Genomic DNA, 113,655 nt, shown 5'->3' on the forward strand with positions numbered 1-113,655 from the left:
ACGGCGGCGAGCGCGGGCAGCTCCCAATTGCCGAGATGCGCCGCGAAGAACAGCGCCGGCTTGCCGTCGTCGCGCAACTGGTCGAACAGCTGCTTGCTGCGGCCGGAGAATTCGACACGGCTGGGCTTGTCCGGATCGGCGGGATCATGGTCCCAAATGCGGTCGAGATGGGCAAACTCGGCGCCGAGCCGCCCGAGATTGTGCCAGACCCCGCTGAGGATCTGCTCGATCTCCTGCGGTGATTTCTCAGGGAAAGCCGCGGTGAGATTTTCGCGGCCGATGCGGTCTTCGCGCAACCGACGGCCGATGAAATGCGCGGCGCGGCCGAAGAACCTTGCGGTCTTGTCCGGATCGAAATAGCGCGTGGCCCGCAACATGCCGATCGTCGCAGCGCCGGTGGCTGCATCGAGCAGGGGTTTCGCGGTATCTCGCAGGCCGGCGCGGGTACGAAGGAGCAGGCGTTTCATCGCATGAAGCGAGCGCTGGCTCAGGCCGGTTCGCGCGTCAGGATCAGCGAGGCATTCTGCCCGCCGAAACCGAACGAGTTCGACATCACGGCGGTGACCTTGGCATCGCGCGCCTTGTTGCCGACCACGTCGAACGGGATCGCCGGATCCGGCAGCTCGTAATTGATGGTCGGCGGAATCCTTTGATGCTCGAGGGTGAGCAGCGAGAAGATCGCCTCGACCGCGCCGGCCGCCGAGATCGTGTGGCCGACCATCGATTTGTTCGACGACACCGGAATGTTCGCCGTGTGCTCGCCGAACACGGCCGAGGTCGCAAGATATTCCATCTTGTCGTTTTCCGGGGTCGAGGTGCCGTGCGCGTTGATGTGGTCGATCTGGTTCGGCTCCATGCCGGCGTCCGCGAGCGTCTTGCGCACGCAGCCGATCGCCGGCTTGCCGTCGGGGCTGGAGCGGGTGCGGTGGAAGGAATCGGTGAGCTCGCCGCAGCCGGCGACGACGCCGAGGATGTTTGCGCCGCGCGCCATCGCGGCGTCGTAGCTCTCCAGCACCAGCGCGCCGGCGCCCTCGGCCATCACGAAGCCGTCGCGGTTCTTCGAGAATGGCTTTGAGGCGCCCTGCGGCGGATCGTTCTGGGTGGAGAGGGCCGAGAGCAGCGAGAAGCGCACCATGGCTTCCGGGTTCACCGAGCCGTCGGTCGCGATGCACAGCGTCGCATCGGTCTCGCCGCGGCGGATCGCCTCGACGCCGAGCTGGATCGCGGTGGCACCGGAGGCGCAGGCGGTCGACAGCGAGATCGGCGAGCCCTTGGTGCCGAAGGCCTCGGCGAGGTTGAGGGCGACCGATCCGAACGTGAAGCGGCGATGATAATGCGTGAACCTGCCGCCTTCGCTGCAGGCCGCCAGATAGTCGATGATGTCGAAGTCCTTCTTCGGGATGGCGCGCGCGACTTCGAGCCGTTGCGGCCACTCGGCCTCGATCGGGGCGACCGCCAGGAACAGCGGGCCGGGGAAGTCGCCCTTGTTGCCGATGCCGGACTGCGCGAGGGCTTCTTCGGTCGCCATTGTCGCCAGGCGCTCGGACAGGCTGACCGAGGAGAAAGGCTCGACCGGGACGAAATCGACCGCGCCGGCCATCGTCGTCTTCAAGCCATCGATCGGGAAACGGGTCACCGTCTTGATGCCGGACTCGCCCGCGGTCAGGCGTTTCCAATTGTCGGCCTTGCCGGCGCCGAGCGAGGTGACGATCCCCATGCCGGTCACGACAACGATCGGACGGCCGAATTTATCGCGTGGTGCTGCCATGGTATCCCCGTCGCTGCCGGATCAAGCTCCCGGCCAGATTTACTTGACGGCCTCGACAAGTGCCATGCCTTCGCCCTGCCAATGACCGACCCCCAGAACCACAATCTGGGTTGGCGCGTCGGCCTTTTCAACCTCGAACCCGGCCGGATCGTTGCCCGGGTAGAGCGCGCCGCGCGAGATCGACAATGCCGCCAGGGCGAGCCCGAGCGGAAACTGCGCCTCCATGGTGTGGCCGAAGGTGGTCCCGCTGGCGCGCACGGCAAGCCCCGGGTGCTCGCCGAGGAAAGCGCGTTCTTCAGCCGTCGCGGGCTCGGCGCCGGTCATGCCCGTGATCACCACCGCGTTGTCGTCGTTCACGCCAAGCTTGGGCCACATCGCCCGCAGCGACCGCGTCACCGCGCCGGGCTGCTTGCGATGGCCGAGATCGGCGACCACCTTGGTCAGCTTGGCAAACGGCTTTGCGCCGCGGGCTTCGGCGTGCTCGCGCGACTCCATCACCAGGAAGGCGCCGGCAGACCCGACGGCAAAACCCGGATTGACGTCGCGGGCCCAGATCGAGCTGTGCTGGCCCTTGAGTGCGAAGTTACCGAACGCATACAGGATCAGGAGATCGCCGCGATCGCCATTATGCGCGGCGCCGACCAGCGCGATGTCGCTCTGGCCGGCCCCGATGCGGGCGGCCGCGATGCGCGCCGCATCGATGCTCGAGGCTTCCTCGCCCATGAAGGTGCGCGAGGTTCCGCACACGCCGTGAACGATCGCGATATTGCCGGCGAGCAGGTTGGAGAGCTGCGCCAGGAACAGCGTCGGCCGCAGCTCGTTCATCAGCTTCTCGTTGAGAAGCGCCGGCGGCAGATTGCCCTGCGCGCTCGCGTTCTTGATCGCCATGTCGACATTGAGGTCACGCTCGCCGCCACCGGCTGCGATGATCATGTCCATCCGCGACAGGATTTCCTGATTGCCTTTGACGCCGGCGGAATCGAGCGCCAGCCCCGCGGCATAGGTGCCGATGCGCTGCCAGGTCTCCATCTGGCGCTGATCGCCCTTCTTGGGGATCTGGGCGTCGAAGCTGACCGGCGCGATCGGATGGATCACGTAAGGCGCAAGACGCTGCTCGTCGGCATTGACGCGCTTGGCGGCGAGCGCCTCCCAATGCGCGTCCAGCCCCTCGCCAAGCGAGGAGAGCAGGCCGACGCCGGTGATCCAGACTTCCTTCTCAGCCATTACTCATTGCCTGCTGCGGAAATCCGATCTTGCAGGCCATCGCATCCATATGCACACGCAAGTCCGGACTCGGGAATGGGATATGCCGGAAGGTCAGCTCGGCATTGCACTTGAGCTCCTTGCCGACACGCACCTTGGCCGAGGTCACGGCGAAGCCCGAGCCTTCATGCTCGATCTTGGCCTCGATCGTCAGCACCGAGCCGGGGCTGACGAAGCCGCGCATCTTGGCTTCCCTGACCATGGCGAGGAAGGGCATGCGCTCGAACTTGGTCAGGCCGAGGATCAGCCAGCCGGAGCTCTGTGCCATCGCTTCGGTGAGCAGCACGCCAGGCATGATCGGGTAGCCCGGAAAGTGTCCCGCGAACACGCTGTGGCTGGGCGGCGGCACGTCGGCCTCGACAACAACCGTCTTCGCCTCGAGGTCGAGCTCGATGATCCGGTCGATCAGCTGGAAAGTTTCGAGCTGCATGGCGGGCGCGATTACGAGCCCGTGCCCGCGCCCGCGTTCTTGGCCGCGACGAGTTCGTCGATCCGGTCGGCGAGATTCTTCAGCACGAAATACTGCTCCGTCGTCGCCTTGCCGTCGTTGACCTCTTGAGTCCATTTTTCGAGCGGCATCTTGATCCCAAACGCTTTGTCGATAGCAAAAGCTATGTCGAGGAAGTCGAGGCTGTCGATCCCCAAATCGTCGATAGCGTGGCTCTCCGGCTTGATCGTGTCGCGCGGGATATCGCACGTCTCGGCGATAATGTTGGCGATCTGCTCGAATGTGGAAGACATCATTAAGCCTTTGATATATTGAAGGTAATTCTGGGTCGGCTCAGGAGGGGGCGGGCGCGTCGACCCGGAATGCCCGATTTCTGGTGCCGGAGTCGTGTGCCCGTATATCGGAGCGGGGCCGTTAGTTCAATGGAGCTTGGCCGGCCGGAGCGGGATGGTTTGCCGGCTTTGCAGGCAGGGTTCCGGCCAGCCTAGCTTCGAGGCAGCACCGTCATCTTCACGCAATCCCGGCGCCCCATCAGCACGCAGTCCTGGGTCTTGCGCAAATCCGCGATGCTCATGGCGAGCCAGATGCCGATCGCGGTGAGCGCCACGGTGAAGGCGAAGGCGGCGATGTTGGCCAGCATGCGCTGGCGGAAATCGTCCGGCTCCTCGCGCGGCTTTTCATAGCGGGAGAGGTCAGCGGCGACCTGAATCCGGTTCTCAGCGGCGCGGACTTGGGAAGGGCGGAGGCGAGCAGCGCCGGCTTGAGCGGAGTTGACTTGAGCGGAGTTGACTTGCGCAGAATGGGCTTGAGCAGAATGGCTTTGGGCGGAATGAATTTGGACGGGCTGAACCGACCGGGTCGCCTCCTCGCGCTTGCCGGGTGGCTGCGCCGAGGTACGCGGCCGGAACTTGAGCACCACGTGCTCGTCATCCGAAGAGATTGGCCGCTGCGTTTTCACTGCTGTCAGTCCGGTCGCGTCGCGCATTATATGTAGCATGTTCGCCGCGCTTCACACCTAAAATGTTGGTGCGCGCAGAGGTGGTATTCAGCCTTCGATCGTCTCGTGGAACCGGCTGTAGTCGATCCACAGACGGCCGTCGTCCGTCGCGCGGAGAATCTCCGCGTAGCGATGCCCGAAACGGACGTCGGCGTGCTCGTACGATTTTCGCGCATGCACAGTTTGCGCTGCAATGTCGTCATAGCCTGATACGACGAGGCCGAGCCCGGCATTGATGGCTTCCAGCGCCGCGGCGTCGAGGTCGTGCAGCGGGCTGCTTTCGTCGATGACATGAAACAGGGTCCAGCTCAGCGCCAGCGCCGGGCTGTCGCTGCTGACCAGCGCCAACTCCTGAAAGCGGCGATAGGTCATGCCTTCCTTGCTGACACTTCGCCTGAACAGCCAAAGCCGTGCCGAGGCATTGGCGATGATGTTGTGCCGCTCGTTGGCGAGACGGATCATCAATGTCCGTTGCCCCTCATGGTCCGAGATCACCGGATTGTCGGCGAACAGAAGGCGCGCGCTCGGTCGCGAGAAGCGGGCAAAGATCAGCCCGGTCATCAGCGACATCGAGAAGATGCCGGTGAACAGCTCGACGGCCGCGATGAAGTGCCCGTAATGCGTCTGCGGGTGCATGTCGCCGTAGCCAGCGGTCGAGAGTGTTTCGATGCTGAAATAAAGGTAGTCGATGTACTGGCCGCCGGGCACGTTGGCGATCGGCTGATCGCCGAGCCAGTAGAGCAGGGCGAAGCAGCCGTTGAAGACGACGAACACCAATGCTGCACCGCCGATAAAGGCCGGCCACGACGCCGTCATGCAGCGATGGCTGATGTCCGCCCAGAAGCCGAGCTCCAATCCCTCGGTCATGACCTCGCGGTTGCCGAGGCGGAAGCTGCGAGTCCTTGTCCGGTTGGTTGCTGGTCCAGCCATTGTCTAGAGCCTATCGGCCTCTTTCACCCGCCGGTGACATCATGTCATAATGGAACTTATTCCGGAGCGCCGGTCAAACGGGAGCACAGATCATGGCCCATACACGCGAGCCCTATGTCAAACCGGTGCCGATCCTGTCGCTGCGGCCGACGCAGATGACGGTCGGCATGCACGAAGTGAAGGAGAAGCGGAAGCGCTGGCGCGAGCACAAGTCGGACAAGAAGCGCGCCGAGCTGCTCGGCAAGCACATGATTCCCGTGGTCCATGGTCCCGACGATCGCTACTACGTGGTCGATCATCATCACATGGCCCGCGCGCTGCACGAGGAAGGCGTCAAGGACATCCTGGTCACCGTGATCGGCGACCTCACGATGGTCGAGCGCGACGTGTTCTGGGGCGTGATGGACAACAAGCGCTGGGTCTATCCCTACGACTCCAAGGGCGAGCGCCGTCATTTCCGGGAGATTCCGAAGTCGATCAAGGATCTCAAGGACGATCCGTTCCGCAGCCTCGCCGGCGAGATGCGCCGCGCCGGCGGCTTCGCCAAGGACACCACGCCGTTCAGCGAATTCCTCTGGGCGGATTTCCTGCGCCGGCATATCCCGCGCAAGACGGTGGAGAACAACTTCGCCAAGGCGCTCGAGAAGGGACTGGCGATCGGCCGCAGCCAGGGCGCGACCTATCTGCCCGGCTGGTGCGGCCCGGCGTCGGACGACTGATCGGCCTCGCCCGGTGGCGATGGATCATTCTTGCCGCCGAGCGTGCGGTGCAGCCAGGTCTCCGCACGCTTGCCGAAGGTGAGCAGCAGGAACGCCAGCACCAGCGCGGTGATCACGATCGGCCAATGTCCGGCGCCGCAAACGACCCCGACGCAGGCGGCCAGGAAAGCGCAGGCGGCGCTGGTCAGGCCGTGGACATGGAAGCGATCGCCGCGGCGGACGATCACGCCGGCGCCGAGAAATCCGATGCCGGTCAGCACGCCCTGGATCACACGGCTGGCCGCATCGGTGAACTTGCCGGGTTCGACGGTCTGCAATGCCAGCAGCACGACCATGGCCGTGGAGAGGCTGACGAGGCCGAGCGTCTTCAGGCCGATCGGCTTGCCGCGCAGGTCGCGGTCGAGGCCGATCGCGCCGCCGGCAAGCGTAGCTGCGCCAAGGCGCAGGATGATCTCGCTCCAGTCGCTCAATTCCGCCTCTACTTCGACTGTCGCCCGAGCATGTAGAACTCGTCGTTCGGCCGCATCCCGGTGACGTTGGCAAGTCGGTTCGAGAGCGCGAAGAAGGCCGCGACCGCGGCGATGTCCCAGACGTCGTCGTCGCTGAAGCCGTGCGCGGCGAGCGCTGCGAAATCCGCCTCGGAGACTTCCTCGGCCGCGCGGCTCACCTTCATCGCGAAGTCGAGCATCGCGCGCTGCCGCGGCGTGATGTCGGCCTTGCGGTAGTTGACCGCGATCTGGTCGGCGATCAGCGGGTTCTTGGCACGGATGCGCAGGATCGCGCCATGGGCGATCACGCAATACTGGCACTGGTTGGCGGCGCTGGTCGCGACCACGATCATCTCGCGCTCGGCCTTGGAGAGGCCGCTGTCCTTTTCCATCACCGCGTCGTGATAGGCGAAGAAGGCGCGAAACTCGTCGGGACGGTAGGCCAAGGTCAGGAACACGTTCGGCACGAAGCCGGACTTCTCCTGCACCGCGAGGATACGGGTGCGGATATCCTCGGGGAGATCTTTGAGAGCGGGCGTCGGGAAGCGTGCTGCGGTCGGCTGCGTCATGGGCTGGTTCCAGCATGCCGCAGGGAATGCGGCGTCATGCCGAACCATAGTTAGCGCAGCGGCTTCTTCAAGAGCGAGAAGCGATCCGGATCGAGGCCCAATGACGGCTGCAGCATCGGAGCTTCTGCCGGCGCCATGGTGCGCGGCGGCGCGGGTGCGCTGATGCCGGGGTCGTTGGCCGAGGTGTCGCGATGCGAAGTAGCGCCGCGCCAGCGCTCCAGCACGGCGCTGACGAAATGCATGTCGTGGCCGGCGGTCACCGACGGGACGGTTGCGATGGTGGCCTCGCCGCGCGGCAATTGGTGCGGCGGCACCTCCTTGAAGCGCAGCCGCGTCGGCAGCGCCACGCCTTCGCCGAACGCCAGCACCTCGCGGGTGCCGAGCGAGGGCACGAAGGACAGCAGATTGGCGGCCGCATCCGACACCGCGGAACGCAGCAGCGCCTGGTCGCGGTCGTTGGCAAGCCGCATCGTAAACAGCGTGTTGCACTGGGAGATGATGGTGGCGTCGAGCTCGGCCGGACGCTGGGTGATGAGGCCGAGATAGACGCCGTATTTGCGGCCTTCCTTGGCGATGCGCGACACCGCCTTGCGGGTCGGGCCGAAGCCGATGTTGCGGTCGGCGGAAGCGTAGCGGTGCGCCTCCTCGCAGACGAACAGCATCGGCGAGACGCCGTCGCTCCACAGCCCGAAATCGAACGCCATGCGGCACAAGACCGACACCACGGAATCGACGACTTCGGCGGGGAAGCCGGCGAGCTGCATGATGGTCATCGGCCTGCCGTTGGCGGGCAGGCGGAACAGATGGCTGATCACTTCCGCCATGGTGTCGCCGCCGACATTGGCGTTGTCGAACATGAAGGCATAGCGCGGATCGTTGCGCACCGCGTCGATGCGCGAGATCAGCTTGTGATAGATGATGCGCGACGAGCGGTTCTCCAGCTTGCCCATGCGCTCGTCGATCAGCGAGATCAGGTCGACCAGGCGATACGGCACCGGCGTGTCGACGGTGTAGCCGATCTGCTTGGGATCGATGCGCTTCAGCCCGAGCCCGACCCGATCGGAGTTCTGGTACTGGGTGTAGATGCCCTTGGCCATCGGAATGACCTCGGCGAGGATGTCGAGCTCCTCGGGCACGCCGGGACGGCCGCCGAACAAGACGTCGACGATCTCTTCGAAATTGAACAGCCAGAACGGCAGCTTCAGGTTTCGCGGGTTGAGCACCTGGGCGCGGTCGCCGAAGCAGCGGCCATATTCATTGTGCACGTCGAGCAGGAAGATGCGCAGGTTCGGCCGCGACTTCAGGATCTCGTTGAGCAGGAGCGACACGCCGGTGGATTTGCCGACGCCGGTCGAGCCGAGCACCGCGAAATGCTTGGAGAGCATTTCCTCGACGTCGACATAGGCAATGATCGAGCGGTCCTGCTGCAGCGTGCCGACGTTGATCTGGTCCGAACCGCTCGGCGCATAGACCGTGCGCAGCTCCTGGCTCGTGATCAGCTCGACGGCATCGCCGATGGTCGGATAATGGGTGACGCCGCGCTGGAATTTCGGGCGCTCGCCGCCGAGGATCTCGCCGAGCAGGTCGACCGAGGCGGTCGCGATATAGGTGTCGGCCGCCGGCAGGTTCTCGCAGGAGACTTCGGTGATCATGGCGACGATGATCGATGAAGCGCAGCGGATACTGACGAACCGGCCGACGGTCGCTCGCATTTCCGAAAGCGGCATCTGGCCGCCGGGCAACAGCCCGACCCGGGCCTGCGAGCCGCGCACAGAGATCACACGTCCGAAGGATGTCACAGTTATGGCCTGGTTCGCTCTGATCGAATGAAAATGTCCGGACCAATATGCCAAGGCGGGGCTGGAAAAACCGTTAAGTCGCCATGGTTCCGGATCGGCTAAATCTACACCATTCCGGTCAGGATTTGTTTCTGTCACATGGCGCGCCGCGCCGCTTCGGCGCAGTTCGGCGTCGAAATCGTCGCTTTCCGACACGTGTCGCGATCGTTTCGCGGTTTTTCTGTTAACGCCGGGTTCACCATATCTGCGAGAGCCCAGGGCGTTCCGTACGTATACGGATGCTGCGGCGCGACGCGCCGCGCCGAGTCTCGTGTTATCGCGTAACCGATTGCTAACTGCGACTTGTAACGCCCTTTCCACTTGTCCTGCGTAACGATTGCTGCGCCCGGGGGAGATCAGCGTGAGCGTCGACGACCGCAATCCATCGTTTGGGAATGCCGACACAGGCTCGACCAAGGGGCTGGCCTTCTGCGCCGGCCTGTTGGTGGGAAGTTTGCTCGGCAGCGCTTCCCTGAACATGGGCCTGCGCGAAAGCCTGCTGATCGCCGCCGTCGTGGTGATGGCCGCCATCATCCTGGTGTTGCTGAAGCGGCACCAGGCCTCGGACGAACGGCTCGCCGCCGAGCGCCGCAATCTCTCGACCGCAGTGAACAACATTCCGCAGGGGCTCGTGCTCTACGATGCGTCGGCGCGCATCATCATCTGCAATCGCCCCTATATCGAGATGTTCGGGCTCTCGCCCGATATCGCCAAGCCGGGCTGCACGATGCAGCGGCTGATCGAGCACCGCAAGGAGACCGGCTCGTTCGACGGCGACGTCGACGAGTTCTGCAATGCCATCATCCGCAACGTTCAGCTCGGCAAGGGAACGCGTCAACTGACGGAAGCACCGGGCGGGCGCGCGATCGAGATCGTCAACACGCCGCTCAGGGAAGGCGGATGGGTGGCGACGATCGAGGACATCACCGAGCGCACCCGGGCCGACGAGAAGATCGCCCACATGGCGCATTACGACGCGCTGACCGATCTGCCCAACCGGGTCTTGTTCCGCGAGCGGCTGGAGCAGGCGCTGAAGGCGATCCGCCCCGGCGAGCAGCTCGCCGTGATGTATATCGACGTCGACGAGTTCAAGAGCGTCAACGACGCGCTCGGTCATCAGATCGGTGACGAGCTGCTCAAGGCGCTCGCCGATCGCCTGCGCTCCTGCCTTGCGGATACCGACGTCGCGGCGCGGCTCGGCGGCGACGAGTTCGCGGTGATCCAGACCGCGGTCAAGAGCCAGACCCAGACCATGCAGTTGCTCGCCGCGATCTATCAGGCGATCCGCCAGCCGGTCGACTGCACCGGACATCTGATCACCACCGATGCCAGCATCGGCATCGCGCTGGCGCCCGGCGACGGGCTCGACCTCGACCAGTTGCTGCGCAACGCCGACCTCGCGCTCTATGGCGCGAAGAGCGACGGGCGCCGCACCTACCGCTTCTTCGAGACCGGCATGGACGCGCGCGCCAAGGCGCGGCACAGCCTCGAACTGGAGCTGCGGCAGGCGATCGCCGACGATGGCTTCGAGCTGCATTATCAGCCGCTGCTGCATCTCGAGCAGGAGCGGGTCACCTGTTGCGAGGCGCTGCTGCGCTGGCGGCATCCGGAACGCGGCATGATCTCGCCGGCGGATTTCATCCCGGTCGCGGAAGAGACCGGGCTGATCAACGAGCTCGGGCACTGGGTGCTCAACACCGCCTGCCGTGAAGCCGTGAACTGGCCCGATCACATTCACGTCGCGGTCAACGTCTCCCCGATCCAGTTCAAGAGCCCCGCGCTGGCGCTCAATGTCGCGGCCGCACTCGTATCGTCGGGACTAGCGGCCTCGCGGCTCGAGCTCGAGATCACCGAGGCCGTGCTGATCCGCGACGACGAGGCCGCGCTCGATACCCTGCATCAGTTGCGCGAGCTCGGCGTGCGCATCGCGCTCGACGATTTCGGCACCGGCTATTCCTCGCTGAGCTATTTGCAGCGTTTCCCGTTCGACAAGATCAAGATCGACCGCGCCTTCATCAAGGATCTCGCCGGCACCGGCGCGTCCTCGACCATCGTCCAGGCCGTCGTCAACATTGCCGCCGCCAGCGACATGACCACTACCGCCGAAGGCGTCGAGACCGAGCAGCAGCGCAACATGCTTCGGATTCTCGGCTGCACCGAAATGCAGGGCTATCTGTTCAGCCGGCCGGTGGCGGCCGCTGACATCCGCAAGCTCCTGTCGGTGCACCGCGAGAAGACCGCCTCGGTCGCCTGACGGCGGGCGCGCGCCGCCGCATCCCGATATGTGATATCCGCCACGGAATATCACCTGGCAGCCGGCCATCTTGGATCTCAGCAACAAGAGGGCTCCGCCATGTATTACCTCGTCAACGCACTGCTCGTTCTGGCGATGGCGTTCTTCTTTTTTCTGCCGATGACCGATCGCCGGACGGCCTGGATGAAGCTCTGCATGGTCTGCACGCTCGCCGTCGTCTTGACGGTGTCGGCCACCGCGTCGTTCCGGCCGCACGTGCCGGCGGCGGTGATGATGTCGAAGGGCTGAGATTTCCGGAATTAACCGGGCACGCTCGGCCGCCGACGCGGCCAATAATTTGTTGACGAGACCTAATCCTTTGTACACTAGTACAAATGGAGTTGCCGCCGTTCGTCCGGCTGGGTGAACCGACGCCGGTTCGGCGCCGCCGCGGAAGGAGACCGCCTTATGCAGCCGGAACCGATCTTCGATCTCGCTCATCTCGGACATATGGAGCTCTTGACGCCGAAGCCGGACGAGAGCCTGGCCTTCTTCGTCGAAATCATGGGCATGACGATCAGCGGCCGCAAGGCTGAGTCGGTCTATCTGCGCGGCTGGGACGATTACGAGCGCTATTCGCTCAAGCTCACGGCATCGAACACCTCCGGCATGGAGCACATGGCGTTGCGCGCGCGCAGCCCGCAGGCGCTGGAGCGCCGCGTCGCCGCGCTGAAGGGTTCTGGCTTCGACATCGGCTGGGTCGAGGGTGACATGGGGCAGGGACCGGCGTTCCGCTGCCGCGATCCTGACGGCCACGTCGTCGAGCTCTATTACGAGACCGAATGGTACGAGGCGCCGCATGAGTTGAAGCCGGCGCTGAAGAACCAGGCCCAGCGCTTTCCGGCGCGCGGCGTCAATGTCCGCCGGCTCGACCATCTCAACTGCCTCGCGGTCGACATCAAGGCCAACCGGCTGTTCTTCGAGAATTACCTCGGATGCCGCACCACCGAGCAGATCGTGCTCAACGACGGCACCGAAGCCGCGATGTGGATGACGATGTCGAACAAGAGTTACGACTTCGCCTATACGCGCGATCATTACGGCAAGACAGGCCGCTTCCATCACGTCACCTACGCGCTCGACAGCCGCGAGGAAATCCTGCGCGCCGCCGACATCTTCCTCGAGCACGGCGTCCACATCGAGACCGGACCGCACAAGCACGCGATCCAGCAGACCTTCTTCCTCTATGTCTACGAGCCCGGCGGCAACCGTGTCGAGGTCGCCAATGCCGGCGCCCGCCTGATCCTGGCGCCGGACTGGAAGCCGATCGTGTGGACCGAGGAGGAGCGCAAGAAGGGACAGGCCTGGGGCTTGAAGACGATCGAGTCGTTCCACACCCACGGCACGCCGCCGGTGAAGGGCTGAACGGTCCCGATATAGCCGCGGCATAAGTGCCGGCGATTTGATGTCGTCGGCCGCTCTTGCGCGTGCGGCTTTCCGCACCATGTTCCGCAGGCGTGAACGGCGGCATGGAGTGGCGCCATGGCATCGCAGCCGGACTTTTCCAGCGAAACATTCAACCGAGATCCTGCCGCCGGCATTGCAGCCTTGCGGGCCCGCGGGCAACTCGTCGCGGTCAAGTTTCCGATCGTTGGCCGGGTCTGGCTGACCACCACCTACGACACGACCTCGGCGATGCTGAAGGACAGCGCGACGTTCACGCTGCGCAGGGAGGACGGCGAGGTTGCCGGCTTGCGCTGGTGGATGCCGAAATCGATCGCGGTCGTCGCCAACAACATGCTGACGATGGATGAGCCTGACCACACGCGGCTGCGCAGCATCGTCGATGAGGCGTTCCGCCGCCGCGCCGTGCTCGAGATGGAGCCGCATATCCGCGCCATCGCCGACGGCCTGGCCGATCAATTGTTCGCAGCCGGAAGCCCGGCCGATCTGATCGAGCGCTATGCGCGTGTGCTCCCGGTCTCGGTGATCTGCGAGCTGCTCGGCCTGCCGCCGGCCGACCGGCCGACATTCATCGCCTGGGCCAATGCGATGACACAGTTGAGGGGACCGATCAGCTTCCTGCGCATGATGGGCTCGCTGTCGAAGATGCGCCGATACCTCGCGCAGCAATTGCAGTCGGCGCGCGACCGGTGCGGTGAGGGACTGATCGCCGAACTGGTGCAAGTCGAAAAGGAAGGCGGCCGCATCGCGCCGGACGAAATGGTCTCGATGGTGTTCCTGCTGCTCGGCGCCGGCTCGGAGACCACGACGCATCTGATCAGCGGATCGGTGTTCGAGCTGCTCAGGGATCCCGCGCGACGCGATTGGCTCGTGGCCGACTGGAGCCGCCTCGGCCTCGCGGTCGAGGAATTCCTGCGCTTCGTCTCGCCGGTGCAGTTCACCAAGCCGCGCTATGTCAGGCACGACGTCGAGCTCGGTGGCGTCAGGCTGAAGAAGGGCGACCGCGTGATGGCGATGATCGCGGCCGCCAACATCGATCCCGCGGCTCACGAGCATGCTGCAAGGATGGACCTCGAACGCAAGCCGAACCGGCACGTTTCGTTCGGCACAGGCATCCATTTCTGCCTCGGCCATCAGCTCGCGCGGATCGAGGCGGCCTGCGCGTTGCAGGCACTGTTGACGCGCTGGCCGCGCCTGCAGCTTGCGGTCAAGCCCGAGCAGATCCGCTGGCGCGGACGGCCCGGCATCCGTTCGATCGACAGACTGCCGGTCGTCGCGGGCAGTTGATCGCGCGCGGTGCGCTGGATCGTTGCTTGGCCTCGGGCGTTTGGTGTTAGGCTGCACCGGTAACGTCAGAGGAAAACGTCGATGAGCGAACAGACGACGGACAAGCGCGTGCGGGAGGCGTCTCGCAGGCATTTCCTTCGGGCGGGTGCAGCATTGGCCGGTGGCTCCGCAATGGCTGGAGTTGCCGGTTCTCGCGTGCTCGCCGAATCGGAAAATAACCTTCCGCCCAATGTGCCGGAATGGATGAAAGCGCCCGGCGATTCGATGGGCAGCCAGCCCTACGGCGCGCCATCGGTCCATGAGAAGGGCGTCATCAAGAACATCTCGAAGACGCTGCCGCAATACATCTCCGCCTCCGGCCGTACGCCGCTGCAGGAGCTCGACGGCATCATCACGCCGAACGGGCTGTTCTACGAGCGGCACCACGGCGGTGTGCCGACCATCGATCCGGCCGAGCACCGGCTGATGCTGCACGGCATGGTGGACCGCCCGATGCTGTTCACGATGGAAGACATCCGCCGCTTTCCGTCGCAGTCGCGCATCCACTTCCTCGAATGCTCCGGCAACCCGGTCTACACAAAACCGTATGGCAAGACGGCCTCCGACCTGGTCGGCCTGCTCAGCTGCGCCGAATGGACCGGCGTGCCGCTGAAGACCGTGCTCGATGAGGCGGGCCTGCAGGCCGGCGCCAAATGGATCGTGGCCGAGGGCGCCGATGCCGCGGCGCTGACGCGCTCGATCCCGATCGAGAAATGCCTCGACGACGCCATGCTGGTCTACAGCCAGAACGGCGAGCGGCTGCGCCCGCAGCAGGGCTATCCGCTGCGGCTGCTGCTGCCGGGCTTCGAGGGCAACATGAACGTGAAATGGTTGCGCCGGCTCAAGGTGGTCGCCGAGCCGGTCTATTCGCGCGAGGAGACCTCGAAATATACCGACCCGATGCCCGACGGCACGTCGCGCGAGTTCACCTTCTATATGGAAGCGAAGTCGATCATCACCCGGCCCTCCGGCGGGCAGAAGCTGACGACAAAAGGCTTTCACGAGATCACCGGGATTGCCTGGAGCGGCCACGGCAAGATCAAGCAGGTCGAGGTCTCGGTCGATGACGGCAAGAGCTGGCAGGCTGCCGCGCTGCAAGAGCCGGTGTTGACACGGGCGCTGACGCGCTTCCGCTTGCCCTGGCATTGGGATGGAACGCCGGCGGTGATCCAGAGCCGCGCCATCGACGAGACCGGCTATGTGCAGCCGACGCTCGCTGAGCTCGTCGCGGTGCGCGGGGTCAACTCGTTCTATCATAACAACGCGATCTGGCCGTGGCGGATCGATGCTGAGGGAGAGGTGAGCAATGCGCAGGCTTGAGACGAAGGCTGCATTGCTGGCCGGGGTCATCGCGTTGCTCGGCGGTACGGTTCATGCCGAGGAGCGCTACGGCATCGGGCGGGCGGCGACGGCCGCCGAGATCGCCGGCTGGAACATCGACATCGGCCGCGACGGCGCCAACCTGCCACCGGGCAGCGGCAACGTCGAGCGCGGCCGCACGGTGTTCAGCGAGCAATGTGTGGCCTGCCACGGTGACAAGGGGCAGGGCGGAGTCGGCGACCGTCTGGTCGGTGGACAGGGCACGCTGGCGACCGCAAAACCGATCCGCACCGTCGGCAGCTACTGGCCATACGCCCCGACGCTGTTCGACTACATCCGCCGCGCTATGCCGCAGAACGCGCCGCAATCGCTCAGCAATGAGGACGTCTACGCGGTGTCCGCCTATGTCCTCAGCCTGAACGGCATCGTGGCCGACAACGCCGTGCTCGACGCGAAGTCGCTCGCCGCGATCAAGATGCCGAACCGCGAGGGCTTCGTCAGCGATCCCAGGCCCGACGTGCATAATCACTGAGGGATGCTGCGTGGGTTGACGGTGTCGGGCGCAGACATCCTTTAGTCGTCTTGTCGAAAGCCGGGATGACACTGAATGTGTTGCGCGGTCGTGCCGCGTTGTCCCGTCCGGGCAGCTCTGCGGCGATCGCGGGTCTCACTTCGGCGTAAGTCTCACGTTCTCGCGACGTCGACCGTCTCACCTTTCGCAGTCGCGTGATTGCGTATGACGATCGATGCGAAAGCAGGCGCCGTCGCGCGCGAACCAGCGTCTCCACGCCTGAAAATGAATGGCCGTCGTCGCGTGCATGGCAGCCCAACACGACGCGGACTAATCCTGCGCGAATGCGCGTGGCATGTCGCGCGCGGGGCAGGAAACAAAAACGACAATAAGGAAAACAACAATGAAGAACCGCAAAGAACTGATCGTGGCGTCGCTGGCATTTGCCGCAGCGTCGCTCGCCTTCGCATCGCCGGCGTCCGCGCAGTGTTCGGAATGCGCGCTCTATCCGAGCCGCGACCCCTTTACGCAGGGCCTGGCGATCACGCCCGCGGCGCCGGCGAACGACGTCGCGTCGCCGGCGGTACCGCGCTCCGCCAGGAACGCGCATGCCCAGCTCCGCCAGCATCATGCGCATCATGTCGCGAGCTCGGCTCGTCGGCAGAATTGATCGCGACGTCGCTGAACCAGTCCAGAGCGCGATGCGATCGGATCGTCATCGCGCTCAGGTCATGTTCTAGTCGATGGCATTGAGCGCGCGGCGGATCGTGGTGAAGATCGCCGCGATCTGCTCCTCGGTGACGATCAGAGGGGGCGAGATCATCAGCGTATCGGCGGCGGCGCGGATCAGGATGCCGTCATCATAGCTGCGGGCGGCGCATTCCGGGCCGCGGGTGCCCGGCGCCCCGTCGCGCGGCTTGAGATCGATCGCCGCCAACAGGCCGATGTTCCTGATATCGGTGACGTAGGGCGCGTCGCGCAGCGCATGCGCCGCCGCCTCCCAGATCGGGGCGATATTCTGCGCGCGCTCGAACAGGCCGAGGTCCTGATAGACGTCGAGTGCGGCGAGGCCTGCTGCGCAGGCCAGCGGATGCGCCGAATAGGTGTAGCCGTGGAACAGCTCGACGCTGTTCTCCGGGCCGTTCATCAGCGCGGAATACACCTTGCCGCTGGTGATGACGCCGCCCATCGGCACCGCCGCGTTGGTCATGCCCTTGGCGCAGGTCATGAGATCGGGCGTGACGCCGAGCGCATTCGCCGCGAACGGCGCGCCGAGCCGGCCGAAGCCGGTGATGACCTCGTCGAAGATCAGGAGGATGCCGTGCTGGTCGCAGATCTTGCGCAGCTTCTCGAGATAGCCGACCGGCGGCGGATAGACGCCGCCCGAGCCGGTGACGGGCTCGACGATGACCGCCGCGATCGTCGATGGATCGTGGATCAGCAAGAGCTTGTCCAGCTCATCGGCGAAATGCGCGCCCCATTGCGGCTGGCCGCGCGAGAACGCCGCATTTTCAGGGTCGTGGGTGTGCGGCAGATGGTCGACCTCGGGCAACAGCGGGCCGAAATCGCGGCGGTGGCGGAACAGGCCGCTCACCGACAAGCCGCCCCAGCCCATGCCATGATAGGCTTTTGCGCGCGAGATGAAGCGGATGCGGTTGGCTTCACCGCGGGCGCGGTGATAGCCGCGCGCGATCTTGAGCGCGGTGTCGACCGATTCCGAGCCGGAATTGGTGAAGAACACGTGGTCGAGACCCTCAGGTGTAATCTCGGTGATGCGTCCGGCGAGCTCGAACGCGGCCGGATGGCTCATCTGGAACGAGGACACGAAATCGAGCTTCGCCGCCTGTGCCTGGATCGCCTCGACGATGCGCTTCTGGCCGTGCCCGGCGTTGACGCACCACAGCCCCGCCATGCCGTCGAGAATCTGCTTCCCGTCGTGCGTGGTGTAGTGCATGCCCTCGGCGCCGACGAACAGCCGCGGATTGGCCTTGAACTGACGGTTCGGCGTCATCGGCATCCAGAACGGCTCCAGCGCCTCGCGGGTGAGGGGCGTGTTGGTCGCTGTGTGCGGTGAGCGCATGGAGGCCTCCTGTCACTTGCTGCTGTTGTTGCGGCTGTCCGCGATTTCGATGGTTTTCAACCTGGCTGCGCGTTCGAGGTGACGACGCAGCAGCTGCGCCGCAGTCGCGCGCGCGCCGGCCTCGAGCCGGTCGAGGATCGCAAGATGCTCGCGGCAGTTCACCACCACGCGCTCATAGCCGAACACCCAGTCGTAATTGGCGAAGCGGCGCAGCCGGTTCTGCTGCTGGACCGCGACCAGCAGGAAGCGATTGCCGGACGCCGCCGCCAGTCCTTCGTGGAAAGCGGCATTCATTTCGTAGAGCGCGACGCTCGCCGTCTCCTTCCACGGCTCGCGCAACGTCGTCTCGTGGCGCCGGCGCATGTCGGCAGCCCAGGCGGGGTCGAGCTTGAAGTCCGGCTCCAGCAGGCCGGCGGGCTCGATCAGGATCCGGTAGCGGTAGCTTTCCGCGCGCGCCTCGACGTCCGCGATGATCGGCTGGAAGCGCCAGCCGTGGCCCGGCTTGCGCTGCACCGCCGCGACCTCTTCGAGCTTGGTCAGCACGCGCTGCACCACGGGCCGGGTCGCGTCGTAACGCTGCATCAGGTCGCGCTCGGAAACGTCGACGGGGAGGCGGCCGCCGCGCCGGTCGCGCGCGATCGCGACGAACAGGCGGTCGGTATCCGCGGGTGCAGGCTTGCCCTGCGTCGTCGGCACGGAGGGAACCGCATCGGTGACGAAATAGCCGCGGCTGTCGCCGGCGCGAACCATGCGGCGGCGTGCCAATAATTTCAGCGCCGCGCGCACCGGCGTGCGCGAGACCTGCAGCCGTTCCGCCAGCGCCACTTCCGCAAGTCGCGTGCCGGGCGCGAGTTTTTCCGCCCGGATCAGCTCCAGGATGCCCGCGGACAGTTCGCGCTGCAGCCGGCTCGGGGCTGCCTTCGGCGTGGCTGAAGATTTTTGTTTCATGTCACTACAAAATACATTAGCCTTCGAGCGAATGCAAAAGGAACTTGGCGCAAACGACGCTGCTGCAGAGGACGTTGGTAATGGTCGAGCCGTTTCCCCTGATCGAAATCTCCGGTCCGCCGCGTGAGCGCGGCAAGCAGTACGGCCAGAAGGCCGCCGATCGCATCCGCAAGGGCACTTCGCATTATTTCGCGCAGCTCAAGGAGCTGTCGCTCGACGCCGCAGGGGTCGCCGAGCTGGTGCGCGATTATCTTCCCGTCATCGAAGCGTTCGAGCCGACCTACATCGAGGAGATGCACGGCATTGCCGACGGCGCCGGCGTTCCGTTCGAGGATATCGTGCTGCTCAATGCCCGCACCGAGATCCTCAAGCTCGCCGAGCCTTCGGTCCGGGCGCGGCTGAAGACGCCGGATGAGCCGGACGGCTGCACCGGTCTCGTCGTCTTGCCGCAGGCCAGTGCATCGGGACGGCTGATCCACGCCCAGAACTGGGACTGGAAGCGCGAATGCGCCGAGACCGCCGTGGTGCTGAAAGTGCGGCGCGACGACGGCCCCGATCTCATGACCTTCACCGAAGCCGGCGCGCTCGGCCGCTGCGGCTTCAATGCGATCGGGACGGCGATCACCGCGAATTATCTGCAATGCGACCGCGACTATCGTCAGGTCGGCGTGCCGCTGGCGCTGATCCGGCGCAAGGTGCTGGAGTGCGAGAACGTCGCGCTGGCGATGCGTACGGTCTATTGCACCAGCAAGTCCGCGGCCAACAACATGATCGTCAGCCATCGCGATGGCGTTGCGATCGATTTCGAATGCGCGCCCGACGAGACCTTCCAGGTGCATCCGAACCAGGGGCTTCTGGTGCACGCCAACCATTTCGTCAGCCCGGTGGCGCTCGGCAAGCTCAAGGATACCGGAATTGCCAGCACGCCTGACAGCCTTTACCGCGACATTCGCGTGCGCGACCTTTTGCAGCCGCATCTCGGCGCCATCGGTTTCGACACGGTGAAGACGGCGCTGTTCGACGACTTCGCCTATCCGTGGTCGGTTTGCCGCCCGCCGCGCAAGAATCTCAGCAACAATCTCAGCGCCACCGTGGCGATGATCCTGATGGAGCCGGCCAGCGGGCTGATGGAGGTGGCGCCGCTGCCGGCGCTGAATCGGCAGTTCACCAGCTATCGGCTCGAGGTGGCGGCGAGCGCGAAGAACGAGCTCGCACAGGCCGCGATGGCGAGGGCGTCCTGATGCAGGCGCGTCGGCCATCACGCGCGCTGATGGTCGGCCTGTTGGCGCTGGCGATGCTCGCGCCGCTGCGCGCCGGCGCCGAGACGCTGCTGCGGACGCGGCTCAACGCCGACATCCGCTCCACCGATCCCGGCACCAACCGCGACGCCAACACCGACGGCGTGGTGGCGCATATCGTCGAGGGGCTGGTCGCGTTCCGCGACGATACCTCGATCGGGCCGATGCTGGCGGACAGCTGGGATATCGCGAACGACGGCAAGACTTACACGTTCCATCTGCGCCAGGGCGTCAAATTCCACAACGGCGCCGAGATGACGTCCGATGATGTGGTGTGGTCGCTGAAGCGCTGGCTCGATCCGGCGACGCAGTGGCGCTGCCTGTCCGAGTTCGGTCCGAACGGCATCGTCCGGATCGAGAAGATCGAGGCGCCGGATCCGCACACAGTGGCCATCACGCTCGACCAGCCGACCGCGCTGTTCCTGTCGACACTGGCGCGACCGGATTGCGGGCAGACCGCCATCATCCATCGCGACTCCGTCGGCGCCGATGGCAAGTGGATCGCGCCTATTGGCACAGGCCCGTTCAAGCTCGGCGAATGGAAGCGCGGCCAGTACATCGATCTGGTGCGCTTCGACGGCTACGCCGCGCGCAGCGAGCCGCGCAGCGGCCTGACCGGCGCCAAGCTCGCCGAGGTCGACCGTGTCAGGTACAACATCATCCCGGACTCTTCGGCAGCCAAGGCAGGGTTGCTGTCGGGCTCGCTCGATGCGATCAGCAATCTCTCGATTCCCGATCTCGAGGACCTCAAGACCCGCACCGACGTGCAGCTCAGCGTCACGCCGGCGCTCGGCCTCACCGCGATCCTGTTCCAGACCCGCGATCCCCTTTTGAAGGACGTCCGCATCCGCCGCGCCATCGCGCTGTCGCTCGACACCCCGCAGATCGTCGATGCCGTCATGGCCGGCACCGCGCGGGCGAACAATTCGGCGTTGCCGATCGGAAGCCCGTTCTACGGCGAGGTAGAGGCGCACGGCTACGCGCAGAACATCGCGGAGGCCAAGAAGCTGCTGGCGCAGGCCGGCTATCACGGCCAGCCGATCAGGATGATCGCCAACAAGCGCTACAGTTATGTGTTCGATGCGGCGGTGCTGGTGCAGGCGATGGCCCAGGCGGTCGGCATCAATATCGAGCTCGAGGTGCTCGACTGGGCCGCCCAGCTCGATCGCTACAACCGCGGCGACTACCAGTCGATGGCGTTCACTTACTCGGCGCGGCTCGATCCCTCGCTGTCTTTCGAGATGCTGGCCGGGCCGAAGGCGACCCAGCCGCGCAAGGTGTGGGACAATCCGCAGGCGCTGCAACTGTTGCAGCAATCGATGATGATCGACGACAAGGCTAAACGCCAGGCGCTGTTCGACGAGCTGCACCGCCGCTTCATCGACGACGTGCCGATGGTCGTGCTGTTCAACGGCTCGGAGATCGCCGCACTCCGTAACAACGTCAAGGGCTACGCCGGCTGGCTGTTCGCGCAGCCGCGCTTCTGGGGCGTGAGCATCCAGTAGGGAGGGACCGCGGCGATGCTGGGCTATCTCGCCCGACGGCTCATGATGACGATCCCGACGCTGCTGCTGGTGGCGGTCGCGGTGTTCGTGCTGGTGCGGCTGATCCCCGGCGACCCCGTCCAGGTGATGCTCGGCGACAACGCCGACGCCGCGCAGGCCGCGGCGCTCCGCGCGCAGCTCGGGCTTGACCAGCCGATGCCGCTGCAATTCCTGTACTGGCTCGGCAGTGTCGCGACCGGCGATTTCGGCCACTCCATCACCAACAATCTGCCGGTGCTGCCCTTGATCCTGGAGCGCTTCCAGGTCTCGGCCGTCATCGTGCTGGTGGCGGTCGGGCTCGCGGCCTGCATCGCCGTCGTGGCCGGGTTGATCGCGGCCTGGAAGCAGAACAGCGCGATCGATCTCGGCATCGTCGGCGGCGCCACGCTCCTGCTGTCGATTCCAAGCTTCTGGCTCGGGCTGCTGCTGCTCCTGCTGTTCGGGCTGAAGCTGAAATGGCTGCCGGTGATCGGCTACGTGCCGTTCTCCGAGAATTTCTGGCAGGCATCGACCTTCATGCTGCTGCCGATCGCAACCCTGACCATCGTCGAGATCGGCGTGCTGACCCGGATGGCGCGTGCCGCGTCGATCGAGGTGCTGCGGCTGGAATATGTCACGCATGCGCGCGCCAAGGGCGTGCCGGAATGGCTGGTGCTCGGCCGCCACGTGCTGCCGAACGCGTTCGCGCCGACCTGGACGCTGATCGGCCTCGTGCTCGGGCATCTCTTGGGTGGGATTGCCGTGATCGAGACCGTGTTCACGCTGCCGGGCCTCGGCCGTCTGCTGGTCGATTCGATCTTCGCGCGCGACTATCCGGTGGTGCAGGGCTGCCTGCTGTTCACCGCGGTGATCTACGTCGTCGTCAATCTGATGGTCGATCTCTGTTATCCTTTGTTCGACCCGAGGGTGGCCGTCGCATGAGGGCCCGCGCCAACACCGTCATCGGCGGCACGCTGATTGCGCTCGTGCTGGGCATGGCTGTCACAGCGGTGTTCTGGACACCATTCGATCCGCTGCGCATCAATCTGAAGGCGCGATTGCAGGCGCCGTCGGCGCTGCATTGGCTCGGTACCGACGAGTTCGGCCGCGACGTGTTGAGCCGGCTTATGGCGGGCGCGGCCGCGAGCGTCGTGGTGGCGCTCGCGACCGTGCTGATCGCGGTCTTGATCGGCGTGCTGGTCGGCGGCGTCGCCGGCTATCTTCGCGGCTGGACCGACCGCGTCATCATGGCGGTCAATGACGCGCTCCTGGCTTTTCCCGGCATCCTGCTGGCGCTGGCGGTGATGATCGTGATCGGCGCCAACAAGTCCAGCCTCGTGCTGGCGCTCGGGCTCGCCTACATCCCCTCGGTCGCGCGCGTGGTGCGTGGCACCGTGCTGTCGATCCGCGAGCGGGAATATATCGAGGCCTCGCGGGTGATCGGCAACTCCGAGTTCTATTCGATGGTCCGCCATGTGTTGCCGAATGCGGTAGCGCCGGTCGCAGTCCTCGCCACCAGCATGTTCGGCTGGGTGCTGCTCGCCGAGAGCGCGCTGAGCTTCCTCGGCCTCGGCGTGCCGCCGCCGGCGCCGACCTGGGGCAACATGCTGGCCGCAAGCCGTCCCTACATGGAGACCGCGGCCTGGCTCAGCATCGCGCCGGGACTTTGTATCGCGCTGGCCTTGCTCGGCATCAATCTGCTCGGCGATTCCCTGCGCGACCGCCTCGATCCCAGGATGGCGCACGGATGACGACACCGCTGCTGTCCGTCGATCGCCTGCGCATCGAGGCTGCGCGAACCGGGACGGTCGTCGTCGACGATGTGTCATTCGCGATCGAGCGCGGTGAATTCCTTGCCGTGGTCGGCGAGTCCGGCAGCGGCAAGACCGCGGCGGCGCGCGCCATTCTCGGCCTGCTGCCGCCGGGCCTGCGCCACGTCGCCGGCCAGATCCGGCTCGACGGTGTGGATCTGGCTGATCTCGCACCGCGCCGCATGCGGGCGTTGCGCGGCCGCTCGGTCGGCATGGTGTTCCAGGAGCCGATGGTCTCGCTCAACCCGGCGATCAGCGTCGGCCGGCAGATGGCCGAAGGCCTCGCGATGCACGAGCGGCTTGCCAAGGTCGAGATCAAGCGCCGCTGCCTCGAGATGCTGGCGCGGGTGCAGATCCGCGATCCCGAGCATACCTACGAGGCCTATCCGCACGAATTCTCCGGCGGCATGCGCCAGCGCATCATGCTGGCCTCGGTCATGCTCTTGAAGCCGAAGCTGCTGCTCGCCGATGAGCCGACCACCGCGCTCGACACGCTGAGCCAGCGCGAGGTGCTCGACCTGATGGTCGAGCTGGCGCGCGACCACGGCACCGCTGTCATGCTGATCACCCACAATCTCGGCCTGGTCTCGCGCTACGCGCAGCGTGCGGTGGTGCTGCGCCAGGGCAGACTGGTCGAGACCGGCAGCGTCCGCCAGATATTGTCGGCGCCGCGCGAGGCCTATACCCGCCAGCTGGTCGACGCGTTGCCGCGGCGTCGGGCGGCGACCCCGCGCCGCGCGCCCGGCGAGCCGCTGATCAGCGTGCGCGGCCTGAAAGTGTCGTTCGGCGGCCGGCAGCGCCTGTTCCGGCGCGATGCCGATGTCGCCGCGGTCAACGGCGTCGACCTCGATGTCGGCGCCGGCGAGACCGTGGCGGTGGTCGGCGGCAGCGGCTCGGGCAAGACCACGCTCGGCCGCGCGATGCTGCGGCTGATCCCGTCGGCCGCTGGCGAAATTCGATTCCAGGGCAGGCACGTGATCGAGACGGCCGATCGCGCGTTCCGTCTCGCCGCGCAGCTCGTGTTCCAGGATCCATACTCGTCGCTCGATCCGCGCATGCGCGTCGGCGAGATCGTCGCCGAGCCGCTGCGCCATCTGCCGGAGCTTTCGGCCGGCGAACGCGAGCGGCGCGTCACTGCGATGCTCGACGAGGTCGGGCTTGCCGGCTTCGCGCAGCGCTGGCCGCATGAGCTCTCCGGCGGCCAGCGCCAGCGCATCGCGATCGCACGCGCCATCGTCCGGCATCCGGCCTTCGTGGTGGCCGACGAGCCGGTCTCGGCGCTCGACATGACGATCCAGGCGCAGGTGCTGAAGCTGTTCGAACGGTTGCAGGCGCAATACGGCTTTGCGTGTCTGTTCATCAGCCACGACCTCGCCGCGGTCGAGCAGGTCGCCGATCGTGTCGTGGTGATGCAGGGCGGTCGCATCGTCGAGCAGGGCTCGCGCGACGACGTGTTCGATCGCCCGCAGCATGACTACACCAAGGCATTGCTCGCGGCGGCGCCGGTGCTGGATTTTGCAGGACCTGCCAGCGCGGCGGCGTCGGGCTGACGCGATGTCAAGGGGCGGAACTTGCGCCTCCGCCATAGTGCGCGAGCACGCGGCCTGCTAGCCTTGCTCCCTCAATAACACAATGCGCCGCAGCAGACGGCGTTTCCGGGGAGGCCTCAATGCAAAAGCCAAATATGGGCGCGCGGTGGATTGCCGCCACGCTTGTCTCGATCGGCGTCACGACCTTTGCACCTGGCCACGCGGCATCGGTTGCGCCGGTCGCTGCCGAAAACGGCATGGTGGTGGCGGCGCAGCACCTTGCCACGCAGGTCGGCGTCGAGGTGCTGAAGCGCGGCGGCAACGCCGTCGATGCGGCGGCTGCGGTCGGCTATGCGCTCGCCGTGGTCTATCCGGCGGCCGGCAATCTCGGCGGCGGCGGCTTCATGACCATCGAGCTCGCCGACGGCCGCAAGACCTTCCTCGATTTCCGCGAGATGGCGCCGAAGGGCGCCACCGCCAACATGTATCTCGACAAGGACGGCAACGTCATCAAGGGTCTGTCGACCAAGGGCCATCTCGCGGTCGGCGTACCCGGTTCGGTCGCAGGCCTGGAATATGCGCGCGAAAAATACGGCACCATGAAGCGCGCGGACGTGATCGCACCGGCGCTGCAACTCGCCGAGGATGGCTTCGTGCTGGACCAGGGCGACATCACGATGCTGCTGACGACGACCGATGATTTCCGCGAGGATCCGGCCTCGGCCGCGATCTTCCTCAACAACGGCAAGCCGTACCAGGTCGGCGAAAAGCTGGTGCAGCACGAGCTCGCCGAAACGCTGCGAGAGATCTCGAAGCGCGGCACCGACGGCTTCTACAAGGGTTGGGTGGGAGCCGCGATCGTGGCCTCGAGCCAGGCCGGCAAAGGCTTGCTGACGCAGGAGGACCTCGACAGTTACAAGGTGCGCGAGCTGGCGCCGGTCGAATGCGACTACCGCGGCTATCACGTGATCTCGGCGCCGCCGCCGAGCTCGGGCGGCGTGGTGATCTGCGAGATCCTCAACATTCTGGAGGGCTACCCGCTCAAGGAGCTCGGCTACCACTCCGCGCAGGCCACGCATTACCAGATCGAGGCGATGCGGCACGCCTATGTCGATCGCAACAGCTATCTCGGCGATCCCGACTTCGTGAAGAACCCGCTCGACCGTCTGCTCGACAAGAAATACGCCGAGAAGATCCGCGCCGTGATCGACCCCAACAAGGCCGGCGTGTCCAAGGATATCAAGCCGGGCGTGGCGCCGCATGAAGGCAGCAACACCACGCATTTCTCGATCGCCGACAAGGACGGCAATGCGGTGTCGGTGACCTACACGCTGAACGACTGGTTCGGTGCCAAGGTGACCGCGGCCAAGACCGGCGTGCTCCTGAACGACGAGATGGACGATTTCACCGCCAAGGTCGGCGTGCCGAACCTCTATGGCCTGGTGCAGGGCGAGGCCAATTCGATTGCACCCGGCAAGCGCCCGCTGTCCTCGATGAGCCCGACCATCGTGACCAAGGACGGCAAGACGGTGATGGTGGTGGGCACGCCCGGCGGCAGCCGCATCATCACGGCCGTGCTGCTGACCATGATCAACGCCATCGACTACGGCATGAACGCGCAGGAGGCCGTCGATATGCCGCGCTTCCACCAGCAATGGCTGCCGGACCTCACCAATGTCGAGGATTACGCGCTGTCGCCGGACACGAGGAAGATACTGGAAGGGATGGGCCAAAAGTTCGGTCCGCCGCAGCCGGCCAATCATTTGGCGGTCATCATCATCGGCGCGCCATCGCTTGACGGCAAGCCGGTCGGTAACAATCGCTTCTACGGGGCGAACGATCCGCGGCGCGGCTCGGGGCTGGCTGCGGGATACTGAGCGACGGCCGCCTCAGGCGACGGCGGCTGACCCGCCGTGATCCGGCTCGACCGCCAGCAGCAGCCGCCGGCGTATCGCGTCCTCGACCAGTGCGAGGCTTTGCCTGGCATCGCGCGCGTCGGCTTCGGCGGCCTGGGCGCGGAATTCGATCGCCTCGATCTGCTCCTGCTGGGTCTCGATGCGCTGCCGGGCTTCTTCAAGGGCGCGCGATGCGTCGCGGAGCTTGCGCTCGGTGGCGGCGATGATGTCCATCTGCGCCCGCTCGGCGGCCTCGGCGCGAGCCTCGCTGGCGCGGGCCCGGTCCTCGATGCCGCGGAACAGTTCCGCCGCCTGATAGACCATATCGAGCGCCTGAGCCCCGGTGTTGGGAGCAGGGACTTGCGGAAATCCGAGGATATTCTCGGTGGTGGCAAAGGGCCGTCTGAAACCGCGCAGTGGCATAGGGTTTGGCCTGTCGCGAGTCGTTTAAATACCAACAACTTGCGGTGGTTATAGTTAATCAGCAGTTAATTGTGCTATCCACTCAAGGCTTTCCACCGAATTCCGATAGTGATTGTGCAGGTTTACGTGCATAGCGGAGGCGCGCCGGTAGCATGGTCCGTCGGCGCGGTCGGCGAGGCGATTCGACCGCGCGCAGGCCCGGACTGTCGGAACCCGGCTGATTTGGCGGCGGCCGCCACCGCCCTCTATGGCATTAGTTTGACGTCGCGACTCCTTTAATTCTCGCCCGCCGAATTGCGGGCGCGGGGAGCGACCGATATACCCACGACCCTATGTGGCAGCGCAGCGGGCTCAGAATGAACCACGTATTCGCCACCGGACTTGGTCGATGAGATTTCTATTACGGTTCTTCGGATTTCTGTTCACGGCAGGGTCGATTCTGTTCCTGGCTGGCCTCGCCGCGGTGGCGGGTTTGTTCTGGCACTTCTCCAAGGATCTGCCCGACTATTCGCAGCTTCAGAACTATGAGCCGCCGGTGATGACGCGGGTGCATGCGGCCGACGGCTCGCTGCTCGCCGAATACGCCAAGGAACGCCGGCTCTATCTGCCGATCCAGGCGGTGCCGAAGCTCGTGATCAACAGCTTCCTGGCCGCCGAGGACAAGAATTTCTACGAGCATGGCGGCGTCGATTACACCGGCATGGCGCGCGCGGGTGTCGCCTATGTCCAGAACCTCGGCTCCAACCGCCGTCCGCAGGGTGCCTCCACCATCACCCAGCAGGTCGCCAAGAACTTCCTTTTGACCAACGAGGTCTCGTTCGCGCGCAAGATCAAGGAAGCCCTGCTGGCGATGAAGATCGAGCGGGCCTATTCCAAGGACAAGATCCTCGAGCTCTATCTCAACGAAATCTATCTCGGCCTCGGCGCCTACGGCATCGCGGCGGCCTCGCTGGTGTATTTCGACAAGTCGGTCAACGAGCTGACCATCGCGGAAGCCGCCTATCTCGCGGCACTGCCGAAGATGCCGGCGAGCCTGCATCCGGTGCGCAACCACGCCCGCGCCGTCGAGCGCCGCAACTACGTGATCGACCGCCTGCAGGAGAACGGCTGGATCACCGCGGCCGATGCCGACAAGGCGCGCAAGGAGCCGTTGACGGTGACCAACCGCTCCAGCGGCGCCCACACCTTCGCCGGCGAGTATTTCTCCGAGGAGGTCCGCCGCGACATCTTCGAGCGCTATGGCGAGAAGAAGCTGTATGAGGGTGGCCTGTCGGTGCGCACCACGCTCGATCCCAAGGTCCAGGTGATGGCGCGCAAGGCCATGGTGACCGGGCTCGTGAACTATGACGAGCAGCAGGGCTATCGCGGCGCGATCCAGAAGATCGACATCTCCGGCGACTGGGGCATCCCGCTTGCCGAGATCAAGTCACTGTCGGACGTCTCGCCGTGGCGGATGGCGGTGGTGCTGGAGAGCAACGACCAGTCGGCGCGGATTGGCTTCCAGCCCGGCCGCGAGCTCGGTGGCGCCGTCAGCAAGCAGCGCGAGACCGGCATCGTCACGGTCGAGGGCGTGCGCTGGGCCAAGCCGACCGCGAGGGGCAAGGCAACCGGTTCGGTGGCGGCGGTGCTGCAGCCCGGCGACGTGATCTATGCCGACCCGCTCTTCGGCAAGGATGGCCAGCGCGTCGAGGGCCAGTATCGGCTGCGCCAGATTCCCGAGATATCAGGCGCGATGGTGGCGATGGACCCGCATACCGGCCGCGTGCTCGCCATGGTCGGCGGCTTCTCGTTCGACCAGAGCCAGTTCAACCGCGCGACCCAAGCCTATCGGCAGCCCGGCTCGACCTTCAAGCCGATCGTCTATTCGTCGGCGCTCGACAATGGCTACACCGGCTCGACCATGATGATCGACGCGCCGATCGAGATCGACATGGGGCAGGGCAATGTCTGGCGGCCCGAAAACTTCTCGACCGGCCGCTATCAGGGCCAGGTCACGCTGCGCAATGCGCTCAGGCTGTCGCTCAACACCGTGACGGTGCGGCTTGCGCAGGAGATCGGCATGCCGCTGATCGGCGACTATGCAAAACGCTTCGGCGTCTATGACGATTTGCCGAACTATCTGTCCTATGCGCTCGGCGCCGGCGAGACCACGGTCATGCGCATGGTCACGGCGTATTCGATGATCGACAATGGCGGCCGCCGCGTGAAGCCGACGCTGATCGACCGCATCCAGGACCGCTACGGCCACACCATCTTCAAGCATGACCAGCGCGAATGCCGCGGCTGCGACGCGCCGGAGGGATGGAAGAACCAGCCGGAGCCGCAGCTCGTCGATCACCGCGAACAGGTGCTCGATTCGCTGACGGCCTACCAGATCACCTCGCTGATGGAAGGCGTGGTGCAGGCCGGTACCGGCACCGCGCTGAAGGAGGTCGGCAAGCCGATCGCCGGCAAGACCGGCACCTCCAACGAGGCCAAGGACCTCTGGTTCGTCGGCTTCTCGCACGACCTCGTGGTCGGCCTCTATGTCGGCTACGACAAGCCGCGCTCGCTCGGCCGCAACGCGCAGGCGGGCCATACGGCGGCTCCCATCGCCCGCGACTTCATGAAGCTCGCGCTCGCCGACAAGCCGGCGACCCCGTTCGACAAGCCGGTCGGCATCCGCCTGGTGCTGGTCGACGCCAAGTCCGGCCAGCGCGCAGCGCCCGGCCAGAACAAGGGCGTGGTGCTGGAAGCCTTCAAGCCGGGCCAGGCCCCGCCGGTCAACGACCTGGTCGCGGGCACCGACGTGATCGACGGCACCCAGCAGGGCATCTCGCCGGACGCGGATCGTGCGGTGATGCGCTCGGGGACGGGCGGGCTGTACTAGTATTTGTTGACGACGCTCCGCAGCGAGATCCAGAGCGCGACCGAGAGCAGGCCGAAACCCGCGAGCACCAGGAATGCGACCTGGTAGCCGACCCATTGCGCGATCCAGCCGCCGAGCGCGGGGCTGAGCGAGGCGCCGATGCCCTGGATGGTGATCACCGCGCCCTGGCCGAGATTGATGCGGCCGGTGCCGTTGAGTGTCCGCGCGACGATGCCGGGGACCGCGACGCTCTGCAGGCCGGCGCCGATGCCGTCGAGAATCTGCACGGGAAACACGCCCCACCAGCCGGACAGGAAATAGGCCAGCACGCCGCGCACCGGCAGCGCGAGAAACGAGGCCAGCAGGACCGGCCAGAAGTTGCGGCGCTCGGCGGCGTGCATGCCGATCACCGACATCAGCACCATGACGCCCTGGGCCACCACGATCGTGGTCGCGACGACACCTGGACCATCGTTGAGACCGCCGGCGACCGCGGCGAGCCCGTACAGCGGAACGATCGCGGCGTTGCCGAGATGAAAGAGCGCCAGCGCCACGGCCAGCACCAGGAGCGGCTTGTGCTTGACGAGGACGGAGAGGCCGCTCGACTGGCTCTCCGGATCGTCTTCCTTGCCGCGCGCGGCGTGATGGTCGATCGCCTTGGCCGGGATCAGCATCACGCTCGCGATCGTGAGCAGGCCGAATCCTGCGGCGAGCAGGAACACGGCGACATAGCCGTAGCGCCATCCGAGATAGCCGGAAGCTGCCGCGCCCAGCATGTTGCCGGCGTGGTTGAAGGCCTGGTTGCGGCCATTCTGGCGATTGAAGCCGCGCTGCCTGACCATGCCGAGCGTGATGCCGGTCACCGCCGGCACGATGGCCGCGCCCGCAACCGAGGTTGCGATCTGCGACAGCGCGACGGCCCAGAACTGCTGCGACACGAGGATGATCGCCGAGCCGACGACAACCGCGATGCCCGGCACGATGACCCAGCCGCGCTTGTAGTCCGTGGTGTCGATCAAGCCGCCGATCGGTGTCGTGATCAGCATCCCCGCGACGTTGCCGATCGTCAGCGCTGTTCCGATCAGCCCACTGGTCCAGCCGTGGCCGAGCAGGAACACGCCGACGAACGGCCCGATGCCGGACTGCATGTCCGCCATGAAGAAATTCAGGGCGAGCAGCGCCCACAGCGGTCCGGTGTCGTGCTTCTCGGCTTTGCGGCTGTTCATGGTCTGACGCGCGTGGCGATCGCGCGCGGAACTCCCCTGTCATACCGGTTTTGCCGATCTTGCGATGGGCAAGGTTGATGCGGTGCAAAGGAACAAACGCCACAAGGCGGCCTTCGGTTCGATGATGCACGCGCGATCGGGACAGCATCGCCGCGTCGATGACAGACCCGTGCTTGCCGGCTTAGGAACATCGACTCGCACGAACCGTTGACGGTCGATGCCGCAAGCGCAAATGCGAGACGCCAGAGTGACCAGCACCGATCTCACCAACCCGGTTTCGACGGCGCGGATCGCGATGCACCCGATCCATCCGATGCTGGTGCCATTCCCGATCGTGTGCTTCGTCGGCGCATTTCTCACCGATATCGCCTATTGGCGGACGGCCGAGATGATGTGGGCGGATTTCTCGGCCTGGCTGCTGTTCGCCGGCGTTTTGCTGGGCGTGCTTGCGGCGATCGCCGGCCTGATCGATTTCCTCGGCAGCCGCCGCATCCGCCGAATCGCGCCGGCCTGGTTTCACATGGCCGGCAATGTCGTGGTCATGCTGCTCGCGCTGTTCAATTGCTTCGTGCACAGCCGCGATGCCTGGACCTCGGTCGTGCCATTCGGGTTGCTGCTGTCGGCGCTGACCGTGCTGGTGATGCTGTTCACGGGCTGGATGGGCTGGGAGATGGTCTATCGCCACCGGGTCGGAGTTGCAGGGTGATGCCGGTCTTCAATAACCAGATCGTGCGACGGCGCCTGCGGCTTGCGGCCGGTCTGTCGGCTGCGCTGTGCCTCGCCGGATGCTACGAGGCCGCGCCGGATCCGAAGACCCAGATCGGCGCGAATCCCGATCTGCCGGCGCAGCAGCAATATCTGATGCCGCCGATGCATGTCGCTTCCGTGGTCGGATGGCAGCAGGGCGAGAAACCGGACGTTCCCAGCGGGCTCGAGATCACCGCGCTGGCCACCGGCTTGCAGCATCCGCGCTCGCTCTATGTGCTCCCCGATGGCGACGTCCTCGTCGTCGAATCCAAGGCGCCCGGCACCGAGCCGATCAAGCGGCCCAAGGACTTCATCATGAAATGGGTGGAGTCATGGGCGACCTCCGGCGGCGATACCGGCGAAAGCAACCGCATCACGCTGCTGCGCGGCGGCGGTGACGGCAAGCCTGCGACGCAGAGCGTGTTCCTCGATCATCTGACATCGCCATTCGGCGTGGCACTGGTCGGCGACGAGCTCTACGTCGCGAACACCGACGCCATCGTGCGCTATCCCTATCACACCGGCGATACCAGGATCACGGCGCCCGGCGAGACGCTGACGCCGCTGCCGGGCGGGCCGATCGATCATCACTGGACCAAGAGCCTGGTCGCGAGCCCCGACGGCAAGCTGCTCTATGTCGGCGTCGGCTCCAACAGCAACATCACCGAAAACGGCATCGAGGCGGAAAAGAACCGCGCCGCGATCTGGGAGGTCGAACGCGCCACCGGCCGCTGGCGGATCTTTGCCAGCGGACTGCGCAATCCGAACGGGCTGAGCTTCGAGCCGCAAAGTCACGCGCTGTGGACCGTCGTCAACGAGCGCGATGAGCTCGGCCCCAATCTGGTCCCGGATTACCTGACGTCGGTCAAGGATGGCGCCTTCTACGGCTGGCCCTACAGCTATTACGGCCAGCATGTCGATCCGCGGGTGCAGCCGCAGCGTCCCGATCTCGTGGCCAAGGCGATCGCGCCGGACTACGCGCTGAGCTCGCACGTCGCGCCGCTCGGACTTGCTTTCAACAATGGCGATGCACTGACCGCGGCCTATCGCGGCGGCGCCTTCATCGGCGAGCACGGCAGCTGGAACCGGCCGCAGCTCAACGGCTACAAGGTCGTGTACGTGCCGTTCGCCGACGGACATCCGAACGGTGTGGCGCAGGATGTCGTAACCGGCTTCCTGAGCAAGGACGAGAAATCGCGCGGCCGTCCGGTCGGCCTGGCGATCGACAAGTCGGGCAGCCTGCTGATCGCGGATGATGTCGGCAACACCGTCTGGCGCGTCACGAGCGCCAACCGGCAGCCGACGCAGGCCTCGAACGGGCACTGACGGAGGAGAGAGCTATGGGACTGGCGCAATATTCGGTGATCCCCGTTCAGGACGAATGGGGTGTGCTGCACGACGGCAATCTGAACGGCGGCTATGCCACCAAGGAGGCGGCGTTCGAATCCGCGGCCGCCGCGGCCTCGCTGGCGATCCGCGAGGGGCACGAGGTTCACGTCAGCGTGCCGGCGCGGGAGGAAGGCGAGGGCGCGCTGACCCGGCGCGCCAAATGAGAGGCCACCTAGCCAAAGTCGGGGCTTTGACATGAAAGCCAAGCTGGTCGCCCACAAAGCCGGTGAACGTATCCATGTCGTGGTTCTGAATTCAGGCGAGGAAGCGTTCGCAACCCTCGCCGATGTCGCGAGAAATCTGCACATCACGGCCGCGTCCCTGACCGCGATCGGCGCGTTCGCGCAGGCCACGGTCGGATGGTTCGACTTCGAGCGCAAGACCTACAGGAAGATCGAGGTCGCCGAGCAATGCGAGGTGCTGAGCGCGATCGGCGACATCGCGGTCGGCGATGATGGCAAGCCGGGCCTGCATGTGCACGTCGTGCTCGGGCTGGCCGACGGGACGACCCGCGGCGGCCATCTGCTCGCGGCGACGGTCCGGCCAACTCTCGAAGTCGTGATGACGGAGACGCCGGCGGTGTTGCGCCGGACCCGGCGGCCGGAGCTGGGGATTGCGCTGATAGACCTCGGAAAAGACAGCTAACCGAATTGGCAGGCGGCCAAAGCCGGCTCCGGCAATTTTTGTGGGAACCGGGAGGTTCCCAAGGCGTTGAGTGCGCTGCAGGCGTTTCGGGGCAGCGTCACCCGCAATGAACATCCTTGATCCCCAAGGCCCAATTGCTGCGGCGGAGCGAACGATCCTGGTGGATTCGGTCGCCATCATGCTTGCGATCGTGCTGCCCACGATCGCCGCCATCCTCGGTTTCGCTTGGTGGTACCGCAGCTCCAACTCACGGGCGCAGTACCTGCCGGACTGGGCCTATTCCGGCCGGCTCGAGCTGGTGGTCTGGGCGATCCCGGCGCTCACCATCATCCTGCTCGGCGGCGTCGCCTGGATCGGCGCGCATCAGCTCGATCCGGCGCGTCCGGTCGAGGGCACCGGGCAGCCGCTGCGGATCCAGGTCGTCTCGCTCGATTGGAAATGGCTGTTCATCTATCCCGATCAGCGGGTTGCCAGCCTGAACACGCTGACGGTGCCGGTCGGCGCTCCGCTGCAATTCGAGCTGACGTCGGCGAGCGTGATGAACGCCTTCTTCATCCCGCAGCTCGGCAGCATGATCTACACCATGAACGGCATGGTGACGCGGCTGCAGCTGCGCGCGGATGCCGAGGGCACCTATCAGGGACTGTCGTCGCATTTCAGCGGCGACGGCTTTCCCGGCATGATGTTCGACGTCAACGTCGTCTCCCAGCTCGCCTTCGCGGATTGGGCGAAGCAGGCGGCCGGCAGCAATCAGGTGCTGAACGCCGAGAGCTACGGCAAGCTGGCGCGCCAGTCGATCGGCGATCCGAAGTCCACCTATCGGCTGGACGATCCGCTGTTGTTCCAGGCGATCGCCACCCAGCACATCCCGGCCGCGCCCGGTCCATCGCTGGACCGGGAAGCCGAAGTCTCACCACGGAGCCACTGATGTTCGGCAAGCTGAGCTGGTCGGCGATCCCGTTCGACCAGCCGATCCCGTTGGCCACCGGCGCAGTGGTGCTGGTGGTGATCCTGGCCGTGCTGCTCTGGGTCGTCCTCGCCGGTCACCTGCCATATCTCTGGCGCGAATGGATCACCAGCGTCGACCACAAGCGGATCGGCGTGATGTACACCTTCCTCGCGATGGTGATGCTGCTGCGCGGCTTCGCCGACGCGCTGATGATGCGGGGGCAGCAGGCGCTGGCGCTGCATGCGCAGGGCTTTCTGCCGCCCGAGCATTACAACCAGATCTTCTCGGCGCACGGCACGATCATGATCTTCTTCGTCGCGATGCCGTTCGTGATCGGCCTGATGAACCTGGTCGTGCCGCTGCAACTCGGCGTCCGCGACGTCGCATTCCCGACGCTCAACTCGGTCGGCTTCTGGCTCACCGCGACCGGCGCGCTGCTGGTCAACGTCTCGCTCGTCGTCGGCGAGTTCGCGCGCACCGGATGGCTGCCTTATCCGCCGCTGTCGGAGCTGACCTATTCGCCGGGCGTCGGCGTCGACTACTATCTGTGGTCGCTGGAGATCTCCGGTGTCGGAACGCTGGTCGCCGGCATCAACCTGGTCACGACGGTGCTGAAGCTGCGCACCAGGGGCATGACCTATCTGCGCATGCCGATGTTCTGCTGGACCACGCTGGCCTCGAACCTGTTGATCGTTGCGGCATTCCCGATCCTGACCGCGACGCTCGCGATGCTGATCCTCGACCGCTATCTCGGCTTCCATTTCTTCACCAACGAGGCCGGCGGCAACGTCATGATGTTCATGAACCTGATCTGGGCCTGGGGCCATCCCGAGGTCTACATCCTGGTGCTGCCGGCGTTCGGCATCTTCTCCGAGGTGGTCTCCACCTTCTCCGGCAAGCCGCTGTTCGGCTACCGCTCGATGGTGCTCGCGACCATGGCGATCTGCGTGATCTCGTTCATGGTCTGGCTGCACCATTTCTTCACGATGGGCGCGGGCCCCAACGTCAACGCGATCTTCGGCATTGCCAGCATGATCATCGCGGTGCCCACGGGAGTGAAGATCTACAACTGGCTGTTCACGATGTATGGCGGGCGGGTCCGCTTCACGACGCCGATGCTGTGGTCGATCGGCTTCATGGTAACGTTCCTGATCGGCGGCTTGACCGGCGTGCTGGTGGCGGTGCCGCCGGCGGACTTCCTGCTGCACAACAGCCTGTTCCTGGTGGCGCACTTCCACAACGTCATCATCGGCGGCGTGCTGTTCGGCGCCTTCGCCGGCTACACCTACTGGTTTCCCAAGGCGTTCGGCTTCCGCCTGCATGAGGGGCTCGGCAAAGCCGCGTTCTGGTGCTGGCTGATCGGCTTCTATGTCGCCTTCATGCCGCTCTATGCCGTCGGCCTGCTCGGCATGACCCGCCGGATGCAGCATTACGACGTGCCGGAATGGCGGCCGTGGCTGCTGCTCGCCTCGCTCGGCGCGATCATCATCCTGGCCGGGATTGTCTGCCAGATCGCGCAGCTCGTGGTCAGCATCCGCGATCGCGCCGCGCTGCGCGATCGCACCGGCGATCCCTGGGACGGCCGCTCGCTGGAATGGGCCACCGCATCGCCGCCGCCGGTGTTCAACTTCGCGATCGAGCCTGACGTCAACGGGGAGGATGCCTATTGGGCGATGAAGCAGCGGGCGAGGCGTCAGGACGCCAATAACGAGAGTCCCGACTACCGGGATATCGAGATGCCGCGCAATTCGCCGACCGGCTTTATCTGCGCGTTCTTCGCAACCGTGATGGGGTTCGCGCTGATCTGGCACATCTGGTGGATGGTCGCGGCCGGCGCGGTCGGCGCCTTCGCGACGTTCGTCGCCTTTGCCTGGCGCGACCACGATGAATACGTCATTGCGGCCGACGATGTCGCGCGGATCGACCAGGCCAATCTCGCTGAGCGGCGCGCCATGATGAGTGGAGCAGCATGATGGCGACAGCTGCAATTGCACAGGCCGACCCGCATCGACTGCGCGGCCTCGACACTGCGGCCGAGCATGCCGGACCAGCGCCCAAGCGCATCGTCACCGCCTACGGCTTCTGGATCTTCCTGCTCAGCGACATCGTGATGTTCTCGTGCTTCTTCGCGGCCTATGCGGTTCTGTCGGGACAGACCGACGGTGGGCCGAAGGGGTCCGAGCTGTTCGATCTCCGCTCGGTCGCGGCCGAGACGGGCTGCCTGCTGCTGTCGAGCTTCACCTGCGGAATGGCCAGCATCGCGGCCGACGAGCGCGAGACGACGCTGTTCCAACTCGCCATGGCGCTGACTTGCGCGCTGGGACTGGCGTTCCTGTCACTCGAGTTTCGGGAATTCGCCAGCCTGGTCGCCCGCGGTGCCGGACCGTCGCGCAGCGCCTTCCTCTCGGCGTTCTTCACCCTCGTCGGATGCCACGGGTTGCATGTGTCGGCGGGCGTGCTCTGGCTGCTGACGATGATGGCGCAGGTCACGGCCAAGGGGTTTCGCGCCGACATCCGGCGCCGCATCGTGTGCTTTGCGCTGTTCTGGCACGCGCTCGACATCATCTGGGTGGCGGTGTTCTCGGTGGTCTATCTGCTCGGAGCCGGTCAATGAGCGATCAGTCCCTGGAATCCCATGCCACCGACGTGGCGCCCGGCGATGAAGGCGAGGGGCACGTTCGCACCCGGATCCTCGGCTACGTGGTCGGCCTTGGCCTTGCGATCCTGCTGACCATCACCTCGTTCTTCATCGCCGGCACCGACCTGGTCTGGCAGCCCAGCATTCCCGTCGCGATCATCGTGCTCGCGATCGCCCAGATGGGCGTGCACCTGGTGTTCTTCCTGCACATCACGACCGGACCTGATAACACCAACAACGTGTTGGCGCTGGCGTTCGGCGTCCTGATCGTGGTGCTGGTGATCGGCGGCTCGCTCTGGATCATGGCCAATCTGAACGCCAACATGATGCCGATGGATCAGATCATGCAGATGCAGCGGTAGGGTTGGGCAGGTTGCCGCGGCACCGGCCGCGATTTTCGCGCCCATGGCTCGCCATCAATGCTTGCCAAGCCCGGGATCAAGCAGGTAGAAGGTCGCACTCGCGCGGGCGCCGATTTGGCAGGCGAACCCGTTGCGCCGAGATATCAGGATATCCAGTTAAGCGATTGATATCCTGAGTGATTCTTGGGGAATGGTGTAACGGTAGCACAACAGACTCTGACTCTGTTTGTCTTGGTTCGAATCCAGGTTCCCCAGCCAGCCAGTTCAATATCCCGCTTGCCGCGCTCTTTCGCCTACGGCGGTCGTACGCGGTGGATGCGGCGCTGCGTGCTTTTCAGGCTCCCTGCTTATGAGTCCGTCTTGAAGTTGCCTAGCAGCAGCACGTCGCCGGGGGCGGCAATGTCCTGCATATCGATGTAGTTTTTCGTGGGAAACAACAGGTTTTTCAGCGCAAAGATCGAGATCGGCGCAAATCCCACGTTCAACTTCGCCTTGACCTGAGGCGGGAGCTGCTCGTTTACGTTTCGATTGAAGATGGCCTGGATGTTGTCGCAATTGCTCGGGCCGCCTCCGGACATATGCCCGCTGACCTCGACCGAGACATTCTTGACGTCGATGTGAATGTCCTGTTCGCGCCCGGACTTCGTAATGGTGAGCGGAACGATGCTGTCGATGTTGATGTTGTATTCGGTTGTGAAAGCCTTTTCTTGATATTGGATAATCTCGGTCCAGGTCGGATGAGGTTTGTATGTGCCGCCGGACGACAGGAAATCCTGTTTCGCTTGATGGAAAAACGTGAGCCGCATGCGGCCATCCTGGCCTGGAACGATGGTCATTCCGACAATGCTCCAATCGAGGTCGTAGATGAATGCGGCCGGACCTCCGGAAGGAGGGAGTCGGGGGATCGGGGGGACCTGGAGCGGCCAGTTATGGATGTTCAACCAAACCCAGTTTTCTCGTCTCATCTGACGGTTCAGTGGATAATTCTCATGCAACGGGTTGAGATCCAAACGACCGCGCACGGCGCCGGACGTGTACTTCCCGTACCATGAGTCTCTGACGTTCTCGGAGTTACCGCCCTTGGCGAAGCCTTCGATCCTCCACCCGGCCAGGTTCAGGCTGCTGGTGAGGACCGCGCCATAGAACAGACGGCTGCCGATCATCATCGAAGACTGATAGCCGTACGGCAGCGGTTCGTCGCAGTTGTTGAGATGTGCCCGGCCGGAGTCCAACGCAGGCCGGTTCGCCGTCGTGATGTAGAGCTGCAGGATGTTCACGTTCGCAGGCGTGGTCAGGGTTCTGAACAGGAATGCGTTCGGGCGCATCGCGTCGAGGGTGGAGATCTCAGACAGATCGAGCGTGTTGATGATGTAGGTCACCGGATTGCTGGTGAAATACAATTTGACCTGTTTGCTGAATTCCAGCTTCTGCTCGGGGCTCAGGTCGATCTGGGCGACATCGAAGCTGCCCTGGGAGAAGTCGAGCACGACGCTGAAGGTCTGGGCTCCCACCTTGTCCGGCTTGACGAGGCCCTCGATCTGGCCGATGGGGACGTACGCGGTGAAAGTGACGTTTTCGACCTGCGCGGGCGGATCGCATTGCGGTTCGCCGGTCTGGCCGATCACGACGCATTTCTGCACCGATCCGGAACTGATCAGCATCTCCAGCTTAACTTGCCTGTCGTTGTTCTGCAAAAACGAGATTTCTGGATAGCCGTAATTCAGGCGGAAGCGCACCAGCGAGTAAACGTTACCGGCGACATGACTGAAGGTGTCTACCTCGATTTTGCCGCCATAGGGATGTGCGCGTTTGTTCTCTTCATATTGAGCCGCCATGGTCGCATTGATCTGCTCCAGCGCCATGTTGTAGACGACGTCCCAGCCGTTCACGACCGAGCCCTGCGCGTACATTGCGCGGATCAATTCTTCCTTGGTAGGCACCGCCTGCGCTCTGAGCTGCAGCGTGTGAATGTCCTTGATGCGTGCCTTGAGCACGAAGCTCAGGGAGAGCCGGACGGTCGTGTCCTTGAACACCATGCCCTTGTTGGTCATGGTGTCCGGGATGCTGATCTGCCAGCTCGAAAACGGCGTTACCGGACTGACGCCTTCCGACCAGGAAAAACCGCGGTCCGTGAATTTCGGCGTGTTGTCGGGGAGCTGGTATTCGTAGGTCCGTTGCCGCTGCGGGGTCCGAAACGCCATCGGCTCCCGCGTCGTGTCGCGATCGAAATACGGGTCGCCGTCGAACGCGAGGTTGACCAGATAGTCGCCGCTGTCGGTGGAAACGATGCCGTCGACCTCGACCACGACCGCCAAGACCCGGGCGTGGACGTATTTCAAGAACTCCTGGTTGTCCAGGCGAATGGCGAAGGTGAACGTATTGCCGCGGATCAGCGAGTCGACTTCAACGCCGTCGATCGCGAACTCGATCGGCGTCGTCGTGGCCGGCTGGAGCCTCGCCAGCTCGGCCTTGGCGGTCACCGTCGCCGACTCCTGCCGAGCCACCGCCCCGCTGAAGGTCAGCAGGCTGAACGATCCAATCGCCGTCGCGGGCTGCAGGAACTCGTATTGCCGCGCCCGATCCTGCAACATGAAGGCGGTACTGAGCATCAGCAGCGCCTCGTTGCGCATGAAGGACAAGCTTCCGGTAAGCCCGATCAGGTCGATCTTGTCGCGATCGATCGGTTGGCCCTTGGGCGGATCAAGGTCTTTTTGCAGCGCCGCCAGGCGTTTCGCCTGGTCGCGATTCATGTCGCGTTGGCGCTGGTTGAAATAGATTTCACGCGATAATCTCTGGGTCTCGCCAAACGTGCTGAGCCAGGCCTTGCCGCGGCGCGACAGGATGGTGAATTCCTTGGAAAGCCGGGCCTTCGCCTCCTTGACGTCAGGCCCCAGAGCCAGCACCTCCTTCAGATTATCGTCCATCTCGTCCCAGGCCAGATCCCCGGGGAGCGCATCGTCGAGCTTGTCGAGCGCGTTCTGGGCGTCTTCCATGGATTGCTTGGTCTTGGTGGCTTCGTTGTACAGCTTGTTGGTCGCCGTCAGCACGTTCAGCATCTTCTGCACCCGCTGCCCGATCAGCCCGAGGGAAGCGACAGCGCCGATTGCATTCGCGGGCACCGCAAAGCTCAGCCCGAGTTGCAGCAGGCCGGCGGCTACCTCCAGCCCGAACCTGATCCACTCCAATTTCTGCCAGTTCTCGACCGCCTGCTTGTAATGCTCGACCGCGTCGGCCACATTCACACGCTGCTCATTGACGGCCTGTTCGAGCGCGTCGGCTTTCGCCTGCTGCAGCTCCTGCTCCTGCTTCTGCCGTCCGATGATTTCATCGTAGAACTCGGCCATCTGCAGCTGCCGAGCCGCGCTGCTTTCAATGATGCCGACGAGCAGCTCTCCTGATTCGACGATGGCCTGGTTCAGATCCTTGTGCACATTGATGATCAGCTCCTGCTGTTTGCGGTAATCGATTTGCCGCCGAAACTCGAGAATGTCGGCGTCGATTGCGGCGATAAACGCGAGCAGCTTTTCAGCTTCCTTTTCGTAGTCGCGAAAAGGCAGAATCGGCACGAAACTTCCGGCGTTCGGATCGTCAACGAGCTTGGCAAGGTCCAGACAGCGGATTCGCTGATCCAGCAACGCGCCGCCCGCTTCCGTCGCGGTGGCCTCGGGAATGACGTCTTTCGTCATCCAACCCAGAAATTCATGGATGAGGACCTGGAGGCCGCTGGCATCGTTGACCCGGCGGTCGCTGGCGACCGCCTGCGCGAAAGTGAACGCGAACTCGAAAGCGGGACTGAGCCTCGGCAGCAGATCCGCCGGCGGCGGGGCAAACAGATCGAGGTCGACGCGGACGTCGTAACGGTCATGCGGCCCGTCGGTCAGCACGTAGCGGAACCCGTCGACCAGCGTGTGTCGGCCGTCGTCGGAATCGTTGACGATCAGCAGCGCACCCAGACATTCGCGACAGCGCAGCACGTATTTCTGAAAGGCCGCGCCGATCAACTGCAGCCGCTTGGGCCTGCCGTCCCGAGAGCGGAAGTCGAGGATCTGCGAAACCAACACGACGTCGATGCCCGGCAACTCCGCCTTGCCCGCGCCGGCATGCGACAGCACGTTGGTGAAAAAGGTCACATCCTTGACCCCGTCTCCCGCGATCATCGGAATCTCGGAAAGGTCGATCCGCTTCTTGTACGTGTTGATGTGAGGGGTGGCGATGGTCGAAACGAATCCAATCGAGTCCTCGGGCAGCAGCGTCTCGAAGTCGCGACCGTCTTCGCTGACGAAGTTCGGCTGGATGCCATCCATGTACTTTTGGTACAGAGCAGCCTTCAAGACGCGTCGCCAGCGGCGGCGGCGTTCGAACTCGGCGCACAGATCGAGCGAGTGCAATTCAAATGCGTAGGGAGCGTTCTCGCGAAAATGTTCGTCGAGATCGCTGAACGTGATCTCGGCGCCCGACTGAAACGGCGCGAAGATGCTGGTCTGCCTGGCCCAAACCTTGTCGAGCCATTTCCCTTCCGTGATGCTGGCTTCGACCTTCTTGTCGCCGCTCGCGACCAGCAATTTGCCGTATCCGGCGACGTAACCGAAATGCCCGCGACTGACGTCGGTGGTGAACTGGGCGAAGGCTTCAGCACCAGGTCCCGAGAGCACGTTGCCGGGGATGGCATATGCCGTCTTGATCTTGGCGAAGCGGTCCCTCGGATGCGCGAACATCTGGAAGATGCGATCACCGACGTGCACGCGCGAAAGGAAGTGCGTGCCCCAGTCGCGGAAAGACTCGAGATACGCGTTCGCGTTGATCTCGCCGAACGAAGGCTCGTCCAGTCCGTCTCCAGTTGTCTTACCGTGCCGCAGGCGGATGAGGGCCTTGCGGAAATCTTCCGTGACGCCGGCACCCGGGTCGGGATTCAACGGGTTGGGATTTACGTAGATGCCATCCTTGAACAGGTAGTGACTTGCCTCGCCGCTTTTTCGTTCGAGGACGACCAGCGAGAAGCCGAAGTCCGGATTGGATAGGTCGACGCCCAGCGATTCGGAGAGCTTCTTGATCGCCGCCGCGCTGTCTTTATCGCGGATCAGCAACGGGCCGGGTGGAATGTCAGGGGACGCGGGATCGTCCGCGCACTTGCCGACCCGATAAGGGAATAGTTCGCTGAGCAGACTGTCGGCGTCGTCGTGGAGGCTGATGCGCGGGAAGGCCCATGGCGTCTCGCTCAACTCGACGCTGACCTTTTCGATCTTCAGCGGCAGCCTTTTGGCGTCGAACAGCGGAATCGAAGCCGGGTCGGACGGATTCCAGTCTGGTCTGAACCCGCTCAACAGGTTCGTCGCTCTTCCAAGGTTGACGTCATACGTAGCCATAACCGCTTCCCCCCGTCCGGCTGCGCCAACTCCGCCAGCGAATGCGATCTTGTGAATCCAGGACACACGCCGGCAACGGCCGGTATACACGCTATGATTGCATATCGATCCGATCTGCGCCAGTCATTCGCGCCAGGCGGGTGCTTTGCAGGCGGGCGTTTTCTCGAAATCCCTCGCGCATGCGTCCAGGGCATCGCGGTAGCGCTTGTCGGCGTAGTGCGCGCGTGCGGCCATCGGCGTCTGACGCGATGGGGTTTCTACGAGGCGATCGGCGTGCCGCAGCCGGACAACGTGTTCCTCTGCGAGCGCGAGCAGGCGATTGGTTGGCTCCGAGTGAAGGCGTGGGCGATAGCGGTGGCTATCGAGGGGCATTCGCACTAATTCGGAATAATGGAATATTATCCCTGAGTTGCCCGACGTGTCAAGTGGCCGTGTCGAACGTCGGCAGCCCGCCGGCTCCTTTGCATGGGGTTGTTTTTCGATATTTTGGCGGAGCGCCCTGTGACAGCCTGAGTGAGGGGAAAGCCGCTTTCGCAGCAGCGATGATCCCATAGGGACGGAATATCCGTCATCCGGCGGCGCTAACATGCCGCATGGGGTTTATTCATTGCATTGATCTCGGCGACATTGCCCGTCGCTTCCGCGCGGTGCGGGCGGGGCTTTGCTCGCTCATTGTTGTCATCCTCGCCGGCACCGCGATGGCGGCAGAGCCGGTGCCGACGGCGCCGCTGCGCGTCGCGGTCTATGACATCGAGCCTTATGGCGGGCAGGGGCATGACGGATTGTTCAACGGCGCCAGCGTCGACCTCTGGCGCCGCGTCGCGGAGGATCGTCACTGGCAGTACCAGCTGATCCTGGTCGCGCATCTGGACGACGTGCTGTCCGGGCTCGAGGGGCACAGCTACGACGTCGGGATCGGCGCCATCACGATCACGCCGGAGCGACTGGCGCGGGTGGATTTTTCCTATCCGACCCATCGCTCCGGCGTCGCCGCCGTATTTGCGAAGAAGACCGGCGCGGCTTCGGCGTTCTACGACTACATCGCGGCGGTCGGCGATCTCGGTCTTTGGGTTGTCGGGATCTTCGCGCTGCTCACCGTGATCGGCGTCCTGATGTGGTGGTTCGAACGCCCCAACGAGAAAAGGGATGGCCCGGCGGGGACCGAGTCGGCCGTGCTCTCGTGGCATGAGGGCGTGTACTGGGCCGTGGTGACGATGACCACGGTCGGCTACGGCGACAAGACGCCGAAGACCCATCTTGGCCGCGGGCTTGCCGTGATCTGGATGGTCGGAAGCCTGGTGCTGGTCTCGCTGCTCACCACCAATCTGATCGCGCGCATGACCGTCAGCCGGGTCGAGGGCATCGTCGCCAACCGCACCAGCGATCTCGCCGGCAAGCGGCTCGGCGCCGTGACCGGTTCGTCGGGCGCCGAATTTCTCGACAGCCAGCAGCTCGCCTATCGGAGGTACGAGGATCTTGCCGGCGCGCTCGATGCCGTTGCATCCGGAAAGATCGATGCCGCCGTCAACAGCATCGGCGCCCTGCAATATCTCGTGAGCACGCGCTTCACCGACAGGATCGACCCGCCGCACGGGGTGCTGGCACCGGCCTATATGGCGTTTGCGCTGCCGATGAACTCGGCGCTGAAGCGGCCGCTCGACCGTGCGTTGACGATCGTCTCGGCGAGCCCGGAATGGCGCTCGGTCGAGGACACCTATTTCGGCCGGTGATGTCGAGCTACTTGATCTTCTCGTAGACCGCCGCGAAGTCGGCGAGCGGCATCGGGATCGTGATGGTTTCCTTGGCGAGGTTCAGGAACGATACTTTCAGCTGCTTGCCGGATTTGAGCTGCGCCAGCACGTCGGCGCCGACGGGGGCGTTGATGTAGCAGCCGCGCGCCTCGCAGGTCTGGATCGGCACGTCGACCGTCTTGCCGTCGTCGACCTGCAGCTTGGCGCCGCTGGGCAGGTTCAGCCCGAGCGGCAGCTGGATCAGCGCGACCGGCGTGCGGGTGTCGCCGGGGACGCGGATGTTCACCAGCACGACGAGCTGGCCGGTCTTGCTGAGCACGGCGGTCTGCTCCATCGCGCATTCGAGCGGCGCGTCGCGGCTCGCCGAGGTGCAGCGCGCGACCCAGCCGGCGTTGTTGCCGGCGGGCGCCGCTGCATCGGCATGGGGCGCGGGAGGAGAGGACGCCGGCGGCGGCGCGGTCTTGCCCTTGGGCGCCTGGGAATGGCCAACGCCTGGGGTCGCGAGCGCGGCGAGCAGAACGACGAGCGACCTTGCGGCAATCTTCACGGCATCGGCTCCGACATGAACGTCCTTCGGATGTGCCGCGAGGCCGGCAAAGTCAAGTCACTCGGCGGCCTGCTTGACCGACCCGTCCTCGCCGTGACCGGCGTCGTCGTCCGCGCGCGGCGAGCGGCCCCAGTTCGCAAAGGCGTTGGAGAGCCGGTCGAGATAGAGATAGACGACGGGCGTCGTGAACAGCGTCAGCGCCTGGCTGACGATCAGGCCGCCGACCATGGCGTAGCCGAGCGGCTGGCGGATTTCGGAGCCGGTGCCGGTGCCGAGCATCAGCGGCACGCCGCCCAGCATCGCGGCCATCGTCGTCATCATGATCGGGCGGAAGCGCAGCAGCGCGGCCTGCCGGATCGCCGCCACCGGCTCCATGTGCTGGTCGCGTTCGGCCGCGATCGCGAAGTCGACCATCATGATGCCGTTCTTCTTCACGATGCCGATCAGGAGGATGATGCCGATCAGCGCGATCAGCGAGAAGTCGAAGCCGGCCGCCATCAGGATCGCCAGCGCGCCGACGCCGGCCGATGGCAATGTCGACAGAATCGTGATCGGGTGGATGTAGCTCTCGTAGAGAATACCGAGGATCAGATAGACCACCACGAGCGCGGCCAGGATCAGCAGCGGCACCGTCGAGAGCGACTGCTGGAACGCCTGCGCGGTGCCCTGGAAGCTCGAGCTCAGGGTCGGCGGCGCGCCGAGCTCGACCATCGACTTCTGCACCGCATCCGTCGCCTGTCCGAGCGCCACGCCCTGCGCCAGGTTGAACGAGATGGTGATCGCCGGGAACTGGCCCTGGTGGCTGATCGAGAGCGGACGCACCGGTACGGTGGTCCATTTCGCGAACGTCGAGATCGGCACCTGTTCGCCGGTCAGCGGCGACTTGATGTAGATATTGTTCAGCGTGTCGACCGAGCCTTGCAGCTCCGGCAGCACCTCGAGGATGACGTGGTAGCTGTTGAGCTGGGTGAAGTACTGCGTCACCTGGCGCTGGCCGAACGCGTCATAGAGCGTGTCGTCGATCAGCTGCGGCTGGATGCCGTAGCGCGAGGCGGTGTCGCGGTTGATCTTCAGTTCCAGCGTGGTGCCGTTGGTCTGCTGGTCGGTCGCGACGTCGCGCAGCTGCGGCAGCGTCTGCATCTTGTTGAGGATCTTGGGCGCCCACTCGTTCAGCTCGGTGAGGTTGGCGTCCTGCAACGTGAATTCGAACTGGGTGCGGGTGGGGCGGCCGCCGAGGCGAACGTCCTGCGCGGCCTGCATATAGAGCCGTGCACCCAGCACCTTCTCCAGCTTCGGCCGCAGCCGGGCAATGATCTGCTGGGCGTTGGCGTCGCGCTCGCTCAGCGGCTTCAGCGTGATGAACATGTTGCCGTTGTTGCCGGCACGGCCGCTGCCGCCGATCGCCATCGCGACCGTCGCCACGGCCGGATCGGCCATCACGATCTTGCTGAGCTCCTCCTGCTTGCCCTTCATGTCGGCGAAGGAGATGTCCTGGTTGGCTTCCGAGGTCGCCGAGATCAGGCCGACGTCCTGCTGCGGGAAGAAGCCCTTCGGGATAATGACGAACATGTAGACCGACAACGCCAGCGTGGCGAAGAACACCATCAGCGTCGTGAACTTCCAGCGCAGCGCGAGGTCGAGGCCGCTCTGATAGCCGCGCAGCATCGCATCGAAGCCGCGCTCGCTGAGCTTGTACAGCCGGCCGTGCCGCTCCTCGTTGTGGGCGCGCAGGAAGCGCGAGGCCATCATCGGGGTCAACGTCAGTGACACGAACATCGAGACGAAGATCGTCATCGCCAGCACCACCGCGAATTCGCGGAACAGGCGGCCGATGATGCCGCCCATCAAGAGCAGCGGGATCAACACGGCGACCAGCGAAATACTGATCGAGACGATGGTGAAGCCGATCTCGCTGGAACCCTTGAAGGCCGCGGCGAGCGGCTTCTCGCCCTCCTCGATGTAGCGGCTGATGTTCTCCAGCATCACGATGGCATCGTCGACCACGAAGCCGACTGCAATGGTCAGCGCCATCAGCGACAGATTGTCGAGGGTGTAGCCGAAGATCCACATCAGCGCGCAAGCGCCGAGCAACGCCAGCGGCACCGTCACGGCGGGGATGACGGTGGCCCAGAAGCTGCGCAGGAAGGCAAAGATCACCATCACGACCAGGAAGATGGTCAACAGCAGGGTGAACTGGACGTCCTCCACCGCGGCGCGGATCGTGGTGGTGCGGTCGGAGATGACCTCGATCTTGACCGCCGGCGGGATGGCGGCGACCAGCCGCGGCAGCGTCGCCTTGATCTTGTCGACGGTGTCGATGACGTTGGCGCCGGGCTGCTTGTAGACGACGAGGAACACGCCGCGTTTGCCGTTGGCCCAGGCGGCCTGCTTGGCATCTTCCGGCCCGGTGACGGCCTTGCCGATATCGCGGATCCGTAACGGACCGCCGTTGCGGTAGGCGATAATGACGTCGTTCCAGGGATCCGCCGTGAGCAACTGGTCGTTGGCATAGATGGTGTAGGCGCGGGTGGCGCCGTCGATATTGCCCTTGGGGCTGTCGACGGTCGCGATATTGATCGCGGCGCGAACGTCCTCCAGCGACAGGCCCTTGGCGACGAGCTTGGCCGGGTCGATCTGGACGCGGACCGACGGCTTCTGCTGGCCGCCGATGATGACCTGCGCGACGCCGGAGATCTGGCTGATCTGCTGGGCGAGCTGGGCGTCGACGGAGTCACTGACCGTGGTCAGCGGCAGCGTGTCGGAAGTGGCCGACAGCAGCATGATCGGCGCGTCCGCCGGGTTGACCTTGCGATAGGTCGGCGGCGAGGGCAGGCTCTTCGGCAACTGGCCGCTGGCGGCGTTGATGGCGGCCTGCACGTCGTTGGCGGCGCCGTCGATGGAGCGGTTGAGGTCAAACTGGATCGTGACCGAGGCGGTGCCGAGATAGCTCGTCGAGGTCATCTGGGCGATGCCGGGGATCTGCGCGAACTGGCGCTCCAGCGGCTGGGCGACCGAGGTTGCCATGGTCTCCGGGCTGCCGCCCGGCAGCGTCGCGGTGATCTGGATGGTCGGGAAGTCGACCTGCGGCAGCGGCGCCACCGGCAGCAGCGGATAGGCGACGAGACCGACAAACAGAATGCCGGCCATCAGCAGCGAGGTGCCGATGGGAAACCGAATGAATGGTGCGGAAATTCCGTCGCTCATTCCTGCTTGACCTTCGACTGTGCCTGGTCCGAGCTCGCCACCGCCGTCGTCACCAGGGTTCCCGGCGAGACCTTGTACTGTCCCGCGGTGATCACCTGCTGTCCCGGCGACAGGCCCTCGTCGATCACCGACTTGCCGTCGATCGACGAACTGACCTTGATCTTGCGCAGCTCGGCCTTGTTCTCCTGGTTGACCGAATAGGCATAGAGGCCGTCAACGCCATGCTGGACCGCATCATCGGGGACGACGGTGGCGTCCTTCAGGGTTCGGACCAGGAGCCGGGTCGAGACCGACTGGCCCGGCCACAGCGCATGGTCCTTGTTATCAAACACCGCCTTGAGCCGAACAGTCCCGCTGGTGGTGTCGACCTGGTTGTTGATCAGCGCCAGCGTGCCGGTGGACAGCACCTTCTTGCCGTCGGTGGTCAGCGCGATGGTCTTCGGCGGCGCTACCGCAAGCGCGGCCTTGATATCGGGCAACTGTTCTTCCGGCGCGGTGAAGATCACCGTGATCGGTTCGATCTGGGTGATCGTCACCATGCCGGTCGCGGCCGAGGCGTTGACGATGTTGCCGACATCGACCAGGCGCAGCCCGACGATGCCGTCGATCGGAGATTTGACGGTGGCGTAGTCGAACTGGGTCTGCGCGTTGGAGATGGCGGCCTCGTCAGCGGCGATCTGGGCGGTCAGCTGGGCCACGGTGGAGCGCTGGGTGTCGAGCTGCTGGCGCGTGGCGAACTCGCCGAGCTTGGTGTAGCGCTGCAAATCGAGATTGGCGTTGGCGAGATTGGCCTCGTCCTGGGCCTTCTTGGCCGTAGCCTGATCCAGCGCGGCCTTGTAGGGGCGAGGATCGATCTCGACCAGGGTATCGCCGGCCTTGACGAACTGGCCTTCCTTGAAGGCGATCCTGGTGATCTGGCCGTCAACCCGGGTGCGGACCTGGACAGTGTTGAACGCCTGCACGGTGCCGAGGCCGGTCAGGAAAACCGGGAAGTCGGCCTTTTCGACCGGCGCGATCTTGACGGGAACGGCGGGACGCTGGGCGGCGCGCTTCTGCGCGGTGATCTCCGCCTGCTTGTTCGCCTGATATTTCCCCCAGCCATAATAGCCCCCCGCGCCGATCGCCGCGATCAGCAGGACCCAACCGATGGTACGTGACTTCGACATGCGGGCTCTTGGGTTGGACGAAACAATAAAGGGTGATGGAAACAGTTCCCGGAGCTTGCGGATATAATATGCGTGCACTTAATGTGTAAACACACTACGACTTGAGAATCCTAAACATTTGGAAAGATTTAGGTCAGAAACGCACGGAAACATACCTCCCGGGAACGCTCCCAAGGACTTCCTATGTCGCTCGATCTCAGACGCCAGTTCATTGCCCAGCTTGTCGAGAGCTCGCGGCTGCTGCGCAATTATATCGACCATCGCGCCAAGGCGCGAGGGACCACGCGCGCCCAGTGGATCGTCCTGTTCCGGCTGCGCGAGCAGGGCGAGGGACTATCCCAGGTCGACCTCGCCGACGTGCTCGAGATGCAGCCGATCTCGCTGGTCCGGCTGCTCGACCGCCTCGTCGAGCACGGCCTGCTCGAACGGCGACCCGACCCGAGGGATCGCCGCGCCAACCGTCTGTTCCTGACCAGGGCGGGGCGCCAGCTGGTCGACGATCTCGACAGCCTGCGCGATGCGATCGCAACCGACGTGCTGCGCGACGTGTCGAGCGCGCATGTCGAAACCGGCTTGGCCACGCTGCGCGAGGTCAAGGATCGCATCAAGACCCTCGGCGAGGGACCGGAGAGCATCGCTGCGAAATAGCGCAGCACGCTGCGCGGCCTTTCATGGTGCCGCATTCACGCACTACAGTTGAAACGCGAACGGATGTCGTTCATATCGCGCCTCGTTGCTGCGAGACGAGGAGGGCCGCGATGGATGAACTGAACGGACGCATGATGGCGTGTCAGATCCTGATCACCGGGTTGATCGCGCGCGTCGCCAACGAGCAGCGCGATCCGCTGCGCTTCCTCACCGACTTCCGCGACGAGATCAAAGCCGTCGTCAGCGGTGTCAACATCGCGGGCATGGAGAACTCCGACCGCGTGCGGCAGGTGGCGCAGCGAACCGTCGACGAGCTGTTTTCGCTGATGAAGCCACCGAGCCAGGAGTGATCGCGCAGCGCGCAATGCGCTATCGCCAACGGCGTCTCGCGCAGTTTAGAACGATTATTAGAATCGTTTTTAGAACTCTTAAAAATTGAAGCGCGGAGTTTTGAGCTCGCAGATTAGAATCGCTTTCAATTGGGGCGATTCAAGCGGACTGTTGCTGCGATTACATTGCTAAAAAAAATCACGCTCGATAACCGATAGAGACAGTTCGTCGCACTTTCGACTCCGCGCGGACTTGATCTTTCTGGGGGCGTGTCAATGAGCAAGGTAAAGGCGCCGAAATCGCTGCGCTTCGACGCAGCGATAGGTTCGGCCAACAATACGAACTATTCCGGGGCCAAGGTTTCCGCGGTCGCAAGTCTGATCGCGGCGGCATCCTTTTCGGGTGCCGAGGCGCAGACGGCCAATCCCAACCTCCCGCCGGTGACGGTCGATGCCCCGATCGCGCGCCCGCGTCCTGCCGTCTCCAAACCGACGCCGGCCCAGGTCCGCGCCCGCACGGCGCTGCGCCGCGCCGCGCGCCGCACCCAGCAGGCCAAGCCGGTCGCGCCGGTTCCATACCCCAACGCCGGCGGCCTGGCCGCCGATCGTGATCCCTATGCCGATCCGGCTGCGCCCTACAAAGGCGACCGTCTGCAGGCCTCGGGGAAATTTCCGGAGCCCATCCTGAACACGCCGAAGTCGGTGACTGTGCTGACCAAGGACATCCTCGAGGACAAGAACGCGACGTCGCTGAAGTCTGCAATCCTCAGCACGGCCGGCGTCACGCTCGGCACGGGCGAGGGCGGTAACGCCTTCGGCGACCGCTTCTTCATCCGTGGCTTCGACGCCCGCAACGACATCTTCATCGATGGCGTCCGCGATTCCGGCGTCAGCGTCCGCGAGAACTTCTTCACCGAGCAGGTGGAGATCCTGCGCGGTCCGGGCTCGTCGTTCGCCGGCCGCGGCACCACGGGCGGCGCGATCAACATCGTCACCAAGCAGGCGACGACGGACAAGAGCTTCTACAACATGGACACCACGTTCGGTACCGATCGCACCAAGCGGGTGACGCTCGATGTCAACCAGGTGATCAGCCCGACGCTCGCGATCCGTGCCGGCGGTCTGTTCCAGGATGCCGGCGTCGCCGGCCGCGACTACGTCACCGATAATCGCGACGGCGGCTTCGTCGCCGCGACCTGGAAGCCGGTCGATGCGGTCAAGATCACCGGCAACTACATCCATACCGAGCTCACCGGCATACCGGATTTCGGCGTGCCGTATTATCGCCCTGGCGCCCCGGCCACCGGCAACATCTTCACAACCACGGCGGGAGGGCCGTACACCGATTTCGGCGTCAACCGAAACAACTTCTACGGCTTCGTCAACCGCGACTTCTACCGCACCGGACAGGATATCGGCACGATCAACGCCGAGGTGCAGATCACGCCTGACCTGACGATCTCCAACAAGATTCGAGACTCAAGCTCGAGCCAGAACTACATTGGAACGCTGCCTGAATCGGCGACGGCGCCCACTCCGCTCTCAACGGCAACCCTGACCGCCAACCCACAGAGCCGCTTCCAGGTCACCGACGTGTTCGCCAACCAGACCGAGGCGACCTACAAATTCAACGATGATGTTGGCTTCAAGCATACCGTGCTTGCCGGTGTCGAATACGACCGCGAACGGTCTTCCATCGACAGCTACAGCGGGCTCAGTTCCGAGCTCACGACTGGCACGTCAACCTTCACCGGCACCGGATCCTTGCCCGGCGTCAGCGTTTTCAATCCGCAGTATACCAACATACCGTTTCCTGGCAGTCCCTCGCTGTCCGGAAAACCGACCAAAATCGGGATCGACACCACGAGCGGATATCTCATGGATACTGCCAATTACCGCGACCTTGTGATCCTCAACGGTGGTGTCCGATACGATGATTACAAGGTCAACACGTCGGGATATGCCACGATTGGCGGAACGTCCACGTTCGGTACGCAGAGCGCCGATTTTGGTCTGCCGAACTTCAACCTCGGTTTGACACTCAAGCCGCTGCCGAACGGCAGTGTCTATGCAGCCTACGCGACATCGTCGAATCCGGTGGGTGCCGAATTCGACGGTACGAGCAGCGCTTATGGCGGCATCGCCCCAGTCCTTGCGGGCGGTAACACTCAGATTTTCGGGCCGGAGAAGAACAAGGCGATCGAAGTCGGCACCAAATGGGAGGTGTTTGATCGTCATTTGCTGATCACGGCGGCGCTGTTCCAGACCGAGAAGGAGAATGCACGCGAAGCACAGAACATTACCGCTTCGACGCTTCCGGCAAACATACCGGTCGGCTGTTCGTATTCGCCACCGGCTGGAGTGACGACCGTTTCGTGCATCACCGCCGGTGCTGCCTATCGCATCCGCGGCATCGATCTCGGCGTCGGTGGCAAGATCACCGACAAATGGAGCGTGTTTGGCGGCCTTGTGCTGATGCAGTCGGAGGTAACAAAGTCGCTGGCGCCGTCGCCGCAGCCGATGCTGTACACGACGAATGTCGGCTTGCCGCTCGCCAATGTCGCGCATCAGTCGTTCAGCATGCTGTCGAAGTACCAAGTCACCGACCGGATCGAGGTCGGCGGGCAGGCGGTCTATCGTTCGAAGATCTATGGCGGCACACTGCTCGCCGCGAACCAGGGCACGTCGATCCCTGGCTATTGGCGCTTCGACACCTTCGTCGAAGGGAAGATCGACAAGAACTGGACGGCGAAGCTGTTCGTCAACAACATCTTCGACAAGCGCTACTACGACGCGCTGTACCAGAGTGCCACGCCGTTCGTGCTCGAAGCGCCGGGACGTGCTGCGTATCTGGTCATTTCTGCACGTTACTGACGGAGGCTGCGAAGCGGCGCGATGCTGGTCTGTGTTCCTAACGTCCTGAGCAAGGAAGATGTGGCGGATTTCCGCCGCATCATGGATCAAGCCGAATGGGAAGACGGCCGCTCGACCGCAGGTGCTGCCTCCGCGCTGGTCAAACGCAACGAGCAGCTGCCGCCCGACAGCGATGTCGCGCGGCAGCTCGGCAACCGCATCCTGACGGCGCTCTCGGCGAGCCCGCGGTTCATCTCGGCCGCGATCCCGCTTAGAATCTTTCCACCCTTGTTCAACCGCTATGCCGCTGACGACGGACACCATTTCGGTCTGCACGTCGATAATGCGGTGCGCGGCGACCACCTGACGGGCCTGCGGATCCGCACGGACCTCTCGGTCACGTTGTTTTTATCCGAGCCGGAACAATACGATGGCGGCGAGCTGGTGATCGAGGACCTCTACGGATCCCACGAAATCAAGCTGCCGGCGGGCGATCTGGTGGTGTATCCTGCGTCGAGCCTGCACCTGGTCACGCCGGTCACCAGGGGCACCCGGGTGGCGTCTTTTTTCTGGCTGCAGAGCATGGTACGGGATGCTCATGCGCGCAGCCTGATCTTCGATCTCGACACCGCCATACAGGCTCTGGTGGAACGGCTGGGGCGCGATGACCCCGAAACGGTCAAATTGACCGGGATTTATCACAACCTGATCCGCCACTGGGCTGAAGTGTAAGTTAATGAAGGCATCCATGTTCCGCGCTGCATCCGCCATGATCGCCTCATTGGCGATCCTCACGCTGGCCGCGCCGTCCTCGGCGCAGCAGCCGGCGGCGCCTGCCGCACAATCTGCGCCCGTGGCCCGCCCGCAGGCACCGTCCCAGGCCGCGCCAACGTCACAGGCCAAGCCCGCGCCGGCGGCCGAGACATCTCCCGCTGCGTCGCAATCGCAAGCTGCTCCGGCGGAGAGCACCGCAGCGCCGGCGACCGATGCATCATCGGCTGCGCCTGCGCCCGGCGACAGCAAGCTGTTGAAGTCGACCACCACCGGCATGCATGAGCTGTCGCCGTGGACCATGTTCATGAACGCCGACATCATCGTGAAAGCCGTGATGCTCGGTCTCGCCTTTGCCTCGCTCGTCACCTGGACGATCTTCATCGCCAAGATGATCGAGCTCACGGTGGTGCAAGGCAAGCTGCGCGGCGCGCTCAACAAGATCGCTGAAGCGCGTTCTTTGGCGGAAGCGCAGTTCGCGCTCGGCGCCAAGGGCAGCGTGCTGTCGTCCTTCATTGCCGCTGCGATGCAGGAGGGACGGCTGTCGGCCGGGATTTCCAGCGACGAGGGCATCAAGGAGCGCGCGGCGTCGAGCTTTGCCGAGATCGTGCGCGCCGAGGGCCGCCGTATCCGGCTCGGCATGGGCCTGCTCGCGACCATCGGCGCGACGTCGCCCTTCGTCGGCCTGTTCGGCACCGTCTGGGGCATCATGAACAGCTTCATCGGCATTTCGAAGTCGCAGACCACGAACCTCGCCGTGGTGGCGCCGGGCATCGCCGAAGCGCTGCTGGCGACCGCGATCGGCCTGGTCGCGGCGATCCCCGCGGTCATCATCTACAACCACTTCTCGCGCGTCACGAAGGGCTATCTCGAGCTCGTCAGCCGCGCCTCGGGCGCCGCCGCGCGGCTATTGTCGCGCGATCTCGACCGCACCCATGGCGTTTCCCCGCACGCGCGCGCGGCCGCAGCGGAGTAGGCGATGGCGTTCTCAGTCGCCGAAAACGACAGCGACGACGATTTCGCGGAATCGCACGAGATCAACGTCACACCGTTCATCGACGTGATGCTGGTGCTGCTCATCATCTTCATGGTGGCGGCGCCGCTCTCGACCGTGGACCTGCCGATCGACCTGCCGACCTCGACGGCAACGCCGACCAAGAAGCCGGACAAGCCGACCTATATCAGCATCAAGCCGGACCTCTCGCTTGCGATCGGCGAGAATTTCGTCAAGCGGGTCGATCTGGTGAGCGCGCTCGATGCGATGCCCGACATGGGCAAGGACAAGTACATCTTCCTGCGCGCCGACCGATCGGTTCCCTATGGCGAGCTGATGGATGTGCTGGAGTTCCTGCGCAAGGGCGGCTATTCCAAGATCAAGCTGGTGGCGCTGGAAGGGGTTCCGGATGCCGCGGCGGCGCCGCAAGGCGCGCCGGCGGCGGCGAACCCATGACGAAGGCCTGACGCCGATGTCCGATCTCGAAACCAAACCGTCTCGGGCGCTGTGGGTCACGGCCGCGGTAGTCGCGCTCGCGCTGCATATCGGAGGCGCCGCGCTCGCACTCACCAATCTACAGGACGAAGACCCAGAGGACGTCTCGGGCGCAACGGCGATCGAGGTCGGGGTCGAACTCGCGGCGCCGCAGCGCGAGGTTACCGACTTGCCCGCCGGGCCCGACCAGGATGCGTCGGTGGCATCGCCGCAGATCGCCGAGCAAAAGGCCGAGGTGAAGGAAACCGACCTGCCAAAGGACACGCCGACCGAGACCGACGAGGCTGATCGGACGGTGACCGAAAACGACAACAAGAAACCGGTCGAGGAAGAGCAGAAGGTCGCCGCCGTGCAGACCTCCGCCTCCCAGGAATCGGTCGCGGCCGAGGCGACCGCGATGCCCTCCTTGCCCGCCCCCGATGCGCCGAAGTCGGCGGCGCCGATCATCGACAACGGCAGCTCTGTCAAGCGCGCGCGGGAAACCTGGCAGAAGGTCCTGATGGCGCATCTCGACAAGCACAAGAAATATCCGACCGATCGCGCGCTGAAATCGGCCGAGATCTATGTCCGCTTCACGCTCGACCGGCTCGGCCACGTGCTCGACATGGCGATCGAGAAGGGCTCCGGCGACGCCGCGTTCGACCAAGCCGCGCTCGCGATGGTCAAACGCTCGGATCCCGTTCCGGCACCGCCGCCGCTCGTCGCCGACGAGGGCCTGAGCTTCACGCTGCCGGTGATCTTCCGCGTCAAGGGCAAGGGCTGAGGCGACGCCTCGTTCTCTTTCGTCATTCCGGGGCGCGACGAAGTCGCGAGCCCGGAATCCATTGTACCGCATGCTCCGTGGATCGATGGATTCCGGGCTCTCGCTCCGCGAGCCCCGGAATGACGAGCGTCAGCTCTTCTTCACCAGCGGGCAGGCGCTCTTCTCGAGCGGGATGAAGGCCTCGTCCGCGGGGATGGTAGCAACCAGCTTGTAATAGTCCCACGGATACTTTGACTCCGACGGCTTCTTCACCTCGAACAGATAGGCCGGGTGGATCTTGCGGCCGTCGGCGCGGATCGAACCCTTGCCGAACAAGGGATCGTCGGTCGGCAGCTCCTTCATCTTGGCGACGACGGCGCGGCCGTCATGCGGATTGCCGCCGAGCGCTTCCAGCGCCTTGAAGTAATGGATCAGCGACGCGTAGACGCCGGCCTGCACCATGGTGGGCGGGTTCTTCTTGAACCGCTCCATGAAGCGTTTCGAGAAGGCGCGGGTCTGGTCGTTCATGTCCCAGTAGAAGCTCTCGGTGAAGTTGAGGCCCTGCGCGATGTTGAGGCCGAGCGCATTCACGTCGGTGATGAACATCAGCATGCCCGCAAGCTTCTGGCCGCCGGAGACGATGCCGAACTCGGCCGCCTGCTTGATCGCGTTGGTGGTGTCGCCGCCGGCATTGGCGAGGCCGATCACCTTGGCCTTGGAGCTCTGCGCCTGCAGCAGGAAGGAGGAGAAGTCGGCGGTGTTGAGCGGATGCTTGACGCTGCCGAGCACCTTGCCGCCGCTCGATGTGACGGCCGCGGTGGTGTCGCGCTCGAGCGCCTGGCCGAACGCATAGTCTGCCGAAATGAAGAACCAGCTGTCGCCGCCGGACTTCACCAGCGCCCGGCCGGTGCCGTTGGCCAGCATGTAGGTGTCGTAAGCCCAATGCACCGTGTTCGGCGTGCACTGCGAACCGGTGAGGTCGGAGGAGCCCGAGCCGGAGTTCAAATTGACGACGTTCTTCTCCTTGGCGAGGTTGGCGATCGCGAGCCCGACATTGGAGGCGGCGAGATCGACGAACACGTCGACCTTCTCGACGTCGATCCACTGCTTGCCGATGTTGACCGCGACGTCGGGCTTGTTCTGGTGATCGGCTGCGATCAGGTCGATCTTCCAGCCCTTCGCGAGCAGCCCGGAATCCTCGATCGCCATCTGCGCCGCGACCGTCGAGCCCGGTCCGCCGATGTCCTGGTAGAGCCCGGACTGGTCGCCGAGGGAGCCGACCCTGACGACCTTGTCCATGGTCTGCGCCGACGCGTGGCCGGCAAACGCCAGGCTCGTGGTGATGACAAGGGCTGCAATGCGGTGCTTCATGTCCCCTCCAAATGCTCTTGTTGGCAATTCGATTTGTGCCGGCATTATGCCGGGCAAGGGGAGTGTCGCCTAGGCGGCCGCGAGCGGTCGTCCGAAGGTCTCATATTCCGGGGCACGGGGAATCCGGCTCTTCAATCCGCTCTTGCCGCGACGAGGCCGCTACCTCCAGTAGTAGCGGATCGCGACGTAGACCACGACGAGGCAGGCGAAGATCAGCGCCACCGGCAGCGGACGCTTGGCGTTCGGATCGGTCGGCTTGGCCTTGGCAGGCAGACGGCGGAACGCGGTGACGTTGCCGTGGTCGGCCACCGGTTCGCGGGAGCGCGCCGGAACCTCCGGCGGTTTGCCGGCTCCGCCCATCTCGGCATAGTAGCTGCGATACATCTGCTGGATGGTGGCTTCGCCGGCCTGGGCCTCGTCCATCTGCCCCAGCAGCTGCCTGTAGCCGGCCAGGAATTGCTGTGCCTCCGGCGGCAGCGCGGACGCGCCGTTCAGCTTGGCCATCATCTTCCAGGTTGCAAAGTCCGCCCGCGCACGGGTGTCGGCGCGTCGCGCAATCAGCATGTCGGCAGCTTTGATCACCATGGCCTCGAAACGTTCCTGCCCGCATGATCCGGGCCGGTGGGTCCCGGTTCTCCGATCTCGATCATCTCCGGAACCTATGTGTTTCCGGTGATGACGAGAAGGGCTTTCATTACATAGCCGATCAGTGTCCGCAGTATCGCGGAGATAACATCAAGATTGAGGCCGAGCTGGGCGCCGATGGCGGGCAGCACGATCAAGAGCCCGATCAGGATCAGCATCCCGTAGGGCTCCAGCCGGGCCAGCGCCATGGCGAGCGGCCGCGGCAACAGCCCGACCGCGACCCGGCCGCCGTCCAGCGGCGGGATCGGCATCATGTTGAAGATCGCGAGCACGATATTGATCAGGAACGCATTTTTCAGATTGTCGAAGGTCCATTGCGCGGCACTGGCCGGCGCCAATGGCAGCGCGTGGAATGCCAGGGCGGCTGCAGTCGCCAGGATGATATTGGTCACCGGGCCCGCCAGCGCCACCCACACCATGTCGAGCCTGGGATGGTTGAGGTTGCGGAAGTTGACCGGCACCGGCTTGGCGTAGCCGAACAGGAATGGGGAGTGCGCGAGCAGCAGCATCCCGGGCAGGATGATGGTGCCGAAGGGATCGATATGCTTGAGCGGATTGAAGCTGACGCGGCCGAGCTTCCAGGCGGTGTCATCGCCGAGCCGGTGCGCGACGAAACCATGCGCCGCCTCATGGAAGGTGATGGCGATGATCAGCGGCAGCACCCAGACGGAGAGGCCGTAGAGGGAGATATTCAATGCGTGCCGCCTTCGGTTCGCTTCAGGGCCGGGTGGAGCAGGCTAGCACGGATTTACTAACGTCCTTGCCGGCAGCTAGCGGCGTTCGGCCGCTCCCGCTCAGCGCCGATCCTGCGCCATGGCGGCCGCGCCGGTGCGCATGGCCCGCGGTTGCGTGGTGGCGATCCAGATGCCGGCGAATACGGTGACGATACCGGCCACCAGATTCCAGCTCAGCGGCTCGCCGAGCAGCGTCGCCCCGACCAGCGACGCCGCGATCGGATTGACGGTGACTGAGATCGCGACCCGGGTCGGCGTCGTGCGTTGCAGGGCGAAGGCCCAGAGATAGAACGTCAGCGCCGCGCCGAAGGCGCCGAGATAGATCGCGCCGAACCATTGCGGCGCGCCGAAGCTCGCAACCGGCGCGAAGCTGCCGCGGATCAGCGAGGCGATGACGAGGACCGCGCCGCCGGCCGCCATTGCCAGCGTGGTGAACGGGATCGGGCCGGAGCGGCGGATATAGGGCTTCGACCAGATGCTGTAGAGCGCCATGCACAGCGCAGCCGCCACCATCAGCAAGTCGCCGCGCCAGGCGCCCGGCGGCGCCGTGGCGAGGCCGGAGAGCAGCGCCATGGCAACGCCGAGGATCGTGACCAGGACGCCGGTGGTCTTTCGCGCCGTCAGCGGCTCGACGCCGATGATGGCGCCGACCAGCATGGTCAATAGCGGCAGCGTCGACAGCGCCAACGCCCCGCGCGCCGCGGTGGTGAAGATCAGCGAGGCGTTGAACAGGATCGGAAACGCCGCGAAGAACAGCAGGCCGAGGCCGGCTGTGCCAGGCCAATCACGCCGCGGCGGCCAGGCCGTACGCTGCAACAGGGCGAGCGGCAGCAACAGCAGCACGCCGATTCCAAACCGGAACGAACCGATCGCCAGCGGATCGATGGTGCCGACCAGGAAGCGGGTCGCCGCGATCGAGGTTCCGCCGAGTGCACTCGACAGCACCGCCGCCAGCACGCCCCATAACTCGCCCATCGCTTCGATCCTCTCGTTCCGCTTGCGCAATCTAGGGCAGGGGCGGTAATCAGGAAATTGAATAGATTTGATCGATTAAATCACGGTTCGTTATGAACGCGCCCATCCTGGACCCGGATCTCCTGCAGGCCTTTGTCGCGGTGGCGGAGCATCGCTCCTTCACCCGCGCCGCCTCGGCGCTGAACCGCACCCAATCGGCCGTCAGCATGCAGGTGAAGCGGCTGGAGGAGAGGCTGCAGGCCGAGCTGTTCCACCGCAGCAAGGCCAATGTCGATCTCAGCGCCGCCGGCGAGGGGCTGCTCGGCTATGCCCGCCGCATCCTCAGCCTCAATGAGGAGGCAATCGGGCGGGTGCGCGAGCATGGCATGGACGGCCAGGTTCGCCTCGGCGTGATGGACGATTATGGCACCCTGATCGTGCCGCCGCTGCTGGCGGGCTTTGTCGCCAATTATCCGCTGGTCCATGTCGAGATGGAGACCGGGCTGACCTCGACGATGACCGATCGCCTCGGCGAGGCGTTTGACCTCGTGATCGCGATGCATCCGGAGGGACGCGGCGAGGGCGAGCTGCTGCGCACCGAGCAGGCGGTCTGGGCCGCGAGCTCGACGCATCGCGTCGAACAGATCGACCCGCTGCCGGTTGCGCTCTATCCGCAGGGCTGCCTGTTCCGGAGCTGGGCGATGCAGGCACTGGACGAGGCGTCGCGGCCGTGGCGGCTCGCCTTCGTCAGCCACAGCCTCGCGGCCGTCGAAGCGATCGCGGCGCAAGGCCTTGCCGTCACCGTGGTGAAGTCGGGCACGTTTCCGTCGACGCTGCGGCGCCTCAGCGCGCGCGAAGGGTTGCCGGCGCTGCCGCGCGCCGACATCCGCCTGCACCGCGCGCCGAACCTGCCGCGTGCGGCGGCGCTGCTGGCGGATCATCTGGTGGCGGCCTTGCGACAGCCGACCAGGCGAGGGCGTCAGTAAGTCGCGCGGCCGCCGGAGATGTCGAACACCGCGCCGGTGGAGAAGGCGCAGTCCTGCGACGCCAGCCACGACACCAGCGAAGCGAGCTCCTCGACCAGCACGAAGCGGGCCTTTGGAATCTTCGACAGCATGAAGTCGATATGCGCTTGCGTCATCTGGTCGAAGATCGCGGTCTTCGCCGCCGCCGGCGTCACCGCATTGACCAGGACGTCGTGTTGCGCGAGCTCCTTGCCGAGCGACTTGGTCAGCGCGATCAGGCCTGCCTTCGACGCCGAGTAGTGCGCGGCGTTCGGGTTGCCTTCCTTGCCGGCGATCGAGGCGATGTTGACGATGCGGCCGTATTTCTGGCCGATCATGGTGGGTACGATCGCCCTGCAGCAGATGAAGGGGCCTTCGAGATTGATCCGCATCACCCTGCGCCAGTCGTCGAGATCGGTTTCCCAGACCGGCTTGTTGGCGCCGGTGATGCCGGCATTGTTGACGAGGATGTCGATCCTGCCGAACGCCCGCAGCGTCTGATCGCGCGCGGCCTCCACCGCGTCGGGATCGGCGATGTCGGTCTTGATCGCGATCACGTTCTCGCCGATCGCGCGCGCGGTCTTCTCCGCCAGCGGCTGGTCGAAATCCCAGATCGCGACCTTGGCGCCGGAGGCGACGAAGCGCTCGGTGATGGCGCGGCCGAAGCCCTGCGCGCCGCCGGTGACGACGGCACAGCGGCCGTCGAGATCGATCTTGTTCATTTTGATGCCTTTGCTCGCGTCGATATCAGAGCATGAAGCCGCCATCGACGACCATGTCGACGCCGGTGGTGAATGCGGCCTCGTCGCTCGCGAGATAGACCGCCATGGAAGCGATCTCCTCCGCGGTGCCGAGCCGGCCCATCTTCTGGCGGGCGACGAATTTCTCGCGCCCGTCGGGGCCGGCGGCGGCCGCGCGATCGAGCATCGAGGGCGTCTCCACGGTGCCGGGGCAGATCGAATTGCAGCGGATGCCCTGGGTGATGAAGTCGAGCGCGACCGCGCGGGTCAGCAGCGAAACCGCCGCCTTCGACGCGCTGTAGACATAGCGGTTGGCCGGCGGGCGCAGCGCTGCGCCGGACGAGATGTTGACGATGGAGCCGCCGCCGCCGGCCAGCATCGCCGGCAGGAATGCCTTGATGGTCCGGTGCATCGACTTGACGTTGAGGTCGAAGGTGAAGTCGAAGTCCTCTTCCGAGCACTCGAGGATGGTGCCGTGATGCACGAAGCCTGCCGCGTTGAGCAGCACGTCGATTTTGCCGACCCGCTTGGCAAAGGCGTCGACGTCGGCGGTGCTGCGGACGTCGAGTTTCGCCGTCTCGGCGATACCGTCCTTGCCGAGGTTCGCGATGCCGCTCTCGTTGATGTCGGTCGCGATCACCGTGGCGCCTTCGCGCGCGAACGCGATGGCGCAGGCGCGCCCGATGCCCGCCGCCGCGGCGGTGACGACGGCGCGCTTTCCCTTCAGTCGGTCTGACATGCGTTGCTTCCTTCAGCTCTTGTCGTGTTATCCAGTGTCATGCGCGGGCTTGACCCGCGCATCCATCTTGCGAAGAGCGATGGATTGCCGGGTCAAGCCCGGCAATGACGGTGATGGATCAGTGATTGTCCCGCGCCACGCCGACGGTGCCGGCGATGTTCTGGTAGCGCGTCGCGAGTTCGAGGCAGGCGCCGGTGGCGTGCTGGCCGACGGTCTGCCGGTAGAGCTCCTGCCACGGCGTCTGGTTGGCCGGGTGCGGGAAGCCGCCCTTGGCCTTCAACTCCGCGCGGCGCGTTCGCAGTTCGTCCTCCGAGATCAGGATGTTGGCAGAGCCCTTGTTGAGGTCGATGCGCACTCTGTCGCCGGTCTTGAGGATCGCGAGCCCGCCGTCGGCCGCGGCTTCCGGCGAGGCGTTGAGGATCGACGGTGACCCTGAGGTGCCGGACTGCCTGCCGTCGCCGATGCAGGGCAGGGACAGGATGCCGCGTTTGATCAGCGCCGCCGGCGGCTGCATGTTCACCACCTCGGCGCCGCCGGGATAGCCGATCGGGCCGGTGCCGCGGATGAACAGCACGCAGTGCTCGTCGATGCCGATCGCGGGATCCTCGATCCGCGCGTGATAGTCCTCCGGGCCCTCGAACACGATGGCGCGGCCTTCGAAGGCGTTGAGGTCCTTCGGGTTGGAGAGATAGCGGTCGCGGAATTCCCTGGAGATCACGCTGGTCTTCATGATCGCGGAATCGAACAGATTGCCGCGCAGGACGAGGAAGCCGGCGTCCTTCACCAGCGGCTTGTCGAAGCTCCAGATCACATCGCCATCGGGCTTTGGCGCTTCCTTGCAGTTCTCGCCCATGGTGCGGCCGTTGACGGTCCACGCACCTTCATGGATCCGCTTGTGCTTGATCAGCTCACGCACCACCGCGGGCACGCCGCCGGCGCGGTGATATTCCTCGCCGAGATAGAAGCCGGCCGGCTGCATGTTGACGAGCAGCGGCACGTCGTGGCCGTATTTCTGCCAGTCGTCGATCGACAGCTCGACGCCGACATGGCGCGCCAGCGCATTGATGTGGATCGGTGCATTGGTCGAGCCGCCGATCGCGGAGTTGACCACGATGCAGTTCTCGAACGCCTCGCGGGTCAGGAAGTCCGACGGCTTGAGGTCCTCCCAGACCATGTCGACGATGCGCTTGCCGGTCTCGTAGGCGATCTGGCCGCGCTCGCGATACGGCGCCGGGATCGCCGCACAGCCCGGCAGCGAGAAGCCGAGCGCTTCGGCGAGCGAATTCATGGTCGAGGCGGTGCCCATCGTGTTGCAATGGCCGACCGACGGCGCCGAGGAGGCCACGATCTCGATGAACTGCTCGTAGTCGATTTCGCCGGCGGCGAGCCGCTCGCGCGCTTTCCACACCACGGTGCCGGAGCCGGTGCGCTGGCCTTCGTGCCAACCATTCAGCATCGGGCCGCCCGACAGCACGATCGCGGGCAAATTGACGGTCGCGGCCGCCATCATGCAGGCGGGCGTGGTCTTGTCGCAGCCGGTGGTGAGCACGACGCCGTCGAGCGGATAGCCGAACAGGATCTCGACCAGGCCGAGATAGGCGAGGTTGCGGTCGAGTGCCGCGGTGGGGCGCTTGCCGGTCTCCTGGATCGGATGGGTCGGAAACTCCATCGCGATGCCGCCGGCGGCGCGGATGCCCTCGCGCACGCGATGCGCGAGCTCGAGGTGGTGCCGGTTGCAGGGCGACAAATCGTTGCCGGTCTGAGCGATGCCGATGATCGGCTTGCCCGACTGCAGTTCCTCGCGCGTCAGTCCGTAATTGAGGTAGCGCTCGAGATAGAGTGCGGTCATGCCCGGATTGTGCGGATTGTTGAACCATTCCTGGGAACGGAGCTTGCGGCCCTTGCCCTTGTTGGTCTCGCCTGCGGCGTCGTGCCCGTTGGTGTGGGGTTTTGTCATTTGTTTCTCCCGCAATGCAAACTCTTGATGGGCCCGTTCATGGGCTCTGGTTCATGGCTGTGGTTCAACGTTCGTTTCTACCTTGCGCAAATCGTCACGCATTACAAACTTGATCGATCACGCACAGGTGTATCGGCTGATGGATTGGACCTTAGTTGAAGCATCTTGGTTGCGCTATCATTTTGTCGCCTTCGCAGTCTTTTGTGACGGGCGCTTGTCGGTTGGATGTCAGCCGCGTCGCCCCGAGCTTTGCCGCTCCATGACACTGAAGCCGAGATCGACGATCGATTCGGCCGGCCGGCGGCCCTCCAGCGTCTCGAGCACCATCATGGCAGCGTTTCTGCCCATTTCGTAGCGGTTGGTGCGCACGCTGCTTAGCGTCGGCTCGCTCGAGGCCATGAATTCGAGGTCGTTGAAGCCGACGATCGCGATCTGGTCCGGCACCACCATATGCCGGCGCTTGCATTCGAACAGCGCGCCGAGCGCGAGGTCGTCATTGACGCAGAACACGGCATCGATCTCGGGCGCCTTGGCGAGCAAATCGGCAAACAGCGTGCCGCCGAGCGTGACGGAGGTCGGTATGGCGGTCGTGAGGATCAGCCCCTCATCGAACAGTCCGGCTTCGGTCATGGCCGCGCGATAACCGTCGAGCCGCCGCTGCACGCGAGGGTCCATACGGGCTCCAAGCAGGCCTATTCTGCGATAGCCTTGCGCGAGCAGATGCAAGATGGCGGCTTTCCCCGCATCAAAATGCGAGAATCCGATCATCATGTCGATCGGAGCGGGGCCGATCTCCATGATCTGGACGATCGGGCAATCGACCGTCTCCATGATGGCGCGGGAGTCCGCGGTCTGATTGATGCCGGTGACGATGAGGCCGGCCGGCTTCTGTGCCAGAAACAGACGCAGCAGGCGTTCTTCCTGCAGGATGCTGTAGCGGGTGTTGGCGAGCTGAATCGAGTAACGGCTGCCCTCGAGCGCGTCATAGATGCCGCGCAGCACGTCGGCGAACACATTGTTGGTCAGCGACGGGATCAGGACACCGATCACTTCGGTCCGCTGCGAGGCGAGTGCGCGGGCGGCCAGATTCGGCACATAGCCGAGTTCTTTTGCCGCACTTTCGACCCGCGCGCGCTTGCCGACGGAGAGAGCTTCCGGGTTCCTGAAGAAGCGCGAGGCGGTGATCGGGCTGACGCCGGCGAGTTTTGCGACTTCGGTGAGCCGGATCTTGCCTGGCATGATGGGCTTGCGGGGCATTTGTCGCTCATATCACAGGCACTGCGCCGGACAAAGAAATATTGACAGCGCTACCAAGCCGTTGCTAATCGAACGATTGCCAAAACCGTCTAAACTGCGGACAATAACATCAGTCCAAACGAGCCGCGCGCCCAGTGCGGCCGGAACAAATCAGAGCGGTCACGGCACTCGTCGTACGCCGCCGGGAACTTGAGGGAGGGAAGTGGATGTCGTCGGTCCAGATTCGCGACGTGCGCAAATCGTTCGGTAATTTTGAGGTCCTGCACGGCGTGACGATCCCGATCGAGGACGGCGAATTCGTCGTTCTGGTCGGTCCCTCCGGGTGCGGCAAGTCGACCCTGCTGCGCATGCTGGCGGGGCTGGAGAACATCACCGCGGGCACGATCTCGATCGGCGACCGCGTCGTCAACAATGTCCAGCCCAAAGAGCGCGACATTGCGATGGTGTTCCAGAACTACGCGCTCTATCCGCATATGACGGTCGCCGACAATATGGGCTTCTCGCTCAAGCTGCGCGGCGCCAAGGCCGAGGAGATCTCGACCGGCGTCAAGCGCGCCGCGGAAATCCTCGCGCTCACCCCGCTGCTCGACCGCTATCCGCGGCAACTTTCCGGCGGCCAGCGCCAGCGCGTGGCGATGGGCCGCGCCATCGTGCGCGATCCCCAGGTCTTCCTGTTCGACGAGCCGCTCTCGAATCTCGACGCCAAGCTGCGCGTGGCGATGCGCACCGAGATCAAGGAACTGCATCAGCGGCTGCGCACCACCACCGTCTACGTGACCCACGACCAGATCGAGGCCATGACGATGGCCGACAAGATCGTGGTGATGCATGACGGCATCGTCGAGCAGATGGGCTCGCCGCTCGAGCTGTACGACACGCCGGCGAACCAGTTCGTCGCCGGCTTTATCGGCTCGCCCGCGATGAATTTCCTCAAAGGCAACGTCAAGGTCAACGGCGCCGCCTATTTCGAGGGACCGAACGGCGTCAAGCTGCCGCTGAAGTCGGCACCGGGCAATTCCGACGGCAAGCCCGCGGTCTACGGCGTGCGTCCGGAGCATTTCACCATCGCCGATGACGGCGCCGAGGCCGAGATCGTCGTGGTCGAGCCGACCGGCTCGGAGACCCAGGTGTTCGCCAAGCTTGGCGGCGAGCAGGTCGTTGCGGTGTTCCGCGAACGGCATCTGTTCAATCCGGGCGACAAGGTCCGGCTCAAGCCCGATCCGGGGCTGGTTCATCTGTTCGATGATGCGACCGGCAAACGTATGCAGTGACGTCAAAACCAACCAATACAAACAAAGAAATTAGGGAGAGACTGATGAGCGGTTTCAACAGACGTGATGTGATCAAGGCCGGGCTTGGCGCAACGGCCGTTCTGGCGGGCCCGGGAATCGTCCCGGTGCGCGCCGCGACCTGGACCAATACGCCGGAGCCCAACGCCTCGATCCGCGTGCTGCGCTGGAAGCAGTTCATCCAGGCCGAGTTCGACAAGTTCGCCGAGCTCACCAAGAAGTTCTCCGAGACCACCGGCGTCAAGGTCAAGCTCGAAGCCGAGAGCTGGGAAGACATCCGGCCGAAGGCCGCGGTCGCCGCCAATGTCGGCGCCGGTCCGGACCTGATCATCGGCACGCTCGACGATCCGCACAAATTCCCGGACAAGCTGATCGACGTCACCGACGTCGCCGAATATCTCGGGGCCAGCTATGGCGGCTGGTATCCGGTCGCGGAGAAGTACGGCAAGAAGGGCAATGGCTGGATCGCGATCCCGCAAGGCGCGACCGGCGGCTGCCTGAACTACCGCGTCAGCCACATGAAGGCGGCTGGCTTCGAGGAATTCCCCAAGGACACCGCGGGCTTCCTCAAGCTCTGCCAGGCCCTGAAGAAGAACAACACCCCGGCCGGCTTCGCGCTCGGTCATGCCACCGGCGACGCCAATGGCTGGTGCCAGTGGGCGCTGTGGGCGTTCGGCGGCAAGGTCGTCAACGAGAAGAACGAGGTCGTGATCGACTCGCCGGAGACGGTCGCAGCGCTCGAATACGTCAAGCAGCTCTACGACACCTTCATCCCCGGCGTACTGTCGTGGAACGACTCGAACAACAACAAGGCGTTCCTGAACGGCGAGCTCAGCCTGACGCTGAACGGCATCTCGATCTGGACCGTCGGCAAGACCTCACCCGATCCGAAGCAGCAGGAAATCGCCAAGGACATGGATCACGCGCCGATGCCGATCGGTCCGGTCGGCAAGCCGACCGAGCAGCAGAACGTGCTGGTCGCCTACGGTTACAAATATTCCAAGTACCCGAAGGCGGTGAAGGAATACATCAAGTTCATGTGGGACAAGACGAACTACGACGCCTGGGAGGTCGCTTCCAACGGCTATGTCTCGCCGCCGCTGCCGGCCTACAACGACAACCCGGTCTGGACGTCCGACCCCAAGATCACGCCGTACCGCGACTGCCTGAAGCGCTGCCTCGACAACGGCTACGCCGGCGATCTCGGCTACGCTTCGGCCGCCGTGATGGGCGACTTCGTCGTCGTCGACATGTTCGCCGAAGCGGCGTCCGGATCGGCGACGCCGAAGCAGGCGGCGGCGCGCGCGGCCGAGCGCGCCAAACGCTACTACCAGAGCTGATCGACCCACATCCGCGCGGCGTCCCGTCACGGGACGCCGCGCTCATTCTTTCAAGGAACCTCCGAGATGGCAGTTCTGGCCGAGCCCGTCGCCGCGCAAGTCAAGCGCAGCAGCATGTGGTCGAGGGCATTCGAAAGCCGCCACTTTCTGGGTGCGATGTTCATGGTGCCGGCAGTCACCATTCTCGTGCTGTTTCTGGCCTATCCGCTCGCGCTCGGCTTCTGGCTCGGCATGACCGACACCAAGATCGGCGGCGTCGGGCGTTTCATCGGCTTCCAGAATTTCGTCTCGCTCTCGAAGGACTCGGTGTTCTGGCTGTCGGTGTTCAACACCATCTTCTACACGGTCACCGCCAGCATCGTGAAATTCGCCATCGGGCTCTATCTGGCGCTGCTGCTCAATGAGAACTTGCCGTTCAAGTCGATGGTCCGGGCCATCGTGCTGCTGCCGTTCGTGGTGCCCACCGTGCTGTCGGCGATCGCGTTCTGGTGGATCTATGACAGCCAGTTCTCGATCATCTCCTGGGTGCTGGTGAAGGCCGGCCTTTTGACCCGCTACATCGAATTCCTCGGCGATCCCTGGAACGCGCGCTGGTCGGTCGTGGTCGCCAATATCTGGCGCGGCGTGCCCTTTGTGGCGATCACGCTGCTCGCGGGCCTGCAGACCATCTCGCCCTCGCTCTACGAGGCGGCCAATCTCGACGGCGCCACCAACTGGCAGCGCTTCCGTCACATCACGCTGCCGATGCTGTCGCCGATCATCGCGGTGGTGATGACGTTCTCGGTGCTGATGACCTTCACCGATTTCCAGCTCATCTACACCATCACGCGCGGCGGCCCGATCAACGCCACGCATCTGATGGCGACGCTGTCGTTCCAGCGCGCGATCACCGGCGGCAATCTCGGCGAGGGCGCGGCGATCTCGAATGCGATGATCCCGTTCCTGGTTGCCGCGATCCTGCTGAGCTTCTTTGGCCTTCAGCGTACCCGCTGGCAGCAAGGCGGGAGGGACTGACCATGACCACCGTGGACGACCAAAGCGTCGGCATGTCCTATCTGGAGAGCTTCCCGAAGAAGTTTCTCCGGGTCTATCTTCCGCTCGGCCTGATCATGGTCTTCCTGCTGTTTCCGTTCTACTGGATGGCGGTGACGACCTTCAAGCCGGACGCGGAGATGTACGACTATGAGAAGTACAATCCATTCCTGATCGCGCATCCGACGCTGGAGCACATCAAGAAGCTGTTCTTCGACACCGACTATCCGCTCTGGATGTGGAACACGGTGATCGTCTCGGTGTCCTCGACCTTCATCTCGCTGTTCGCCAGCGTCTGCGCGGCCTATGCGATCGAACGTCTCCGCTACAAGGGCTCGCGCTATGTCGGGCTCGCGATCTTTCTGGGCTACCTGGTTCCGCCGTCGATCCTGTTCATTCCGCTCGCCGCGATCGTGTTCCAGCTCGGGCTGTTCGACGGCAATCTGGCGCTGATCCTGACCTACCCGACCTTCCTGATCCCGTTCTGCACCTGGCTCTTGATGGGATATTTCCGCACCATCCCGTACGAACTGGAAGAATGTGCGCTGATTGACGGCGCGACACGGCTGCAGATCCTGACCAAGATCACGCTGCCATTGTCGCTTCCAGGCGTGATCTCGGCCGGCATTTTCGCCTTCACGCTGTCGTGGAACGAGTTCATCTACGCCCTGACCTTCATCTCCTCGTCCGAGAACAAGACGATTCCGGTCGGCGCCATCACCGAGCTCGTCAACGGCGACGTCTACCATTGGGGCGCGCTGATGGCGGCGGCGCTGACCGGCTCGGTCCCCGTCGTGATCCTTTATTCCTTCTTCGTGGAGTACTATGTGTCGGCCATGACCGGCGCCGTGAAGGAGTGATGGCGGCCCGCCATGATGACGCGCCCGAGGCGGCGCGTCCTGGCCAAGAAGCATCCGGCCGCCCGAGCCGACCAATAAGTCTGGCTGCCAAGCCGGCAAATAAGAAGGAGTAGGTCTTGCACATTCTGATTCTCGGCGCCGCCGGCATGGTCGGCCGCAAACTGGTGGAGCGCTTGCTGCACGAGGGCCGGCTCGGTAATCGCGACATCGCCCGCATGACGCTGCATGACGTGGTCGAGCCGGCCAAGCCGGCCAATGCCAAGATTCCGGTCAAGGTCATCGCCTCCGATTTCGCCGCGCCCGGCGCGTCTGCGCCTTTGATCGCCGAGCGGCCCGACGTGATCTTCCTTCTCGCCTCCATCGTCTCGGGCGAGGCCGAGGCCGATTTCGACAAGGGCTACCGGATCAATCTCGACGGCACGCGCTATATGATCGACGCGATCCGCGCGGTGGGCGGCGGCTACAAGCCGCGCCTGGTCTTCACGTCCTCGATCGCGGTGTTCGGCGCGCCATTCCCCGAGAAGATCGGCGACGAGTTCTTCCACACCCCGCTGACGAGCTACGGCACCCAGAAGTCGATCTGCGAGCTTCTGATCAATGACTACACGCGCAGGGGCTTCTTCGACGGCATCAGCATTCGTCTGCCGACGATCTGCGTGCGGCCGGGCAAGCCGAACAAGGCGGCGTCCGGCTTCTTCTCCAACATCATCCGCGAGCCGCTCGCCGGCGAGGAGGCGATCCTGCCGGTCTCCGAGGACGTGCGGCACTGGCATGCCTCGCCGAAATCGGCGGTCGGATTCCTGATCCATGCCGGCACCATGGACCTCAATGCGATGGGTTCGCGGCGCAATCTCAGCATGCCCGGCATGTCGGTGACCGTCGGCGAGCAGATCGCGGCGCTGGAACGCGTCGCCGGCAAGAACGTTGTCGCGCGCATCAAGCGGGTGCCGGATCCGACCATCATCAGCATCGTCTCGGGCTGGCCGCGCGATTTCGCGACCGATCGGGCGCTGAAGCTCGGCTTCACCACCGCCGAGAAGACCTTCGACGACATCATCCGCATCCATATCGAGGACGAGCTCGGCGGCAAGTTCGCGGCCTAGCTCCGTTTGCGGCACTTGAGATGACCAGGGTTGCCTGCATCGGCGAATGCATGATCGAGCTGCGTCAGGGGCCGGGCAGCCAGCCCGGCGGTCTGTACTCGCGCGGCTATGGCGGCGACACGCTCAATACCGCGGTCTACCTGTCGCGGCTCGGCACCGACGTCGATTACGTCACCGCGCTCGGCGATGATGCGCTGAGCGACGAGATGATCGCGGGCTGGACCGCGGAAGGCATCGGCACCAAGCGCGTGGCGCGGCTGCCCGGCAAGCTGCCCGGCCTCTATCTGATCCAGACCGACGACAAGGGCGAGCGGCGCTTTTTCCATTGGCGCGACAGTGCGGCAGCGCGCGAGTTGATGGATCTGCCCGAGACCAATGACATCCTCAACTCGCTGGCGAGCTATGACGTCGTCTATCTCTCGGCGATCACGCTCTCGATCCTGCGCGAGGAAGGCCGGGATCGATTGATGACGGCTCTGAAGCGCGCGCGGCTGCTCGGCACCCGCTTTGCGTTCGACACCAATTTCCGCGCCCGCGGCTGGCTCGACCTCGCCGTCGCGCGCAACGTGTTCAGCGGCGCGTTCGAGGCGGCGGATATCGTGCTTGCCTCGACCGAGGATCTGGCGCCGCTCTATCCCGGCGAAAGCCACACGGCCTTGCTCGCCGGCATCACGAGCCCCGAGGTGGTGCTGAAGCTCACCGAGCCCGCCTGCATCGTGCGCTTTGCCGGCGCGACTGTCGAGGTGAGGGCCGAGCCGTTGACCAAGCCGGTGGTCGACACCACGGCGGCGGGCGACAGCTTTGCCGCGGCCTATCTTGCCGCCCGGCTCGGCGGCACCGTGCCGGAGGAGGCGGCCCGCGCCGGCCATCGGCTGGCCGGCGTCGTCGTGTGCTATCCCGGCGCCATCATTCCCCGCTACGCCATGCCGCCGAAGAAGACGGCGCGGCCCTCAACCTCCCGCAAGGCCTCCCAATGAGCGCGACATCGAAGCAGCAGCAGATCGCCGAACTGATCCGCCAGGCCACCGTGATCCCGGTGCTCACCATCGACCGGCTGGAGGACGCGGTGCCGCTCGCGCGCGCGCTGGTCGCCGGCGGCGTCCGCACGCTCGAGGTGACGCTGCGCACCCCGGTGGCCGCCGATGCGGCCAAGGCGATCATTGCGGAGGTGCCCGACGCGATCGTCGGGATCGGCACCATCCTCAATGGCGACGATCTCGCGCGCGCCGAGGCGCTCGGCGCCAAATTCGGCATCAGCCCGGGCGCCACGCCCGAACTGCTGAAAGCGGTCGCCGCGAGCCGGCTGCCGTTCGCGCCGGGCATTGCCACTGCCTCCGAACTGATGCAGGCGCTGGCGCATGGGTTCGACGTGGTCAAATTCTTCCCGGCCGAGCAGGCTGGCGGTATCAAGGCACTGCGGGCGCTGGCCGGCCCGTTCCCCCATGTGAGGGTGTGTCCGACCGGCGGGATCGGCGAGGCCAATGCCGCGACCTGGCTCGCGGAGCCGAATGTGCTGGCAGTCGGCGGTTCCTGGCTATGCCCGGCGTCCGAGATCCGCGCCGGCAATTGGGCCGGCATAACCGCCATGTGCGCGAAGGCCATGAAAACGCTGAAAGCGCTCTAAAGATACGCTACATAACTCCTTGAACAGGAACAGGGAGATACGGCCATGACTGCAGCCAGCATCGTAGGTTGGGCGCACACGCCATTCGGCAAGTTCGACGCGGAGACCGTCGAAGGGCTCGTCGTCAAGGTCGCCAACGAGGCGCTGGCCGACGCCGGCATTGCCGCTGGCGACGTCGACGAGATCATGCTCGGCCATTTCAACGCCGGCTTCTCGCCGCAGGATTTCACGGCCTCGCTGGTGTTGCAGGCCAATCCGGCGCTGCGCTTCAAGCCGACGACGCGCGTGGAAAATGCCTGCGCCACCGGCTCCGCCGCCGTGCACCAGGGCATCCGCGCCATCGAGGCGGGCGCCGCGAAGATCGTGCTGGTGGTCGGCGTCGAGCAGATGACGCGGACGCCCGGGCCGGAGATCGGCAAGAACCTGCTCAAGGCATCGTACCTGCCTGAGGACGGCGACACGGTCGGCGGCTTTGCCGGCGTGTTCGGCAAGATCGCGCAGGCCTATTTCCAGAAATACGGCGACCAGTCGGACGCACTGGCGATGATCGCCGCCAAGAACCACAAGAACGGCGTCGCCAATCCCTACGCCCAGATGCGCAAGGATTTCGGCTTCGAGTTCTGCCGCGCCGAGAGCGAGAAGAATCCGTTCGTCGCGGGCCCCTTGAAGCGCACCGACTGCTCGCTGGTGTCGGATGGCGCCGCCGCGCTGGTGCTGACCGATGCCGAGACCGCCAAGACCATGGGCAAGGCGGTCAACATCCGTGCCACCGCGCATGCGCAGGATTTCCTGCCGATGTCGAAGCGCGACATCCTGCAGTTCGAAGGCTGCACCACGGCCTGGCAGCGCGCGCTGCAGAAGGGCGGCCTGGAACTCTCGGATCTGTCGTTTGTCGAGACTCATGACTGCTTCACGGTCGCCGAGCTGATCGAATATGAGGCGATGGGCCTGACGCCGAAGGGGCAGGGCGCGCGCGCGATTCTGGAAGGCTGGACCCAGAAGGACGGCAAGCTGCCGGTCAATCCGTCGGGCGGCCTCAAGGCAAAAGGCCATCCGATCGGCGCCACCGGCGTCTCCATGCACGTGATGAGCGCGATGCAGCTCACGGGGCAAGCGCCGGAGGGCATGCAGCTCAAGAACGCCCAGCTCGGCGGCATCTTCAACATGGGCGGCGCCGCGGTCGCCAACTACGTCTCGATCCTCGAGCCGGCCAAATAAGCACGGCGTTCGGCGATGAACATTGCCGAATGGCTGGCGGCGACGGCGCGGGCGCGACCTGACGCGCCGGCGCTATTGACCGGCTTCGACCTCGACGCCGACTACGCGACCTTCGCGCGCCGCGCCGCCTCGATCGGGGCGGCGCTGGCGCGTGATCACGGCATCGTCGCCGGCGATCGTGTCGCGCTGTTTGCCAGCAATTGCACGCAATATCTCGAATGCCTCTACTGCATCTGGTGGATCGGCGCGGTCGCGATCCCGATCAACGCCAAACTGCACGGCCGCGAGGCAGCATGGATCTGCGGCAATGGCGGCGCCAAGCTCGCATTCGTCTCCGATGACACGATCGACGCACTGAACGAGGCGAAGGACGATTGCCCTGCCGGCATGACCATGCTGTCGGTCGACAGCAACGCTTATCGCACGATGCGAGGCGGCGAGGGACCACCGGCGCCGCTGCCGCGCGAGAGCAACGATCTGGCCTGGCTGTTCTACACCTCGGGCACCACCGGCCGGCCCAAGGGCGTGATGCTGAGCCACGGCAATCTCGTGGCGATGTCGCTGTGCTATCTCGCCGACGTCGATGCGGCGACGCCGAACGATGCCTCGCTCTACGCCGCGCCGATCTCGCATGGCGCCGGTCTCTACAACTTCCCGCATGTCCGGATGGGCGGTCGCCACGTCGTCCCCGAGTCCGGCGGCTTCGATCCCGACGAGGTGCTCAATCTCGGCCGCCAGCTCGACAATGTCGTGATGTTCGCGGCGCCCACCATGGTGCGACGTCTGGTCGATGCCGCGAAAAAACGCGGCGAGAACGGCGAGGGGCTGCGCACCATCATCTATGGCGGAGGGCCGATGTACATGGCCGACATTCGCGATGCGATCGCGACCATGGGCCAGCGCTTCGTGCAGATCTACGGCCAGGGCGAGACGCCGATGACGATCACGGCGCTGTCGCGTGACTGGCACCGGCAAAGCAATCACCCGCGCTATCTCGAACGGCTGGCTTCCGTCGGCACCGCGCAGAGCGCAGTCAGCGTGCGTATCACCGACAAGGACGGCCATCCGTTGCCCGCAGGCGAGACCGGCGAGATCGAGGTCAAAGGCTTGACCGTGATGCTCGGCTACTGGAACAATCCGAAGGCCAATGCCGAGACGCTGAAGCACGGCTGGCTGCGTACCGGCGACGTCGGCCGGCTCGACGCGGACGGCTTCCTCACGCTGTCGGACCGCTCCAAGGACGTCATCATCTCCGGCGGCACCAACATCTATCCGCGCGAGGTCGAGGAAGCGCTGCTGACCCATCCGGATGTCCGCGAAGTCTCGGCCATCGGCGTGCCGGACGCGGAATGGGGCGAGATCGTCGTCGCGTGCGTCGTGCTGGCGGACGGCGCCTCAGCCGACGACGGCAAGCTCGACGCGCATTGCCTGGCCTCGATCGCGCGCTTCAAGCGGCCGAAGCGCTATGTCTATCTCGAAGCCCTGCCGAAGAACAATTATGGCAAGGTACTGAAGACCTCGCTGCGCGAGATGATGGCGAAGGGGTAGGCCGCAGCTCGCGGCCGCGCTAGTCTCGCCGCAGCCTGTCACCCGGAGAATGGACCATGGGAATCGAAACCTCGCTGTCGCTGGCGGAAGTGAACGATCGCATCGCGATCCTGCGGGACAATATCAGGCAGTTGATCGAGCAAGCTGCCGGTGCTTCGGGCGCGGAAGTCGAGGAACGGATCGCCGAGCGCCTCGAGCAGCAGAACGCGGAACTGGAGAAGCTCGAGAAAGCACGCGACGCGATGACCGGTGGCCAATAGTGCCGTCGTAGGGTGGGCAAAGCCAACGGGTCGCGCGTACGGGCGCCCGATGACAGGCTCCGCGCGCCCATCATCGCGAGCACGCCGGATCGGGTGGGCACGTCGCTGCGCTCCTTTGCCCACCCTACGGAACGCGGCGAGCGGCCCGACGCATACGCCCATACGCCCGGCGCAGCTTGATCTCGGCGAAAACCTCCCGTTACTAGGTTTCATAACCAGAACATCCGGGAGCGCACAGCACGATGGGACCATTGCAGGGCATCAAGATCGTCGACATGACGACCGTGCTGATGGGCCCCTACGCGACCCAGATGCTCGGCGACTACGGCGCCGATGTCATCAAGGTGGAATCGCCCGATGGCGACGTGACGCGGCAGATCGGGCCGACGCGGCATCCCGGCATGGGTCCGGTGTTCCTCAACACCAACCGCAGCAAGCGCTCGATCTGCCTCGACCTGAAGAAGCCCGCGGGCCGCGAGGCCGTGCTGCGGCTGATCGCGCAGGCCGACGTGCTGGTCTATAATGTGCGCCCGCAGGCGATGGCGCGGCTGAACCTCGGCTACGACGTGGTCTCCGAGATCAATCCGCGGCTGATCTATGCCGGCGTGTTCGGCTTCGGCCAGGACGGGCCGTATGCCGCGAAGCCCGCCTATGACGATCTGATCCAGGGCGCCACCGCGCTGCCGGCGCTGATGGCGCAGACCTCGGATGGCGTGCCGCGCTACGTGCCGAACGCGCTGGTCGACCGCATCGTCGGCCTCACTGCCGTCGGCGCGATCTGCGCCAGCCTGGTGCATCGCGACCGCACCGGAAAAGGCCAGCGCGTCGACATTCCGATGTTCGAGACCATGGCCGGCTTCGTGATGGGCGACCACATGGGCGGCCTGACCTACGATCCACCGCTCGACAAGGGCGGCTACGCGCGGCATCTGTCGCCCGACCGGCGTCCCTACAAGACGCTGGACGGCTACATCTGCGTGATCGTCTACAACGACAAGCAGTGGGAGAACTTCTTCGCCGCCACCGGCCGCGACGATCTCCGCAGCAACCCGAAATTCGCGACGTTTGCCGGCCGCGCCACCAATATCGATGTCGTCTATGCCGAGCTCGCGCGCATCCTTTTGACCAAGACCACCGCGGAGTGGAACGCGATCCTCGAAAAGGCCGACGTGCCGGTCATGCCGATGCACGATCTCGAGAGCCTGCTGCAGGACCCGCATATGGTCGCGACCGGCGTGTTTCCGGTGACCGAGCATCCGACCGAAGGCCGCATCCGCAGCATGAAGCCATCGCCGCGCTGGTCGGAGACGGCGGTCGAGCCCAGCCGGCTGGCGCCACGGCTCGGCGAGCACAGCGAGGAGATCTTGCGCGAGGCAGGTTTCTCCGCCGACGAGATCGCGGCGATGGTGCGCGACGGCGCTGCCAAAGCGGTGAGGGCATAGGAGCACGACAGATGGATTTCGCACTCTCCACCAACCAGGAATCGATCCGCGATGCCGTCGCCAAAATCTGTTCGCGCTTCGACGACGCCTACTGGCTGAAGAAGGACAAGGAGGGCGGCTATCCCGCCGACTTCCATCGTGCGCTGGCCGATGCCGGCTGGCTCGGCATCTGCATCCCCGAGGAGTATGGCGGCTCCGGCCTCGGCATCACCGACGCCGCGATCATGATGCGCACGATCTCCGAATCCGGCGCCGGCATGTCCGGCGCCTCGGCCGTGCACATGAACGTGTTCGGGCTCAATCCCGTCGTGGTGTTCGGCACCAAGGAGCAGTGCCGGCGCATGCTGCCGCCGATCATCGACGGCCGTGACAAGTCGTGCTTTGCGGTGACCGAACCCAACACCGGCCTCAACACCACCCAGCTCAAGACCCGCGCGGTGCGGCAGGGCGACAAATACATCGTCAACGGCCAGAAGGTGTGGATCTCGACCGCGCAGGTCGCCAACAAGATCCTGCTCTTGGCGCGCACCACGCCGCTGGAAGAGGTGCGCAGCCCGACCCACGGCCTCAGCCTGTTCTACACCGATTTCGATAAACAGCGCGTCACCGTGCATGAGATCGAGAAGATGGGCCGCAAGCCCGTCGACTCCAACGAGCTGTTCTTCGAGAACTTCGAGATTCCGGTCGAGGACCGGATCGGCGAGGAAGGCCGCGGCTTCGAATACATCCTGCACGGCATGAATCCCGAGCGCATCCTGATCGCGGCCGAAGCCGTCGGTCTCGGTCAGGTCGCGCTGAAGCGGGCCTCCGAATACGCCAAGGGCCGCGTCGTGTTCAACCGCCCGATCGGCATGAACCAGGCGATCCAGCATCCGCTGGCGAAGTGCTGGATGGAGCTGGAGGCCGCCTGGCTGATGGTGCTGCGGGCAGGCTGGCAATACGACCAGAACCTGCCGTGCGGCCCGGCTGCGAATGCGGCCAAATACCTCGCGGCCGAGGCCGGCTTCCACGCCTGCGAGCAGGCGGTGATGACCCATGGCGGCTTCGGCTATGCCAAGGAATATCATGTCGAGCGCTACTTGCGGGAATCACTGATCCCGCGCATCGCGCCGATCAGCCCGCAATTGATCCTGAGCTTCATCGGCGAGAAGGTGCTCGGCCTTCCGAAGTCGTATTGATGTTTCCACTTGTCATTCCGGGCTGGCGCCCGCGCGCCCCGGAATGACGAACAAAGGAAGACACGATGAGCTTCGTCACCGGCGTCGGCCTCACATCCTTTGGCAGGCACGAAGGCTCTTCCTCGCTCGACCTGATGAGCAAGGCGGCCGAGCTCGCCGTCGCCGATGCCGGCCTCAAGCGCTCCGAGATCGACGGCATCCTCTGCGGCTATTCCACGGTCTCGCCGCACATCATGCTGGCGACCGTGTTTGCCGAGCATTTCGGCATTCGTCCGTCTTATGCCCATGCCGTGCAGGTCGGCGGCGCGACCGGGCTCGCCATGACCATGCTGGCGCATCATCTGGTCGAGGCCGGCGTCGCAAAACATGTGCTTGTCGTCGGTGGCGAGAACCGCCTGACCGGGCAGAGCCGCGATGCTTCGATCCAGGCGTTGGCCCAGGTCGGACATCCCGATTATGAGGTGACGTTGGGGCCGACGATCCCGGCCTATTACGGCCTGGTCGCGACGCGTTACATGCATGAGCACGGCGTCACGCAAGAGGACCTTGCCGAATTCGCCGTGCTGATGCGCAAGCACGCCGTGATGCATCCCGGCGCCCAGTTCCATGACCCGATCACGGTAGCCGACGTGATGGCGTCGAAGCCGGTGGCGATGCCGCTGAAACTGCTGGATTGCTGCCCGGTCTCCGACGGCGGCGCGGCCTGTGTGATCAGCCGCGAGCCGACCGGAGACAGGCAAATCCGCGTGCGCGGCTGCGCGCAGGCACATACCCATCAGCATGTCACGGCAGCGCCTGCGCTGAGCGAGCTCGGTGCGGAGATTTCGATCGCAAAGGCGAAACAGGCCTCGGGTCTTGCGATCCCGGATGTGCGCTACGCTGCGGTCTACGACAGCTTCACCATCACGCTGGCGATGCTGCTGGAAGATCTCGGTCTTGCCAAACGCGGCGAGGCGGCTGCGCGGGTGCGCGCGGGGTACTTCAACCAGGATGGCGAGATGCCGCTCAATACCCATGGCGGGCTGCTCAGCTATGGCCATTGCGGCGTCGGCGGTGCGATGGCGCATCTGGTCGAAACCCATTTGCAGATGACCGGCCGCGCCGACAAACGTCAGGTCCGCGACGCCTCGGTCGCGCTGCTGCACGGCGACGGCGGCGTGCTGTCGTCGCATGTCAGCATGTTCCTGGAGCGCGTGCGATGAGCGAACCGATCGCTGACTGGACCAAGGGCGCGGAGGCCATCGTCTACCAGGCCTGCAGCGCCTGCGCCGCGCGGCAATATTTCCGCCGCAGCTTTTGCGCGGCGTGCGGCTCGCCTGATCTTGCCGAGCATCGCGCGAGCGGGGCCGGGACGGTCTATGCGACCTCGCTGGTCTGCCGCGCCGCGACGCCGGAGACCAGGGCGCATGTGCCCTACAACATCGTGCTGGTCGATACCGAAGAGGGCTTTCGCGTGATGGCTCATGGCGACAACGACCTCGCCATCGGCGACAAGGTTGTCGCGCGCTTCACGCAATTTGCCGGACGGCTGGTGCCGTATTTCGCAAGGACGAAATAGCACCCTTCATTGCGAGCGAAGCGAAGCAATCCATGGCTGGACGGGGGAGCATGGATTGCTTCGTCGCTGCGCTCTTCGCAATGACAACCGTTACTCGTTACCAGACGGCAGTCACCGCCAGTAGAACACAACGCTGGCGATGACGAGCATTGCCGTCACCGCCAGGACTTGCGCAAGCGCCTCCGAGGCCGCCCTCTTGGTGGCTTCCTTCATGCGTTTCCCCTAGACCCGGGCGTGACTCGTCGTTGCACAAATCGCGCGCAAGACGGCCTGATTTTTGAACTCGGAACACCCCGCGACGAGTATTCGCTTTTGATTGAGTCCCCACTCAGCGAATATCGACGGTAGCAGGGTCGTCTGCGATTGAGGCGGCAATTTGACTCGCGTGTGTTGCTCCGGCGACGCGCGGCGGATAGTGTCCCGGATGCAAAGAAACGACAGCAAGATCAAGGTTAGGAAATGGCCCGCATCGACTACTCCGATCCCGCCAAGGCAAACCCGCGTACCCGCGAGATCCTCGACAAGAACCGCAACGCCAATATCTTCCGCATGATGGCGCACTCGCCTGCTTATTTTGAGCAGTACTGCCGGCTCGGTGGTGCGATCCGCCACAAGGGCGAGCTCGACCCTGTCGTGCGCGAGCTTGCGATCACACGCACCGGCATCCTCTGCGAATCGCCCTACGAGATCGTCGCGCACAAGCGCATCGGCAAGAATGTCGGCGTTACCGACGAGCAGAACGAAGCGCTGGAGAACTGGCAGCAAGCTGCCTGCTTCAACGAGGTGCAGCGCGCCGCGCTCGCCTTCACCGACGAGATCGTCAAGCTGAAGAAGCCGACCGACGCGACCTTCAAGGCGATCGCCGCGATGTTGACGCCGGCCGCACTGATCGAGCTGCAGCTTTCGGTGGGCTTCTACATCATGACCTCGAAGTTTCTCGAAACCTTCGAGATCGACTTGCAGCCGGTCACTGAAGTGGTGAGCTAGAATTCGGTATTGTCCACGGGGCTCTTCGCCTCGCCCCGCCTGCGGGGAGAGGCCGGATCGCATGCAATGCGATCCGGGTGAGGGGGAGTCTCCGCGAGTCCGGCTTCGAAACGTTATGCCGAGACGGCCCCTCACCCCAACCCTCTCCCCGCGAAGAGCGGGGGAGGGGAGGAGACATCTAGCCAGACGTCAGCAGGTCGACCTTCGCATTCGCCACGATCAGCCGCTCGGCGAGCAACTGCGCCAGATTGCGCATGATCCGTTCGCATGCGCCCGGATGCTGGGCGCGAAACCGCTCGAACTCGGCAATCGTCACCTCATACGCAGTCGCCGACATGTCGGCCAGCACGTCCGCCGAGCGCTGCGGTTCCAGCAGCGCCATCTCGCCGAACGCCATGCCGGCGGTGAGTGTCGCCAGCCTGACGCCGTCGGGCAGAGTGACGTGGACCACGCCGCTGCGCAGGAAGAACAGCGAGGCCGCGGCATCACCTGCGGCGATGATCTTCTGGTTCGGCTGATAGCTCCGCACCGTGCAGAGCGCGGCAAGGTCAGCCAGTTCATCCGCGTTCAATCCGCCGAGCAGCGGCTGCTCGGAAAGCTCGGTGGTCTCGAGGAAGTCGATCGAGCCGCCGTAGCGGTAGACGATCTGGTCCTCGGCCCATTCGATGGCGGCGTCGAGCAGGTAGAAGTCTCTGATGTTGCCGAGCCGGCTGGTCCATTCGCCGATCGTGGCCCATTCCCGCGAGGTCCGCTTGACACCGGACAGGATCACGGTGACGCCGAGCTCGGCGAGCGCCTGGAAGGCCTCCGCCACCAGCCGCGCGCCGGCGCGCGTCGTGGCGGTGACGCGGCGCAGATCGAAGATCACGAATTCCGGCCGCGGCCCGCCGCCGAGGCGGCGCGAGACATAGTCGACATTGGAGAGCGACAGCGTGCCGACCAGCTCGATCACGCGGACCTCCTGGAAGTGTTTCGCCAGGATCTCCTGCTCCTGCGGCCGGCGCACCCGGCGGGACGGGTTCTTGCCGATATTGTAGTCGGCGATGATGCTATGGCGGGCGTCGTCGCTGCGGTTGAGCATATGCAGGTCGTAATGCGCCGACAGCGCCTCGCAGACCTTGATGCCGCGCACGCTGTTGCCGTGCTTGTCGAGTTTCGGCGAATAGCTGCCGAGCCCGAGCCGTGCCGGCAGCGCCGCCAGGATGCCGCCGCCGACGCCGCTCTTGGCGGGGATGCCGACCCGGTAGATCCATTCGCCGGCGTAGTCGTACATGCCCGACGACGTCATCACCGAGAGCGTGCGCGCGATCGCGTAGGGCGTCACCACCTGCTCTTCGGTCAATGGATTGACGCCGCGGTTGGCCAGCGTCGCCGCCATCACCGCGGTGTCGCGCGCGGTGACGAGGATGGCGCATTGCCGGAAATAGACGTCGAGCACCGCAGGCACGTTCTCGGTGATCACGCCATTGGTGCGCAAGAGGTAGCCGATCGCGCGGTTGCGGTCGCCGGTTGCGCTCTCGGAGGCGTAGACGGCGTCGTCGACGTCGAGCTCGCGGCCGGCGAAGCGGCCGAGCGCCTGCCTGATATAGTCGAACGCGCCGTCGCCCTTGGCGGCGTGCAGCAGGCCGGAGCAGGCGATCGCGCCGGCGTTGACCATCGCGTTGAACGGATGATTGTCCGCGTTGAGCCGGATCGAGTTGAAGGGGTCGCCGGACGGCTCGACGCCGATCACGCCCTCGACCCGCTCGGCGCCCAGCGTGTCCAGTGCCAGCGCAAATGTGAACGGTTTCGACATCGACTGGATGGTGAAGGGCACCCTGGTGTCGCCGACCTCATAGACATGGCCGTCGAGGGTCGCGAGGCTGACGCCGAAATGGGCAGGGTCGGCCTTGCCGAGCTCGGGGATGTAGTCGGCGACGGCGCCGCCGACTTCAGGCAGGAAGTCTGCGTAACAGGTGTGCAGAAACCGCAGCAGCGGCGGCTGCGCGCGAGTCCAGTTGACGGTGCTGGCGGTGACGGGCGGAGGCGATCGTTTCATCGCCTCCTGTTGTGCAACGCAATCAGGGCGCGCGCAACCGAACGGACGGCGGTGGACCAGTGCAACGAGGCCCAGTCGCCGCTGATTGATCGCGCGGGGAAGACCCTTGGATTCGGAGATCGGAGACAACGATCGAATTGTTTCGCGACACGAAACTTTAGCTGCGAACTTGTTTCTAGACGCTAAACTTGGCGATTGCGCTACGACTGCGGCCCGGTGCCTTATCGACGCAGCGATGGCCGGGCGATAACAGCCAGGTGCGATGCTCGGCGGCTGGCTCAGGTCTCGATGATCGCGACCGCCTGACCCTCGGCGATGACATCGTCGATCCTGACCAGAATCGACTTGATTTTGCCTGCGATTGTCGATGTGACCGGTATTTCCATCTTCATCGCCTCGACGAAAGCGATTTCGTCACCATCGCCGATGCTGCTGCCGGCTTCGACGGGAAGCGCGCAGACGCGCCCGGCAACTTCGGTGACAACCTTGATCTCAGGCATTCCACTCTCCGATACCGTCCTGCGGAAATTTCGTCCGGCGAACGGCTTTTTGTTTGTGATGCAGGATTGCCTGAGGTAGCGTCTTCTTCAAGTGGAATTTTATTCCGCATGGCGGAATGGAGAGAAACAAGATGGGACGGCGCTCGGAACGGCTTAGCCGACAGGGAATGCTCGCCAGCGAAACCGGCGATGGCGATGTGATCCAGGTGGTGTCGCGCGCCTTCGACGTGTTGCGATGCTTCGAGGGGCATGAGGCGCGGCTCGGCAATCTCGAGATATCGAACCGCTGCGGGCTGCCGCGCTCGACGGTGTCACGCCTGACTCACACGCTGACGCGGATGGGACAGCTGGTCTATCTGCCGCGCGACCAGAAGTATCGGATCGGGCCGAGCGCGGTGGCGATGAGCACCACGATGATGAAGGGGTTGCAGTTGCGCAATCTGATCCGGCTGCGGCTGCAGGATGTCGCCGATCAGCTGCCGGGCACGGTGGGCTTCGTCATCCCCGACCGCTTTCATATGGTCTATCTGGAATTTGCTCGTGCGGCGAACGCGCTCGGCCTGCACGAGGCCACCGGCAGCCGCATCTCGATGGCGACGACCGCCGCCGGCCACGCCTACACCGCAGCGCTCGATCCCGCGGTCGGCGATGCGCTGATTGCCGAGATGGAGCGCGAGCTGCCCGACGGCGCCAAGATGCTGACGCCGCGCATCGAGGCCAACCGGAATCATCTGCGCGAGCACGGTTATGTCGTCGCCTGCGGGCTGTGGAGCCCGCACATCAACGGCGTCGCGGTCCCGGTGTGGTCGCCGCAATACCAGACCTATGTCGTGACCACGATCGGCCTGCTCTCGGCGATGTATGACGAGGCGCGGCTGCATCGCGAAGTCGCGCCGCAGATGATCGAGCTCGGCGCCGCGATCGGCAGCTTGCTCGAAGGCGCCGACGGCGACATCTTCGCCAATCGGATCGAGCGCAAGACGCTTCCGGTGACCGCCCATAACAACAAGATCATCAAGAGGGAGGCCCTGAATGAACTGGAAGCCGGAGCTCGACGACCTCGCCCGGCGCGAAGCGTTCGCGCGGGAGATGGGAGGCGTTGACAAGGTCAAGCGGCAACGCGACCAGGGCCGGCTCACCGTCCGCGAGCGCATCGACGGGCTGGTCGATCGCGAGAGTTTTCACGAGATCGGCGCCATCTCCGGCATCGCCGAATACGACGAGAACAACGAGCTCAAGCATCTGACGCCGGCGAACTGCGTGTTCGGCCGTGCTCGCGTCGATGGCCGCACCGTGGTGGTGGTCGGCGACGATTTCACCGTGCGCGGCGGCTCGGCCGACGCGTCGATTTCCGCGAAGCCGCTGATGGCGGAGGAGATGGCGCATGACTTCCGCCTGCCGATCATCCGGGTGATCGAAGGTTCCGGCGGTGGCGGTTCGGTGAAGACGATCGAGACCAAGGGCGCGGCGAACCTGCCGGGCGGCGTCGGCGGCACGCGCTGGTACTGGTACACGACGGCCAATCTGGCGCGCGTGCCCGTGGTTGGGCTCGGCCTGGGCTCGGTCGCCGGCCTCGGCGCCGCGCGGCTCGCGGCAACGCATTACTCCGTGATGACGAAGGCGTCCGCGATGTTCGTCGCCGGCCCACCGGTGGTGAAGCGGCTCGGCCAGGACCTGACCAAGCAGGAGCTCGGCGGCGCCGACATCCAGACCCGCGCCGGCGCGATCGACCAGGCTGTCGAGACCGAAGAACAGGCGTTCGACTGCGCCAGGCGTTTCCTGTCCTATCTGCCGTCGTCGGTCTACGAGTTGCCGCCGACCATTCCCTGCACCGACGATCCCGCGCGCGCCGAGGAGGCGCTGCTCACGGCGGTGCCGCGCAATCGCCGGCAGGTCTACAAGATGCGGCCGATCATCGAGGCCGTCGTCGACAAGGGCTCGTTCTTCGAGGTATCGGCCAATTTCGGCCGGCCGATCATCACGGGCCTGGCGCGGATCGAGGGCAGGTCGGTTCTGCTGCTCGCGAGCGATCCCTTCCACTATGGCGGCTCCTGGACCGCGGATGCCTGCGCCAAGGTGGTGCGCTGGGTCGACTTCGCCGAGACCTTCCATCTGCCGGTGGTCTATCTGATGGATTGCCCTGGCTTCATGATCGGGCTGGAAGCCGAGAAGTCCGCCACCATCCGCCACGGCGTGCGCGCGATGGCGGCGGTCAACCAAAGCACGGTGCCCTGGTGCACCATCATCATCCGCAATGCATTCGGCGTCGCCGGCGTGGTGCATCAGCCGGCCAACCGCTTCTCGATGCGCTACGCCTGGCCGTCGGCCTATTGGGGCTCGCTGCCGCTGGAAGGCGGCATCGAGGCGGCCTATCGCGCCGAGATCGACGCGGCTGCCGATCCGGCGGCGAAGCTGCGCGAGATCGAGGATCGCCTCAACAAGCTGCGCTCGCCATTCCGCTCGGCCGAGAAGTTCTGGGTCGAGGAGGTGATCGATCCGCGCAAGACGCGTTCGCTGCTTTGCGAATTCGTGCGTCTCGCCGAGCCGATCCGCAGCGTCGGACCGCCGAGCAACATGTCGACGCGGCCGTAGCGCTTACCACTGTCATTCCGGGGCGGTCCGCAGGACCGAACCCGGAATCTCGAGGTTCCGGGTTCGATGCTACGCATCGCCCCGGAACGACATTCTCAATCACTCTCCCGATGCACGTCGTGGATCACGATGCCCATGCCGTTCTCGGGCATCTTGATCCAGTCGCGGCGCTTCAATGAGCGCTTGGTGTCCTCGTGGCCGCTGACCCAGTGCTCGCGCATCGAGGTGCCCGAGAATTCGTGGTCCTTGGCGTCGCCCTCATAGGCCTTCTGCTGGTAGATCAGTTGCAGCAGCGTGATGCCGGGCAGCTTGCTGTTGGTCTGCTTGAGCTTCTTCTCCTGCTCCGAGAGCTGATCGTCGGGGATCTTGCCCAGCGCGTTGTGCAGGGCGGTGCGCAGGCCATAGGTCTTGCGATAGACGTCGGTGTTGTAGCGGGTGCGCGAGGAATACATGATGTCCTTGTGGCGGGCCATCACGTCCTGGATGTCGCGCGGCAGCGCGCCGCGGGCCGAGAACAGGTCGACCTGGAACACCAGCGAGTTGGCGTTGTCTTCCTGGTCGAGCAGGTGCTGCAGCGGCGTGTTGGAGACGATGCCGCCGTCCCAGAAATGATCGGTGCCGATCTTCACCATCGGCAGCGCCGGCGGTAGCGCGCCGCTCGCCATGATGTGCTCGGGGATGATCTCGTCATAAGCATTGTCGAAATAGATGAAGTTGCCGGACAGCACGTTCACCGCGCCGACCGCGAAGCGGATCTTCTTGGAATTGATGCGGTCGAAATCGACCAGCTCGAGCAGCGACTCCTTCAGCGGGGAGGTGTCGTAATAGCTCGTCGCGGTGCGCGCGCCGGCCGGGCTGAACCATGGATTGGTCTGATGCGGGGTGAAGAAGCCGGGCTGGCCCATCGTGGTCGTCATCCACGAACTGGTCAGATTGCGTGCCTTGCGAAAGACGTCGCCGTCCGGCGTGTAGTGCCAGATCTTGCGGCTGGTGATGCGGTCCCAGAAAATATGCAGCCGCTCCAGCCGCTTCTCCGGCGGGTTGCCGGCGATGATCGCCGAATTGATCGCGCCGATCGAAACGCCGCAGACCCAGTCCGGCTCGATGTTGGATTCATGCAGCGCCTGGTAGACGCCGGCCTGATAGGCGCCAAGCGCGCCGCCGCCCTGCAGCACCAACGCGACTCGATCGCAGCCTTCGGGCCGCCAGCCGGGCGTTGCGTGCTCGATGTCCTGGAAATGAGGGGATCGCGCGTCCATATCACACACTCCAAATTTTGCGGCGAGAATTCAGCGCGGCCATGACGCCATGATGACAAGCGCTGTTCGCTTGCGCGGCGCATCCGGCATGGCTGCCTGCATGGTTAGCATTGGCCTCCGCACGGAAGCGCTGGTCATGCGACTGACGGAAATCCCTCATATCGCTGTCAATCTCGGCCGCTAGCGTTCTGCGCAATATTGCAAACAGGGGGTTATTGCGATGCGCAGGGAAGATCTGCTGAAGCTTCCGTCGATGCCGGCTGCCGGCCCGAGCTATCCCGCCGGTCCCTATCGTTTCGTCGATCGCGAGTTTCTCGTCATCACCTACGAGACCGATCCGATGCTGATCCGTGCCGGCCTGCCTGAGCCGCTGGAGCCGATCGCAGACCCGATCGTGCACTATGAATGGATCAGGATGCCCGACTCGTCGGGCTTCGGCAGCTACACCGAGTCCGGTCTCGTGATCCCCGCGCGCCTGCACGGCGAAGAGGTCAACTTCGTTTGCCAGATGTATCTCGACGACGATCCGCCGATCGCGGCCGGCCGCGAGATCTGGGGCTTTCCGAAGAAGTACGCCCATCCCAAGCTCGAGATCGTCAAGGACACGCTGACCGGCACTTTGGAGTATGCCGGCCAGCTCGTGGCCATGGGCACCATGGGCTACAAGCATGAGAGCATGGCGGGCAATGGCGATGCGACGCGCGCCACGCTGTCGAAGACGCAGATCAATTTGAAGATGATCCCCGGCGTCGACGGCCATCTCGAGATCTGCCAGCTGGTCGCGATCAACCTCATCGACATCAACGTCAAAGGCTCGTGGATCGGGCCCGGCCGGCTGCATCTGGTGCCGCACGTCAACGCGCCGGTGGCGGACTTCCCGGTCAAGCGCGTGATCGGCGCGCATCATTATATCGCCGACCTGACGCTGCCGTTCGGCCGCGTGGTGCATGATTACAACAAGGTTGCCGAAGAGGTCGCGCCGACCGGCCTTGCGGCAGAATAGCGCAGGTCGCTGACATCAAACTGTAACGCGCGCGCTCTCCTATCCGTGGGACTCCGCGACGATAGGACGCGCGCGTCCGCTTTTGTGTTGGCAGGAATATTGAATATGCGCCGTCGAATTATGCGCCGAGCATTTGCCTGGGAGGCCCGCCGTGCAGGCTGATACGCCTCCCACCAATCTCGTGGAGATCCGGCCCGGCCAGGGTCAGGAGATCATTCCCGGACTGGTCTGGGCCTTCCGCCTGCACCACGACGGCGCCGCCGAGGCGCTGCCGGTCGATGCGCCGATCGAGCCGAGCCGTGACGGGCGGCTTTGGCTGCACGTCAACCTGGCCGATGCGCGCGCCCGGGCGTGGCTCGCCACCGTCCATATCCCGCAGCTCGCGCGCGACCTGCTGCTGTCGGGTGATCGGTTCCAGCAGATCCACACCATCGAGAACTGCGTCTACGGCGTGTTCTCGGACCTGGTGCGCAGCATCGATGCGCCGACCGAGGAGACCGACTTCCTGCGCTTCGCGATGACCGAGCGGCTCCTGATCAGCGGCCGCCATCAGGCGCTGTGCGCGGCCGATGCGACCCGCCGCGTGCTCGAGGGCGGCTATCGCGTCGAGACCGTGGCGGCGCTGCTTGAGAAGATCGTCCATGAGGTCGCCGACACCATGGACCGCATCGCCGACAAGATGGGCACCGAGCTCGACACCATCGAGGAGCAGGTGGTCTCGGGCGACTCGACGTCCGAAACCCGCAGCACGCTGGCCCGGATGCGCCGCACCAGCGTCGGGCTGCATCGCCAGCTGATGGGCCTGCGCGTCGTGTTCCACCGGCTCGAGCTGAAGAACATGGACGATCTCAGCCCGGCGCTGCGGCTGCAGGCCGGCAAGCTGGCGCAGCGGCTCGACGGCCTCGACCACGACATCGTCGAGCTGCGCGAGCGCAGCCGCCTTCTCGAAGAGGAGCTGCGCTTCAAGCTGGAGGAGGAGAGCAACAAGCATCTGCACGCGCTCGCCGTCGTCACCATGATGCTGCTGCCGCCGACGCTGGTGACCGGCATCTTCGGCATGAACACCAAGGGGCTGCCGCTGACCGACAACGAGAGCGGCTTTTTCATCGCGGCCGGTCTCCTGGTCGGCTCGGCGTTGCTGGCCTATCTGATCATGCGGCGGCTCGGCATCGTCAGATAGAACGGTCGCGCCGCGGTCCCCGCCATGTCCAGACCTCTCTTCCGCGCAACGATGGTGGCCGCGGCCCTCGCGTTCGCGACGCCCGCGCTGGCGGACGACAAGCCGGTCGCGGACCGCATCGCCGACACCCGCGCGGCGCTGGAGCAGGCCGGCTACCAGTTCAGCTTCACCTATATCGGCGAGAGCTTTGCCAACGTCTCGGGAGGCATGGCGACCGGCGCGATCTATACCGGCCGCCTCGATCTCGGCACCACCATCGACCTCGAGAAGGTGTTCGGCTGGACCGGCGCGACGTTCCACGCCAACATGTACCAGATCCATGGCGACGGCCTGTCGCGGAGCTATGTCGGCAATCTGATGCTGGTGTCCGGTGTGGAGGCGCTGCCCGCGACCCGGCTCTATGAACTCTGGATCGAGCAGAAGCTGCTCGACGGCAGGCTTGCGATCCGTTTCGGCCAGATCGGCGCCGATGTCGAGTTCATCGACAGTCAGTACGACGACATCTTCATCAATTCGGCGCTGGGGTGGCCCGGCATTACCGGCGTCAATTTGCCGTCAGGCGGCCCGTCGCCGGCACTCGCGGTGCCGGGCATCCGCGTCAAGGCCAATCTGTCCGATCGCATCACCGCCTACCTTGCGGTGTTCGACGGTTCGGCCGCGCCGCAAGGCGACCTCGATCCGCAGATCCTCAATCCCAACGGCATCGCGTTCCGCGTCAACGATCCGCCGTGGTGGATCGGGCAGCTCAAATACAAGTTCGAGATCGGCGAGAGCAAGCTGCCGGCAACGATCACCGGCGGCGCCTGGTATCACCAGATGTCGTTTGCCGACCAGCGCTACTCGGCCGACGGGCTGTCGCTGGCCGACCCGAACAGCTCCGGCGATACGCTCTGGCACCGCGGCAACAACGGCGTGTTCATGGTCTATGAGCAGCAGCTGACGCGCACCGCCAAGGATCCGGACAAGGGCGTCGCATTCTTCATGCGCGCTTCCGTCAGCCCGTCCGACCGCAATCTGGTCAGCGCCTATGTCGACGGCGGCCTCCTGTTCACGGGCTTCAGCGACAAGTACCCGAACGACAGGTTCGGCGTCGCTGCCACCTACGCGAAAATCTCGGATGCCGCCCGCGCGCTCGACCGTGATACGCAGATCTTCACGGGCACGCCGTATCCGATCCGCGATTACGAGGCGGTGCTCGAGGTCACCTACCAGCACGTCGTGAACGACAATTTCACGGTTCAGCCGGTGTTCGAGTACATCGCCCATCCCGGCGGCGGCGCCGTCGATCCCTATGATCCGACGCAGACGCATCGGATCAGGGACAGCGTGGTGGTCGGTGTGCGCACTATCCTCTCATACTAAGCCGCCGCCGCCTTCGGTTCCGCCGCGGGCTTCGGTTGCGGCCGCGCGATCGCGAGCGCGATGGCGGAGGCGAAGATGCAGAGCAGGCCGGCGATGAAGAAAGCCGGCAGATAGCTCGCATAGATCGTGCGGGACAGCCCGGCGCCGAACGCCGCCGCGCCGGCGCCGATCTGATGGCCCGCAAAAATCCAGCCGAACACCAGACTGGCGCGCTCGGCGCCGAAACGCTGCGCGGTCAGCCGCACCGTCGGCGGCACGGTTGCGATCCAGTCCAGCCCATAGAACATCGCAAACACCGACAGGCCGTAGAACGTGAAGTCGGAAAACGGCAGCCAGAGCAGCGACAGCCCGCGCAGGCCGTAATACCAGAACAGCAGATAGCGGTTGTCGTAGCGGTCCGACAGCCAGCCCGAGATGATGGTGCCGAAGAAATCGAAGATGCCCATCGCCGCGAGCAGGCTCGCGGCCTGCACCTGCGGAATGCCGTAGTCGAGGCACATCGGGATCAGGTGCACCTGCACAAGGCCGTTGGTCGAGGCGCCGCAGACGAAGAAGGTGGCAAACAGGATCCAGAACACCGACGACTTCGCGGCGTCGCGCAGCGTGCCGAGCGCCGCCGCCACGATCGGCGCGTTGGCCGGAGGCGGGGCAGGGACCGGCGCGGTGCCCTCGTCGCCGAACGGGCGCAGGCCGACATCGCTCGGCCGGTCGCGCATCACCATCAGCACGGCAAAGGCGGCAAGGCCGAGTGCGACACAGATCACGCCGAGCGCGACGCGCCAGCCGTAACGTTCGGTCAGCGTCGCGATCAGCGGCAGGAAGGCGAGCTGCCCGGTGGCGACGCTCGCGGTCATGATGCCGATCACCAGGCCGCGCCGCGCCACGAACCAGCGCGAGGCGATGGTCGCGCCCAGCACCAGCGCCGTCATGCCGGTGCCAATCCCGATCACCACGCCCCACAGCGCGACCAGCTGCCAGACCTGCGTCATGCCGAGCGAGGCGAGCAGGCCGGAGACCACGATGAGCTGTGCCGCCAGCGTCACGTTGCGCAGGCCGTAGCGGTTCATCAGCGCGGCGGCGAACGGCGCCATCAGCCCGAACAGGATGAAGCGGATCGACAGCGCGGACGAGATCTCGGCGGTCGACCAGCCGAACTCCTTCTGCAACGGCACGATGAAGACGCCGGGCGCGCCGACGGTGCCGGCCGAGATCAGCGCAGCAAGGAAGGTGACGGCGACCATCACCCAGCCGTAATGGATGTTGCGGCGGGCGAGGGTGGAAGCAAGCCAGTTCGAGATCATTGTGGTCCAGAAAATTATTGTGAGGGTCTATTTGCTGATGCTTAATATGCCACGGGAGAGCCATGGCTAAAATGCCATAGTTCCCTCGTTTTCGGACATAGTGCAGCGGCGTCAAAAACGCCTTTTGTCCCGACGGGTCGTCGTTGCAAGGAGCCAACGCGTCGCGCAAACGCGCGCCCGATGACAGGCTCCGCGACAAAGCAATCCATCGCTCCGCAGATGCGGTGACATGGATTGCTTCGCGAAGCCTGTCATCGGGCGGCGCTTCGCGCCGACCCGCTGGCTTGCAATGACGGTGGATAGTTCAGTTCGTCACCCGCTCCACGGCGATCGCGGTGGCCTCGCCGCCGCCGATGCACAATGCGGCGACGCCGCGCTTCAGATTCTGCGCTTCGAGTGCGTGCAGCAGCGTCACGATCAGCCGCGCGCCGGTGGCGCCGATCGGATGGCCGAGCGCGCAGGCGCCGCCGTTGATGTTGAGCCGGTCACGCGGGATCGCGAGGTCGCGCTGCGCCGCCATCGCGACCACCGCGAAGGCTTCGTTGATCTCGAACAGGTCGACATCGCCGACGCTCCAGCCGACCTTGTCGAGCAGCTTCCGGATCGCCGGGATCGGCGCCGTGGTGAACCATTGCGGCTCCTGGCTGTGGGTGGCGTGGCCCTTGATCTCGGCAATCACAGGCAGGCCGTCGCGATCGGCGAGCGAACGCCGTGCCAAAATCAGCGCGGCGGCGCCGTCGGCATTGGCGGAGGAGGCGGCCGGCGTGATGGTGCCGCCGGCGCGGAATGCGGGCTTCAAGCCGGGGATCTTTGCCGGGTCGACCTTCAGCGGATGCTCGTCATTGCCGATGACGCGCGGGCCGGTCTTTTCCTTGACCGTGATGGGCGCGATCTCGGCCTTGAAGGCGCCGCCCTCGACCGCCTTGCGGGCGCGGCTCAGCGTCTCCATCGCGTAGCTGTCCTGGTCGGCGCGGGTGAACTGGTAGGCTTCCGCAGTTGCCTCGCCGAAATCACCCATCGAGCGGCCGGTCTCGTAGGCATCTTCCAGCCCGTCCATCATCATGTGGTCGATGATGCGGTCGTGCCCGGCGCGATAGCCGCCGCGGGCCTTTTGCAACAGATACGGCGCGTTGCTCATGCTCTCCATGCCGCCCGACACCACGATCTCGGCCGAGCCGGCCTTGATGATGTCGTGGCCGAGCATGGTCGCCTTCATGCCGGACCCGCAAACCTTGTTGACGGTGGTGGCGCCGGTGGCGTCAGGCAGCTTTGCGCCGCGCGCGGCCTGACGGGCCGGCGCCTGGCCCTGGCCGGCCGGCAGCACGTTGCCCATGAACACCTCGTCGACCCGCTCAGGCGCGAGCTTGGCGCGCTCCAGCGCCGCGCCGATCACATGCGAGCCGAGCTGATGCGCCGAAAACGGCGTGAGTTCCCCGAGGTAGCGGCCGAGCGGGGTGCGGACGGCGGACAGGATGACGACGGGATCGGATGCCATGGCGGGACTCCCTTGAGGACCGGAGATTCTATTGAATTATATACATCATATGATGCGGTGCGAAAAAGGGCAACGGGCATGACAAATTGTCGTGTTCGGATGAGTTGGATGGGGACGCCCATCCGTCGTCCGGGCGAAGGCCAGGACGACGTTGGGGTTTTGGCGCACACCTCTCTCCACGCCGTCGTCCCGGCGAAGGCCGGGACCCATACTCCGTGGCGGATGTTGCTGAAGGGACTCGTCGTTCCAGCGTCGCGCGCCAACTAGCATTCGTGGCTATGGGTCCCGGCCTTCGCCGGGACGACACTGAATTTGTGGCGCCGCGGGCGCAGGGAAAGCCGGGCGCCGATTGCACCCATGGATCCGGTGCAACAGAAAGCACCGAGGTAGGACCACAGGTGTAACCGGAAACAACCCGGCTTTCCCTGCGCGAGCGTCATTCCGGGGCTCGCGCTGCGCGCGCCCCGGAACGACGTTGCTCAGCGACCGACCATCTGTTGCAGATGCTCCGGATAGCGCGCGCCTTGCACCTCGATGGCGGCAAGCGCGGTGTCGATCTCGGCGAGATCGGCCGGCGTCAGCGTGACGTTGGCGGCGCCGATATTTTCCTCCAGGCGATGCAGCTTGGTGGTGCCGGGGATCGGCACGATCCACGGTTTCTGCGCCAGCAGCCAGGCCAGCGCGATCTGCGCCGAGGTTGCGCCCTTGCCGGCTGCGATCCGGCCGAGCCGATCGACCAGCGCCTGGTTGGCTGCGCGTGCCTCGGCCGAGAATCGCGGTACGAGGTTGCGGAAATCGTCGCTTGCAAACGTCGTGCTGGCGCTGATCGCGCCGGTGAGAAAGCCGCGGCCGAGCGGGCTGTAGGGCACGAAGCCGATGCCGAGCTCCTCGAGCACGGGGAGGATCTCTCGCTCCGGCTCGCGCTCCCACAGCGAATATTCGCTTTGCAGCGCCGTCACCTTCTGCACCGCATGCGCCCGGCGGATGGTCTGCGCACCGGCCTCCGAGAGGCCGAAATGCCGGACCTTGCCGGCACCGATCAACTCTTTCACCGTGCCGGCGACGTCCTCGATCGGCACCGCCGGATCGACGCGGTGCTGGTAGAGCAGATCGATGACATCGATCTTCAGCCGCTGCAGCGAAGCATCCACGACCTCGCGGATGTGGTCGGGCCGGCTGTTCAGGCTGCGATGCCGCTCGGCCATGGAGCCGATATCGAAACCGAACTTGGTGGCGATCACGACATGGTCGCGAACCGGCGCCAGCGCTTCGCCGACCAGTTCCTCATTGACGAACGGGCCGTAGACTTCGGCGGTGTCGAACAGGGTGACGCCGTGCTCGACGGCGGCGCGGATCAGCGCGATGCCGTCCTTCTTCGCGATGGCCGGGCCATAGGCGAAGCTCAGGCCCATGCAGCCGAGGCCGATCGCCGAAACTTCGAGGTTGCTGTTGCCGAGTTTCCGTTTCTGCATGTTGGCTCTCCACGTCGATGACAGGGATCTGTCGCGACACCATCTAGGGCGTGGTCCGGCAAGCGATTAGACGCTAGGATCGGGATGGACTTATGAATAGGATTCATGAATGCCGCGGCACGACGTCAACGACCTGATCGCCTTCCTCGCGGTGGCACGGGAGCGCAGCTTCACCCGCGCCGCCGCCCGGCTCGGCGTGTCGCAATCCGCGCTCAGCCATACCATGCGGGCGCTGGAGGAGCGGCTGGGGCTGCGGCTGTTGACCCGCACCACGCGCAGCGTGGCGCCGACGGCGGCGGGCGAACGGCTGTTGCAGAGCATCGGCCCGCGCTTCGAGGAGATCGAGGCCGAGCTCGCCGCGCTCAGTGCCCTGCGCGAGCGGCCGGCGGGATCGATCCGCATCAACGCGGGCGCGCACGCGGCCGAGACGATCCTGTGGCCGGCCTTGGCTTCCTTGCTGCCGCGCTATCCCGACATCAAGGTCGAGCTCTCGATCGACGACAGCCTCGCCGACATCGTCGCGGGACGCTTCGATGCCGGCGTCCGGCTCGGCGAGCAGGTGGCCAGGGACATGATCGCGGTGCGGATCGGGCCGGACTTCCGCATGGTCGTGGTCGGGGCGCCCGCTTATTTCAAGCAGCGCGAGCCTCCGAAACGGCCGCAGGACCTGACCCGGCACGACTGCATCAACATCCGCCTGCCGACCCATGGCAGCATCTACGCCTGGGAGTTCGAGAAGCGCGGGCGGCCGTTGAAGGCGCGTGTCGACGGGCAATTGACCTTCAACAGCACCCCGCTGCGGATCAAGGCGGCGATGGCAGGCCTCGGGCTCGCCTACGTCTCGGAGGATCAAGTGCGCCCACAACTCGCCAAGGGGCAACTGCTCCAGGTGCTTGACGACTGGTGCGCGCCGTTTCCCGGCTATCACCTCTATTACCCGAGCCGCCGGCAATCCTCGCCGGCCTTTGCGTTGCTGGTCGATGCGCTGCGCTATCGCGGCCGCGAGGGATGAAAGCGTCGTCATGCATGGCGGCATGCGGCGGTATCAATTGACAGCGGTCACCCCGCGACTAGGCTGCCCGAATGGGGACGATTTCCCAGAAGAATCAAGAACAAGGGCAGGGAACGCCGTGACCAGCGTCATTGCGCCGTGAGCGCAGCCACGCGGACCTCCGCGCTCGCGCCTTTTCGCATCAAGAGCTATCGCTTCCAGTGGCCGTCCGACCTGCTCACCTCCTGGGCGTTCGAGGTCGAGACGCTGGTGCTCGGCTGGTACATCATGGTCGAGACCGGCTCGGTGCTGCTGCTCACCGTGCTTGCCTCGCTGCAATATGTCGGCACGCTGATCGCGCCCGTGGTCGGCATGATCGGCGACCGCATGGGACACCGCGACCTGCTCGCGGTGATGCGCTTTGCCTATACGGCGCTGTCGGGGACCATCATGACGATGGCGCTGACCGGCCATCTGGCGCCGCTCAATGTGATGATCATCGTCACCCTGATGGGGCTGATCCGGCCGTCCGATCTCGGCGTGCGCGGCGCGCTGCTTGCCGACATCATGCCGCCCGAGCGGCTGGTCGGCGCCATCAGCCTCGCCCGCACCACGCAGGATTCGGCGCGCATCGCCGGCGCCTTGACCGGCGCCAGCCTGTTCGCCGCGCTGGGCATCGGCTACGTCTATGTCGGGATCGCCTGCTTCTATTTCACCGCCGCGGTGCTGATGCTGTGCATGACCCGACCGGCGATCGCGCACGCCACCAGCGATCATGCCGCGAGCGGCACGTTCGCCACGACGCTGCTGCGCGACCTCAAGGAAGGCATCGTCTATGCCTGGAACGGCCCGGGCATGCGCGCCGCGCTCTGCGTCGCGTTTCTCGCCAACCTCACGGCGTTTCCGCTGACCAACGGCCTGTTGCCCTATGTCGCGCGCGATATTTTCCACACCGACCAGACCGGGCTCGGCTATCTCTCGGCGAGCTTCGCCGTGGGATCGCTGACCGGCTCGATCACGCTCAGCATGGCCGGCGGCGTGCGCATCGCGCGGCTCTTGATCGGCGCGACGCTCGCCTGGTACGCGATGCTGCTGGTGTTCGTCGAGCTCCGCACCATGCCGGTGGCGATGGCCTGCCTGGTGCTCGCCGGCATCGCACAGAGCATGTCGATGATCGCAGCCGCGGTGATGCTGATGCGCAACGCCAGCGCGCACCTGCGCGGCCGCGTGATGGGCGTGCGCATGATGGTGATCTACGGCCTGCCGCTCGGCCTGCTCGCCGCCGGCAGCCTGATCGACCTGATCGGCTATTCCGCCACGGGGACGCTGCTCGCGGCAGCGGGGTTCATCGCGATGCTCGGCATCGCACTGCATTGGCGAGCCGATCTCTGGCCGGTGCACGCGCCGGCGAATGCGAGGTGAGGGGACTACGCCCCAATTTGCACTTCCGGGTTGTCAATGTCTTTACGAAGAACGCGAGAACCTCTTGGCTGGGGCACCCGGCTGATCTGAATATCAGCCGACATCCCGGACATGGTGCCGAATGACCGCGTCGGAATTCCTGCATATGATTCTCGCGACCTTGCTGACGCTGGTGGCGAGCTTCGCGGGCCAGAGCACGCTGTTCGTCCCTGTTCCTGCCGCGTTTGCTCCGGTGACGGACTTTTCCTGTCCGGAGCCCGGCACGGTCTTCACCTACGACGTCAAGGCGTCGAATACCAACCGTCCCAACCGGATGACCGCGATCGAGCAGGATAATTTCAACTGCCGGATCAGGTCCGACGCGTGGGGCCTCTACGACTGGTTCGGCGGCCTTGGTCCGCGTCTCGATGATACGGACGCTGCCGAGAAGAGATTGATCACCGATCTTTGGCCGCTGCGTGCCGGCAAAGCGGGGACCATCAGCAAGTACGACATTCCCTCGAAATACAGCGGACTTGAGTACTCTGTGGTCGCGTATGGATTGGCTCGCGTTCCCGCCGGCGTCTTTTGGGCCTACAAGGTCAGGAAGGAATATTACTGGCAGGGCAGGCTGTATCACACGACGACCCTTTGGTGGGCGCCTTCGTTGCGATGGGTAATCTTGCAATGGCCCGAGGAGCCCGGAAAGATAGCACGACCCGGCGGGTTGAATTGGGCGCTGCTGTCGGTCAGCGCCGGGCAAAGCCAGCAGTGAGCGTAACCCGGATGAAACCAACGGGGTCGCGCGAACGCGCGCGCAATCCGCTTCGGCTCAAGAGCAGCTCGCGGTCCCAAACGGCACGTTCGGGAATGACCACTCGAACTTCTCGCCACTCAGGGTCGTGCAGTGCCGCGTCGCAGGCTGGGCCGGTGCGGCCGGAGCCGGGGTCGCGGCGGCATCGGGACGGTCGTCCTGTTTTGGGGCGTCGCTGGCTTGCGGCGCGGGAGATGCTGCGGGCTGCTCGGTGGCGGAGGCGAGCGTCACGCCGCACAAGCCGGTTGCGTGGGCCGCCAGAACCAGGACGGAAGTGAGAAGCAGCTTGTTCATGAGTGCCTCCTCTTTTCGACGGAGCCGCGGTTCGTTCCGAATGCCATCCTAGACCAGAGAAGAGGATTTTCCGTGATCACGATCACGCCTGCACCGCGGAAACGCGCATGCGCGCGGCCCGTAGCCCGGATTTCGCTGCGCTCCATCCGGGCTACAAAGGTCGTCTACCGCTTCCTGTCCAGAAAACCTTGCAACAGGCGCTGCGGCTCGCCGGTCAGGAAGGACTGCCCGAACACGCCGACGCTGAGATTGACGGACTCGGTCAGCGGCAGCTCTTCCCATTGCCGCAGCAGATCCTTCTGGATGCGCAGCGCTTCGGGGCCGCATTCCAGCAGCGCCTTCACGGTGTGCTCGACGGCCTCGTCGAGGCCGCCGGGTTTTGCCACCTTGTCGACCAGCCCCCACGCGAGTGCAGTGGGCGCGTCGATGTTCTCCGCGGTCATCATCAGGAAGCGGGCGCGGCCCCAGCCGATCAGGCGCGGCAACAGCGCCGCGTGAATCACCGAGGGGATGCCGACGCGGACCTCCGGCATGCCGAACATCGCATCATGCGCGGCGATGCGGACGTCGCAGGCGGCCGCGACCTCGAGCCCGCCGCCGAGGCACCAGCCGGGCAGGCGGGCAATGACGGGCGCCGGGAATTTCCGCACGGCCTCGCAGAGGTCGCGCAGGCGGCTGATGAAATCCTCGGCGGAACGCTGGTCGAGCCGCGCCATCTCGCGGATGTCGGCGCCGCCGATCATGCTGCGCTCGCTCTCACCACGCAGGATCACGGCGCGGATCTCGCCGTTGGAGGCGAGGTGCTCAAGACCCTCGCGCACGCCGTCGGTGACGTCGGAGCTCAGGATGTTGAGCTTGCCCGCGTTGCAGATCACGAGCCGCACGACGCCTCTGGCGTCGCCCGCAATGCCGCAGTGGGGGTTGAGCATGTCCATGGATGAGGTCTCGGAGCAGGGAACGGATCGCGTCATGTCCCGGACAAAGCGGGCCGCTGTCAAGGGAGCAGCAACGCAGTTGCGCGCGAGGGCCTGCTCCAATAGAATTACATTTATCATACAAAAGGAGCCGCCATGACTGCCGCCGCGACCGACCTGTTCTCGCCCGATCTGCTGCGGGTCCGCGTGGTGGAATGGCAGGCGCCGGGGCCGGCCGCGAAGGTGGCGTCCGCGATGTCGGGCTGGGATGCGATGTGCGCGATCCGCGACGGCATTCTGCCGCCGCCGCCGATGGCCAGACTGATCGGGTTTCGCATGGCCGTGGTCGAGCGGGAGCGGATCGTGATGGAACTCGATCCGCATGAGAGCCTGGAAAATACCATCGGGCTGATGCACGGCGCGACCGCAGCCGCGCTGCTCGACACCGCGATGGGCTGTGCGATCTCGACCGTGTTGCCGGCGGGGCAGACCTCGGTGACGCTCGACCTCAAGCTGACCTATCTGCGCCCGCTCTCGGTTCGCTCGGGAACCATCGCCGCCGAGGGCAGGGTGGTCAAGCTCGGTCGCCAGACCAGCTACGCCGAGGGCTTCGTTCGCGACGGCAAGGGCAATCTCGCAGTGCACGCAACGGCAACCTTTTCCATGATCGGAGAACCGGCAAAAGCGAAATAGCTGCAGCTTTTCCGCCGCAAATCTGTTATTATATGATTGGAAACATTTCATGAGACTGACATGCGCTATTCCAAGGAACACAAGCAGGAGACCCACGCCCGGATCGTGAAGAAGGCCGCAACGCGGCTGCGCGAGCGGGGCGCGCATGGCATCGGCGTCGCCGACCTGATGAAGGACGCCGGCCTGACCCATGGCGGTTTCTACGCGCATTTCGATTCGCGCGAGGCGCTGGTGATCGAGGCCTTCAGCTATGCGATGGACCGCGCCACCGAGCGCTGGCGCAAGGTGGTCGCCGAAGTGCCGGCCGAGAAGCGGCTTGCCACCATCGTCGACGGCTATTTGACGACCGTTCATCGCGACGATCCCGGCCAGGGCTGCGCGGTACCCTCGCTCGGCGCCGAGATCGCCCGCGAGAGCCCGAAGACCCGCAAGGCATTCGCGCAGAAGCTCGAGCAGATGATCGACATGATCGCCGACCAGATCAGTGATGTCCCGCGCAAGGCCGCGCGCAAGCAGGCGATGGCGACGCTGGCGACCATGATGGGCGCGATCGTGATGTCGCGGATCGCGGGCACCGGGGAAATGTCGGACGAGGTTTTGAGCGCCGGCCGCGAAGCGGCACTGGGCCGTGCCGCGGCGGCGAAGACGCCGGCCAAGAAGGCAAAGGTGAATTAGGCGAACTCTTTCCTCATCGTCGTCCCGGCGAAGGCCGGGACCCATAACCCCAAATGTTATTTGTTTGACTCCGCTGGGATCGCAAATCCCGTCAACAACACTACCCTGTGGTAATGGGTCCCGGCCTTCGCCGGGACGACGGCGGAATTATTCGCTGCCAAACAGCGCCCGCTCGGCTTCCACCGTCTCGTAGATGTAATCCGCCACCGCGCGGATCCGCGCCAGGTCCTTGCTGTCGGCGTGCATCAGGAGCCAGAAGGTGCGGGAAATCCGCACCTCTTTCGGCAGCACCGGCTGCAATTCCGGATGCGCTGATGCCATGAAATGCGGCAGCACGGCGATGCCGAAGCCGGCGATGGTGGCGTTGAGCTGCGCGATCAGGTTGGCGCTGCGGAATTTCGCGGAGATCTTTGGCGAGACCTGCGGCAGGTAGTCCAGCTCCGGCGTGAACAGAAGTTCCTCGATGTAGCCGACGAAGCGATGCTTCGGCAGGTCCGCGCGGGTGGCAATGGTCGGCGCCTGCGCGAGATAGGCGGGTGCGGCATAAAGCCCGAGCGTATAGTCCAGGAGCTTGCGGCCGACGATGCGGCCTTCCTTTGGCATGGTCAGGCTGATCGCGATGTCGGCCTCGCGCTTGGAGAGCGAGAACAGCCGGGCGGTCGCGACCAGTTGCAGATCGAGATCGGGATGCCGCTCGGTCAGCTTGACCAGCCGCGAGGCCAAAAAATGGCTGCCAAAACCGTCGGGCGCGCCGATCCGCACCGTGCCGGTGAGGTGCGCGCGCGAACCGCCGACCGCCTCCTGGTTGGCGACGATGGTGGATTCCATCGCCTCCGCGCTGTCGGCGACACGCTGGCCGGCCTCGGTGAGGAGATAGCCGGTCTTGCGCCGATCAAACAGTTTTGCGGAGAGGTGGCGCTCCAACCGGTCGACACGCCGGATTACTGTGGCATGATCGACGCCGAGCTGCTTGGCGGCAGCCGACACCGAGCCGCCGCGCACGATCGCCAGCACGAAACGGAAGTCGTCCCAGTCGATCGTGCCGCCGCCTTGATCCAGCATTTCCGCACATCTATGGTGCAATTTATCGGACTTGTATCCTACAAAATGCAGGGTCAATAGAGTTTGTAAAGCGATCTCGCCGCTGTCAGCGGCGATTCCTGTCCTAAGGGAGGTTTTCCATGCGCGCAGTCGGACATTTCATCGGTGGCAAGGAGGTCAAGGGCACCTCGGGCCGCACGGCCGACGTCTTCGAGCCGATGACCGGCGACGTCCAGGCCAAGGTGGCGCTGGCCTCCAAGGCCGAAGTGCGCGCCGCGGTCGAGAACGCCAAGGCCGCGCAGGGCGAATGGGCCGCGACCAACCCGCAGCGCCGCGCCCGCGTGATGATGAAGTTTGTCGAGCTGGTGCAGCGCGACTACGACAAGCTCGCCAATGTCCTGGCGCGCGAGCACGGCAAGACCGTTCCCGACGCCAAGGGCGATATCCAGCGCGGCCTCGAGGTCGCCGAGTTTGCCTGCGGCATCCCGCATCTGATGAAGGGCGAATACACCGAAGGCGCCGGCCCCGGCATCGACATCTATTCGCTGCGGCAACCGCTCGGCGTCGTCGCCGGCATCACGCCGTTCAACTTCCCCGCGATGATCCCGATGTGGAAATTCGCGCCCGCGATCGCCTGCGGCAACGCCTTCATCCTGAAACCGTCCGAGCGCGATCCCGGCGTGCCGATGATGCTCGCCGAACTCATGATCGAGGCGGGCCTGCCGGCCGGCATCCTCAATGTCGTCAACGGCGACAAGGAAGCCGTCGACGCCATCCTCGACGATCCCGATATCAAGGCGATCGGCTTCGTCGGCTCGACGCCCATTGCGCAATATATCTACGAGCGCGCCGCGCAGACCGGCAAGCGCTGCCAGTGCTTCGGTGGCGCCAAGAACCATGCCATCGTGATGCCCGACGCCGATATGGACCAGGCCGTCGACGCGCTGATCGGTGCCGGCTACGGCTCGGCCGGCGAGCGCTGCATGGCGGTGTCGGTCGCGGTCCCCGTCGGCAAGACCACCGCCGACCGGCTGATGGAAAAGCTGATCCCGCGCGTCGAGTCGCTCAAGATCGGCACCTCGGTCGATCCGTCGGCCGATTACGGCCCGCTGGTGACCCGCGAGGCGGTCGAGAAGGTCAAGAGCTACATCGACATCGGCGTCAAGGAAGGCGCCACCCTCGCGGTCGACGGCCGCGGCTTCAAGATGCAGGGCTACGAGAACGGCTTCTATCTCGGCGGCTCGCTGTTCGACAACGTCACCAAGGACATGCGGATCTACAAGGAAGAGATTTTTGGCCCCGTGCTCTCGGTCGTGCGTGCCAAGGACTATCACGAGGCGCTGGCGCTGCCCTCGGATCACGACTACGGCAATGGCGTTGCGATCTTCACCCGCGACGGCGACGCCGCGCGCGACTTCGCGGCCAAGGTCAATGTCGGCATGGTCGGCATCAACGTGCCGATTCCGGTGCCGATCGCCTATTACACCTTCGGCGGCTGGAAGAAGTCCGGCTTCGGCGATCTCAACCAGCACGGTCCGGATTCGGTCCGCTTCTATACCAAGACCAAGACGGTGACCTCGCGTTGGCCGTCCGGCGTCAAGGACGGTGCGGAGTTCTCGATCCCGACGATGAAGTGATCACCACAGCCGTCATTGCGAGCGTAGCGAAGCAATCCATCTTTCCCCGCGTGGAGACATGGATTGCTTCGTCGCTTCGCTCCTCGCAATGACGAGAGGGCATTGAGATGCAGTTCGCTCTCAACGAGGACCAGATCGCCATTCGCGACATGGCGCGGGCGTTTGCGGCAGAAAAGATCGCGCCGCATGCGCTGCGCTGGGATGAGGAGAAGCATTTCCCTGTCGAGGTGATGCGCGAGGCCGCAGGCCTCGGCATGGGCGGCATCTACATCAAGGACGATGTCGGCGGCTCCGCGATGACGCGGTTCGACGCGGCGCTGATCTTCGAGGCGCTGGCGACGGGTTGTCCGACCACATCAGCCTTCATCTCGATCCACAACATGGCGTCCTGGATGATCGATGCCTTCGGCAACGACACCCAGCGCCACAAATGGCTGCCAAAGCTTTGCACCATGGAGTTCTTGGCGAGCTATTGCCTGACCGAGCCGGGCGCCGGCTCCGACGCCGCGGCGCTCCGGACCCGCGCGGTGCGTGACGGCGATCATTACGTGCTCAACGGCCAGAAGCAGTTCATCTCCGGCGCCGGCAGCACCGACATCCTGGTGGCGATGGTGCGCACCGGCGGCGAGGGTGCTGGCGGCGTTTCGACAATAGTGATCGACGGCAAGACGCCCGGCGTCTCGTTCGGCGCCAACGAGCGCAAGATGGGCTGGAACGCGCAACCGACCCGCGCCGTCGTGTTCGAGAACGCGCGCGTGCCGGTCGCAAACCGGCTTGGCGACGAGGGCATCGGCTTCAAGATCGCGATGGCCGGCCTCGACGGCGGCCGGCTCAACATCGCGGCGTGCTCGCTCGGCGGTGCGCAGGCCGCGCTCGACAAGGCTCTCACCTACATGAAGGACCGCAAGGCCTTCGGAAAACGCCTCGACGAATTCCAGGCGCTGCAATTCAAGATCGCCGACATGGCGACCGAGCTGGAGGCCGCGCGGACCTTCCTGTGGCGTGCCGCGGCCGCGCTCGATCGCAAGGACCCGGACGCCACCCAGCTCTGCGCGATGGCCAAACGCTTCGGCACCGATGTCGGCTTCGAGGTCGCCAACCAGGCGCTACAACTGCATGGCGGCTACGGCTACCTCAGCGAATACGGCGTCGAGAAGATCGTGCGCGATCTGCGCGTGCACCAGATTCTCGAAGGCACCAATGAGATCATGCGGCTGATCGTGTCGCGCAAGCTGATCGAGGGCGCGCGATGAACGATGTGGCTGCGGCAGAGGGCGATCTGATCGCCCGCAAGGAAGGTTCGGCGGGCATCATCCGGCTCAACCGACCGAAGGCGATCAATGCCGTGACGCTGGAAATGTTTCACGGCATCGACAAGGCGCTCGACGCGTTCGAGGCCGATGCCGAGGTCGCCGTCATCGTGCTGGAAGGCGCCGGTGAACGCGGGCTGTGCGCCGGCGGGGATATCCGCGCGCTCTGGGAAAGCTCCAAGGTCAAGGGCGACCTCGGCAAGATCCTGTGGCGCGACGAGTACATCCTCAACGCGCGGATCAAGCAATTCCCAAAACCCTATGTCGCCTTCATGGACGGCATCGTGATGGGCGGCGGCGTTGGCCTGTCGGCGCACAGCCGCCACCGCGTGGTGACGGAGCGGACAAAACTTGCGATGCCCGAGGTCGGTCTCGGCTTCTTCCCCGATGTCGGCGGCACCTATCTGTTGTCGCGTTCGCCGGGCGAGCTTGGCGCGTACTTCGGTCTGACCGGCACCACCATGAATGGTCCGGATGCGATCCATGCGAGATTCGCCGATGCCGTGGTGCCGAGTGCGAAGTTGCCGGAGTTGCGCGAAGCGCTGACCAAGGTTCGGCAAGGCACGAATTCGGTCGAGGTCGACAGATTGATCGCCGGCTTTGCCACTGGCGACACGACCGGCCCGGTCGCTGCGCAGCAAGCCAGGATCGATGGCTGGTTCGCGCATGACCGGATGGAAGACATCGTCGCGGCGCTGACGTCAGATGGATCGGATCTGGCGCAGGCGACCTTGAAGATGCTCGGCGAGAAATCGCCGCGCGGCATGGTGGTGACGCTGAAGCTGCTGCGGCTGGCGCGCGGCACCTCGACGCTCGAAGAGTGCCTGCTGCGCGAATATCGCGCCGCGCTGGAGGTATTCGCCAGCGACGATTTCCGCGAGGGCGTGCGCGCGGCCGTAATCGACAAGGACCGCAATCCGAAGTGGCAGCCAACCCGCATCGAGGACGTGACGCCGGAGATGCTGGCGCCTTATTTCGCCGAGATCGGCGCCGACGAACTGACTTTTCCGAACAGCAAATAGAAACGCCGCAAGCGGAGGAATCACCATGGCACACGTCGCATTCATCGGGCTCGGCAACATGGGCGGGCCGATGGCGGCCAATCTGGTCAAGGCCGGCCACAAGGTGACCGCGTTCGACCTGGTCGCGGCCTCCCGCGAGCAGGCCAAGGCCGACGGTGCCGCGATCGGCGAGAGCGGCGCCGGCACGGTGAAGGGCGCCGACATCGTCATCACGATGCTGCCGGCCGGCAAGCACGTGCTTGGCGTCTGGAACGAGGTGCTCCCGCACATGGCCAAGGGCACGCTGATCATCGATTGCTCGACCATCGACGTCGAGAGCGCGAAGGCGGCGCATGCGCTGGCGGCAAAGCACGGCATGGCCTCGGTCGACGCGCCGGTCTCCGGCGGTACCGGCGGTGCCAAGGGCGCGACCTTGACCTTCATGTGCGGCGGCGAAGACAAGGCGTTCGCAGCGGCCCAGCCGGTGCTGGTCAACATGGGCAAGAAGATCGTACATTGCGGCGGCGCCGGCGCGGGGCAGGCGGCCAAGATCTGCAACAACATGATCCTGGGCATTTCCATGATCGCGGTCGGCGAGGCCTTCGTGCTGGCCGAGAAGCTCGGCCTGTCGCATCAGGCGCTGTTCGACGTCGCCTCGACCTCGTCGGGCCAGTGCTGGTCGCTCACCACCTATTGCCCGGTTCCCGGCCCGGTGCCGACCTCGCCGGCGAACAACGACTACAGACCGGGTTTCGCCTCCAACCTGATGGTCAAGGACCTCACGCTGGCGCAGGACGCAGCCCATGCCGCCGGCGCGGTCACGCCGCTCGGCAAGCATGCGCAGGAGATCTATAAGACCTTCGACGCTGAGGGTCACGGCGGGGTCGACTTTTCCGGAATTATCCAGCACGTTAGAGCACTTGCCCCGAAATAAATCGCCGTCATCCTGAGGTGCGAGCGGAGCGAGCCTCGAAGGATGGAGAGACGGTGTCTGTGGCCGTCCTTCGAGACGCCGCGCGACGCGCGGCTCCTCAAGCGACAACGCGGAGGCGTTGCGCAGGGATGACGTCATCATACGTGGTGAAGCCGGATGACGACATTTCAGGACGCACGCGCCTTTCTGCTCAAGCACCGCAGCGACTACGATGCCGCGGTGAAGGGATTCCGCTGGCCCGATCCGGTGCCGTTCAACTGGGCGCTGGACTGGTTCGATGAGCTGGCGCGCGATCCCGAGAGCCGCGACCGGCCGGCGCTGTGGATCGTCGATGCGGCTTCGAACAGCGAGACCAAGCTTTCCTTTGCCGAGCTGTCGCGCCGCTCCAACCAGGTCGCGAACTTCCTGCGCGCGCAAGGGCTGAAGCGTGGCGACCATCTGCTATTGCTGCTCGGCAATGTGGTGCCGCTGTGGGAGACGATGCTCGCCGCAATGAAGCTCGGCGTCGTCGTGATCCCCGCGACCACGCTGCTGACCGCGGACGAATTGCGCGATCGGCTCGATCGTGGCCGGGCGAAGGCGGTGGTCGCGACGCAGGACCAGGTCGCGAAATTCGCCGGCCTCGGCAGCGAGAATCTGGCGCGCATCGTCGTGAGTGCGACCGAGAGGCACGACGGCTGGCTGCCGTTCGAGGACTCCGCCAAGTCACCGGCGACGTTCACGCCTGATGGTCCGACCAACGCCGACGACCCGATGCTGCTGTATTTCACCTCAGGCACCACGGCGAAACCAAAGCTGGTGCGGCACAGCCAGCGCAGCTATCCGGTCGGCCATCTCTCGACCATGTACTGGATCGGCCTTCAACCAGGCGACATCCATCTCAACATCTCCTCGCCCGGCTGGGCCAAGCATGCCTGGAGCTGTTTCTTTGCGCCGTGGAATGCCGGGGCGACGATCTTCATCGCCAATCAGCCACGCTTCGAGGCGAAAGGACTGCTCTCGATCATCGGCCGTTGCGGCGTCACCACGCTGTGCGCGCCGCCGACGGTGTGGCGGCTGTTCATCCAGGAGCAGCTTGCGAGCTACAAGATGTCGTTGCGCGAGGTCTGCGGTGCCGGCGAACCGCTCAACCCCGAGGTGATCGACCAGGTGCAAGCGGCCTGGGGCCTCACCATCCGCGACGGCTACGGCCAGACCGAGACCACGGCGCTCGCCGGCAACTCGCCGGGGCAGAAGGTCAAGGTCGGCTCGATGGGCCGCCCGCTGCCGGGCTATCGCGTGCAGGTTACCGACAATGACGGCAACGCCGCGAAGGAAGGCGAGGTGACGTTGCTGCTCGGCACCGACAGGCCGGCGGGCCTGATGCAGGGCTATCAGGGCGATGACGGCAAGCTCGGTGGCGCCGATGGCGACATCTACCGCAGCGGCGACGTCGTGTTCACCGACGACGAAGGCTATCTCACCTTCGTCGGCCGCACCGACGACGTGTTCAAATCCTCCGACTACCGCATCTCGCCGTTCGAGCTGGAGAGCGTGCTGCTCGAACACGATGCGGTGGCGGAAGCTGCGGTGGTGCCGAGCCCGGATCCGATCCGGCTTGCGATCCCGAAGGCCTATGTGCTGCTGGTCGCCGGTGTCGAGCGCACGCCGGAAACGGCGCTGTCGATCTTCAAGCATCTGCACACCCGGCTGGCACCGTTCAAGCGTATCCGCAAACTGGAGCTGGTGACCGAGCTGCCCAAGACGATCTCCGGAAAAATTCGCCGCGTGCAGTTGCGTCGGCTCGAACATGACGATAATCGCGGGGATGCGTTGCGCGGAGCCGAGTTCCGCGAGGAAGAATTTCCGGAGCTGCAAAAGGTGCGGGCATCCGGTTCGGAGACCTAACGAAATGAACGAAGTCTGGAAGAAGCCGCCGGTGTCCCTGGAAACCTATCAGGGCATGGTCGGCAAGGAGATCGGCGTGTCCTCATGGCACCTGCTCGATCAGGGCCGTATCGACACCTATGCCGACGTGATCGAGGATCACCAGTTCATCCACGTCGATCCCGAGCGCGCCGAGAAGGAAACCGCGTTCGGCACCACGATCGCACACGGCTTTCTCACGATGTCGCTGATGTCGATCATGTCCTACGAGGTGATGCCGGTCGTCGAGGGCACCGCGATGGGCGTCAATTACGGCTTCGACAAACTCCGCTTCCTCTCGCCGGTCCGCTCCGGCAAGCGCGTCCGCGGCCGGTTCGTGCTGGCGGAGGCGACCTTGCGCAAGCCGAAGGAACTGTTGTCGCGCACCAACGTCACGGTCGAGATCGAGGGCGAGGAAAAGCCCGCGTTGGTCGCGGACTGGCTCGGGCTGGTCTATTTCAGCTGATTGTGGCTGGCATGGCCGGGCTTGACCCGGCCATCCATCGCTGCTCAAAAGCTGTCAATTCTTGCTCAGTGCACCCTCTCCCCTTGTGGGAGAGGGTGGCTTCGCGGAACGCGAAGCCGAGTGAGGGGTCTGCCTCTGCGCAAAGACTCTCACTCGAGTTCGCGAAGAGAACCCCTCATCCGGCACGCTCAGGAGCGCAATCGCGCTCCAGAGCGCGCCACCTTCTCCCACAAGGGGAGAAGGGAAGTAAGGAACGACACGCATGGCAATCAGGTTCGACGGACGCGTCGCTATCGTCACCGGCGCGGGCAATGGTCTTGGACGGGCGCATGCACTGGGGCTCGCCAGCCGCGGCGCCAAGGTCGTGGTAAATGATTTCGGCGGCGCGCGCGATGGCAGCGGCGGCTCGCTGTCGCCGGCCGAGACCGTGGTCGAGGAGATCCGCAAGGCCGGAGGCACCGCGATGGTCGACGGCGCCGACGTCTCGAACTTCGAGCAGGTCACCGCGATGGTCGCGCGCGCCACCGAGGAGTGGGGCAGCGTCGATCTCTTGTGCGCCAATGCCGGCATCCTGCGCGACAAGTCATTCGCAAAACTCGAGGTTGCCGACTGGGACAAGGTGCTCGGCGTGCATCTCACCGGCACCTTCAACTGCTGCAAGGCAGTGTGGGCCGGCATGCGCGAGCGCAATTACGGCCGCATCGTGCTGACGACCTCGTCGTCGGGCCTGTTCGGCAATTTCGGCCAGGCCAATTACGGCGCGGCGAAAGCCGGCATGGTCGGCCTGATGAACGTGCTCGCCGAAGAGGGCCGCAAGAACAACATCAAGGTCAACACCATCTCGCCGACGGCGGCGACCCGCATGACCGAAGAGCTGCTGCCGCCTCAGGCGCTCGCGCTGATGAAGCCGGAAGCGATCACGCCGGCGGTCGAATTCCTGCTCAGCGAGGACGCGCCGACCCGCACCATCATGGGCGCCGGCGCCGGCTCGTTCGCCGTCATCAAGGTACTGGAGACCGAAGGCGTCAACCTGCCGCAGTCCGAATGGACGCCGGACGCGATCGCTGCGCACTTTGCCGAGATCGGCAACATGTCGACCGCGAAGGCGTTGCAGGGTGCCTTCGAGCAGACGCAAAAATATGTAGCACAGGCCGCGGCAAGGGCAGGGATCAAGCTTTAGGAGGCGTTAGCGCCTCCACATTCTTCCACGTCATGGCCGGGCTTGACCCGGCCATCCACGTCTTTGTCACCAACCGAAAGTCAGGCGTGGATGCCCGGGTAAAGCCCGGGCATGACGGCTGTTACTGGCGTGACCGCGGGCTTACATTCGGGTCATGTCCTCGTCCTCGCACCACATCGCCGTCATCGGAGCCGGCCCCGCCGGCCTGATGGCGGCGGAGGTGCTCGCGGCAGGCGGCGCCGACGTCACCGTCTACGACGCGATGCCGTCGGCCGGCCGCAAATTCCTGATGGCCGGCCGCGGCGGGCTCAACCTCACCCACTCGGAGCCGCTCACGGATTTCCTTGCGCGCTACCGCGAGGCGATGCCGCATCTGAGCGCCGCAATCGGGGCGTTGCCGCCGAGCGCGTTGCGCGCATGGTGCGAGGCGCTGGGGCAGCCGACCTTCACAGGCTCGAGCGGCCGCGTCTTTCCCAAGGCCATGAAGGCGTCGCCGTTGCTGCGCGCCTGGTTGCGGCGGCTCGACGAGGCGGGCGTGCAGTTCGCGTTCCGGCATCGCTGGATCGGCTGGGACGAGGGTGGCGGATTGCTGTTCGCAACACCGGATGGTCCGCGCGTGGCCGATGCCGAAGCGACCTTGCTCGCGCTCGGCGGCGCGAGTTGGCCGCGCCTCGGCTCCGACGGCGCCTGGACGGTGACCCTTGCAGAGAAAGGCGTCGCGATTGCGCCGATGCGGCCGGCCAATTCCGGCTTCACGGTCGCATGGTCGGATGTGTTCCGCGATCGCTTCGAAGGCCAGCCGCTCAAGGGCATCGCGCTGACGATCGGTGCACATACCGTGCGCGGCGAGGCCGTCGTGACACGCAATGGTATCGAAGGCGGCGCGATCTACGCCCTGTCGGCCGAACTGCGCGATGCGGTGCACGCGAAGGGAGCGGCGACGCTCCATGTCGCGCTGCGTCCCGACCTTGGGCGGCAAGAGCTTGTCACGCGCCTGTCGGCGCCGAAGGGCAAGCAGTCCTTCTCCAACTTCCTGCGCAAGGCGGCGCAGCTCTCGCCCGTCGGCATCGGCCTGTTGCAGGAGATCGCGGCGGCGTCAGGCCGGCCACTCGCCTCGCTAGCTCCGGCCGAACTCGCCGATCTGATCAACGCGGTGCCGGTCCAGGTCGCGGGCGTGGCCCCGATCGCGCGGGCGATCTCGACGGCCGGCGGGATCACGTTCGACGAGCTCGACGAACATTTCATGCTGCGCCGTCTGCCCGGTACGTTTGCCGCCGGCGAAATGCTGGACTGGGAAGCCCCGACCGGCGGCTATTTGTTGCAGGCGTCGTTTGCGACGGGTGTGGCCGCCGGGAAGGGGGCGTTGAAATGGCTCACGCGGAAATCGTAGGGTGGGCAAAGCGAAGCGTGCCCACCATCACGAGCAATGCAAGCGATGGTGGGCACGTCGCCTGCGCTCCTTTGCCCACCCTACGACGATGGTTACCGCAGCTTCCCCCGTGCCGCCACCGGCAGCGTGCCGATGATCTCGTCGCCGCGCACCATCACGACCTCGTCCATCATGTTGACGACGACGCAGACATGGTTGGGAACGATGCGCACGACATCGCCGACATTGGGCCGCGTGTTGCTGCGGGAGAGATCGAGGAAGCCGTGCTCCTCGGCGAAGCGCGCGATCTTGGCTTCGGGATGTTCGAGGATCAGGCCGTGACCGTCGAGGCCGCCGGTATCGGACGTCAGCGTCTTCGAGCCGGCGTCGAGGATGCCGCGCTCGGGACCGGCGCGGCTCACCACGGTGGAATAGATGTTCAGCGCGCAATCGTCCCAGGTGGCGACGCCGGCCGCGACCTGCATGCGGTCGTTGTAGATGTAAGTGCCGAAGCGGTGCTCGGTGCCGCCCTTCAGCTTGCCGATGTTCTTGAGGTTCGGCGTGCCGCCGGTCGAGACGATCGCCGCGTCGAGGCCATGGGCACGGACCCCGGCCAGCGCTTCGTCGTAGAATTTCTGCGCGTCGGCCCAGCCGGTCTCGGTCGGGTATAGCATGAAACCCGCGAAGCTCAGGCCCTTCGAGCCCGCGATCTCGCGTGCCAGCGCGATCGCTTCTGCCGGGGTCTCGACGCCGGCGCGCTTGCGGCCGGTGTCGCATTCCACCACGACGGAGAGCGGCCGGCCGGAGGCGGCGGCCGCCTTCGGCAGATCGCCGACCACCACGGAATTGTCGGCCGCGACGGTGACGTTGGTCTTGGCCTGCAACGCGCCGAGCCGGGCCATCTTCTCGTCGCCGAGCAGATTGTAGGAGATGAGGATGT

Annotated in this window: 102 protein-coding genes, 1 tRNA gene and 1 pseudogene (2 of these 104 running past the window's edge); 68 read left to right on the forward strand and 36 right to left on the reverse strand. The window is 64.9% G+C overall.

Features of this window, described 5'->3' with window-relative positions; translation table 11 throughout:
• The 6 genes from IC762_RS14795 to IC762_RS35780 form a co-directional block, all read right to left on the reverse strand.
• Positions 1 to 467 carry the start of a lipid A biosynthesis lauroyl acyltransferase gene (locus IC762_RS14795; RefSeq protein WP_195789502.1) on the reverse strand. Its footprint begins 469 nt before the window's first position, so only the first 467 of its 936 coding nucleotides appear in the window; it begins with the start codon at positions 465 to 467; its stop codon lies beyond the left edge, outside the window.
• 20 nt (positions 468 to 487) lie between these two features.
• Positions 488 to 1,768, reverse strand: coding sequence for a beta-ketoacyl-ACP synthase (locus tag IC762_RS14800; protein WP_195789503.1), 1,281 nt, complete (start codon positions 1,766 to 1,768; stop codon positions 488 to 490).
• A 39-nt stretch (positions 1,769 to 1,807) separates the two neighbouring features.
• The gene (locus IC762_RS14805; protein WP_195789504.1) at positions 1,808 to 2,992 is read right to left on the reverse strand and encodes a beta-ketoacyl-ACP synthase; all 1,185 of its coding nucleotides are present in this window, start codon (positions 2,990 to 2,992) and stop codon (positions 1,808 to 1,810) included.
• Positions 2,985 to 3,461, reverse strand: coding sequence for a 3-hydroxyacyl-ACP dehydratase FabZ family protein (locus tag IC762_RS14810; RefSeq protein WP_195789505.1), 477 nt, complete (start codon positions 3,459 to 3,461; stop codon positions 2,985 to 2,987). Before IC762_RS14810 ends, IC762_RS14805 begins: the two co-directional genes overlap by 8 nt.
• Positions 3,462 to 3,472: 11 nt before the next feature.
• Positions 3,473 to 3,772 carry an acyl carrier protein gene (locus IC762_RS14815; protein WP_195789506.1) on the reverse strand — a complete coding sequence of 100 codons (300 nt, stop codon included), beginning with the start codon at positions 3,770 to 3,772 and terminating at the stop codon, positions 3,473 to 3,475.
• Positions 3,773 to 3,963: 191 nt separating this feature from the next.
• A complete protein-coding gene (locus IC762_RS35780) occupies positions 3,964 to 4,314 on the reverse strand; it encodes a hypothetical protein (RefSeq protein ID WP_433995908.1) in 351 nt (116 codons plus the stop codon).
• Between IC762_RS35780 and IC762_RS35785 the strand changes: the two genes are divergently transcribed.
• Positions 4,210 to 4,473: a hypothetical protein gene (locus IC762_RS35785; protein ID WP_433995909.1), complete on the forward strand. Its 264-nt coding sequence runs from the start codon at positions 4,210 to 4,212 to the stop codon at positions 4,471 to 4,473. The two genes, IC762_RS35780 and IC762_RS35785, sit on opposite strands and share 105 nt — an antisense overlap.
• A gap of 51 nt (positions 4,474 to 4,524) precedes the next feature.
• Here the strand turns inward: IC762_RS35785 and IC762_RS14825 are convergent, their stop codons facing one another.
• Positions 4,525 to 5,406, reverse strand: coding sequence for an ion channel (locus IC762_RS14825; protein ID WP_195789507.1), 882 nt, complete (start codon positions 5,404 to 5,406; stop codon positions 4,525 to 4,527).
• Between the two features lie 92 nt (positions 5,407 to 5,498).
• Between IC762_RS14825 and IC762_RS14830 the strand changes: the two genes are divergently transcribed.
• Complete coding sequence (locus IC762_RS14830; protein ID WP_195789508.1) at positions 5,499 to 6,125, forward strand: ParB-like protein; 627 nt, start codon at positions 5,499 to 5,501, stop codon at positions 6,123 to 6,125.
• On the opposite strand, the gene IC762_RS14835 is transcribed toward IC762_RS14830, so the two are convergent.
• The 3 genes from IC762_RS14835 to IC762_RS14845 are packed head-to-tail and all read right to left on the reverse strand — an operon-like array spanning position 6,086 to position 8,834.
• Entirely contained in the window at positions 6,086 to 6,595 is a 510-nt protein-coding gene (locus tag IC762_RS14835; protein WP_195789509.1) for an MgtC/SapB family protein, read from the reverse strand. The genes IC762_RS14830 and IC762_RS14835 overlap by 40 nt on opposite strands.
• 8 nt (positions 6,596 to 6,603) lie before the next feature.
• Positions 6,604 to 7,182, reverse strand: a complete 579-nt coding sequence (locus IC762_RS14840) for a peroxidase-related enzyme (protein WP_195789510.1) — start codon at positions 7,180 to 7,182, stop codon at positions 6,604 to 6,606.
• A 50-nt stretch (positions 7,183 to 7,232) separates the two neighbouring features.
• Positions 7,233 to 8,834 (reverse strand): ATP-binding protein, encoded by a 1,602-nt coding sequence (locus tag IC762_RS14845; protein WP_246801568.1) that lies wholly within the window; start codon positions 8,832 to 8,834, stop codon positions 7,233 to 7,235.
• On the opposite strand from IC762_RS14845, the gene IC762_RS35255 reads away from it, so the two are divergent.
• The 8 genes and pseudogenes from IC762_RS35255 (at position 8,833) to IC762_RS14880 (ending at position 16,544) form a co-directional block, all read left to right on the forward strand.
• On the forward strand, positions 8,833 to 9,012 hold the full coding sequence (locus tag IC762_RS35255; protein WP_246801570.1) for a hypothetical protein: 180 nt from the start codon (positions 8,833 to 8,835) through the stop codon (positions 9,010 to 9,012). The genes IC762_RS14845 and IC762_RS35255 overlap by 2 nt on opposite strands.
• 486 nt (positions 9,013 to 9,498) lie before the next feature.
• A pseudogene (locus tag IC762_RS14850) lies at positions 9,499 to 11,274 on the forward strand (putative bifunctional diguanylate cyclase/phosphodiesterase); the annotation flags it as partial.
• Positions 11,275 to 11,373: 99 nt separating this feature from the next.
• On the forward strand, positions 11,374 to 11,562 hold the full coding sequence (locus IC762_RS14855) for a hypothetical protein (protein WP_195789512.1): 189 nt from the start codon (positions 11,374 to 11,376) through the stop codon (positions 11,560 to 11,562).
• A 159-nt stretch (positions 11,563 to 11,721) separates the two neighbouring features.
• Positions 11,722 to 12,678, forward strand: a complete 957-nt coding sequence (locus tag IC762_RS14860) for a catechol 2,3-dioxygenase (protein ID WP_195789513.1) — start codon at positions 11,722 to 11,724, stop codon at positions 12,676 to 12,678.
• 117 nt (positions 12,679 to 12,795) lie between these two features.
• Complete coding sequence (locus IC762_RS14865) at positions 12,796 to 14,004, forward strand: cytochrome P450 family protein (protein ID WP_195789514.1); 1,209 nt, start codon at positions 12,796 to 12,798, stop codon at positions 14,002 to 14,004.
• Between the two features lie 81 nt (positions 14,005 to 14,085).
• The gene (gene soxC, locus IC762_RS14870) at positions 14,086 to 15,363 is read left to right on the forward strand and encodes a sulfite dehydrogenase (RefSeq protein ID WP_195789515.1); all 1,278 of its coding nucleotides are present in this window, start codon (positions 14,086 to 14,088) and stop codon (positions 15,361 to 15,363) included.
• A complete protein-coding gene (locus tag IC762_RS14875) occupies positions 15,350 to 15,895 on the forward strand; it encodes a c-type cytochrome (RefSeq protein WP_195789516.1) in 546 nt (181 codons plus the stop codon). The genes soxC and IC762_RS14875 overlap by 14 nt, the downstream gene beginning before the upstream one ends.
• 382 nt (positions 15,896 to 16,277) lie before the next feature.
• On the forward strand, positions 16,278 to 16,544 hold the full coding sequence (locus tag IC762_RS14880; RefSeq protein ID WP_195789517.1) for a hypothetical protein: 267 nt from the start codon (positions 16,278 to 16,280) through the stop codon (positions 16,542 to 16,544).
• Between the two features lie 66 nt (positions 16,545 to 16,610).
• Here IC762_RS14880 and IC762_RS14885 read toward each other — a convergent pair whose 3' ends face one another.
• Together IC762_RS14885 and IC762_RS14890 are read right to left on the reverse strand one after the other, a co-directional pair.
• Positions 16,611 to 17,954 carry an aspartate aminotransferase family protein gene (locus tag IC762_RS14885; protein ID WP_195789518.1) on the reverse strand — a complete coding sequence of 448 codons (1,344 nt, stop codon included), beginning with the start codon at positions 17,952 to 17,954 and terminating at the stop codon, positions 16,611 to 16,613.
• A 12-nt stretch (positions 17,955 to 17,966) separates the two neighbouring features.
• Entirely contained in the window at positions 17,967 to 18,902 is a 936-nt protein-coding gene (locus IC762_RS14890; protein ID WP_195789519.1) for a GntR family transcriptional regulator, read from the reverse strand.
• 80 nt (positions 18,903 to 18,982) lie between these two features.
• On the opposite strand from IC762_RS14890, the gene IC762_RS14895 reads away from it, so the two are divergent.
• The 6 genes from IC762_RS14895 to ggt all read left to right on the forward strand — a co-directional run bounded on the left by IC762_RS14895 (position 18,983) and on the right by ggt (position 26,940).
• The gene (locus tag IC762_RS14895; RefSeq protein WP_195789520.1) at positions 18,983 to 20,143 is read left to right on the forward strand and encodes a C45 family autoproteolytic acyltransferase/hydolase; all 1,161 of its coding nucleotides are present in this window, start codon (positions 18,983 to 18,985) and stop codon (positions 20,141 to 20,143) included.
• Positions 20,143 to 21,705: an ABC transporter substrate-binding protein gene (locus tag IC762_RS14900; protein ID WP_195789521.1), complete on the forward strand. Its 1,563-nt coding sequence runs from the start codon at positions 20,143 to 20,145 to the stop codon at positions 21,703 to 21,705. The genes IC762_RS14895 and IC762_RS14900 overlap by 1 nt, the downstream gene beginning before the upstream one ends.
• A 15-nt stretch (positions 21,706 to 21,720) precedes the next feature.
• A complete protein-coding gene (locus IC762_RS14905; RefSeq protein ID WP_195789522.1) occupies positions 21,721 to 22,665 on the forward strand; it encodes an ABC transporter permease in 945 nt (314 codons plus the stop codon).
• Positions 22,662 to 23,474 carry an ABC transporter permease gene (locus IC762_RS14910; RefSeq protein ID WP_195789523.1) on the forward strand — a complete coding sequence of 271 codons (813 nt, stop codon included), beginning with the start codon at positions 22,662 to 22,664 and terminating at the stop codon, positions 23,472 to 23,474. The genes IC762_RS14905 and IC762_RS14910 overlap by 4 nt, the downstream gene beginning before the upstream one ends.
• On the forward strand, positions 23,471 to 25,084 hold the full coding sequence (locus tag IC762_RS14915; protein ID WP_195789524.1) for an ABC transporter ATP-binding protein: 1,614 nt from the start codon (positions 23,471 to 23,473) through the stop codon (positions 25,082 to 25,084). The genes IC762_RS14910 and IC762_RS14915 overlap by 4 nt, the downstream gene beginning before the upstream one ends.
• A gap of 119 nt (positions 25,085 to 25,203) precedes the next feature.
• Complete coding sequence (gene ggt / locus IC762_RS14920; protein ID WP_195789525.1) at positions 25,204 to 26,940, forward strand: gamma-glutamyltransferase; 1,737 nt, start codon at positions 25,204 to 25,206, stop codon at positions 26,938 to 26,940.
• Positions 26,941 to 26,952: 12 nt separating this feature from the next.
• Here the strand turns inward: ggt and IC762_RS14925 are convergent, their stop codons facing one another.
• Positions 26,953 to 27,282: a hypothetical protein gene (locus IC762_RS14925; RefSeq protein ID WP_195789526.1), complete on the reverse strand. Its 330-nt coding sequence runs from the start codon at positions 27,280 to 27,282 to the stop codon at positions 26,953 to 26,955.
• A gap of 487 nt (positions 27,283 to 27,769) precedes the next feature.
• Between IC762_RS14925 and IC762_RS14930 the strand changes: the two genes are divergently transcribed.
• Positions 27,770 to 30,250: a penicillin-binding protein 1A gene (locus IC762_RS14930; protein ID WP_195789527.1), complete on the forward strand. Its 2,481-nt coding sequence runs from the start codon at positions 27,770 to 27,772 to the stop codon at positions 30,248 to 30,250.
• Here IC762_RS14930 and IC762_RS14935 read toward each other — a convergent pair.
• Complete coding sequence (locus IC762_RS14935) at positions 30,247 to 31,455, reverse strand: MFS transporter (protein WP_195789528.1); 1,209 nt, start codon at positions 31,453 to 31,455, stop codon at positions 30,247 to 30,249. The two genes, IC762_RS14930 and IC762_RS14935, sit on opposite strands and share 4 nt — an antisense overlap.
• Positions 31,456 to 31,768: 313 nt before the next feature.
• On the opposite strand from IC762_RS14935, the gene IC762_RS14940 reads away from it, so the two are divergent.
• The 9 genes from IC762_RS14940 to IC762_RS14980 all read left to right on the forward strand — a co-directional run bounded on the left by IC762_RS14940 (position 31,769) and on the right by IC762_RS14980 (position 38,443).
• Positions 31,769 to 32,161: a DUF2231 domain-containing protein gene (locus IC762_RS14940; RefSeq protein WP_195790141.1), complete on the forward strand. Its 393-nt coding sequence runs from the start codon at positions 31,769 to 31,771 to the stop codon at positions 32,159 to 32,161.
• Positions 32,161 to 33,528, forward strand: a complete 1,368-nt coding sequence (locus IC762_RS14945) for a PQQ-dependent sugar dehydrogenase (RefSeq protein WP_195789529.1) — start codon at positions 32,161 to 32,163, stop codon at positions 33,526 to 33,528. Before IC762_RS14940 ends, IC762_RS14945 begins: the two co-directional genes overlap by 1 nt.
• 14 nt (positions 33,529 to 33,542) lie before the next feature.
• A complete protein-coding gene (locus IC762_RS14950) occupies positions 33,543 to 33,755 on the forward strand; it encodes a hypothetical protein (RefSeq protein ID WP_195789530.1) in 213 nt (70 codons plus the stop codon).
• Positions 33,756 to 33,786: 31 nt separating this feature from the next.
• On the forward strand, positions 33,787 to 34,236 hold the full coding sequence (locus IC762_RS14955) for a PPC domain-containing DNA-binding protein (RefSeq protein WP_195789531.1): 450 nt from the start codon (positions 33,787 to 33,789) through the stop codon (positions 34,234 to 34,236).
• A gap of 160 nt (positions 34,237 to 34,396) precedes the next feature.
• Positions 34,397 to 35,164, forward strand: a complete 768-nt coding sequence (locus IC762_RS14960; protein ID WP_246801572.1) for a cytochrome ubiquinol oxidase subunit II — start codon at positions 34,397 to 34,399, stop codon at positions 35,162 to 35,164.
• A complete protein-coding gene (gene cyoB / locus IC762_RS14965) occupies positions 35,164 to 37,158 on the forward strand; it encodes a cytochrome o ubiquinol oxidase subunit I (RefSeq protein ID WP_195789533.1) in 1,995 nt (664 codons plus the stop codon). Before IC762_RS14960 ends, cyoB begins: the two co-directional genes overlap by 1 nt.
• On the forward strand, positions 37,155 to 37,799 hold the full coding sequence (gene cyoC, locus IC762_RS14970; protein WP_433995892.1) for a cytochrome o ubiquinol oxidase subunit III: 645 nt from the start codon (positions 37,155 to 37,157) through the stop codon (positions 37,797 to 37,799). The genes cyoB and cyoC overlap by 4 nt, the downstream gene beginning before the upstream one ends.
• Positions 37,796 to 38,185: a cytochrome o ubiquinol oxidase subunit IV gene (cyoD, locus tag IC762_RS14975; protein WP_195789535.1), complete on the forward strand. Its 390-nt coding sequence runs from the start codon at positions 37,796 to 37,798 to the stop codon at positions 38,183 to 38,185. The genes cyoC and cyoD overlap by 4 nt, the downstream gene beginning before the upstream one ends.
• A gap of 184 nt (positions 38,186 to 38,369) precedes the next feature.
• Positions 38,370 to 38,443: transfer RNA gene (locus tag IC762_RS14980), tRNA-Gln, on the forward strand.
• An 89-nt stretch (positions 38,444 to 38,532) separates the two neighbouring features.
• On the opposite strand, the gene IC762_RS14985 is transcribed toward IC762_RS14980, so the two are convergent.
• The gene (locus IC762_RS14985; RefSeq protein ID WP_195789536.1) at positions 38,533 to 43,548 is read right to left on the reverse strand and encodes a hypothetical protein; all 5,016 of its coding nucleotides are present in this window, start codon (positions 43,546 to 43,548) and stop codon (positions 38,533 to 38,535) included.
• 593 nt (positions 43,549 to 44,141) lie between these two features.
• Here IC762_RS14985 and IC762_RS14990 point away from each other — a divergent pair.
• Positions 44,142 to 45,278: a transporter substrate-binding domain-containing protein gene (locus tag IC762_RS14990; RefSeq protein ID WP_283816359.1), complete on the forward strand. Its 1,137-nt coding sequence runs from the start codon at positions 44,142 to 44,144 to the stop codon at positions 45,276 to 45,278.
• A gap of 7 nt (positions 45,279 to 45,285) precedes the next feature.
• On the opposite strand, the gene IC762_RS14995 is transcribed toward IC762_RS14990, so the two are convergent.
• From IC762_RS14995 to IC762_RS15005, 3 genes are read right to left on the reverse strand one after another with little or no spacing between them, the layout of a single operon-like run.
• The gene (locus tag IC762_RS14995; RefSeq protein WP_195789537.1) at positions 45,286 to 45,846 is read right to left on the reverse strand and encodes an invasion associated locus B family protein; all 561 of its coding nucleotides are present in this window, start codon (positions 45,844 to 45,846) and stop codon (positions 45,286 to 45,288) included.
• Positions 45,847 to 45,903: 57 nt separating this feature from the next.
• Complete coding sequence (locus tag IC762_RS15000) at positions 45,904 to 49,050, reverse strand: efflux RND transporter permease subunit (RefSeq protein WP_195789538.1); 3,147 nt, start codon at positions 49,048 to 49,050, stop codon at positions 45,904 to 45,906.
• Complete coding sequence (locus IC762_RS15005) at positions 49,047 to 50,216, reverse strand: efflux RND transporter periplasmic adaptor subunit (protein ID WP_195789539.1); 1,170 nt, start codon at positions 50,214 to 50,216, stop codon at positions 49,047 to 49,049. The genes IC762_RS15000 and IC762_RS15005 overlap by 4 nt, the downstream gene beginning before the upstream one ends.
• Positions 50,217 to 50,399: 183 nt before the next feature.
• On the opposite strand from IC762_RS15005, the gene IC762_RS15010 reads away from it, so the two are divergent.
• From IC762_RS15010 to IC762_RS15040, 7 genes are all read left to right on the forward strand, one after another.
• Positions 50,400 to 50,864, forward strand: coding sequence for a MarR family winged helix-turn-helix transcriptional regulator (locus IC762_RS15010; protein ID WP_195789540.1), 465 nt, complete (start codon positions 50,400 to 50,402; stop codon positions 50,862 to 50,864).
• Between the two features lie 110 nt (positions 50,865 to 50,974).
• A complete protein-coding gene (locus IC762_RS15015) occupies positions 50,975 to 51,214 on the forward strand; it encodes a hypothetical protein (RefSeq protein ID WP_195789541.1) in 240 nt (79 codons plus the stop codon).
• Between the two features lie 255 nt (positions 51,215 to 51,469).
• Entirely contained in the window at positions 51,470 to 54,067 is a 2,598-nt protein-coding gene (locus IC762_RS15020; protein ID WP_195789542.1) for a TonB-dependent receptor, read from the forward strand.
• Positions 54,068 to 54,088: 21 nt separating this feature from the next.
• Positions 54,089 to 54,778, forward strand: a complete 690-nt coding sequence (locus IC762_RS15025; RefSeq protein ID WP_195789543.1) for a Fe2+-dependent dioxygenase — start codon at positions 54,089 to 54,091, stop codon at positions 54,776 to 54,778.
• A 4-nt stretch (positions 54,779 to 54,782) separates the two neighbouring features.
• The gene (gene exbB / locus IC762_RS15030; RefSeq protein WP_195789544.1) at positions 54,783 to 55,793 is read left to right on the forward strand and encodes a tonB-system energizer ExbB; all 1,011 of its coding nucleotides are present in this window, start codon (positions 54,783 to 54,785) and stop codon (positions 55,791 to 55,793) included.
• A gap of 3 nt (positions 55,794 to 55,796) precedes the next feature.
• Entirely contained in the window at positions 55,797 to 56,267 is a 471-nt protein-coding gene (gene exbD, locus IC762_RS15035; protein WP_195789545.1) for a TonB system transport protein ExbD, read from the forward strand.
• Positions 56,268 to 56,283: 16 nt separating this feature from the next.
• A complete protein-coding gene (locus IC762_RS15040; RefSeq protein ID WP_195790143.1) occupies positions 56,284 to 57,069 on the forward strand; it encodes an energy transducer TonB family protein in 786 nt (261 codons plus the stop codon).
• 129 nt (positions 57,070 to 57,198) lie between these two features.
• Here the strand turns inward: IC762_RS15040 and IC762_RS15045 are convergent, their stop codons facing one another.
• From IC762_RS15045 to IC762_RS15060, 4 genes are all read right to left on the reverse strand, one after another.
• Positions 57,199 to 58,419 carry an ABC transporter substrate-binding protein gene (locus IC762_RS15045; RefSeq protein ID WP_195789546.1) on the reverse strand — a complete coding sequence of 407 codons (1,221 nt, stop codon included), beginning with the start codon at positions 58,417 to 58,419 and terminating at the stop codon, positions 57,199 to 57,201.
• 159 nt (positions 58,420 to 58,578) lie between these two features.
• On the reverse strand, positions 58,579 to 58,983 hold the full coding sequence (locus tag IC762_RS15050; protein WP_195790144.1) for a hypothetical protein: 405 nt from the start codon (positions 58,981 to 58,983) through the stop codon (positions 58,579 to 58,581).
• Between the two features lie 95 nt (positions 58,984 to 59,078).
• The gene (locus IC762_RS15055) at positions 59,079 to 59,759 is read right to left on the reverse strand and encodes a site-2 protease family protein (protein ID WP_195789547.1); all 681 of its coding nucleotides are present in this window, start codon (positions 59,757 to 59,759) and stop codon (positions 59,079 to 59,081) included.
• Positions 59,760 to 59,858: 99 nt separating this feature from the next.
• Positions 59,859 to 60,773 (reverse strand): DMT family transporter, encoded by a 915-nt coding sequence (locus tag IC762_RS15060; protein ID WP_195789548.1) that lies wholly within the window; start codon positions 60,771 to 60,773, stop codon positions 59,859 to 59,861.
• Between the two features lie 92 nt (positions 60,774 to 60,865).
• Here IC762_RS15060 and IC762_RS15065 point away from each other — a divergent pair, with 92 nt between their 5' ends.
• Entirely contained in the window at positions 60,866 to 61,738 is an 873-nt protein-coding gene (locus IC762_RS15065; protein WP_195789549.1) for a LysR family transcriptional regulator, read from the forward strand.
• On the opposite strand, the gene IC762_RS15070 is transcribed toward IC762_RS15065, so the two are convergent.
• The 4 genes from IC762_RS15070 to IC762_RS15085 form a co-directional block, all read right to left on the reverse strand.
• Positions 61,732 to 62,478 (reverse strand): SDR family NAD(P)-dependent oxidoreductase, encoded by a 747-nt coding sequence (locus tag IC762_RS15070; protein WP_195789550.1) that lies wholly within the window; start codon positions 62,476 to 62,478, stop codon positions 61,732 to 61,734. The genes IC762_RS15065 and IC762_RS15070 overlap by 7 nt on opposite strands.
• A 25-nt stretch (positions 62,479 to 62,503) precedes the next feature.
• Positions 62,504 to 63,235 carry an SDR family oxidoreductase gene (locus IC762_RS15075; RefSeq protein WP_195789551.1) on the reverse strand — a complete coding sequence of 244 codons (732 nt, stop codon included), beginning with the start codon at positions 63,233 to 63,235 and terminating at the stop codon, positions 62,504 to 62,506.
• Between the two features lie 118 nt (positions 63,236 to 63,353).
• Positions 63,354 to 65,192 (reverse strand): IlvD/Edd family dehydratase, encoded by a 1,839-nt coding sequence (locus IC762_RS15080; RefSeq protein ID WP_195789552.1) that lies wholly within the window; start codon positions 65,190 to 65,192, stop codon positions 63,354 to 63,356.
• 228 nt (positions 65,193 to 65,420) lie between these two features.
• Positions 65,421 to 66,449 (reverse strand): LacI family DNA-binding transcriptional regulator, encoded by a 1,029-nt coding sequence (locus IC762_RS15085; RefSeq protein ID WP_195789553.1) that lies wholly within the window; start codon positions 66,447 to 66,449, stop codon positions 65,421 to 65,423.
• Positions 66,450 to 66,655: 206 nt separating this feature from the next.
• On the opposite strand from IC762_RS15085, the gene IC762_RS15090 reads away from it, so the two are divergent.
• The 15 genes from IC762_RS15090 (at position 66,656) to IC762_RS15160 (ending at position 81,888) form a co-directional block, all read left to right on the forward strand.
• A complete protein-coding gene (locus IC762_RS15090; RefSeq protein ID WP_195789554.1) occupies positions 66,656 to 67,720 on the forward strand; it encodes an ABC transporter ATP-binding protein in 1,065 nt (354 codons plus the stop codon).
• Between the two features lie 44 nt (positions 67,721 to 67,764).
• Positions 67,765 to 69,078, forward strand: coding sequence for an ABC transporter substrate-binding protein (locus tag IC762_RS15095; protein ID WP_195789555.1), 1,314 nt, complete (start codon positions 67,765 to 67,767; stop codon positions 69,076 to 69,078).
• A gap of 66 nt (positions 69,079 to 69,144) precedes the next feature.
• Positions 69,145 to 70,092 carry a carbohydrate ABC transporter permease gene (locus tag IC762_RS15100; protein ID WP_195789556.1) on the forward strand — a complete coding sequence of 316 codons (948 nt, stop codon included), beginning with the start codon at positions 69,145 to 69,147 and terminating at the stop codon, positions 70,090 to 70,092.
• A gap of 2 nt (positions 70,093 to 70,094) precedes the next feature.
• Complete coding sequence (locus IC762_RS15105; RefSeq protein WP_195789557.1) at positions 70,095 to 70,970, forward strand: carbohydrate ABC transporter permease; 876 nt, start codon at positions 70,095 to 70,097, stop codon at positions 70,968 to 70,970.
• A 116-nt stretch (positions 70,971 to 71,086) separates the two neighbouring features.
• Positions 71,087 to 72,073: a D-erythronate dehydrogenase gene (gene denD, locus IC762_RS15110; RefSeq protein ID WP_195789558.1), complete on the forward strand. Its 987-nt coding sequence runs from the start codon at positions 71,087 to 71,089 to the stop codon at positions 72,071 to 72,073.
• Between the two features lie 20 nt (positions 72,074 to 72,093).
• On the forward strand, positions 72,094 to 73,050 hold the full coding sequence (locus IC762_RS15115; RefSeq protein ID WP_195789559.1) for a sugar kinase: 957 nt from the start codon (positions 72,094 to 72,096) through the stop codon (positions 73,048 to 73,050).
• Positions 73,047 to 73,697 carry a bifunctional 4-hydroxy-2-oxoglutarate aldolase/2-dehydro-3-deoxy-phosphogluconate aldolase gene (gene eda, locus IC762_RS15120; RefSeq protein ID WP_195789560.1) on the forward strand — a complete coding sequence of 217 codons (651 nt, stop codon included), beginning with the start codon at positions 73,047 to 73,049 and terminating at the stop codon, positions 73,695 to 73,697. The genes IC762_RS15115 and eda overlap by 4 nt, the downstream gene beginning before the upstream one ends.
• Before the next feature lie 45 nt (positions 73,698 to 73,742).
• On the forward strand, positions 73,743 to 74,915 hold the full coding sequence (locus tag IC762_RS15125) for an acetyl-CoA acetyltransferase (protein WP_195789561.1): 1,173 nt from the start codon (positions 73,743 to 73,745) through the stop codon (positions 74,913 to 74,915).
• Between the two features lie 15 nt (positions 74,916 to 74,930).
• On the forward strand, positions 74,931 to 76,463 hold the full coding sequence (locus IC762_RS15130; RefSeq protein WP_195789562.1) for a class I adenylate-forming enzyme family protein: 1,533 nt from the start codon (positions 74,931 to 74,933) through the stop codon (positions 76,461 to 76,463).
• A gap of 56 nt (positions 76,464 to 76,519) precedes the next feature.
• Positions 76,520 to 76,723 carry a hypothetical protein gene (locus IC762_RS15135; RefSeq protein ID WP_195789563.1) on the forward strand — a complete coding sequence of 68 codons (204 nt, stop codon included), beginning with the start codon at positions 76,520 to 76,522 and terminating at the stop codon, positions 76,721 to 76,723.
• A 242-nt stretch (positions 76,724 to 76,965) separates the two neighbouring features.
• Positions 76,966 to 78,165 (forward strand): CaiB/BaiF CoA transferase family protein, encoded by a 1,200-nt coding sequence (locus IC762_RS15140; protein ID WP_195789564.1) that lies wholly within the window; start codon positions 76,966 to 76,968, stop codon positions 78,163 to 78,165.
• Between the two features lie 11 nt (positions 78,166 to 78,176).
• Positions 78,177 to 79,343, forward strand: a complete 1,167-nt coding sequence (locus IC762_RS15145; RefSeq protein WP_195789565.1) for an acyl-CoA dehydrogenase family protein — start codon at positions 78,177 to 78,179, stop codon at positions 79,341 to 79,343.
• A gap of 65 nt (positions 79,344 to 79,408) precedes the next feature.
• Positions 79,409 to 80,545 (forward strand): thiolase family protein, encoded by a 1,137-nt coding sequence (locus tag IC762_RS15150; RefSeq protein ID WP_195789566.1) that lies wholly within the window; start codon positions 79,409 to 79,411, stop codon positions 80,543 to 80,545.
• The gene (locus tag IC762_RS15155; RefSeq protein ID WP_195789567.1) at positions 80,542 to 80,901 is read left to right on the forward strand and encodes a Zn-ribbon domain-containing OB-fold protein; all 360 of its coding nucleotides are present in this window, start codon (positions 80,542 to 80,544) and stop codon (positions 80,899 to 80,901) included. The genes IC762_RS15150 and IC762_RS15155 overlap by 4 nt, the downstream gene beginning before the upstream one ends.
• 459 nt (positions 80,902 to 81,360) lie before the next feature.
• Positions 81,361 to 81,888, forward strand: a complete 528-nt coding sequence (locus tag IC762_RS15160; RefSeq protein WP_195789568.1) for a carboxymuconolactone decarboxylase family protein — start codon at positions 81,361 to 81,363, stop codon at positions 81,886 to 81,888.
• A 178-nt stretch (positions 81,889 to 82,066) separates the two neighbouring features.
• Here IC762_RS15160 and glsA read toward each other — a convergent pair whose 3' ends face one another.
• Together glsA and IC762_RS15170 are read right to left on the reverse strand one after the other, a co-directional pair.
• Positions 82,067 to 83,926 (reverse strand): glutaminase A, encoded by a 1,860-nt coding sequence (glsA, locus tag IC762_RS15165; protein WP_195789569.1) that lies wholly within the window; start codon positions 83,924 to 83,926, stop codon positions 82,067 to 82,069.
• A gap of 278 nt (positions 83,927 to 84,204) precedes the next feature.
• Positions 84,205 to 84,426, reverse strand: coding sequence for an acetyl-CoA carboxylase biotin carboxyl carrier protein subunit (locus tag IC762_RS15170; RefSeq protein WP_195789570.1), 222 nt, complete (start codon positions 84,424 to 84,426; stop codon positions 84,205 to 84,207).
• A 131-nt stretch (positions 84,427 to 84,557) separates the two neighbouring features.
• Between IC762_RS15170 and IC762_RS15175 the strand changes: the two genes are divergently transcribed.
• Positions 84,558 to 85,529, forward strand: a complete 972-nt coding sequence (locus IC762_RS15175; protein WP_195789571.1) for an IclR family transcriptional regulator — start codon at positions 84,558 to 84,560, stop codon at positions 85,527 to 85,529.
• Positions 85,459 to 87,018, forward strand: coding sequence for an acyl-CoA carboxylase subunit beta (locus tag IC762_RS15180; RefSeq protein WP_195789572.1), 1,560 nt, complete (start codon positions 85,459 to 85,461; stop codon positions 87,016 to 87,018). The genes IC762_RS15175 and IC762_RS15180 overlap by 71 nt, the downstream gene beginning before the upstream one ends.
• Positions 87,019 to 87,113: 95 nt before the next feature.
• Here the strand turns inward: IC762_RS15180 and IC762_RS15185 are convergent, their stop codons facing one another.
• A complete protein-coding gene (locus tag IC762_RS15185; RefSeq protein WP_195789573.1) occupies positions 87,114 to 88,277 on the reverse strand; it encodes a patatin-like phospholipase family protein in 1,164 nt (387 codons plus the stop codon).
• A 220-nt stretch (positions 88,278 to 88,497) separates the two neighbouring features.
• Between IC762_RS15185 and IC762_RS15190 the strand changes: the two genes are divergently transcribed.
• The 3 genes from IC762_RS15190 to IC762_RS15200 all read left to right on the forward strand — a co-directional run bounded on the left by IC762_RS15190 (position 88,498) and on the right by IC762_RS15200 (position 91,822).
• A complete protein-coding gene (locus IC762_RS15190) occupies positions 88,498 to 89,280 on the forward strand; it encodes an acetoacetate decarboxylase (protein WP_195789574.1) in 783 nt (260 codons plus the stop codon).
• A 181-nt stretch (positions 89,281 to 89,461) separates the two neighbouring features.
• The gene (locus tag IC762_RS15195) at positions 89,462 to 90,460 is read left to right on the forward strand and encodes a transporter (RefSeq protein WP_195790145.1); all 999 of its coding nucleotides are present in this window, start codon (positions 89,462 to 89,464) and stop codon (positions 90,458 to 90,460) included.
• A 24-nt stretch (positions 90,461 to 90,484) separates the two neighbouring features.
• Positions 90,485 to 91,822 (forward strand): carbohydrate porin, encoded by a 1,338-nt coding sequence (locus tag IC762_RS15200; RefSeq protein WP_195789575.1) that lies wholly within the window; start codon positions 90,485 to 90,487, stop codon positions 91,820 to 91,822.
• Here the strand turns inward: IC762_RS15200 and IC762_RS15205 are convergent.
• The 3 genes from IC762_RS15205 to IC762_RS15215 form a co-directional block, all read right to left on the reverse strand.
• Positions 91,819 to 93,123 (reverse strand): MFS transporter, encoded by a 1,305-nt coding sequence (locus IC762_RS15205; RefSeq protein WP_195789576.1) that lies wholly within the window; start codon positions 93,121 to 93,123, stop codon positions 91,819 to 91,821. The genes IC762_RS15200 and IC762_RS15205 overlap by 4 nt on opposite strands.
• 304 nt (positions 93,124 to 93,427) lie before the next feature.
• A complete protein-coding gene (locus tag IC762_RS15210; protein WP_195789577.1) occupies positions 93,428 to 94,618 on the reverse strand; it encodes an acetyl-CoA C-acyltransferase in 1,191 nt (396 codons plus the stop codon).
• Positions 94,619 to 95,097: 479 nt separating this feature from the next.
• Positions 95,098 to 96,090: an aldo/keto reductase gene (locus IC762_RS15215; RefSeq protein ID WP_195789578.1), complete on the reverse strand. Its 993-nt coding sequence runs from the start codon at positions 96,088 to 96,090 to the stop codon at positions 95,098 to 95,100.
• A 109-nt stretch (positions 96,091 to 96,199) separates the two neighbouring features.
• On the opposite strand from IC762_RS15215, the gene IC762_RS15220 reads away from it, so the two are divergent.
• From IC762_RS15220 to IC762_RS15230, 3 genes are all read left to right on the forward strand, one after another.
• Positions 96,200 to 97,102, forward strand: a complete 903-nt coding sequence (locus IC762_RS15220; RefSeq protein ID WP_195789579.1) for a LysR family transcriptional regulator — start codon at positions 96,200 to 96,202, stop codon at positions 97,100 to 97,102.
• 138 nt (positions 97,103 to 97,240) lie between these two features.
• Positions 97,241 to 98,503: an MFS transporter gene (locus tag IC762_RS15225; RefSeq protein ID WP_195789580.1), complete on the forward strand. Its 1,263-nt coding sequence runs from the start codon at positions 97,241 to 97,243 to the stop codon at positions 98,501 to 98,503.
• 121 nt (positions 98,504 to 98,624) lie between these two features.
• Positions 98,625 to 99,257, forward strand: a complete 633-nt coding sequence (locus IC762_RS15230) for a hypothetical protein (protein ID WP_195789581.1) — start codon at positions 98,625 to 98,627, stop codon at positions 99,255 to 99,257.
• A 57-nt stretch (positions 99,258 to 99,314) separates the two neighbouring features.
• Here IC762_RS15230 and IC762_RS15235 read toward each other — a convergent pair whose 3' ends face one another.
• Complete coding sequence (locus tag IC762_RS15235; RefSeq protein ID WP_195789582.1) at positions 99,315 to 99,590, reverse strand: hypothetical protein; 276 nt, start codon at positions 99,588 to 99,590, stop codon at positions 99,315 to 99,317.
• Positions 99,591 to 99,754: 164 nt separating this feature from the next.
• Positions 99,755 to 100,525: an enoyl-CoA hydratase gene (locus tag IC762_RS15240; RefSeq protein ID WP_195789583.1), complete on the reverse strand. Its 771-nt coding sequence runs from the start codon at positions 100,523 to 100,525 to the stop codon at positions 99,755 to 99,757.
• Between the two features lie 135 nt (positions 100,526 to 100,660).
• Between IC762_RS15240 and IC762_RS15245 the strand changes: the two genes are divergently transcribed.
• Positions 100,661 to 101,197, forward strand: coding sequence for a PaaI family thioesterase (locus IC762_RS15245; RefSeq protein ID WP_195789584.1), 537 nt, complete (start codon positions 100,661 to 100,663; stop codon positions 101,195 to 101,197).
• 60 nt (positions 101,198 to 101,257) lie between these two features.
• Complete coding sequence (locus IC762_RS15250; protein ID WP_195789585.1) at positions 101,258 to 101,872, forward strand: TetR/AcrR family transcriptional regulator; 615 nt, start codon at positions 101,258 to 101,260, stop codon at positions 101,870 to 101,872.
• Positions 101,873 to 102,019: 147 nt separating this feature from the next.
• On the opposite strand, the gene IC762_RS15255 is transcribed toward IC762_RS15250, so the two are convergent.
• A complete protein-coding gene (locus IC762_RS15255) occupies positions 102,020 to 102,934 on the reverse strand; it encodes a LysR family transcriptional regulator (protein ID WP_195789586.1) in 915 nt (304 codons plus the stop codon).
• A 119-nt stretch (positions 102,935 to 103,053) separates the two neighbouring features.
• On the opposite strand from IC762_RS15255, the gene IC762_RS15260 reads away from it, so the two are divergent.
• The 8 genes from IC762_RS15260 (at position 103,054) to IC762_RS15295 (ending at position 112,736) form a co-directional block, all read left to right on the forward strand.
• A complete protein-coding gene (locus IC762_RS15260) occupies positions 103,054 to 104,550 on the forward strand; it encodes a CoA-acylating methylmalonate-semialdehyde dehydrogenase (RefSeq protein WP_195789587.1) in 1,497 nt (498 codons plus the stop codon).
• Positions 104,551 to 104,657: 107 nt separating this feature from the next.
• Positions 104,658 to 105,803, forward strand: a complete 1,146-nt coding sequence (locus IC762_RS15265; RefSeq protein ID WP_195789588.1) for an isobutyryl-CoA dehydrogenase — start codon at positions 104,658 to 104,660, stop codon at positions 105,801 to 105,803.
• The gene (locus tag IC762_RS15270; protein ID WP_195789589.1) at positions 105,800 to 106,882 is read left to right on the forward strand and encodes an enoyl-CoA hydratase/isomerase family protein; all 1,083 of its coding nucleotides are present in this window, start codon (positions 105,800 to 105,802) and stop codon (positions 106,880 to 106,882) included. Before IC762_RS15265 ends, IC762_RS15270 begins: the two co-directional genes overlap by 4 nt.
• A gap of 25 nt (positions 106,883 to 106,907) precedes the next feature.
• Positions 106,908 to 107,795 (forward strand): 3-hydroxyisobutyrate dehydrogenase, encoded by an 888-nt coding sequence (mmsB, locus tag IC762_RS15275; RefSeq protein WP_195789590.1) that lies wholly within the window; start codon positions 106,908 to 106,910, stop codon positions 107,793 to 107,795.
• Positions 107,796 to 107,951: 156 nt separating this feature from the next.
• Positions 107,952 to 109,682, forward strand: coding sequence for an AMP-binding protein (locus IC762_RS15280; protein WP_195789591.1), 1,731 nt, complete (start codon positions 107,952 to 107,954; stop codon positions 109,680 to 109,682).
• 4 nt (positions 109,683 to 109,686) lie between these two features.
• Positions 109,687 to 110,166 carry a MaoC family dehydratase gene (locus tag IC762_RS15285; protein WP_195789592.1) on the forward strand — a complete coding sequence of 160 codons (480 nt, stop codon included), beginning with the start codon at positions 109,687 to 109,689 and terminating at the stop codon, positions 110,164 to 110,166.
• Positions 110,167 to 110,428: 262 nt separating this feature from the next.
• On the forward strand, positions 110,429 to 111,346 hold the full coding sequence (locus IC762_RS15290) for an SDR family NAD(P)-dependent oxidoreductase (RefSeq protein ID WP_195789593.1): 918 nt from the start codon (positions 110,429 to 110,431) through the stop codon (positions 111,344 to 111,346).
• A gap of 208 nt (positions 111,347 to 111,554) precedes the next feature.
• Complete coding sequence (locus IC762_RS15295; protein ID WP_433995910.1) at positions 111,555 to 112,736, forward strand: TIGR03862 family flavoprotein; 1,182 nt, start codon at positions 111,555 to 111,557, stop codon at positions 112,734 to 112,736.
• Positions 112,737 to 112,828: 92 nt separating this feature from the next.
• Here the strand turns inward: IC762_RS15295 and IC762_RS15300 are convergent, their stop codons facing one another.
• Positions 112,829 to 113,655 carry the 3' portion of a D-TA family PLP-dependent enzyme gene (locus IC762_RS15300; RefSeq protein ID WP_195789595.1) on the reverse strand. Its footprint extends 253 nt past the window's final position, so 827 of the gene's 1,080 nt are visible here — the last part of the coding sequence; its start codon lies off the right edge, out of view; its stop codon occupies positions 112,829 to 112,831.

This window comes from Bradyrhizobium genosp. L (assembly GCF_015624485.1).
Lineage (GTDB): Bacteria > Pseudomonadota > Alphaproteobacteria > Rhizobiales > Xanthobacteraceae > Bradyrhizobium.

Excerpts from the sequence above, each read along its gene's own strand:
- IC762_RS14800 (WP_195789503.1), bottom strand. The coding sequence starts at position 1,768 with ATGGCAGCACCACGCGATAAATTCGGCCGTCCGATCGTTGTCGTGACC.
- IC762_RS14805 (WP_195789504.1), bottom strand. The coding sequence starts at position 2,992 with ATGGCTGAGAAGGAAGTCTGGATCACCGGCGTCGGCCTGCTCTCCTCG.
- IC762_RS14810 (WP_195789505.1), bottom strand. The coding sequence starts at position 3,461 with ATGCAGCTCGAAACTTTCCAGCTGATCGACCGGATCATCGAGCTCGAC.
- IC762_RS14815 (WP_195789506.1), bottom strand. The coding sequence starts at position 3,772 with ATGTCTTCCACATTCGAGCAGATCGCCAACATTATCGCCGAGACGTGC.
- IC762_RS14825 (WP_195789507.1), bottom strand. The coding sequence starts at position 5,406 with ATGGCTGGACCAGCAACCAACCGGACAAGGACTCGCAGCTTCCGCCTC.
- IC762_RS14830 (WP_195789508.1), top strand. The coding sequence starts at position 5,499 with ATGGCCCATACACGCGAGCCCTATGTCAAACCGGTGCCGATCCTGTCG.
- IC762_RS14840 (WP_195789510.1), bottom strand. The coding sequence starts at position 7,182 with ATGACGCAGCCGACCGCAGCACGCTTCCCGACGCCCGCTCTCAAAGAT.
- IC762_RS35255 (WP_246801570.1), top strand. The coding sequence starts at position 8,833 with ATGGCGACGATGATCGATGAAGCGCAGCGGATACTGACGAACCGGCCG.
- IC762_RS14845 (WP_246801568.1), bottom strand. The coding sequence starts at position 8,834 with ATGATCACCGAAGTCTCCTGCGAGAACCTGCCGGCGGCCGACACCTAT.
- IC762_RS14855 (WP_195789512.1), top strand. The coding sequence starts at position 11,374 with ATGTATTACCTCGTCAACGCACTGCTCGTTCTGGCGATGGCGTTCTTC.
- IC762_RS14860 (WP_195789513.1), top strand. The coding sequence starts at position 11,722 with ATGCAGCCGGAACCGATCTTCGATCTCGCTCATCTCGGACATATGGAG.
- IC762_RS14865 (WP_195789514.1), top strand. The coding sequence starts at position 12,796 with ATGGCATCGCAGCCGGACTTTTCCAGCGAAACATTCAACCGAGATCCT.
- soxC (WP_195789515.1), top strand. The coding sequence starts at position 14,086 with ATGAGCGAACAGACGACGGACAAGCGCGTGCGGGAGGCGTCTCGCAGG.
- IC762_RS14875 (WP_195789516.1), top strand. The coding sequence starts at position 15,350 with ATGCGCAGGCTTGAGACGAAGGCTGCATTGCTGGCCGGGGTCATCGCG.
- IC762_RS14880 (WP_195789517.1), top strand. The coding sequence starts at position 16,278 with ATGAAGAACCGCAAAGAACTGATCGTGGCGTCGCTGGCATTTGCCGCA.
- IC762_RS14885 (WP_195789518.1), bottom strand. The coding sequence starts at position 17,954 with ATGCGCTCACCGCACACAGCGACCAACACGCCCCTCACCCGCGAGGCG.
- IC762_RS14890 (WP_195789519.1), bottom strand. The coding sequence starts at position 18,902 with ATGAAACAAAAATCTTCAGCCACGCCGAAGGCAGCCCCGAGCCGGCTG.
- IC762_RS14895 (WP_195789520.1), top strand. The coding sequence starts at position 18,983 with ATGGTCGAGCCGTTTCCCCTGATCGAAATCTCCGGTCCGCCGCGTGAG.
- IC762_RS14900 (WP_195789521.1), top strand. The coding sequence starts at position 20,143 with ATGCAGGCGCGTCGGCCATCACGCGCGCTGATGGTCGGCCTGTTGGCG.
- IC762_RS14905 (WP_195789522.1), top strand. The coding sequence starts at position 21,721 with ATGCTGGGCTATCTCGCCCGACGGCTCATGATGACGATCCCGACGCTG.
- IC762_RS14910 (WP_195789523.1), top strand. The coding sequence starts at position 22,662 with ATGAGGGCCCGCGCCAACACCGTCATCGGCGGCACGCTGATTGCGCTC.
- IC762_RS14915 (WP_195789524.1), top strand. The coding sequence starts at position 23,471 with ATGACGACACCGCTGCTGTCCGTCGATCGCCTGCGCATCGAGGCTGCG.
- ggt (WP_195789525.1), top strand. The coding sequence starts at position 25,204 with ATGCAAAAGCCAAATATGGGCGCGCGGTGGATTGCCGCCACGCTTGTC.
- IC762_RS14925 (WP_195789526.1), bottom strand. The coding sequence starts at position 27,282 with ATGGTCTATCAGGCGGCGGAACTGTTCCGCGGCATCGAGGACCGGGCC.
- IC762_RS14930 (WP_195789527.1), top strand. The coding sequence starts at position 27,770 with ATGAGATTTCTATTACGGTTCTTCGGATTTCTGTTCACGGCAGGGTCG.
- IC762_RS14935 (WP_195789528.1), bottom strand. The coding sequence starts at position 31,455 with ATGAACAGCCGCAAAGCCGAGAAGCACGACACCGGACCGCTGTGGGCG.
- IC762_RS14940 (WP_195790141.1), top strand. The coding sequence starts at position 31,769 with ATGCTGGTGCCATTCCCGATCGTGTGCTTCGTCGGCGCATTTCTCACC.
- IC762_RS14945 (WP_195789529.1), top strand. The coding sequence starts at position 32,161 with ATGCCGGTCTTCAATAACCAGATCGTGCGACGGCGCCTGCGGCTTGCG.
- IC762_RS14950 (WP_195789530.1), top strand. The coding sequence starts at position 33,543 with ATGGGACTGGCGCAATATTCGGTGATCCCCGTTCAGGACGAATGGGGT.
- IC762_RS14955 (WP_195789531.1), top strand. The coding sequence starts at position 33,787 with ATGAAAGCCAAGCTGGTCGCCCACAAAGCCGGTGAACGTATCCATGTC.
- cyoB (WP_195789533.1), top strand. The coding sequence starts at position 35,164 with ATGTTCGGCAAGCTGAGCTGGTCGGCGATCCCGTTCGACCAGCCGATC.
- cyoC (WP_433995892.1), top strand. The coding sequence starts at position 37,155 with ATGATGGCGACAGCTGCAATTGCACAGGCCGACCCGCATCGACTGCGC.
- cyoD (WP_195789535.1), top strand. The coding sequence starts at position 37,796 with ATGAGCGATCAGTCCCTGGAATCCCATGCCACCGACGTGGCGCCCGGC.
- IC762_RS14985 (WP_195789536.1), bottom strand. The coding sequence starts at position 43,548 with ATGGCTACGTATGACGTCAACCTTGGAAGAGCGACGAACCTGTTGAGC.
- IC762_RS14990 (WP_283816359.1), top strand. The coding sequence starts at position 44,142 with ATGGGGTTTATTCATTGCATTGATCTCGGCGACATTGCCCGTCGCTTC.
- IC762_RS15000 (WP_195789538.1), bottom strand. The coding sequence starts at position 49,050 with ATGAGCGACGGAATTTCCGCACCATTCATTCGGTTTCCCATCGGCACC.
- IC762_RS15005 (WP_195789539.1), bottom strand. The coding sequence starts at position 50,216 with ATGTCGAAGTCACGTACCATCGGTTGGGTCCTGCTGATCGCGGCGATC.
- IC762_RS15010 (WP_195789540.1), top strand. The coding sequence starts at position 50,400 with ATGTCGCTCGATCTCAGACGCCAGTTCATTGCCCAGCTTGTCGAGAGC.
- IC762_RS15015 (WP_195789541.1), top strand. The coding sequence starts at position 50,975 with ATGGATGAACTGAACGGACGCATGATGGCGTGTCAGATCCTGATCACC.
- IC762_RS15020 (WP_195789542.1), top strand. The coding sequence starts at position 51,470 with ATGAGCAAGGTAAAGGCGCCGAAATCGCTGCGCTTCGACGCAGCGATA.
- IC762_RS15025 (WP_195789543.1), top strand. The coding sequence starts at position 54,089 with ATGCTGGTCTGTGTTCCTAACGTCCTGAGCAAGGAAGATGTGGCGGAT.
- exbB (WP_195789544.1), top strand. The coding sequence starts at position 54,783 with ATGAAGGCATCCATGTTCCGCGCTGCATCCGCCATGATCGCCTCATTG.
- exbD (WP_195789545.1), top strand. The coding sequence starts at position 55,797 with ATGGCGTTCTCAGTCGCCGAAAACGACAGCGACGACGATTTCGCGGAA.
- IC762_RS15040 (WP_195790143.1), top strand. The coding sequence starts at position 56,284 with ATGTCCGATCTCGAAACCAAACCGTCTCGGGCGCTGTGGGTCACGGCC.
- IC762_RS15045 (WP_195789546.1), bottom strand. The coding sequence starts at position 58,419 with ATGAAGCACCGCATTGCAGCCCTTGTCATCACCACGAGCCTGGCGTTT.
- IC762_RS15050 (WP_195790144.1), bottom strand. The coding sequence starts at position 58,983 with ATGCTGATTGCGCGACGCGCCGACACCCGTGCGCGGGCGGACTTTGCA.
- IC762_RS15060 (WP_195789548.1), bottom strand. The coding sequence starts at position 60,773 with ATGGGCGAGTTATGGGGCGTGCTGGCGGCGGTGCTGTCGAGTGCACTC.
- IC762_RS15065 (WP_195789549.1), top strand. The coding sequence starts at position 60,866 with ATGAACGCGCCCATCCTGGACCCGGATCTCCTGCAGGCCTTTGTCGCG.
- IC762_RS15070 (WP_195789550.1), bottom strand. The coding sequence starts at position 62,478 with ATGAACAAGATCGATCTCGACGGCCGCTGTGCCGTCGTCACCGGCGGC.
- IC762_RS15075 (WP_195789551.1), bottom strand. The coding sequence starts at position 63,235 with ATGTCAGACCGACTGAAGGGAAAGCGCGCCGTCGTCACCGCCGCGGCG.
- IC762_RS15080 (WP_195789552.1), bottom strand. The coding sequence starts at position 65,192 with ATGACAAAACCCCACACCAACGGGCACGACGCCGCAGGCGAGACCAAC.
- IC762_RS15085 (WP_195789553.1), bottom strand. The coding sequence starts at position 66,449 with ATGCCCCGCAAGCCCATCATGCCAGGCAAGATCCGGCTCACCGAAGTC.
- IC762_RS15090 (WP_195789554.1), top strand. The coding sequence starts at position 66,656 with ATGTCGTCGGTCCAGATTCGCGACGTGCGCAAATCGTTCGGTAATTTT.
- IC762_RS15095 (WP_195789555.1), top strand. The coding sequence starts at position 67,765 with ATGAGCGGTTTCAACAGACGTGATGTGATCAAGGCCGGGCTTGGCGCA.
- IC762_RS15100 (WP_195789556.1), top strand. The coding sequence starts at position 69,145 with ATGGCAGTTCTGGCCGAGCCCGTCGCCGCGCAAGTCAAGCGCAGCAGC.
- IC762_RS15105 (WP_195789557.1), top strand. The coding sequence starts at position 70,095 with ATGACCACCGTGGACGACCAAAGCGTCGGCATGTCCTATCTGGAGAGC.
- IC762_RS15115 (WP_195789559.1), top strand. The coding sequence starts at position 72,094 with ATGACCAGGGTTGCCTGCATCGGCGAATGCATGATCGAGCTGCGTCAG.
- eda (WP_195789560.1), top strand. The coding sequence starts at position 73,047 with ATGAGCGCGACATCGAAGCAGCAGCAGATCGCCGAACTGATCCGCCAG.
- IC762_RS15125 (WP_195789561.1), top strand. The coding sequence starts at position 73,743 with ATGACTGCAGCCAGCATCGTAGGTTGGGCGCACACGCCATTCGGCAAG.
- IC762_RS15130 (WP_195789562.1), top strand. The coding sequence starts at position 74,931 with ATGAACATTGCCGAATGGCTGGCGGCGACGGCGCGGGCGCGACCTGAC.
- IC762_RS15135 (WP_195789563.1), top strand. The coding sequence starts at position 76,520 with ATGGGAATCGAAACCTCGCTGTCGCTGGCGGAAGTGAACGATCGCATC.
- IC762_RS15140 (WP_195789564.1), top strand. The coding sequence starts at position 76,966 with ATGGGACCATTGCAGGGCATCAAGATCGTCGACATGACGACCGTGCTG.
- IC762_RS15145 (WP_195789565.1), top strand. The coding sequence starts at position 78,177 with ATGGATTTCGCACTCTCCACCAACCAGGAATCGATCCGCGATGCCGTC.
- IC762_RS15150 (WP_195789566.1), top strand. The coding sequence starts at position 79,409 with ATGAGCTTCGTCACCGGCGTCGGCCTCACATCCTTTGGCAGGCACGAA.
- IC762_RS15155 (WP_195789567.1), top strand. The coding sequence starts at position 80,542 with ATGAGCGAACCGATCGCTGACTGGACCAAGGGCGCGGAGGCCATCGTC.
- IC762_RS15160 (WP_195789568.1), top strand. The coding sequence starts at position 81,361 with ATGGCCCGCATCGACTACTCCGATCCCGCCAAGGCAAACCCGCGTACC.
- glsA (WP_195789569.1), bottom strand. The coding sequence starts at position 83,926 with ATGAAACGATCGCCTCCGCCCGTCACCGCCAGCACCGTCAACTGGACT.
- IC762_RS15170 (WP_195789570.1), bottom strand. The coding sequence starts at position 84,426 with ATGCCTGAGATCAAGGTTGTCACCGAAGTTGCCGGGCGCGTCTGCGCG.
- IC762_RS15175 (WP_195789571.1), top strand. The coding sequence starts at position 84,558 with ATGGGACGGCGCTCGGAACGGCTTAGCCGACAGGGAATGCTCGCCAGC.
- IC762_RS15180 (WP_195789572.1), top strand. The coding sequence starts at position 85,459 with ATGAACTGGAAGCCGGAGCTCGACGACCTCGCCCGGCGCGAAGCGTTC.
- IC762_RS15185 (WP_195789573.1), bottom strand. The coding sequence starts at position 88,277 with ATGGACGCGCGATCCCCTCATTTCCAGGACATCGAGCACGCAACGCCC.
- IC762_RS15190 (WP_195789574.1), top strand. The coding sequence starts at position 88,498 with ATGCGCAGGGAAGATCTGCTGAAGCTTCCGTCGATGCCGGCTGCCGGC.
- IC762_RS15200 (WP_195789575.1), top strand. The coding sequence starts at position 90,485 with ATGTCCAGACCTCTCTTCCGCGCAACGATGGTGGCCGCGGCCCTCGCG.
- IC762_RS15205 (WP_195789576.1), bottom strand. The coding sequence starts at position 93,123 with ATGATCTCGAACTGGCTTGCTTCCACCCTCGCCCGCCGCAACATCCAT.
- IC762_RS15210 (WP_195789577.1), bottom strand. The coding sequence starts at position 94,618 with ATGGCATCCGATCCCGTCGTCATCCTGTCCGCCGTCCGCACCCCGCTC.
- IC762_RS15215 (WP_195789578.1), bottom strand. The coding sequence starts at position 96,090 with ATGCAGAAACGGAAACTCGGCAACAGCAACCTCGAAGTTTCGGCGATC.
- IC762_RS15220 (WP_195789579.1), top strand. The coding sequence starts at position 96,200 with ATGCCGCGGCACGACGTCAACGACCTGATCGCCTTCCTCGCGGTGGCA.
- IC762_RS15230 (WP_195789581.1), top strand. The coding sequence starts at position 98,625 with ATGACCGCGTCGGAATTCCTGCATATGATTCTCGCGACCTTGCTGACG.
- IC762_RS15235 (WP_195789582.1), bottom strand. The coding sequence starts at position 99,590 with ATGAACAAGCTGCTTCTCACTTCCGTCCTGGTTCTGGCGGCCCACGCA.
- IC762_RS15240 (WP_195789583.1), bottom strand. The coding sequence starts at position 100,525 with ATGGACATGCTCAACCCCCACTGCGGCATTGCGGGCGACGCCAGAGGC.
- IC762_RS15245 (WP_195789584.1), top strand. The coding sequence starts at position 100,661 with ATGACTGCCGCCGCGACCGACCTGTTCTCGCCCGATCTGCTGCGGGTC.
- IC762_RS15250 (WP_195789585.1), top strand. The coding sequence starts at position 101,258 with ATGCGCTATTCCAAGGAACACAAGCAGGAGACCCACGCCCGGATCGTG.
- IC762_RS15255 (WP_195789586.1), bottom strand. The coding sequence starts at position 102,934 with ATGCTGGATCAAGGCGGCGGCACGATCGACTGGGACGACTTCCGTTTC.
- IC762_RS15260 (WP_195789587.1), top strand. The coding sequence starts at position 103,054 with ATGCGCGCAGTCGGACATTTCATCGGTGGCAAGGAGGTCAAGGGCACC.
- IC762_RS15265 (WP_195789588.1), top strand. The coding sequence starts at position 104,658 with ATGCAGTTCGCTCTCAACGAGGACCAGATCGCCATTCGCGACATGGCG.
- IC762_RS15270 (WP_195789589.1), top strand. The coding sequence starts at position 105,800 with ATGAACGATGTGGCTGCGGCAGAGGGCGATCTGATCGCCCGCAAGGAA.
- mmsB (WP_195789590.1), top strand. The coding sequence starts at position 106,908 with ATGGCACACGTCGCATTCATCGGGCTCGGCAACATGGGCGGGCCGATG.
- IC762_RS15280 (WP_195789591.1), top strand. The coding sequence starts at position 107,952 with ATGACGACATTTCAGGACGCACGCGCCTTTCTGCTCAAGCACCGCAGC.
- IC762_RS15285 (WP_195789592.1), top strand. The coding sequence starts at position 109,687 with ATGAACGAAGTCTGGAAGAAGCCGCCGGTGTCCCTGGAAACCTATCAG.
- IC762_RS15290 (WP_195789593.1), top strand. The coding sequence starts at position 110,429 with ATGGCAATCAGGTTCGACGGACGCGTCGCTATCGTCACCGGCGCGGGC.
- IC762_RS15295 (WP_433995910.1), top strand. The coding sequence starts at position 111,555 with ATGGCGGCGGAGGTGCTCGCGGCAGGCGGCGCCGACGTCACCGTCTAC.